Below are 103,674 nucleotides of genomic sequence, written 5' to 3' on the forward strand. Positions count from 1 at the left end.
GACCAGGCCCACTGGAAGTTGTGGCCGCCCAGCTCACCGGTCACATCCAGCACCTCCCCGATGAAGCGCAGCTGTGGAAGCCCGTCGACGGCAAAGGTCTTCGACGAGATCGCGCCGGTATCCACCCCGCCCAGCGTCACCTCAGCGGTGCGCCAGCCTTCAGTGCCGGCCGGCTTGATCGTCCAGTGGTTGAGACGCTCTCCCCAGCGCTGCAGGCGGGCATTGCTGCACTCGGCGAGCACGCCGTCATCCTCGTACCATTCCACCAGCGCCTGCGACAGGCGCCTGGGCAGCTGCTGGCCCAGCCAGGTCGACAGATGGCGGCGCGGGGTCGACTCGCGCGCCTCGCGCAATGCCGCCACGGCGTCCAGCCCGGGCAGCAGGTCGATCTCCAGGGCGTCCCCCGGCTGCCAGTAGCTGGAAATCTGCAGCATCGCCGGCCCCGACAGGCCGCGATGCGTGAACAGCAACGGCTCGCGGTAACGTCCGTCGCGACACCGCACCTCCACCTCGCAGGACACGCCGGACAGGGCGGCGGCCCGAGCCTTCCACTGCGAGGTCAGGGTGAAGGGCACCAGCGCGGCACGCAGATCGGTCACCGCCAGACCGAACTGACGCGCCACATCGTGCCCGAAGCCGCTGGCGCCCATCGTGGGAATCGACAGCCCGCCGGTGGCGATGACCACCGCGCCCGTGTCGATCGGGCCGTGGCTCGTGGTCAGGCGCATGCCCTCACCGTGGCGCTCGATACGCGCGATCGACGTCGCCAGCTGGAGCGTCACGCCGGCCCAGTCGCATTCGGTCAGCAGCATGTCGAGAATCGGCCGTGAGGAGTCGGCACAGAACAGCTGGCCCGGCGCCTTCTCGACCGGCTCGATGCCGTGACGCTCGACCAGTTCGAGGAAGTGCTCGGGACGATAGCGCTTGAGCGCCGAGATACAGAAATGCGGATTGGCGGAAAAGAAATGCTGTGGCCCGGTCGCCAGGTTGGTGAAGTTGCAGCGGCCACCCCCCGACATCAGGATCTTCCTGCCGGGCTTGCCGGCATGATCGAGCACCCGCACGCGCCGGCCGGCGTAACCGGCGGTCAGCGCACACATCAGGCCGGCGGCGCCGGCGCCGATGACCACCACATCGGGATTGGACTTCATCCTCACGGGCTCCGGGACGACAATGGAGGCGGCATTCTACCAATCCCGCTTCCATGAGCCAGGCCGTCGCACCGGATTCTGCTAGGCTCAGAGTACGGCTCTCATGGAGGCTCTCTCATGCTCGAATGGATCGACGCCCCGGCACCCCACGTACTGGCCATGCGCCTCGGCGGCCGGCTCGATGCGGACGAACTGCAGACCATCATCGATGCCATCGAAGCCGCCAAGACCCATCACCCTAGAGTCAGTCTTTACCTGGATCTCGATGCGTTACGCAGCATGACCCCCACGGCCCTGCTGCGCGATATCGGTTACGGACTTACCCAGGTCGGCCAGCTGGACCATTTTCACCACGTGGCCATCGTCTCGGACCAGCACTGGCTGAGGCCGGTGGCGGCACTGGAAAGCCGCCTGTTCGCGCCCCTGACGGTACGGGTGTTCACCAACCACCAGCACCAGGCGGCCATGGACTGGGCCAGCGAGCTGCCCGGCCGCCCGACCCCGGCCGCCCCGAATCGGCGGGCCGGGTAATGAGATGGGGTGAATGCGCCAGGGAAGGTGAAACCCGGCCTCAGGCGATACAGCGCTCCGCCAGGACCGGTGACAGGGGCGGGAGATCGCCGGGTGCACTCTCGGCGATCAGGCGGCACTCGGCACGCTTCTGGGCGACGATGTCCTTGAGCAGGGGCTGCCAGGCGGTCACCGCATTGAGGCCGAACCAGAAGCGGTAGCACGACAAGGACTGCTCGGCCCTCTGTAGCGCCTCCCGAATGAGCTGCGAGGCCATGCCTTCATCGGTAACGAAGAAGTGGCTGCAAGCGGGTGCCTCGGCCAGTACCCGGGAGTTGGCCTTCAGCGTCGCTCGCTCCACCAGCTGCATGCGCTCTGCCGTGCTTGCCAGCGCCTTGACGCGCTCGCGACACTCGCCGGCGAGAATATCGAAGAGTCGGCTCACGGCCGGCTGATAAGCCAGAAAGCGCAGCGACAACTGGTAATAGTGAGCGCCCTCTTCCGCCTCATGCGCAATGGCCCGGAGGCTCCCCTCCTCGGGCAGCAGCACAGTCTTCTTGGTGTCGAGTGCGACCAGCATGGCACTCCCCCCTGTAATAAAGTGGCGTGTGACACCGTGCGGCTTTGACCCGCCGACCGGCATTCTGATTGTTTTGTTGCGTCTTGCGGCGCACTGTAGTCAGCGAGGCTTCAATAAACTTTGATGGAGGTCATGCGTGTGCCGATAGCCTAAAAAAGACCAGCAAACTCACCTGATCTTGATGGCGAATACCAGCCTTTTTCCCCTCTGAACCCTCTTCCATACTCACAATGCATACCCGGTATCGGGAGGGGGAAATGACGACACACAGCCGCATCCCGCCAATGGCGCGCCAGGCCAATGCTCGTTGCCAGACATGCGGCCTCAGTTCACTCTGTACACCGTCGACACTGACGTTTCAGGAGATGGAACAGTTCGAGTCGCTGACCCGGCAATCCCCACCGCTGCACAAGCGTCAGGTACTGTTCCAGCAGGGCGCCACCTTCTCCAGCTTCTTCATTGTTCGTTCGGGCAGCCTCAAGCAGTCGTCGCGCTTGCCCTCGGGCGAGGATCAGGTCACCCAGTTCTTCCTGCCCGGCGAGTGGGTCGGCCTCGACGGGGTCGGCGACCAGCGCTATCCGGGCAGTGTGGTCGCGTTGGAAACCACCACGGTCTGCGAGGTGCCCTTCAAGCGTCTGGAAGGCCAACACCCGTTGGTCATCGAGATGCGCAATCACCTCTTTCACGCCATGAGCCGGGAGATGCACCACGAGCGCATGCTGGTACGCCTGTTGCTGCGCCGTACCTCCGATGTGCGACTGGCCAGCTTCTTCTTGGCCATGTCCGCACGCTTCCGGCGACGCGGTTACTCTCCCTACTGCTTCCGGCTGGCCATGTCCCGGGGCGATATCGGTAATTATCTGGGTCTGGCGGTGGAAACGGTGAGCCGGCTTCTGAGCCGCTTCCAGCAGCAGCAGCTGATGGATACCCGCGGCCGTGAGTTCCAGATTCTCGATCTCGAGGGACTGCGGCGACTTGCCGAAGGCGAGGGTCGACAGGCCTCGCTCGGCTGAGTCGGGCGGCGACCGACTTGCTCCAACGATGCGTACCGCGAGTATGGCGTATCAGGACTCGCGCCCTGACCTACCGGAGACCGGCATGACGCTCAGCCCCCCGCTTGTCTTCAGCCTGACGGCCGACAGCGACTTTGCCGGCCACGTTGCCGGGCACGCGGGCGCCGAGCACGGTAGTCACGAGGAGCGTGCTTTCGAGGATGGTGAGCACAAGATACGGCCGACCATGAGCGTGCGCGAGCGTGACGTCTACCTCGTGCAGTCACTCTACGGCAGCCCGGAGCAGGCCGTCAGCGACAAGCTGATACGGGTGTTGTTCCTGCTCGGGGCGCTCAGGGACGCCGGCGCAGCGCGCCTCACCATGGTCGCCCCCTACCTGGGCTATTCGCGCAAGGACCGCCGCACCAAGCCGCGCGATCCGGTCACCACTCGCTATATCGCTCAGCTGTTCGAGGCCATGACCATAGACCGCTTCGTCACGCTCGACGTGCATAACGTGGCCGCCTTCCAGAACGCCTTCCGCTGCCCGAATGACATGCTCGAGACCCGACACGCCCTCATCGACGCCTGGCTCGGCCACAATCCTTCTCCCGAGCGGCTATGCGTGGCTTCCCCGGACGTCGGCGGCGTCAAGCGCGCCGATGCCTTCCGGGAGTCGCTCGAGCGACGGCTCGACCAAGAGATTCCGCTGGCCTTCATGGAGAAGAAGCGCAGCGAGGGACGGGTGACCGGCAAGCTCGTCGCCGGCGATGTCGAGGGGCGCACCGTGCTGGTCGTCGATGACCTGATCGCCAGCGGCACCACCATGACCCGTGCAGCCAGAGCCTTTCTCGAGCACGGGGCGGCGCAGGTTCACGCCCTGGCCACCCACGGGCTCTTTTCGGAACACTCCGACACGATCCTCGCGACCGACGACCTGAGCCGTCTCATGGTCAGCAACACCGTGCCGCCGTTTCGCCTCCGGGACTCGGCGGTGAGAGACAAGCTCGACGTGATCGATGTCACACCGCTACTCGGCGAGGCGATCCGTCGCCTGCACACGGGCGGGTCGCGGATCGAGCTCGCCGAAGGCGGCATGGCCTGACGTTTCGGCACCCTCCGACTCAAGGTAAGGCAATTCCCCGGTCGAGTCCGGTTTCGGCCAGATACTCCTCGGCCAAGACGAGATAGCCGTCAGCCTTGCATCGCCAATGCTGCGGATCACGACAATCCTCGTCGAGCAGATGCCAGGCGGCCAGCAGGGCACGCAGGAATGCACGGTAGGCTTGATAGAAGGCCACCAGCCTTGGCGGACAGCCATCACCGCTGAGCGATGCGTAACAGTCGAGAATCACGTCCCCCACCCAGGCGGCTCCTTTACGCCGGCACTCCATGGCCAGAAAGCCGAGTTCATCGAGCGGGTCGAGGCGACGCAGGTCACGATCGAATTCCAGGCAGTCGATGATCTGGGGCGGGTCGATCAGACAGATGTGCTGCGGGCGCAGGTCGCCATGCGCCTCGACGATTCGACCGGCAACCACGCGCGCCTCGAAGAGGTCGGGATGGCGGCTCAGAAACGCCTGAAGCCCGGCTTCAAGGCAACGCACGCGGTGGTGATCCATTCCCAAGCGGGCGTCACACAGCGAGTCGGCATGCTCGCCAAGGGTACGCCGAAAATACCCCCGATACTCGGCACCGGTCAGCGGCTCGGGCTCGGCATGCCGATACAGCGCGACCAGCCGCTCGACCACCGGCTCCAGGTCGGCACATGAGATACGTCCGGTGGCAATGCGACGGTCCAGCATCTCCTCGCGGGGAAGGCGTCGCATCTCGACCAGCCAGTCCTGTACCGCATCCCCGGGAGCCGGTTCCCGACACAACCGCACGTCGCCGGTGCCATTGCGTACCAGTGCCACCACTCCCAGATAGGTCGGCGCGGCCAGACGGCGATTGAGCGTGACTTCGGCCAGGCAATTGGCGCGCCGAGCCGCGAGGGTGGTGAAGTCGACATGATCCCAGACGACCGGTTTCTTCAGCTTGTAGACACGTTGTGGGGTGAGAAACACCCAGGACACATGGGTTTCCACCACCTCGACGGGCGAAGCGATACCGTAACTGGCCGGGTTGGAAAGAAATGCACGCTTGGCATCCAGCGTCAGTGGCGCCGGCTGTACGAGCCGTGGCATCGGCGATGGCCCCCTGCGGCGCCGGAACGGCGGAACCGACAATCGGTTCCTTCACCATAGCAGACCGGCCATGCCCGCTTGCAAAGCGCAGCGGCCTGCTTTTGACTGTCCCGCATTGCCGACAGGAGCCCACCGATGCACGACCCGTCACTGCTGAGTCGCCTTCCCTTCCGCTATGCCCCCTACACCTTCAGCCTGATCGGCCTGGTCGTCTCGCTGGCACTCTGGCCTGCCGCACCGGGATGGGGCTGGGCGGCCCTGTTCCTTGGGGCTCTGGCCGCGCTGGGTACCTACGACCTGTGCCAGAAGCGCCACACCGTGAGCCGCAACTACCCGATCCTCGCCCACTTTCGCTATTGGCTGGAGTCGATCGGCCCTGAAATCCGCCAGTACTTCATCGAGTCGGATACCGACGCCCGGCCATTCTCCCGCGAGCAACGCTCCCTGGTCTATCGGCGCGCCAAGAACGTCTCGGACAAGAAGGCCTTCGGTTCGATACAGAATCTCTACGCCGAGGGCTACGAGTGGATGAGCCCCTCGTTACGACCGGCGACGATCGACGATCATGACTTCCGCCTGGTGATCGGCGCCGACTGCGCCCAGCCCTATTCGGCCAGCGTGTTCAACATTTCGGCGATGAGTTTCGGGGCGCTTTCGGCCAATGCCATCGGCGCCCTGAACAAGGGCGCGAAGCAGGGCGGCTTCTATCACGACACCGGCGAGGGCGCGATCTCGCCCTACCACCGCTACGGTGGCGATCTCGTCTGGGAAATCGGCTCGGGCTACTTCGGCTGTCGCAACGAGGATGGCAGCTTCAGCGAATCACGCTTCGTCGAGAACGCCACCCTCGAGTCGGTCAAGATGATCGAGATCAAGCTCTCGCAGGGCGCCAAGCCGGGCCACGGCGGGATTCTCCCGGCCGCCAAGGTGACGCCGGAAATCGCCGCCACCCGCGGGGTTCCACAGGGCAGGGATGTGGTCTCGCCGGCCGGCCACAGCGCCTTCACCACACCGCTGGAAATGATGGCCTTCATCGAACGCCTGCGACACCTGTCCGGCGGCAAGCCGGTGGGCATCAAGCTGGCCATCGGCCACCCCTGGGAGTGGTTCGGGCTGGTCAAGGCGATGCTGGAAAGCGATACCCGCCCGGACTTCATCGTCGTCGACGGGGGTGAAGGCGGCACCGGCGCCGCCCCGCTGGAGTTCATCAACCGGCTGGGCATGCCACTGACCGAAGCGCTGCTGCTGGTCCACAACACCCTGGTCGGCGCCGGGCTCCGCGAGCGTATCCGTGTCGGCGCCTCGGGCAAGATCATTTCGGCCTTCGACGTGGCCCGCACGATCGCCCTGGGGGCCGACTGGTGCAATGCCGCGCGCGGCTTCATGTTCGCGCTGGGCTGCATTCAGTCAATGTCCTGCCATACCGACCGCTGCCCCAGTGGCGTGGCGACCCAGAACCCGCGCCGCGGCCGCAAGCTGGATGTCGCCGACAAGTCGCAACGCGTCGCCCGGTTCCACGAGAACACCCTGAAGGCGCTGGCCGAGATGCTGGCCGCCGCGGGCCTGACGCATCCCGAACAACTCGGCCCCGAACACGTCCTGCGCCGGGCCTCGCGCACCGAGGTTCAGACACTGGATACCCTCTACGCCTACCTCGAGCCGGGCGAACTGCTGAGTGGAACGCCGGACCATCATGTCTTCCGCCACTTCTGGGAAAGCGCCCGCGCCGATGCCTTTCATCCGCCGCAGGAGCTGCTCGAGCGGCGCCAGACCAAGCTGCGCTGAGTGCGCCCTCTAGGCAAGGGCGCGCTGTACCAGCGCCTGCGCCTCCTCAGGCAGCTCGATCATCATCGCCAGTTCACGGCCGCGCGGCGACATCTTGGCCCAGGTCTTGCGCAGAATGCGCAGGATCTTGTCCTCGTCGTGACGCGTCGCGAACTCGGCGAGCTCGTTGTCGAGAAAGACCAGGCAGGCGGTGTCCTCCAGCGCCTGGGTTTCGGGATCGCGCCGCAGCCCTTCCTTGCGGATCAGGCGCGCCACCCGCTCGCCGGTCGCCTCGTCATAGCCGACATCGCGCAGGACCTCGGCCGCCATGTCTGCCTGTCGGCGCCCCAGGTCGCGGCGCCAGGCCAGGTACCCGGGACGATCACGCGGATAGTCGTCCCGGGGGATCTGCCAACGCTGAAGATGCTGGGCACGCACCGCCAGGCGCAGCGCCTCGGATGCCTCGGGTGCCACCCGCTCCAGCCAGGCGCTCATGCAGTGGGCGTAATGCAGTTCGTGGGGCAGGGTTTCGCCGCCAACCTGCACGCTGCGGGGGTCCTCGGCGTGCAGGGCATCGAGGCACTCGATGGCGCGAGCAAGGCGCGTGTCGGTCGGGGTCATGGCGGTTTCCTCTGCAGCGTTGCGTAGCCCCTCACCTTACGGCAAGCGCCGTGGGTAGTACCATGATGCCTTGCCATGCCAGGCATGGTGGCCAGGACGGCCACCCGACACACGGAAAGGAGATTCCATGTCGCAAAGTCTGTTGTTCATCGTGGCCGGCAGCGCCCTGGTGCTGCTGGCAATCTACGATGCCGCCCGCACCACCCTCTCGGCTTCGAGTTCCGGTCCCGTCACCAATCGCCTGATCAGTCTCATCTGGCGATGGCTGCTCTGGCAGCATCGGCGCCGACGCAACCATGCCCTGCTTGCGGCCGCCGGCCCCTGCATTGCCGGCGCCCTGATGCTGAGCTGGATCGTCATTGCCTGGACGGGCTGGTGGTTGCTATTCAGCAGCGAACCGCTCGCGGTGGTCAATGCCACTTCACGGGTCGCCGCCTCGCTGGGCGAGCGCGCCTACTTCACCGGCTACACGCTCACCACCCTGGGCTACGGCGACTTCGTGCCCGCCAACGCCTTGTGGCGCTTCTTGAGCGTGGTCGCCGCCAGCAACGGCCTGATCCTCTTCACGCTGGCCGTGACCTACATCGTGCCGGTGGTGTCGGCGGTCACCCACAAGCGCCAGTTGGCCCTGACGATCAGCGCGATCGGCCGCACGCCCTGCCGGATCGCCGCCGCTACCGCCGGTGACGGCGATTACCGGAGTCTGGCCAACCAGCTGCAGCAGGTGCAGGGCGACATCGCCAGCCTGGGCCAGCAGCATCTGGCCTACCCGGTCCTGCACTATTTCCACAGCCGGCACGCGGATCATGCCCTGCCGGTCGCTCTGGCCCGGCTTTATCAGGCTCTGGTGGTTCTGCAGCACGCCTGCCCCGCCCTGCCCGCGACGGTGCGCTTTCAGTTGGCGACCACACAGGCCCTGATCGATGGTTTCCTCGCCACGCTGGACAGCGCCTTCATCCATCCGGCCTCGCGTTCCCCGCGGCTTCCGTCGCTCGATGACTTCGCGACTCTGCCGGGTATCACGCACGACGATGAAGCCTGGCGGCGGATGCACGCGACGCTGGGCAACCAGCGTCTGCTGCTCGCCTATATCGAAAAGGATGGCTGGGCCTGGCACGACGTGTGGGGAGACGGGCTTGCCCGTGAGTAAGCGCGCCCGCGATTCAGGGTACTCAACGACAACAGGCACCCCGCGGGGTGCCTGTTGCGTCTCGTCGGGCAACGGCCCGAACGGTCGTGCCATCCGGCATCATTCCACCGGGGTCAAGGCACGCCAGTCCTTGCGATTGGCGAGGAACTCCGGCCGCGGCCGGTTGCCGCAGTACGGGTCGTGCAGCGTATTCTCGACGCTGTTGTAGACGAAGAACAGGTTGCTGCGCGGCCAGCAGGACATGTTGATGTTGGAGCCGTGCATGGTGTTGCACTCGAACATCACCAGCGAGCCGGCCGGTCCCTTGGGCGCCTCGATGTCGCCCTCGATCATCAGATCACGCAGGCTGGCCTCGTCCGGAACACCGATCTCCTGGCTTTTCAGCGATTCCTTGTAGTTGTCCTCCGGCGTGCGACCCACACAGGGCACGAACTGCCGGTGGGAACCGGGGATCAGCATCAGCGGGCCATTGAACTCGCCATTGTCGGTCAGGATGATCGAGCAGCTCAGCGAGCGCATGCGCGGCATGCCATCCTCACTGTGCCAGGTCTCGAAGTCCGAGTGCCAGTCGAAGCCCTTGCCCTTGAAGCCGGGCTTGTAGTTGATGCGTGACTGGTGGATATAAACCTCGCTGCCGAGAATCTGCTGCACCATTGCCAGCAGGCGCGGATCCCGGGTCAGCCGGCTGAAGTGCTCGGAGACCTCGTGAATGCCGAAGACCGAGCGGATTTCCTGCTTGCCCGGCTCAAGGATAGTGCCCTCGGAAAGCTTGAGGTCCTCGTCATCCTCGTAATCGCGCAGTTCCTGCAGGAAGGCGTCCATTTCCTCCTGACCGAAGAACCCCTCGAAGGACAGAAATCCTTTTCTGTCGAACTCATCGAGTTGTGCTTCGCTGAGGGGACCATTGGCACGCTGCTCGTCGGCGCTGTGTACCACGGGATCGATACGCTCGAACATGCCCAGCTTTCGTTCGAGACGGGTCGGGAAAAGATCCTGGGTCTCTTTCATCGCAAACTCCTCCTTTAGTCTGCCATCGAAGGGTCAAGATTGACCGATTCCGCCTCAACGTAGTCGCCAAGGCGTGCCTTCACAAACCCATGATGTGATGTTTCGTTACGGCTTCGAGAACGTGACGATCAAGCGGCACCAAAGCCAGCGCGAGCGGCTTCGCGGGGATTGCGGGGATAGAAGCGTGCCGGCAGACGCTCGATATGCGAGAAGCTCCGAGTGTCCTTGTAGGGCATCTTCATGTAGCCGGACACGCCCAGCCCGCGGATCAGCGGCACGGCGTCGAGCATGGCGGCGAGGCAGGCACGGAATTCCGGCTCGCGCGCCGGGTCGAGCAGCCGGTAATAACTGTGGATCTTGAGATGATTCGGCAAGGCCTCGAAGATGATCAGCCCGGTGTGATGGATCGTGTTGAGGGCCTCGAGCTGCTGCAGGATCGCCTCGGGAAGCTGCAGGAATTCCTCGGGGTCGGGGCCGTCCTCGAAATAGGAGTGAACACGGGTGCGATCCTCGAGCTCGGGCACGGCACTCACCTCGTAGGGCAGCGTCATGCCCGCCGGGGGCCGAAACGGTGCCTCGGGGTCGGTGCGGTCGATGTGTCGCGTGTCGCGGGCATTGAACAGGCAGCTCTTGAAGATGCCGCGGCGGTAGATCGCCCGCGCCAGCGTGACCATGTTGTTGACCGCGGCAACGAAGGCACGCTTGAGCGACGGGTCGTGCAGGTCGAGGACGCTGTCGATGTACACGCCGTCGCTCGCCCAGCGCACCGCCAGCCCACCCACCACAGGATACTTGCCGAGCCGGCTGACTGCGGCGAGAAAGGCCTTTTCGGTCTCGCCCATGCCTTGCATGAAGGTCCGGTAATAGCGATCGAGCTGGACGTCGTTGACCGCCCGCAAGGTGTCGGTGGCGACCGCCTCGCGCAGGAACGCCTTGCGCGAGCTGTAGACCACGGTATCGATCTCGCCGCGCCCGGACCGGGTCCAGACCGGGATCTGCGCCGACTCGGCCGGCTCGGGCAGGTCGACCATGACCAGTCGCGCCAGGCGCGGCATCGCAGCGAGGAAGTAGTCGCCGGCACGGCGGCGATGTTGCGGGTCGGCGTCGAGCATGCCGTCCAGCACCCGGGCGAACTCGACGGGCAGGCCGAGCGACGTTGCCGGGATCGCGCGCCGGCCGAAGCGACACGACTGCGCCGAGGCCAGTGCATAGAGGGTGGCGGCCACACCCTGCTCATCGAAGCGCGGCGACGACAGGCCGCCGTTCAACTGCTCGTCGCCGATGAAATAGACATCGCCCAGCCGGGCATTGGTGTGCTGCAGGTCGCCGGACATCAGCTCCATGACACTATTGGAGACGAACTGGCCCCTGGCATCGAGCTGGGCGAACACCGAGGAGCCCCAGTCGATCAGCGCCACGCGCTCGGTGCGCGGGTCGAAGACCAGGTTGGAGGGCTTGATGTCGCCGTGAACCACCGGCTTGCCGTGCGGCCCGGCTTCGCGTCGCAGGCTACGCAGGATGTCGGCGAGCTGGGCGGCGATATGCACCACCAGGCGCGGCGGCAGGCGGCCGTGACGCAGCGAATACTCCTCGAGATTGTTCCCCGGCGCGCGCTCCATGACCAGGATCGACTGGCGGCGAATGCGCTGGAAGGCGACCAGCCTGGGCACTCGCGGATGATCGACCTGCTCGAGCATGAACGCCTCTTCCTCCAGGCGGTCCTGAAGGTGCTGCGGCAGGGTGATCCGCGAGAACTTGAAGACATGGCGCTCGCCGTGCGCCGAGACACCGGCGAAGACGAAACCGTAGGCGCCCTTGCCGACCAGCTCGATGTCGCGATAGCCGAGCTGCTCGAGCTGGGTGCGGCACAGCGCGACCCAGTCCTTGAGCTTGCGGGCATCGTCGTGACTGAGCAGATAGATCGACTGCTCTTCGGGGATGTAGAACTGTTCGAGCGTATCCCGGGCCATGCCGCCCTCTTCGCCATGTTCACGTCATGTCGAGCAACATCGTCTGCGGCGCCTCGAGGTAGTCCTTCCAGCGATTGCAGAAGCGCGAGATGGTGCCACCGTCGATGATCCGGTGGTCGCCCGACCAGGTGATGGTCATGATCGCGCGCGACACCACCTTGCCGTCGGCATCGAAGCGCGGCAGGGTCTGGACCCGCCCCAGGGCGACGATCGCCACCTCCGGCGGGTTGATGATCGGCGCCGCATAGGTGCCGCCCAGCGCCCCGATGTTGGAGATGCTGATGGTGCCGCCCTGCAGGTCGGCCTGACTCACCCGGCCCTCGCGGGCGGCCTCGGTCAGCCGCGCCACCTCGTCGGCAATCTCGCGCACGCTGAGCCGCTCGACGCGCTTGACGTTGGGCACCAGCAGCCCCGCCCGGCTGTCCACCGCCATGCCCACATTGCAGTGCGGCTGATAGTGGATCTCGCTGCCGTCGTCGCTGAGCCGACTGTTGAGGATCGGATAGGCCGTCACCGCCAGGCCCAGCGCTTTCATGATCAACGGCATCAGCGTCAGCCGGGTGCCGTCGCGCTCGGCCATCGGCTTGAGCCGTTCGCGCAGCGCCAGCAGCTCGGTGACGTCGATCTCGTCACCGTAACTGAAGTGGGGAATGGTCGCCGATGCCTCGCTCATGCGCCGGGCCATCGCCGCACGCACTCCGCGCAGCGGCTCGACCCGGACCTCGCCGTCCGCCGTACGCTCGGCCGTGGCATGGCCGGGCGTGCTCGACTCCGCGGGCGTCGGGGTCGCCCCCTTGCCGTCACGCGCTTTCTTGAAGGCGAGGATATCTTCCTTGAGCACCCGGCCGTGCTTGCCGGAGCCCGGCACGTCCGCGAGGCTCACGCCCAGCTCGCGTACCAGACGCCGCACCGCCGGGCTGGCGGGGATCCGCCCGTAGGGCCCCTGGCCCGTGCCGGCGGTGCGGCATGCCCGGGGGCTTTCGGCAGACGCCGTGTCGGTCGGGCCGCGCTCGGTCGGGCCGCGGTGAGACGACTTGTGACGGGGTGATGGAGCCGCCGCGTCGGCCTGCCGGTCACGGGGCACATAGGCAAACAGCGGCGCATGAACGCGGGCACTTTCCCGGGGCTGGTAGTAGAGCCGTGTGACGCGCCCGGCCCTGGGCGCGGTAATCTCGACCAGCGCCTTGTCGGTCATCACGTCGACCACCGGCTGGTCCTCCTCGATCTCGTCGCCCTCGCGGATGCGCCATTCGACCACCTCGCACTCGACGATGCCCTCGCCGATATCCGGCAGGATGAAGTCCTCGCTCGTCGCGTCTTCACCCTCGGGGCTGCCCGTGTCACTCGCGGCCGCAGACGACTCGGCCGCTGCAACAGCCACGCCCGATTCGTCCGTGGTTTGATCCTCCGGCTCGTCACGGCCGACAGCTCCCTGATCGGCGCCCTCTTCCAGCGGCTCGACGGCGAACAGTGGCGAGTGCACCCGGGCTGTCTCGCCCTCGCGGTGATAGAGCCGGGTCACACGCCCCGCATGAGGGGCGGGAATCTCGACCAGCGCCTTGTCGGTCATCACCTCGGCGACCGGCTGGTCCTCCTCGATGACGTCACCTTCCTGAATCAGCCACTTGACCAGCTCGCACTCGACGATGCCCTCGCCGATGTCCGGCAGAATGAAATCGCTCATGTCCTCTCTCCCGAACTCGCCGCTCAATAATCGATGGTGGCCTTGATCGCCTCGAAGACCTTCAGGTGGTCCGGCAGATACTCCTTCTCCAGCGTCAGCGGGAAGGGCGTGTCCAGGCCGGTCACCCGGGCGATGGGCGATTCCAGGTAGAGAAAGCAGCGGCTCTGGATGGTGGCGGCGATCTCGGCGGCGAAACCGCCGGTCAACGGTGCCTCGTGGCTGATCACCAGGCGGCCGGTCTTGAGCACGGATTCGGTCACGGTCTCGACGTCCCAGGGCAGGATGCTGCGCAGGTCGATGATCTCGCAGTCGATGCCCTCCTTTTCGGCGAGTTCCGCCGCCCTGTCGAGGACCTCCATCTGTGCTCCCCAGGCAAGCAGCGTGATATCCGTGCCCTCCCGGGTGATTTCCGCTTCGCCCAGCGGCAGCTCGTAGTCCTCGTCCGGCACCTCGCCCACCGCGGCGCGATACAGCCGCTTGGGCTCGAGAAACAGCACCGGATCGGGGGTACGGATCGCGGCCAGCAGCAGGCCCTTGGCCTGGTGCGGGTTGCGCGGCACGACGACCCGCAGCCCCGGCGTGTGGGCAAAATAGGCCTCCGGGGACTGCGAATGATAGTGGCCGCCGGCGATGCCGCCGCCGTAGGGTGTGCGGATGCTCAGCCCGCCAACGTCGAACAGATTGCCGGAGCGGTAACGGAACTTGGCGGTCTCGTTGACGATCTGGTCGAAGGCCGGAAAGATGTAGTCGGCGAACTGGATCTCCGCCACCGGCACCGCCCCCTGCGCCGCCAGCCCGTTGGCGAAGCCGATGATCCCCTGCTCGACCAGCGGGGTGTTGAAGCAGCGATCGCGCCCATACTTTTCCTGAAGGTGGCTGGTGGCGCGGAACACGCCGCCAAACACGCCGACGTCCTCGCCGAAGCAGACCACCTTGTCGTTGGCGGCCATCGCCGTGTCGAGGGCGCTGTTGATGGCCTGGAGCAGATTCATCTCAGCCATGGTCACGCCCTCCTGTCGCCTTGTCCCGATCCAGATAGGGGGCACTTTTCGGGTAGGCATCCGGATACTTGCGAATGTGCGACTCGAGCGCGGCGAGCTGCTCGGCCAGTGCCGGGGTCACCTGCGCGTAGACGTCGGTCACCAGCGTCTCGAGGGCCGGCGGCCGGCGCTTCTCGGCGGCCTTCATCGCCTCCAGCACCTCGCGGCGCCGGGTTTCCTGCTCGTGCTTTTCTTCATCGTCGCTCCACCAGCCCTGCGCCTCGAGCCAGCGCCGCATGCGCAGGATCGGGTCCTTCTCGCGCCAGGCATCCTCTTCCTTGCGGCTGCGATAGCCCGATGGATCGTCCGAGGAAGAGTGCGCCGCGAGCCGGTAGGTCATCGCCTCGATCAGCACCGGCTGGTTGTCCTCCACCGCCAGCTTGCGCGCCGCCCGGGTCGCCTGATGGACGGCCAGCACGTCGTTGCCGTCGACGCGGATCACTTTCATGCGGTACCCGAAGGCCCGTGGGGCGATACCGTCGGCATGGAACTGTTCGTGAGCGGGTGTCGAGATCGCATAGCCGTTGTTGCGGCACAGGAAGATCACCGGCACCTGGAGCACCGAAGCCATGTTGAGCGCGGCATGGAAGTCGCCTTCCGAGGCCGCCCCCTCGCCGAACACGGTCAGCGTGCAGAGACCCTCACCGGCCAGTTTCTGGCCATAGGCGTAGCCGGTCGCCTGGGGAATCTGGGTGGCCAGCGGCGAGGAGATGGTCAGGTAGTTGAGCGTCTTCGAGCCGTAGTGAATCGGCATCTGCCGGCCCTTGCCATGGTCGTGCTCGTTGCCGAACAGCTGGTCCATGAATTCGTCGAGGCCGAAGCCGCGGTAGGCCAGGGCGCCCTGCTCGCGATACTGGGCCATGATCATGTCGCCGGGATCGAGCGCCGCGGTGCTGCCGACCACGGTACCCTCCTCACCAGTGGACTGCATGTAGAAGCTCAGCCGCCCCTGGCGCTGGGCGGCCATCATCCGCTCGTCGAGCACCCGGGTGAACAGCATGGCGCGATAGATGCGCAATGCCGTCTCGCGCTCGAACTCGGGCGCGGCAGCCTGCGGATGCAGCGTCCCGTCCTGCCGGAGCAGCTCGAACCGGGGAATATGAAATTCATCACCGTTCAGGAAGGTCGGTTCATGAACGACACCCGCGGCTGTTGTTGTACTCATGCTCGTCGCTCCTTGTCGTATCCCGGATCGCGGGACACGCGAGTCACATCACAGAACCGGAACCGAGCGCCTCGTGAGCGAGCTCCGGATGGCAGTCGGCCGGGGCGGTGATCGCTGCCGTGCAACGCCCCTCCCCGTCACTGTAGTCGGCGGCACCGTCGAGGGGTGGGACGTGCGCCGACGCAATGCGGCCGGCTTTCAACGCTTGGCCGACCCGCGCTTATTGACGTTTACGTAACATAGAACATGCCATTCGCCGCGTCAGTCAGGCGACGTGCGACGTTAGTCGATCGGGAGCGGTTTTCTACACTGGGAGACAGGACGGCGATACATCGCAGGAAGGACCCGCACAAGGAGAGACCTCATGGCCATGAACGTGGCACAGAAGCTGATCGGCGCCCATCTGACACAGGGCCACATGACCCCGGGAGAACCGATCGCCCTGACCATCGACCAGACGCTGACCCAGGACGCGACCGGCACGATGGTGATGCTGGAACTCGAGGCGATGGGACTCGACCGGGTACGAACCGAGGTGTCGGCGCAGTATGTCGATCACAACCTGATCCAGGAGGACAACAGGAACCCCGACGATCACCGCTTCCTGCAGAGCGCCGCCGCCCGGCTCGGGGTGTGGTTCTCGCGGGCCGGCAACGGAGTCAGCCACCCCACCCACCAGCAGCATTTCGGCAGGCCCGGCAGGACGTTGCTGGGCTCGGACAGCCACACGCCCGCCGCCGGCTCGATGGGCATGCTGGCGATCGGCGCCGGCGGCATCGACGTGGCGATGGCCATGGCCGGCGAGCCCTTTCACCTCAAGATGCCCGAGATCTGGGGGGTCAAGCTCACCAATGCCCTGCCCGACTGGGTCAGCGCCAAGGACGTGATCCTGGAGATGCTCAGGCGACACGGCGTCGACGGCGGCACCGGACGGATCATCGAGTACTACGGCCCGGGGCTCGCCAGCCTCTCGGCGATGGATCGCCACGTGATTGCCAACATGGGCGCCGAGCTGGGCGCCACCACCAGCGTGTTCCCCGCCGACGAGGCGGTAAAACGCTTCCTCGGGGCAGTGGGCCGCCCCGATGACTTCGCCCCCCTCGAGGCCGACGACGGCGCCGACTATGACGTTCACGAGACCATCGACCTGTCGAACGTGGTGCCGCTGATCGCCAGACCCTCGAGCCCCGGGAATGTAGTACCGGTCCGCGAGATCGCCGGCGAAAGCCTCTCCCAGGCCTATATCGGCTCGTCGGCCAATCCCGGCTATCGCGACTTCGCCATCGCCGCGGAGATGGTCAAGGGCCGCCAGGTCAGCGACTGGGTGTCGTTCGACGTCAACCCCACCTCGCGCTCGATCCTCGAGACTCTGACCCGCGACGGTCACGTGCTCAACCTTCTGGGCGCCGGCGCCCGCCTCCACCAGGCCGGCTGCAACGGCTGCATCGGCATGGGCCAGGCACCGGCCAACGACACCAACAGCCTGCGGACCACGCCGCGCAACTTTCCCGGCCGCTCCGGCACGCGCGAGGACCGCGTTTTCCTGTGCAGCCCGGAAACTGCCACCGCCTCGGCGCTCAGGGGCGAGATCACCGATCCCCGTGACCTTGATTTCGATTACCCCAGGGTCAGCGATCCGATCGACCCGATCCTCAATACCCGCGACCTGATGCCGCCCCTGCCGGCATCGGAGTCCTCGCGGGTCCAGCTGATCAAGGGACCCAACATCGCCTCGCTGCCGGAGTTCGAGCCGATCGGCGACGACCTCGAGCTGACCATCCTGCTCAAGATGGCCGACGACATCTCCACCGACGAAATCATGCCCGCCGGCAACGAGGTGCTGCCCTACCGCAGCAACATCCCGCGAATCTCGGACTTCTGCTTCGGGCCCGTCGACGCGGATTACGTCGGCAACGCCCACGACAGCGGTGATCACGCGCTGATCGCCGGGGGCAACTACGGCCAGGGCTCGAGCCGCGAACACGCCGCCATCGCGCCACGCTATCTGGGCCTGCGGGTAGTGGTAGCCAAAAGCTTCGCGCGCATCCACTGGCAGAACCTGGTCAACTTCGGCGTGCTGCCGCTGCGTTTCGACAGCGACGCCGATTACGACGCGCTGGAGACCGGCCAGACGCTGCGCTTCTCGGGGCTGCACAAGGCTCTCCAGGACGGCGATACCCTGACCGCCGAGACGCCCCAGGGCAAGATCACCCTGCGCCACGATCTGACGCCGCGACAGGTCGAGGTGCTGCTCGACGGCGGGCTGATCAACTGGATGAAACGCCACCACGATATCTGATCGAACCAGCGAACCGGCGGTCGGCGCTCCGATGGCCGGCGGCCCGGTGCACCGGCGACGTCACCCCGGCCGGGGGACCAGCAGCGCGTCGTCGATCGCGATGAACGCCGCCGCCGAGTGCTTCAACGCCTCGGCGGTGAGTTCCGCCACACCGTAGACCTCGACCGGGATGGCGAAACGCTCGGCGAGCCGGTCCGCCAGCAGGGCGAAATCACCGTCACCCGAAACCAGCACCAGGCGTTCGACCTCGGTGGCGAGTTCGACGGCGTCGAGGGTGATTCCCACGTCCCAGTCACCCTTGGCGGAGCCATCGCGACGCTGGATGAACGGCTTGAGCTTCACCGTGAAGCCGATGCCGCGCAGGATGTCCTGAAAGCGACGCTGCTGGTCGTCGCCGCGGTCCACGGCATAGGCCAGCGCCTGGACGACGTGGCGGCCGGCAGAGGCCCGGCGCCAGAACGCCCGGTAATCGAAGTGCCGGCCGAAGGCCTGACGGGTGGTGTAGTAGACGTTCTGCACGTCGACCAGGATCGCAATGCGCTCCACGGCTCGGCTCCGGTGTCGAGGAAAAGGGGTCAGCCAGGCAACAGCGGCGAATGACCGTCATCTTCATGGGCCCAGACCCGAAACGCTGCCAGGCGATTGGGCCCGAAGGTGTTGGCGATCGGCACATCGGCGGCGTCCCGCCCCCGGGCGATCAGGATACGGCCGATCCGACGATCGTTGTTGCGCGGATCGAAAGTGTACCAGCCACCGTCGAGATAGGCCTCGAACCAGGCATGGAAGTCCATCGGCGCGTGCGGTGGCGAGATGTCGACGTCGCTGAGATAACCGGTGCAGTAGCGTGCCGGAATGTTCATCGCCCGGCACAGGGTCACCGCCAGATGGGCGAAGTCGCGGCACACGCCCCCCCGTTCGTGATAGACCTCCCAGGCCGACTTGGTGGCCCGGGCATACGGGTAACCGAAGCTGATGTGCCGGTGGACGAAGTCACAGATGGCCTGCACGCGCTGCCAGCCGGTGGGGCCATTGCCGAACAGCTGCCAGGCGATGTCGGAGAGCCGATCGGTCTCGCAGTAGCGGCTGCCGATCAGATACAGCAGGGTCTCCGCCGGCAGCCGCTCCACCGGCACCTGCTGCGCCTCGGGATGCATCAGGTCGGGCTGACCCGGGTCGTTGATCACCGCATCGGCGGCGATCACGGTGCGGCCGGGCGGCGCCACCAGCCGCACGCACCAGTTGCCGAACGAGTCGCGGTAGGGCTCGGTGGGCAGCGACGGCACCGTGATCAGGTAATCCGGCGCCACCAGGTCCGACGCCCGTGACGAGTGCACGTGCGTCATCACGATCATCGGCAACGCTTGCGGGCATTCGTAGACGATTTCGTAACCGATCCTCAGACGCATTTCCCTGCCCTCCCTCGCCACGCCAGTGTTGAGGGTAGCCGCTATGGCGGCAGGCGTCGTCGGGCTTCGGCGCCGGCCGGAGGGGCTCTCGCCGGGCCGAATGCAGCGCGAGGTGGCTGACGGCACCGGCTCAGGCCGGCATGGGCGTCCTGCGAGAGGCTTTCAGTGTACCGTCTCGGGAACCGAGGCCTCCTCGCGCTCGCCCTCCCACAGGGTCGTGCGCGTGATCGCGTGATCGATCATCTCGCGGGCCACCTCGAAGCGGCTTTCTCGCAGCAGCCCCGCGGCCTCTTCCGAGAAGCGGATGCGCAGCAGCGGTTCCCCCTCCCCCTCGGCGGGACGCAGAATAACCTCGCCATCGGCGAGCTCGACGATTTCCAGTACGGCGGTCTCAGACACGGTCACCTCGGTATGTCCTGTCATGACAACAAAAAACGACCACAGCGCATGGCCGTGGTCGTCATTGTCTTTGCCCCAGCTTACCACTCCCGCGCCGCGAGCGTCACCATTCGACGCTGGTTTCACGCAGGCGCGCCAGCTCGGCCTTGAATGCCTGGATGCCGGCCTGCAGCTCCTCGCCCAGGGGGCGACGATCGGCGATGGCGATCAGCGAGGCGTCGGCCTCGCGACGTGCCGCCCCCTCGACCGACTCGAGGGCGTCAAGCTGCGCGCACAAGTGCCCGAGCCAGCTTTGCGGGTCGGCACGCAGTACCCGCAGGCGCTGCAGCTCGGCAACGCTCTCGCCCTGCGATCCCAGCAGGTCGCGCCAGTCATGGCTCGCCAGGGCGGCATGCTCGGTCAGCTCGCGCAGCGCCGCGTTCAGTGCCAGGCCGAGCAGCGCCAGCGCCCCCTCCTCGCGCGCCATGCGGCGTGCCGAGGCATGCTCGTCATCGCCGACGGGCATGCCGAGCAGCAATTCGGCCTGATAGAGCAACTGGTTGGTGCGTCCCCGTGGCGTCATTTGCGCTTGTCCTCGATCTGCCAGCGGCCATCGTCGTAGGTCGCCTTCCAGCCGGACGCCTTGCCGTCCTTTTCGGTCATCACGTACTGGCTCTTGGTCTTGCGCGAGAAGCGGATCTGTGCCGGACGGCCGTCCGGGTCCTCGTCGGGCGCCTCGAGCAGGAAGCGATACTTCTCGGGCAGCGCCTCGGCATGCGCGCGGATTTCCCTGACCAGCGGCGCGCGTGTCTCGCGGTTCTTGGGAAACTGGCTCGCCGCCAGGAACAGCCCGCTCGCCCCGTCGCGCAGCACGTAGTGATCGTCGACCTTCTGGCAGGCCAGCTCCGGCATCGGGATGGGGTCCATCTTGGGCGGCGCCACCTCACCGTTGCGCAGCAGCTTGCGGGTGTTCTTGCAGTTCTCGTTGGTGCAGCCGAAGTACTTGCCGAAGCGCCCGGACTTGAGCTGCATGTCGGCGCCGCACTTGTCGCACTCGATGGTCGGCCCCTCGTAGCCCTTGATCTTGAACTTGCCGGTCTCGATCTCGTAGCCGGCGCAGTCGGGGCTGTTGCCGCAGATGTGCAGCTTGCGGGTCTCGTCGATCAGGTAGCTGTCCATCGCCGTGCCGCACTCGGGGCAGCGATGCTTGGCGCGCAGTGCATCGGTCTCGGCATCCTCGCCGGCGTCGGCGGCCACCGCCTCCTCGCCGGGGATCAGGTCGATGGTGGTCTTGCAGCGCTCCTTGGGCGGCAGGTTGTAGCCCGAGCAGCCCAGGAACACGCCGGTGGAGGCGGTGCGGATCTGCATCTTGCGCCCGCACTTGGGGCAGTCGATGTCGGTGGGCACCGGCTGATTGGGACGCATGCCGTCCTCGGCCTCGGCCCGCTCGAGCTGCTGCTTGAAATGCGCGTAGAAGTCGTCCAGCAGCCCCTTCCAGTTGCGCTGCCCCTCGGCGACCTCGTCGAGGTTGTCCTCCATGCGCGCGGTGAAGCCGTAGTCCATCAGGTCGTCGAAGGACTCGGCCAGCCGGTCGGTGACGATGTCGCCGAGCTTCTCGGCATAGAAGCGCCGGTTCTCGAGCTTGACGTAGCCGCGATCCTGAATGGTCGAGATGATCGAGGCATAGGTCGACGGCCGACCGATGCCGCGCTTCTCGAGCTCCTTGACCAGGCTCGCCTCGGTGAAGCGCGCCGGCGGCTTGGTGAAGTGCTGCTGCGGGTCGAGCGACACCAGCTGCATGGCGGTGCCCTCGGCCAGGTCGGGAAGCGTCTGGTCCTCGTCCTTCCTGCCGGTGGGCTTCATCACCCGGGTGTAGCCATCGAACTTGAGTACCCGCCCGCGGGCACGCAGCTCGTAGCCGTCGACCTCGACGGTCAGCGTGGTCGACAGGTACTCGGCGGGCGTCATCTGGCAGGCCACGAACTGCCGCCAGATCAGCTCGTAGAGCCGTTCGGCGTCGCGCTCCATGCCGCTGAGGTCGGCGGTGGTACGGGTCACCTCCGACGGCCGGATCGCCTCGTGGGCCTCCTGGGCGCCCTCCTTGCTGGAGTAGCGGTTGGGTGACTCCGGCAGGTAGCGTTCGCCGTAGGCCTCGCCGATGTAGGTCCGCACGCTGTCCACCGCCTCCCGGGAGAGGTTGGTGGAGTCGGTCCGCATGTAGGTGATGTAGCCCGCCTCGTAGAGCCGCTGGGCCAGCGTCATGGTCTTCTTGACCGAGAAGCCCAGCCGGCCGCTGGCCGCCTGCTGCAGGGTCGAGGTGATGAAGGGCGCATTGGGCTTCGAGCGGGTCGGCTTCTGCTCGCGGGCGGTGATCGCCAGCTCCGCCGTGCGCAGCGCGGCGATGCGCTCCAGGGTCTCGGCCTCGGAGGTGGGCCGGAACGGCTTGCCGTCCTGGCGGACCAGCTCGAAGCGCACCGGAGTGTCGTCACCGGCGGGCGTCAGGTCGGCATGCACATCCCAGAATTCCTCGGGGACGAAGGCGCGGATCTCGCGCTCGCGCTCGACGATCAGGCGCACCGCCACCGACTGCACGCGCCCTGCCGACAGGCCGCGGGCGACCTTGCTCCACAGCAGCGGCGACAGCATGAAGCCCACCACCCGGTCCAGGAAGCGACGCGTCTGCTGCGCCTCGACCCGGGGCATGTTGAGCGTCCCCGGCTCCTTGAAGGCCTCCTGGATGGCATTCTTGGTGATCTCGTTGAACACCACCCGCTTGTAGCGGTCGTTGTCGCCGCCGATGGTCTCGCGCAGGTGCCAGGCGATCGCCTCCCCCTCGCGGTCAAGGTCGGTGGCGAGATAGATGGCATCGGCCTTCTTGGCCAGCTTGGCCAGCTCCTCGACGACCTTCTCCTTGCCGGGCAGGATCTCGTAGTTGGCTTCCCAGCCGTGTTCCGGGTCGAGCCCCATGCGACGAACCAGCTGCGTCCAGGCCTTCTGCTTCTTGTAGACCGCCTTTTCTTCCGGCGACATCTTGCGGGTCGCCGCCGCCTGGCGCGCGCGCTCCTTGGGGTCGGAGGCATTCTTGCCCGAGCCGCTGGTCGGCAGGTCGCGAATATGGCCGACGCTCGACTTCACGATATAGTCGTTGCCGAGGTACTTGTTGATCGTCTTGGCCTTGGCCGGCGACTCGACGATGACCAGTGACTTGCCCATAGTGCTCCACTTTCGACTGGCCGGCTCCCGGCGTCGGGAACCGGCAAGGTGTCCATTGCCGACGGCGCCGGGCTGTCGGCGGAAAAATGCGCCTACCCTACCCCAGCCACCTGATTCACGCCAGTCACGGGTCGGGGCCGGCCGGGCCGCCTGCCGCCGGGCCGGCCTTCATGACACTAGCCATGACCCAAGTGCCTGCGCAAGCTTCCTCGTCGCCGCGGTACCTGCCTGCCCCGCGCGGACGAGTCTGTTTTCGGTGCTGACATCGTGCTGTAGTATTATGTAGTAAAATGACTACATAAAAGCATGGCGACGCGTGCTGGCTCGTGGAGCCCTCCCTGCCGGCCTGCAGTGGCGGTACTCGCGACGAGAATTTGCCACGCTGTTCCATGCATCGATGAAGCGCCCAACCAAGGAGACCCCCATGCCGGAAGCGTTGCACGGCCATGCCCCCATCCGTCGCACCAAGATCGTCGCCACCCTGGGCCCCGCCAGCGATCGCGAGGGCGTGCTCGACGCGATGATCACCGCCGGCGTCGACGTGGTGCGCCTCAACTTCTCCCACGGCAGCCCCGAGGACCACCGCCGCCGCCTGGTCGCGGTGCGCGAGGCCGCCGAGCGCCACGGTCGCACCGTCGCCGCCCTGGGCGACCTGCAGGGGCCCAAGATCCGCATCGCCCGCCTCAAAGAGGGCGCGGTCACCCTCGAGGAGGGCGCGCCCTTCGTCCTCGACGTCTCGCTCGATCGCGATGCCGGCGACGCCACCCGGGTCGGCTGCGACTACCAGCAGCTCGCCGAGGACGTGGCCCCGGGTGACGTGCTGCTGCTCGACGACGGCCGTCTCGAACTGGAAGTGGAGCGCGTCGAACCGCCCCGCGTGCACACCCGCGTGCGGGTCGGCGGCAAGCTCTCCAACAACAAGGGCATCAACAAGCAGGGCGGCGGGCTGTCCGCCGCGGCGCTCACCGACAAGGACCGCGAGGACCTGAAGACCGCCATCGACATCGGCGTCGACTACCTGGCGGTGTCCTTCCCGCGCTCGGCGGCCGACATGCAGCTCGCCCGCGAGCTGCTCGGCGAGGCGGGTGCCGAGATCGGCCTGGTGGCCAAGATCGAGCGCGCCGAGGCGGTCGCCGACAATGACACGCTCGACGGCATCATCCGCGCCAGCGAGGCGGTGATGGTGGCCCGCGGCGATCTCGGCGTGGAGATCGGCGACGCCCAGCTGATCGGCGTGCAGAAGCGCCTGATCCAGCGTGCCCGCACCCTCAACCGCGCGGTGATCACCGCCACCCAGATGATGGAGTCGATGATCGAGTCGCCGCTGCCCACCCGCGCCGAGGTGTTCGACGTCGCCAACGCCGTGCTCGACGGCACCGACGCGGTGATGCTCTCCGCCGAGACCGCCGCCGGCGACTACCCGGTGGAGACCATCGAGGCGATGGACCGGCTGTGCCTGGGCGCCGAGCGCGAGCGCAGCGCCCAGGAGTCGAAGCACCGCATCCACGAGGGCTTCTCGCGGATCGACGAGACGGTGGCGCTGTCCGCCATGTACGCCGCCAACCACCTTTCCGGAGTGGCGGCGATCGCCTGCATGACCTCGACCGGCTACACGCCGCTGATCGCCTCGCGGATCCGCTCGGGGCTGCCGATCGTCGGGCTGGCCCACAGTCCCATCGCCCAGCGGCGCATGGCGCTGTATCGCGGGGTGGTCTCGCTGCCCTTCGACACCACCGACATCCCCGCCGAGGACCTCGACGCCCGGGCCCTCAAGCTGCTGCGCGAGCGCGGCATCGCCGAGGGCGGTGATCACGTGATCCTCACCCGCGGCGATCACATGAACGCCCACGGCGGCACCAACACCATGAAGATCCTCGACATGGAAGCGACGTCATGAGCGCTCGCCCCGCCCGGGATGTCACGCGCACCCTGCCCGAGCGCAAGCGCATCGCGCTGATCGCCCATGACGGCAAGAAGGAGGAGCTGCTGGCCTGGGCCAGGCGCTGGAAGAGCATCCTGGCCGCCCACGACCTGCTGGGCACCGGCACCACGGCGCGGCGCGTCGCCGATACGCTGGGACTGCCGGTGGAAGGCCTGATGAGCGGCCCGCTGGGCGGGGACCAGCAGATCGGCGCGCGCATCACCGAGCAGCGCCTCGACCTGCTGATCTTCTTCTGGGACCCGTTCTCGCCGATGCCCCACGACCCGGACGTCAAGGCCCTGCTGCGGCTGGCGGCCCTGTGGAACGTACCGGTCGCCTGCAACGCGGCGAGCGCGGACTTCATGATCAGCTCGCCCTACGTGGCGGAAAACTACGACATCAACATTCCGGATGCCGGCGAGTGGATCGCCTCGCGCACCCGAACCTGACGACACCTCAGGCGCGAGGCAGTTCCGGCTTCGCGCCGCCCTCCGCCTTCTTCATCCGCTCCCTCGCGGCCTCGCGGGCGGTGTGAAACAGGGTCCGCACCCGCTCGAGCCGGATCTGGCTGCTGGCCGACAGTGGCGCGCTGGCCGCCACGACATGCTCGACGTGGGCCAGCTGCCGGTCGATGGACTCGACGGAGTCCGTGGCCAGCAGTGTCGGCAGCGCCTCGAGCGCCGCCACCGCATCGAGCTTGAGCACGAAGAACTGCTCGCGGACCACCGCCTTGAAATGCGCCAGATCGGTGCCCGGCTCGACCTCGGCCCGCGTCGCCTTCAGGCGCTGGAAGTTGCGCTCGTCGGTCGAGGGTGCGCCGCCCAGCACGAAGATGATCGCACGGACCACGGCGTCATGGCTGGTCCCCTGATCCATCTTGGCCCGCAGCTCCGCACGCCGCCGGGCGATGAAGTGCCGATGTTCCGGCGCACGACCGGGACGCCGGTTGGGCACCTCGCCCCGATCGGCGCCCAGGCCGGCCAGGATCTGCAGCCAGGGCTGCCCGTAGACTTCCAGGAACGCCCACTCGGTGGCGCGATCGCGCATGTCCCGGTAGGCATCGAGCCCGCGCACGATATTGTCGGACACCACCTGCTCGACGGCCCGCCAGGGGTTGCCGTCGCCGACCGGGGCGCGATTGGCACGCACGGCATCGGCCAGCACCGGCAGCGGCACGGTCGCCGGATTGCGATCCGACAAGAGCTTGTAGCCCAGGCGGATCGGATGCAGGCGGCGCATCCAGCGCGCGGCCTCGGGGGTCATCCAGGCACGCAGCCAGGGCTGCAGGTAGCGCTGGTAGAGCCCCAGGTTGATCTCGGAAAGCCGCGCCACGGTGGCAAAGCGCCGCTCGTCCTCCTGCAGCGGCTGGACCACGCCCTCGACATCGTCGAGCTCGCGCGGCGAGAACTCGAGCAGGTAGTCGCCGTCGACCGACCCGTTGGCCGACGCCGGCCGCTCGGTGACCTGGGTCTCGTACAGGCCCGGCGGCAGGATGTCGATGTAGTCCATGTTGGCGGTGAACTCGGCATGCTCCTTGCGCGAGACACTGCTCGAGACGAAGATCCCCAGGTGCCCGGTGGTGTCGTGAATGCAGTAGACGATGGTCTGCTCGTTGGCCTGGATGTCGTCGACGCTGTCGTAGAGGTCGGTGATCCAGCCCAGCGCCTGGGGCGGCGGCGTGATGTCGTCGCCCCGTGAGCAGAACACCACGATCGGCGAGCGGATGTTGCGCAGGTCGATGCGCCGGCCGTCGCGGGTCAGCAGCTGCGCGGTGCTCAGGCGGTTGCCGACGAACAGGTTGTCGACGATGTACTGGATCTCCTCGCCGGCCAGCACCACGTGCCCGCCCCACCAGCGCTCGAACTGCAGATAGCGTTCGGCCTCGCTGTCGATGTTGGCGAACAGCCGATACTGCTTGCTCCAGAGCGTATTCGACGGGTTGAGCTTCTCGAAGTTCTGCACCAGCCAGGCGCCGTCGAAGCTGCCGGCCCCCAGGTCGCTGGCCAGGGCCGTGATCCAGCTGCCGCCGGTCATGCCGCCGGTGTAGCGCATCGGTGCCTTGCCACGCTCGCCGGCCCAGTAGGACAGCGGCGCGCCGGCGATCAGGATCGGCCCGAAGCAGGCGGGCTCCAGCGCCGCCGCCATCATCATCTGCCAGCCGGCCTGGCAGTTGCCGACCACCATGGGCCGTTCCGTGGTCTGCGGATGCCGGGCGATGACGGCACGCAGGAACTCGACTTCCGCCTCGATTACGTCCTCGACGGTCTGGCCGGGCTCGGGGAACGGCAGGAAGCCGATGAAATAGCAGGGATGGCCGGCCCGCAGGGCCACGCCGATCTCGCTGTCGGGCTTGAACCCGCCGATCCCCGGACCGTGCCCGGCACGCGGGTCGATCACCACGAAGGGACGCTGATCCTCGTCGATCTCGACCCCCTCGGGGGGCAGGATGCGCAGCAGTTCGTAGTTGACCGGCCGCGCCAGCGTCCGGCCGTCGATCAGCAGCTCCGCCTCGAAACCCAGCACCGAGGGGCGCGTCTGCTCCATGTGCTCGAGATACTGATTGCCCCGCTGGCGCATGACATCCAGGTAGAGCACGCTGCGCTCGAGGGTGTCTCGCCAGTAGTCGACGGCGGCCTGGCCCAGCCCCAGGGGGTCCCACAGGGCGGTCAGTGACGTGGCAAGCGAGGCATTGACGGGAAACATGGGTCGACTCCGGAAGTGAGTGCTGCACTGCAAGATAAGCATACGCTTCCCCCGCCGTCGATACAGCCCACCGGCTCTGCAAATTCATGCGCATTTCGGGCGCAAGCCAGTGCCGGCCGGGCACCCGTCTGGTGCAGGATCGATGTCGCGACGCGCCAAAACAGTGCACGAAAAGCGCCATTCTGGTGAGGCTCGACAACAACTCGCTGTTTTCACGATGAAAAGAAAGCTGGCATGCATCGTGCTTGAAAAGGGTCCGCGCTCGCCTTCTGCACCGCGGCGTGCACCAGGAACCCACACAACGACACAACACGCCATGACTGACATGCCTTCCAGCTCCGACGTCCTGTTCCTGCTTCTGGGCGCCTGCATGGTACTGGCCATGCACGCCGGCTTTGCCTTCCTGGAAGTCGGCACGGTACGCGCCAAGAATCAGGTCAACGCCCTGGTCAAGATCATCACCGACTTCGCCGCCTCGACCGTGGCCTACTTCACGATCGGCCACCTCATCGCCTACGGCTCGGGGTTCTTCGTCAGCGCCCAGAGCCTGTCGGCCGATCATGGCTATGGCCTGGTCAAGTTCTTCTTCCTGCTGACCTTCGCCGCGGCCATACCGGCCATCATCTCCGGCGGCATCGCCGAACGGGCCCGCTTCTACCCGCAGTTCACCGCCACCCTGCTGCTGGTCGGGCTGGCCTACCCCGTCTTCGAAGGCATCGTCTGGAACGACAACTGGCAGCTTCAGGACTGGCTGACCCGGACTTTCGGCCATCCCTTCCACGACTTCGCCGGCTCCGTGGTGGTGCACGGCTTCGGCGGCTGGGTGGCGCTGATGGCGGTGCTGGCCCTGGGTGCGCGGCGTGGGCGCTATCCTCGTCATGGCGCGGTGGCCGCCCACCCGCCGTCGAGCATCCCCTTCCTGGCGCTGGGCGCCTGGACCCTGACGGTCGGCTGGTTCGGCTTCAACGTGATGTCCGCGCAGACCCTCGACGGCATCAGCGGCCTGGTCGCCGTCAACTCGCTGATGGCGATGGTCGGCGGCATCCTGGCGGCCATGGCGCTGGGCCGCAACGACCCGGGCTTCATCCACAACGGGCCGCTGGCCGGGCTGGTGGCGGTCTGTGCCGGCTCGGACCTGATGCACCCGATCGGCGCCCTGGCGACGGGCGCCGTGGCCGGGGCCCTGTTCGTGTCGCTGTTCACCCTGACCCAGAACCGCTGGCGCATCGACGACGTACTGGGTGTGTGGCCGCTGCATGGCATCTGCGGCGCCTGGGGCGGCATCGCCGCCGGCCTGTTCGGTCAGTCCTGGCTGGGCGGGCTGGGTGGCGTCAGCCTGGCCGCGCAGCTCGTGGGCACGCTGGGCGGCATCGTTCTGGCGGTCGTCGCCGGCGGCATCGTCTACGGCGGGATGAAGCGGCTGGTGGGTATCCGTCTCAGCGAAGAGCAGGAGTTCGAGGGCGCCGACCTGGCATTGCACCGGATCAGCGCCACGCCGAATCGCGACTGAAGCGCCGCCATTCTACTCAGACAGACGGCGGGTCCTCGCCCCGCGGCGGAACTGCCGGCGGCTCGCCCGAGGGCGATTCGAAGACTTCGGGCGGCTCGGCCGTGCCGGTCGAGCCGCCGGGTGCCGCGGCTTCCGAGGGCCTGCCGCGCTGTCGCTCCCGCTCCCGCCATGCCAGGGCCCCCAGCCCCGCCACGGCGCCGTACTTGATCACCTTGCCCAGGGCACTGCGACCATGGCGGCTGCTCAGCAGCAGCCCCAGTGCCCCGCCGGTCAGCATGCTGCGCGTATCCAGGCGACATGCCTGACCGCAGCAGCGATCGAGCCAGCGGCCCACTTCCTCCTTCGCCTGCCTGTCATCCATGCGATTCTCTCCTGTGTGTCGATGACCATGCACCTTGCGCCCCGCACGCCGTGCGGGGCCATCATGCCCGGGCGTCTCAACCGCCGTTCGCGGTCCTGGCCTCGAGCGCCTCGACCACCTCGCTTCCCAGCCCGAGCGAGGCGGCAAGCTGGTCGAGCCAGGCTCGCTCCATCGGATTCTGCACGTCGATGATGGCGACACTGGCCAGATACATTTCACGCGCCGCCTGGGGCGAGTCGGCGTCCATCGCCAGCTGCCCGGCATCCAGCGGCGCCTGGAGCTGCTCGTCCACCCAGGCCAGCAACGGCGGGTCGGCTCCCAGCGCATCGATCTGCTCGACCAGCTGGGCGCGCTCGGCGGCATCGATATGGCCGTCGGCCCGGGCGGCGGCGATCATCGCCTTGAGCAGCGCCATGCTGCGAGCTTCAAGGGCCTCGCCCTGCAGCTGTTCCAGTGGCTCGCCATCGTCGGGCACGGCCGTTTCGCTCGTGTCCCGACCGGCCTGGTGCGACTGCCAGGCGCGCCAGGCCAGCGTTCCCAGCCCGGCCAGGGCGCCGTACTGGATCGCCCGTCGGCCGGCACGCCGCCCGCGATGGGTTCCCAGCAGGATTCCCAGGGCGCTGCCGGGCACCAGTCGGCGTGGATCCGGGCTGCGCTTGCCGCGGCTGCCGGCCTGCTTCATCAATTCCTCGAGCATTCCCCTGGCGTTCATGACACGCTCCCGATCCGCCTGAAGACGCTGTCAGCATAGGTGATAGCCGCCCGAGACGAAAAAGCCCGGCATTGATGCCGGGCAAGCAAGTGGTGTCGAGCGTGCCGTGTCACTCGATCTCGATCAGCACCTCGCCGGGGGTCACCCGGTCGCCGCGCGACACGTGCACGGCCTTGACGCTGCCGGCGACCCGGGCATGCACCTCGGTTTCCATCTTCATCGCCTCGGTGATCAGCACGGCCTGCCCCGCCTCGACCGCGTCGCCGACCTCGACCAGCACGTCGACGATGTTGCCGGGCATCGAGGTGGTCACGTGACCGGGCGCGGAGGCCTTGGCGCGCCCCGACTCGCCGCCGCCGACATAATCGTCCTTGGCCTCGAAGACCACCTCCTCGGGCATGCCGTCCAGGGTCAGGTAGACCTGGCGCTTGTCGCCGGTGCGCCCCACGCCGGTGATCTGCACCTCGTAGGACTCACCGTGCACGTCGATGACGAACTCGGTGGGCACGCCCTCGGTCACCGGGCGCTCGGCCGGCTCGGCGCTGGGCAGCGGCTCGGGCGACAGCGTGCCGTCGCGGCGACCCTGCAGGTAGTCACGTCCCAGATCGGGGAACATGGCGAAGGTCAGCACATCCTCCTCGCTCTCGGCCAGCTCGCCGATCTCGCCGGTCAGGCGTGTCATCTCGGGCGACAGGCTGTCGGCCGGCCGCCCCTCCTCGACCGGCTCGTTGCCGATGGCCTGGCGCCGGACGGTCTCGTTGACCTCGGCCGGCGGGTGGCCATAGCCGCCCAGCAGGTAACGCTTGACCTCGTTGGTGATGCTCTTGTAGCGCTCGCCGGTGAGCACGTTCATCACCGCCTGGGTGCCGACGATCTGCGAGGTCGGCGTGACCAGCGGCGGGTAGCCGAGGTCGGCACGCACCCGCGGGATCTCGGCGAACACCTCGCGGATCTTGCCCAGCGCGTTCTGTTCCTTGAGCTGGTTGGCGAGGTTGGACATCATGCCGCCCGGCACCTGATTGATCTGTACCGAGACGTCCTCGCGGGTGAACTCGCTCTCGAAGGCGGCGTACTTCCCGCGCACCTCGCGGAAGTAGTCCCCCACTTCCTTGAGCGCCTCCAGATCCAGCCCGGTGTCGTAGCCGGTGCCCTGCAGGGCGGCGACCATCGACTCGGTGGAGGGATGGCTGGTGCCGCCGGCGAACGCCGAGTTGCAGGTATCGATGTGCCGGCAACCGGCCTCGATCGCCTTGAGCTGGCACAGCGCCGAAAGCCCGGAGGTGGCGTGGGCGTGCAGCTGGATGGGTACGTCGACGGCCTCGCTCAGCGCGGCGACCAGCTCCTCGGCGGCATACGGCGTGAGCAGCCCGGCCATGTCCTTGATGGCGATGGAATCGGCGCCCATCTCGACCAGCCGCCGCGCCTGGTCGACGTACATCGCCAGGGTGTGCACCGGGCTGACCGTGTAGCACAGCGTGCCCTGGGCGTGCTTGCCGCTGGCCTTGACCGCGGCCATCGCGGTCTCGAGGTTGCGCAGGTCGTTGAGCGCATCGAACACCCGGAAGATGTCGATGCCGTTCTCCGCGGAACGGGCGACGAAGCGCTCCACCACGTCATCGGCGTAATGCCGATAGCCGAGCAGGTTCTGGCCGCGCAGCAGCATCTGCAGCGGCGTGCTGGGCAGCGCCTCCTTCAGCGAGCGCAGGCGCTCCCAGGGGTCCTCTTTGAGGAAGCGCACGCAGGCGTCGAAGGTCGCCCCGCCCCAGACCTCGAGGGAGTGGAAGCCGATGGCGTCCAGCTGCGGGCAGATCGGCAGCATGTCCTCGGTGCGCATGCGGGTGGCGATCAGCGACTGGTGACCGTCACGCAGCACGACGTCGGTGACGTGGACCCGGTCGGGTTGCTTCGGGCTCATGAATCTCTCCTTATAGTCCGGCGTGGGCGGCGATGGCGGCAGCGATGGCCAGCGCGACCTCTTCGGGGTTGCGCTTCACCGAGTAGTTGAGCAGTTCGGGATGCGCCGGGACGAAGCCGGTATCGAACTCGCCGCTGCGGAAGTCGGGATGGCGCAGGATCTCCTGGTAATAGGGCGCGGTGGTCTTGACCCCCTGCAGACGCATGTCGTTGAGTGCCCGGATGCCCCGGTCCAGGGTTTCCTCCCAGGTCAGCCCCCAGACGATCAGCTTCAGGCACATCGAGTCGAAATACGGCGGGATCGTGTAGCCGGTATAGATTGCCGTGTCGGTGCGCACCCCGGGGCCGCCGGGCGCGTAGTAGCGGGTGATGCGGCCGAACGACGGCAGGAAGTCGTTGCGGGGATCCTCGGCATTGATGCGGAACTGGATCGCGTAGCCGTGGTGGTGGATGTCCTCCTGGCGGAAGGCCAGCTTGAGCCCGGCGGCGATGCGGATCTGCTCACGGACGATGTCGACCCCGGTGATCGCCTCGGTGATGGTGTGCTCCACCTGGACGCGGGTGTTCATCTCCATGAAGTAGATCTCGTTGCCCTTGACCAGGAACTCCACGGTGCCGGCGTTCTCGTAACCCACCGCCTTGGCGGCGCGCACCGCCAGCTCGCCGACATAGGCGCGCTGCTCGGGGGTCAGCTGCGGGCTGGGGGCGATCTCGATGAGCTTCTGGTTGCGGCGCTGGATCGAGCAGTCGCGCTCGAACAGATGGATGACGTGACCGTGGCGATCGGCGAGGATCTGCACCTCGATGTGGTGCGGCTCGACCACGCACTTCTCCATGAACACGTCGGCGCTGCCGAAGGCCTTGGTGGCTTCGGAAATCACCCGCTCCCAGGCCTGCTCGAGCTGCCGGGCATCGTCGCAGCGGCGGATGCCGCGCCCGCCGCCGCCCGAGGTGGCCTTGAGCATCACCGGGTAGCCGATCTCGTCGGCCAGGGCGAGGGCCGCCTCGCGGCTTTCCAGGTTGCCCTGCGAGCCGGGCGTCACCGGCACGCCGGCCTCTCGCATCGCCGCGCGCGCCGCGGTCTTGTCGCCCATCCGTGCGATCACCGAGGCATCCGGGCCGACGAAGGCGATCCCCGCCTCGGCGCAGATGCGGGCCAGGTCGGCATTCTCGGAAAGAAAGCCGTAGCCGGGGTGAATGGCATCGCAGCCCGTCTCGCGGGCCAGGTCGACGATGCGGCGCGGATCGAGATAGCCCGCCAGGGGATCGTCGCCGACGAAGTGGGCCTCGTCGGCCCGCTTGACGTGCAGCGCGAAGCGATCCGGCTCGGTATAGATGGCGACGGAACGGATCCCCATTTCGGCACAGGCGCGCACGATCCGTACGGCAATCTCGCCGCGATTGGCGATCAACAGTTTCCGGAACACAGGCTGTCCTCCAGGGTTGCGTCCACGACGGGCATGCGAAAAACTCAAGGGTGGCTTGTCCGTTGCCGCGGCCGTGTTGGGTGTGGCTTTTACGCTACCCCGGGCAAACACCAATAGAAAAATTGATATTTTTTTGCCAACCTATAAGGTAGCGCTTATACCTGTAACGGAAACCGCCATGTCGCGCCCGCACCTGCTCAACAGACTGACCTTTCGCCAGCTTCAGGTCTTTCAGGCCGTTCACCGCCAGCAATCCTATTCGCGCGCGGCCGAGCAACTGGGGCTCACCCAGCCCGCGGTCAGCGCCCAAATCCGTCAGCTGGAACAGGCTCTCGAGCAGCCGCTGTTCAAGTACGCCGGCAAAACCCTGCACGTGCTGCCCGCCGCCGACGCTCTGGCGGCCACCGTGCAGTCGATCTTCGGCCAGGTCTCGAGCCTGCAGATGGAACTGTCCGAACTGGCCGGCACGATCCGCGGCGAGCTCATTCTCACGGCAGTCTCCACCGCCCAGTATGTGGTGCCGCACATCCTGGCGCGTTTCCGTGCCCGCTATCCGGAAGTCCACATCCGACTGCGGGTGTGCAATCGCGGTCAGGCACTGGAGCGTCTCGCCGAGCGACGCGACGACCTGGTGATCATGGGCATGGTGCCCGACGACGCCAACCTGGCCTTCATGCCGATTCTCGACAACGAGATGATTCCCATCGTCTGGCCCGGGCATCCCTTGCTCACCGCCACGCAGCCCACGCTGGAAGACTTCACGCGCCATTACGTGCTGATGCGCGAACCCGGCTCCGGCACGCGCACCGCCTTCGAGGAGTTCGTCGCGCGCGAGCGTGTCTCCCTGGCGCACACGCTGGAAATGGGCACCAACGAGGCGATCAAGCAGGGCGTGATGGCCCATCTCGGCGTGGCGGTGCTGCCGCGCCTGGCGGTTCAGCTCGAGCTGGCCTCGGGGCTGCTCGCCTCCCCCGACCTGCCCGGCTTTCCGCTCAAGCGCTCCTGGTGCACGGTCTACCCCAAGGACCGCTACCCGACCCCGGTCACCGAGCTGTTCATGCGTTTCGTGCGCGAACTGCTGCCGGAGCTCAACGCCCATTTCAAGGCACCGATCGAGCCCGCCCCCGGGCCCAGCTTCGTGTGCCTGCCGATGGTCGACGCCTGAGCGCCGCGCCGGCAGGGCAATCGCAGTTGGCTTCGACGAGGGCGCCGGGGGCAGGCTGGAGAGGAGGTCCGATGCCAGGGATGGCATCGGTAGCGCCCAGGGAAGGGTCTACAGCGCCTCCTCGCAGGCCTGCCGTCGGCTCAGCCCGAGCCATGTTTCAGCTATCGGCAATAGCCCTGGCCAGGCCGGCGCTCGCTGTCCAGAACCGGGCCTCGTGTGGTATGTTGAGGCCATCGATCCACGCATCATCCGTCATGCCCGGCCGCCCGGAACCGCCATTCGGCGCAGCGCCCATGCCCCCGCGGCAGTGCCGGCGTTCCGGCGCCAGCGGCCGGCTTGCAGAGAGGCTCAAGAACCATGAGCGACACCCCCTCCCAGCGCGTCACCAGCGGCAAGAAATACCGCAACGATCACGGCATCGCCGCCATCAAGGATGGCATGAAGTCTCGCAACCAGAGCGAAGGCGGTGGCGTCGGCGGGCGCAAGCCCCAGTGGCTGCGCGCCCAGATTCCCGGCGGCGGGCGTTTCGACGCCGTGAAGCGCAACGTCGCCGAACACCGGCTGAGCACCGTCTGCGCCGAGTCACACTGCCCCAACATGGGCGAATGCTGGAGCAACGGCACCGCCACCATCATGCTGATGGGCTCGGTGTGCACCCGGGCCTGCCGTTTCTGCGCCGTCGACACCGGCAACCCGCGGGGCTGGCTCGACGCCGAGGAACCGGCCAACACCGCCAAGTCGGTGGAGCTGATGGGGCTGCGCTACGTGGTGCTCACCTCGGTGGACCGCGATGACCTGCCGGACGGCGGCGCCAGCCACTATGCCGACTGCATCCGCGCCATCAAGGAACATACCCCCGAGGTCGCCGTGGAAGCCCTGACCCCGGACTTCGACGGGGCGCCCAGCGCCATCGAGCAGGTCGTCGACTCGGGCCTCGAGGTGTTCGCCCAGAACGTCGAGACCGTGGAGCGCCTGACCCAGCGCGTGCGCGACCCGCGGGCCGGCTATCGCAAGACCCTCGACGTCCTCGCCCATGCCAAGCGCCATCGCCCCGAGGTGATCACCAAGACCAGCCTGATGCTGGGCCTGGGGGAAACCGAGGAAGAGATCCTGCAGACCTTCGATGACCTGCGGGCCATCGGCGTCGATATCGTGACATTGGGGCAGTACCTGCAGCCGACGCGCAACCACCTGCCGGTGGAGCGCTGGGTCACCCCCGAGGAGTTCGAACGCTACCGGGTGCTGGGGCTGGAAAAGGGTTTCATGGAAGTGCCCTCGGGTCCGCTGGTGCGTTCCAGCTATCGAGCGGATCGGGTGTTCGAGAAGAACAACCTGGGCCTGGCAGCCCCCGCCGAGGTGCCCGGGCAGTCCTCCGATCCGAACCGCATCGACGCCGTCAACGTCGGCTGAGCGCCGCCCCCACGCATGAAAAAACCCGGCAGCCTGTAAAGGCCGCCGGGTTTTTCATGCCCGCTTTTCCCGCACAGGCTATGCCTCGGCCAGGATTAGCTCACGACCCAGCTCACGGGCCAGACACTCGGCCAAGCGCCCGGCCACCGTATCGACATCCGGGCAGTCATCGATCAGATCGGCAAGCCGCGTCATCGCCATGCCGGCATACCCGCAGGGATTGATGCGCAGGAAGGGCGACAGGTCCCCATCGACGTTGAGGGCCACGCCGTGAAAGCTGCACCCGCGACGGATACGCAGCCCCAGCGAAGCGATCTTGGCCTCGCCCACGTAGACCCCCGGGGCATCGGGGCGTGCCTTTGCCGTCACGCCGTACCCCGCCAGCAGGGCGACGACCGCGTTCTCCAGCGCCGTCACCAGATCGCGCACGCCCAGGCCGGCACGCCGCACATCGAGTAGCGGGTAGAGCACGACCTGACCGGGGCCGTGATAGGTCACCTGACCGCCGCGATCGGTGGCCACCACCGGGATATCGCCGGGCATCAACAGGTGCTCGGGCTTGCCGGCCTGCCCCTGGGTGAACACCGGATCATGCTCGACGAGCCAGAACTGGTCGGGCGTGTCGGCGTCACGCTGGTCGGTGAGCTCGCGCATCGCCTGCCAGACGGGCAGATAGTCGCGCCGCCCGAGGCGCTGCACCTGAACCGGCAGACGGCCGCTGTCGCTCGTCATCACACCACCATGTGCACACGGCCGGTCGCCTTCAGCGAGGCGAACAGCGCCTCGAGCTGGTCATGGCCGGTCGCGGTGATGGTCACGCGAACGGAGCGAAAGCGCCCGTTGCGGCTGTCCACGGCATTGATGGTGGTGCGATCGACGCCCGGGGCATGCTGCTCGACGATCTCGATCACGACTTGCTCGAAGTCCGGCGCGGCATCGCCGACGATCTTGATGGGATAGTCACAGGGGAACTCGACCCGAGGCCGCTCGACCCCGGAGGTCGGCGTCTCGACCCGCAGGTCGCGCAGGGATTTGTCGTTCATGAGGGTCACTCGGTGAAAGCCATTTCCGAGTATTCTACGCAACCTGTACCGGTCGACCAAGGTCGACCGGTACCCAGGGCAAGCATGGCGCCCGGCAATCGACCACCACCGGGCGCGGGTGGCCTCAGAACAGGCCGGTCACGAACAGCACGATCGCATCCCAGATACGCTTGAAGAAGCCGCCCTGCTCCACGCTCTGCAGCGCCACCAGCGGCTGCTCGCGGATCACCTTGCCACCCAGCTTGACCTGCAGCGTGCCCAGCTGCTGACCGGCCTGTACCGGCGCCTTGATGGTCTCCGGAATGTTCAGCTTGGCGGTCATTTCATCACGCCGGCCCTGCGGCACGGTCAGGTAGATGTCCTGGGTCACACCCAGCTTGAGGGCATCGCTCGCCCCGCCCCAGATACGCGGCTGATTGAGTACGGCACCCCGCTGGTAGAGCTTGAAGGTGTCGAAGAAGCGGAAGCCGTAGCTGAGCAGTTTCTGCGACTCCTGGGCGCGGGCCTCGTCGGACTTGGTGCCCATCACCACGGAAATCAGCCGCATGTCGTCCTGCTTGGCGGAAGACACCAGACAGTATCCGGCCTCCTCGGTATGCCCGGTCTTCAGGCCGTCGACCGCCGGGTCCCGCCACAGCAGGCGGTTGCGGTTGGGCTGGCGGATATCGTTGTAGGTGAAGTACTTCTTGGAATAGATCTGATAGTGATCCGGATAATCCCGGATGATGTGTCGGGCGATCGTCGCCAGGTCCCGGGCGGACGAGTAGTGATCCTCGTGGGGCAGGCCGGTAGCGTTGGCGAAATGGGTGTTCTTGAGTCCCATGCGCTGCGCCTGCTGGTTCATCAGGTCGGCGAACGACGACTCGGAACCGGCGACGTATTCGGCCAGGGCAACACTGGCATCATTGCCCGACTGAATGACCACGCCATGAAGCAGGTCATCGACCTTGACCTGGGTGCCCTCGCGCACGAACATCCGCGACCCGCCGGTGCGCCAGGCATGCTCGCTGATGGTGACCATGTCGTCGTCGGAGATGTTGCCGTCGTCGATCTCCTTCTCGACGATATAGGCGGTCATCATCTTGGTCAGACTGGCTGGCGGCAGCCGCTCGTCGGCATTGTGCTCGACCAGCACCTCGCCGCTGTTGGCGTCGAGCAGGATCCACGACGACGCAGCAAGGCTCGGCGGCGAAGGAATCATCGGCTGCGGCAGGGTCTTCTGCTGCTGCTGGGAATCCGGCTGGGGCTGCTGTTCGGCCATCACGGGCTGGACTATCGCGATACAGAACGCGGTGACGGCAACAGCCAGACCATGCCAGGGACGAGAGGGAAAAAGGGACAGTCTCATGACGCGTGTTTCTCGTTGCTGGTTGTCAGGGAAATCCATCGGTCATCATTGCTGACCGGCGGTAACGGTGAAAGCCTGCGCGAAGCCGGCCTGCTGAAGCTCGCGCCGCAGCGCCTCCAGCGCCGGACGATCGGCCACCGGGCCGACCTGAACTCGATGTAGCCGGCCGCCGTTGTCGATGCGCACCGGTCGATCGAGACGGGACTGCAGGCGCTCACGCAGCCGCTCGGCATTGCCGGCCGACCCCAGCGCCGCCACCTGCAGATAGAACATGCCTTCTGCCGGCCCGCCCGACGCCGAGCCGGTGTCGGACGCCTTGCGCGGCGACAGCGACACGGCCCGGGGCGGAGCCTTTGCCGGAGCGGCCCGTGTCGCCACTGCCGCCTGCCTCTTCGTCGGCGACTTCGCGGCGGCGACCGACTCGCCCTCGCCCGCCGTCGACTTGCCATGCCGAGCCTGCCAGGCCACCGGGTCGATCGCCTCGACCCGCACATGCCCCGTGCCGTGGCGAAGGATACCCAGCCGCGCCGCAGCCGCATAGGAAAGATCGATCAGCCGGTTGCCATGAAACGGCCCCCGGTCGTTGACGCGGACGATGACCGAGCGGCCGTTGTCGGTGTTGGTCACCCGGGCATAGGTCGGCAACGGCAGGGTCCGATGCGCCGCCGACATCTTGTACATGTCGTAGGGCTCGCCGCTGGCAGTGTCATACCCCTGGAACTTCTTGCCGTACCAGGAGGCGGTGCCCTCCGCCTCGTAGCCTCGCGGGTCGGAGAGCACATGATAGGTCCTGCCCCACACCCGGTAGGTCGAGCGGTTGCCGCTCTCGGCACGTGGTTCGACCCGGGGCACGGCATCGGGAACCTGCGAGACATCGGGCGGGCTGTCGGGATAGGCATCCTCGCCCATGGCATAACGCCCGCCGCCCTGCCGGGCCCCGTCACCGGCACAGCCGGCCAGGACCAGCAGCGCGACCAGCATCGCCGGCAGCCACCACGCGCGTGTCATGCCGGCGCCTCCAGGGCCTCGCGAATGCGCTCGGCCAGGGTGGCCACCGCCATGGCATAGAGGTGGCTGTGGTTGTAGCGGGTAATGACGTAGAAGTTGCGGAAGCCGAGGCGATAACGGGTCTTGCCGTCGGCCACGTCGAGGGCCAGCGGAATCACCTGGCGATCCGCCGCCAGGCTCGAATCCTCTGCCTGGACACCGGCGGCGGCCAGGGCGTCGACGCGCTCATAGGGCGGCTGGGTGCGATTGAAGGCGATGGCATCGGGCGGTGTGGCCGGGCCCGTCGCCTCGGCGACAATCGGCGCCCCCGCCTGCCAGCCATGCCGGGCGAAGTAGTTGCCGACACTGCCGATGGCGTCGACGGGGTCATGCCACAGGTCCCGCTTGCCGTCGTCGTCGAAGTCTACCGCGTAGGCCTGATAGCTGGTGGGAATGAACTGGGGATAACCCATCGCCCCGGCATAGGAGCCTTCCAGCGAACCGGGGTCGACCCCCTGCTCGCGGGTGATGGTCAGGAAGGCCGCCAGCTCGCCGCGGAAGAACTCGCCTCGCGACGGATGGTGGAAGGCCAGCGTGGCCAGCGAGTCGAGCACGCGATGACTGCCGGCATGGCGGCCGTAGTAGGTTTCCACGCCGATGATCGCGGCGATCACTTCGGGCGCCACGCCGTAGGTGTCCCGGGCCCGCGCGAAGGCGTCGCGATGCGCGCGCACGAAGTCGGCGCCCGCCTGGATGCGCTCCGGCTGGATGAAGATGTCACGATACTCGTCCCAGCGCAGGTGGCGCTCGGGCGCCTTCGACATCGCCTCGAGCACGCCCTGGCGATACGCCGCCTGCTTCAGGGCCTTTTCCAGCCAGCCGCGGTCCGCGCCGGAAGCCACCTGGGCGTCGACCCAGCGGGCGATCGCCGGATGCGTGCCCGGGTCGAACGTCTCGTCGGCGCCCACCGCCGGCAGGGCCGCCAGCAGGCAAACGCCACCCAGCAGCCCTGCCCGCAGCACGCGTTGTCGACGGTCCAGCCACTTGCTCATTGTCGTCGAATCTCCCTGTTGGCCGATGGTCGCCGCCACCGGGAATGGCGGTTCAGCGCGGCAGCAGCCGCCGGTGCCCGTGAATCGCCATGAGAATACCGAAGCCGGTCAGCAACGTCACGCTGGAGGTCCCGCCGTAGCTGACCAGGGGCAGCGGCACCCCAACGATCGGCAGAATGCCGCTGACCATGCCGATGTTGACGAACACGTAGATGAAGAAGGTCAGGATCAGGCTGCCGCCGACCAGCCGGCCGAAGGTATCGTGGGCCTGATTCGCCATCACCAGCCCGCGGCCGACGATCAGCAGGTAGACCGCCAGGAAGCTCAGCATGCCGATCAGCCCCAGTTCCTCGCCGAGCACCGCGACGATGAAGTCGGTGTGGCGTTCCGGCAGAAACTCCAGCTGCGACTGGGTGCCCAGCGTCCAGCCCTTGCCGAAGATGCCGCCGCTGCCGATCGCCGTGGTCGACTGGATGATGTTCCAGCCCGAGCCCAGCGGATCGCTTTCCGGGTTGAGGAAGGTCAGCACGCGCTGACGCTGGTAGTCATGCATGTTCATCCACAGCAGCGGCAGCGCCGAGCCGGCCAGCAGCCCCAGCACGGCGACGATGCGCCACGAGATGCCGGCCAGCAGCACCACGAACACGCCCGAGGCCGCCACCAGCAGCGAGGTGCCCAGATCGGGCTGCCGGGCGATCAGCAGTACCGGGACGGCGATGATCACGGCGCACACCAGCAGGTCCGGCAGGCTCGGCGGCAGCGCCCGGCGATGGAGGTAGGCGGCGATCATCATCGGCATCGCCACCTTCATCAGTTCGGAGGGCTGGAAGCGGATCACTCCGGGAATCACCAGCCAGCGCTGCGCGCCCATGCCGATATCCCCCATCAGCTCGACGGCGATCAGCATCAGCAGCCCGGCCCCGTAGGCCACCGGCGACCAGCGACACAGCGTCTTCGGCGAGAACTGGGCGACGATCACCATCGCCGTGAGCGCCACCCCGAGGCGCATCGCCTGGGCTTCCACCACCGATAGGCGCTGACCGCTGGCGCTGTAGAGCACCACCAGCCCACCGCCCAGCAGCAGCAGCAGAAAGGCACATAGCCAGGGATCGAGATGAATACGCGTCCACAGCGTCACCCGACGCTTGACGCGGGCGTTGCGCGGATAGTGAAGAAGGGCCGAATCACGGAGTCGCATGGGTCCCTCGCTCGCGGATTTCCGCCGCGGCCTTGTCCAACGCGTTGTCGTCGGGCAGCAGCCAGGCATCGGTGATCGCCCGCGCCAGCGGCGCGGCATGGGAGCTGCCGCCGCCGGCGTTTTCCACCACCACGGCCACCGCGATCTGCGGGTCGTCGATCGGCGCAAAGGCGGTGAACAGGGCGTGGTCGTGCAGGCGATTCTCGAGCTCGTCGGCGTTGTAGCGCTCATCGTTGTCCAGCGTGAAGACCTGCGCCGTGCCCGACTTGCCGGCCATGCGGTACTCGAGCCCGGCACCGACACGCCGCGCGGTGCCCTCGCTGCCGCTCATCACCCGCCCCATGGCGTCGCGGACCAGATCCCACCACTTGTCGTCGAGCTCGATATCGGGCTTGGCGGGCGGCGGCTTGACCGGCTCGTCGCCGATCCGCTTGGCCAGGTGCGGCGTTACCCACTTGCCGCGATTGGCGAGTACCGACAGCGCCGTGGCCATCTGCAGCGGCGTGGCCAGCCAGTACCCCTGGCCGATGCCGACCGAAAGGGTCTCGCCGGGGAACCACACCTGCCCCTTGCGCTCGCGCTTCCACTCCCTTGACGGCATCAGCCCCTTCGAGGCGCCGTAGACGTCGTAGCTGGTATCCTCGCCGAAGCCGAAGCGGTGCATGAAGGCCGACAACCGATCGATACCCAGCTCATGGGCCAGGCGATAGAAGTAGGTGTCGTTGGACACCTCGATGGCCCGGCGCATGTCGACACGCCCATGCCCCCAGCGCAGCCAGTTGTGATAACGCCGGTCGAAGCCCGGCAGCTTGTAGTACCCGGGGTCGAAGATCGTCTTGTCGGGCGAGATCACCTCATTGGCCAGACCGGCCAGCGCCATGTAGGGCTTGACCGTCGAGGCCGGCGGATACTGGCCGCGCGCCGCCCGGTTGTAGAGCGGCAGGTCGAGGTCGTTGCGCAGGGCGCGGTAATCCTTGCGGCTGATGCCGGTGACGAACAGGTTGGAGTCGAAGCCCGGCGACGACGCCATGGCGAGGATGTCGCCGGTCTTGGGCTGTATGGCGACGATCGCGCCGCGCCGGCCGTCCAGCAGGTCATAGGCCAGCTGCTGCAGGCGCTCGTCGATGGTCAGCACGATGTCCTTGCCGGGCACCGGATCGGTGCGCCCGATCTCCTTGACCACCCGCCCCCGCGCGTTGGCCTCGACCTGGCGCAGGCCGGCCTTGCCGTGCAGGACCGACTCGTACTGCTTCTCCACCCCGGTCTTGCCGATGAAGTGGGTGCCGGCATACTCGCCGCTGTCCAGCTCGCGAAGTTCCTCGGCATTGATGCGCCCCACGTAGCCGAGCACATGGGACATGATCTTCGGGTCGGGGTAGTAGCGCAGCAGCTGCGCCTCGACCTCGACCCCCGGGAGACGATAGCGATTGACGGCCAGCCGCGCGATCTGCCGTTCATCCAGCTCGCTCATCAGCAATGCCGGCTGGTAGGGACGCTGCCGCTGGTAGGCCCGTTCGTGAAAGATCTCGGCCTTTTCGGGCGGAAGATCCAGGATATCGACCAGCAGCTCGAGCGTGGCGTCCAGATCATCGACCCGCTCGGGCACGATGGTCAGGTTGTAGGTGGGCCGGTTCTCGGCCACCAGCCGGCCGTTGCGGTCATAGATCAGCCCGCGGGTCGGCGGCAGCGGTTCGACCCGCACCCGGTTGTCCTCGGAGCGCGTGGTGTAGACCTCGTGCTGGACCACCTGCAGATAGACCAGCCGTGTCACCAGCGCGCCGGACATCAGCACCACCAGCGCCGCCGCCAGCAGCGAGCGGTTGCGAAAGACGCGCAGCTCCTGCTCGGGGTTCTTCAGCGCATCACGACGTTTACGCATCGCGACCCGGGCATGGCATCAGGCATGACGTGGCGGCGTGCGCTCGGGATCGGCGGTGGTGGCTGCTACATGGTGACATCGATACGTCGTCAGCGGTGATAGGGATGGCCCACCAGGAGCGTCCAGGCCCGGTAGAGTTGTTCGGCGAGGATCAGCCGCACCATGGGGTGCGGCAGGGTCAGGGCCGACAGCGACCAGCGCTGGTCGGCCGCCGCCGACAGCCCCGGCTCGAGACCGTCCGGGCCGCCCACCAGCAGCGCCACGTCACGCCCCGAATGACGCCAGTCGTCGGCTTCCCGGGCCAGGCGCTCGGTGGACCAGGCCTTGCCGCCGACTTCCAGCGCGACCGTCAGCTCGTCGCCGCGCAGGCGCTCGCGCATGCGCTGTCCCTCGAGCGTCACGGCCCGGGCCACGTCGGCATTCTTGCCGCGTGCCCCGGGAGCGATCTCGACGATCTCGAGCGCGAAGTCCCGCGGCAGGCGCTTGCGGTACTCGTCGACACCGCGCTCGACCCAGTCGGGCATGCGGTTACCCACGGCGATCAGGCGTACCTTCACGCCCGCCCTCCGCCGACCCGCTCCTCGACGTCGGCAGGCATGTCGGCCCACAGGCGTTCCAGATCATAGAGTCGACGGGTTTCCGGCATCATCACATGCACCACGACATCGCCGAGATCGATCAGCATCCATTCGTCGCCGGCCTTGCCCTCGACCCCCAGAGGGCGCACGCCGGCTTCCTTGGCCTTCTCGACCACGTTGTTGGCCAGTGCCGCCACGTGGCGGGACGAGGTCCCGCTGGCCACCAGCATGATATCGGTGACGCTGGTCAGCGCCGAGACATCGAGTTCGGCGATGTCCTGCCCCTTGAGTTCCTCCAGGGCATCGATCGCCAGGGTCTTGAGTGCGTCGGTCTGCATAGCTCCTCGTAAGCAACGGTCTCGTCAGACGCCATTCTACCCCGACAATTCCTGCCAGCGGTAAAGATCGTGCACACGAATGTAATCCTCCACCGCCCGGGGCAGCAGATAACGCACGCTGCGCCCCTCGGCCAGCCGCTCGCGCAGCCCCGTCGCCGAGATCGCCATGCGGCTGGGCAGGCGCAGGTGCAGCACGCCGCCGGCGGAACGGGCGAACAGCGCGCCGGCGGTGTCGACCTCGCGCCCCGCGATCAGGCGATTCACTTCGGCGGGCAGTGCCTGGCGATGGTCGGGGCGATCGATCACCACCACGTGGGCCAGCTCGAACAGCCGCTGCGGGTCGCGCCACTGATGCAGCTTGAAGAAGGCATCGGCTCCCACTGCCATCACCAGCCGTGCCCGGGCGCCGTAGTCGCGGCGCAGGGAGGCCAGGGTGTCGCCGCTGTAGGAGGGGCCCTGACGACGCAGCTCGCGATCGTCGGCGACCAGCCCCGGGGTGTCGCCGATCCCCGCCTCGAGCATCGCCAGGCGCCGGGCGGCGTCGACCCCGGGGGCGCGGCGATGCGGCGGCACGTGCGCCGGGATCATGTGCACCCGATCCAGCCCCAGGGCCTCGTGCAGTTCCACCGCGCTGCGCAGGTGCCCCAGGTGCACGGGATCGAAGGTGCCACCCAGCATGGCGATGCGGGCGGGACGGCCCGCGGGATCACCCACGGATCTGGCCGTCACCGAGTACCACGTACTTGCGCGTGGTCAGCCCTTCGAGTCCCACCGGGCCGCGTGCGTGCAGCTTGTCCGTGGAGATGCCGATCTCCGCGCCGAGGCCGTACTCGAAGCCATCGGCGAAGCGCGTCGAGGCGTTGACCATCACCGAGCTGGAGTCCACCTCGGCCAGGAAACGCCGTGCCAGCGAATAGGATTCGCTGACGATGGCATCGGTGTGGTGGGAGCCGTAGGTCTCGATGTGGGCGATCGCCTCGTCGATGCCCTCGACCACGCGGATCGCCAGCACCGGCGCCAGGTATTCGGCATGCCAGTCGGCCTCCTCGGCCGGCGTCACCTCGGTCAGCACGGCCCGCGTCCGCTCGCAGCCGCGCAGCTCGACGCCATGTTCCGCGTAGGCTTCGGCCAGCCGCGGCAACAGCTCGGCGGCCACCGGTGCGTCGATCAGCAGCGTCTCCATGGTATTGCAGGTGCCGTAGCGCTGCGTCTTGGCATTCACGGCGATGGCCAGCGCCTTGTCCAGGTCGGCCGTGGCATCGACATAGACGTGGCAGACCCCGTCGAGGTGCTTGATCACCGGCACCCGCGCTTCCCGGGACACCCGCTCGATCAGCGACTTGCCGCCGCGCGGGATGATCACGTCGACGAACTCGGGCATGGCGATCAGCCGGCCCACCGCGGCGCGGTTGGTGGTCGCCACCACCTGCACGGCCGCTTCCGGCAGCCCGGCCTCGGCCAGGCCGGCGGCGATGCAGTCGGCGATCGCCGCGTTGCTCTCGCTGGCCTCGGAGCCACCGCGCAGGATGCAGGCGTTGCCGGACTTGAGACACAGGCTGGCGGCTTCCAGGGTCACGTTGGGCCGCGACTCGTAGATGATCCCGATCACCCCCAGCGGCACCCGCATCTGCCCCACCTGGATGCCGCTGGGCCGGGCGCGCAGGCCATCGATCTCGCCGACCGGATCGGGCAGCGCGGCCACCTGCTCGAGCCCTTCGATCATGGTGTCCAGGCGTCGGTCGTCGAGCGCCAGACGATCGAGCAGCGCGGCATCGAGCCCGCCGGCACGCCCGCGCTCCAGGTCGCGGGCATTGGCGGCCAGCAGCGTCTGCCGCGACGCCTCGACCTGGCGTGCCATCGCCAGCAGCGCCGCGTTCTTGCGCCCGGTCGGCAACCGCCGCAGCGCCACGCTCGCCTGACGCGCCGCGCGCCCCAGCTGCTGCATGTAGGTTTCCACGTCGGTGATCGCTGAGTGTCGTGACATGCCCGGAAATCTCTCCATACTCGACACGTCGTGCCGGCCCCGGAAGATCGGGCGGCCGTCGTGATTCAGGAAAATGCGTAATACGAGTCGTCGCCGAAGGGGCGGGTATCGTACAGTGTCGGCTATTCGAAATGGAGATCAATACTAAGCCACCATGGAGAGCAAGTTCAAAGCGAGGGACCACCGCCGGCTCGTCCTGATGACCGCCGCGACCCTGCTGCTGCTGGCGGCGGGGGCGCAGGACACCCTGTTGCGCCTGGTACTGGCGCTGGCCGCCCCGGGCCTGATCTGGCTCTGGCACCGCGCCGACGGGAACTGGCGCGCCGCGGAGGTGTGGCTGCCGGCCCTGCTCGCGATGCTGCTGACCCTCGCCCTGCTCGAAGCCCCCGAGCGCTATCCGATGTGGCTGTGGGGCTGGGTCGGCGTGCTCGCCCTGCCCCAGCCGCTGCCGATGCGCCTGGCTGTCCTGCTGCTGACGGTCGTCGGTTACTGGCAGGTCCAGCCGCTGCTGCCCACCGAGACACGCCTGCTCGCCGCCCTGGTGCTGGCCGCCCTGGGGCTGCTGGCCTGCGGCCAGGCCGTGGCCTTTCAGCGATCGCGACGTCATGCCGACTGGCGCCCCCTGACCCTGCCCGGCATTGCCGTTCACTCACGCCGGCAACTGGAGCGCGACCTGAGCCGCGAGATCGCGCGTACCGACCGCGAGGGCTCTTCCGCCATGCTGGTCCTGCTCCAGGCACGCCCCGGCCAGCTCGCCGAACTGGCGCGCCTGCTGGATCGGCATGTGCGCCGCTACGAGGGGCTCTACCAGTGCGATCGTCGCACCCTGGCCGCCCTCTTCATCAGCCGGACCCCGGCGGAATCCCGTCAGCGCCAGACCCACCTGCAGGCCGCCCTGCCGGCCGGCGCCCATCTGCGCCTTGCCGGCCTGACCCCGGCGCTGGCGCTGGCGCTGCCCGAGCAGATCCGCGCCCTGACGCTGCAGAACCAGCCGGTCACCGACGCGGGAGCCCTGTGAATGCGCGACTTCTCCCAGCGCGACTACGACCGCCTGTTTCTCGTCGTGTATATCGGGGGGATGCTGCTGATCGCCAGCCACGCCCTCTGGCACTACCTGATGGGGCATTACGAGGCGATCCTGCTGCCGGCCCTGCTGACCCTGCTGCTGGCCGGCGCGCTGTTCGTGCGCCTGGCCAACCCCGGTCTGCACCGCATGGCGACCTATGCGGTCCTGATCAGCGGCTACCTGCTGACCGCCGCCGACCTCGCGGCTCATGACACTCAGGCTTGGCTCTGGCTCGGCGTCCCCCCGACCCTGACCTTCCTGCTGCTGCCGCTGGCACCGGCGACGCTGCTCAATCTGTCGCTGACCCCGGTCTGGCTGCTGCTGGCCGTCCCGATCCCGATGCTCTGGCAGGCCGGGCTCGCCTACCTGACCCTGATCGGCCTGTTGTCGCTCCCCGCCCGACTGGCGCTCCAGCGTCGCTTTCCGCGGCGGGACAGCGAACAGCCCGATGCCCAGTGCGATGCCCTGTCACACCATGCCCTGGCACTGCGCCTGACGGCCGAAGTGGAGCGTGGCCGCGCGCTCAAGCGCCCGCTGGCCGTGCTGGTGATCCACCTGCCCCAGCTGGAAATGGCCGAGGAGCAGTTCGGCAGCCATCTGCTGCAGGCCCTGCTCACTCGCGCCTGCGCCACCATCCAGGCCAACTGCCGCCAGCACGATCTGCTCGGCCGGGAGCGCGACTCGCTGTTCTGGCTGCTGCTGCCGGATACCGGCGAGGCCGGCGCCCTGATCGTTCGCGAGCGACTCCTGCAGGCCCTGAACCGTGACGTCTTCGCCGAAACCGGGGCCATTCAGGCACGCATCCGCAGCGAACACCTGCTGCCCGGCGACACCCTCGAACGCTTCGAACAGCGCCTGGCGGCGGCCGGCCTGAAACTGCTGGAGCCAAGTCCGTGACCGCAACCGACTGGATCTCGACGCTCACCCCGTCACCCGGCTGGCTGTACCTGATCTTCCTGCTCATCGCCCTGGTCGAGTCGCTGGCTGTGGTCGGCCTGCTGGTTCCCGGGGTGGTGCTGATCACCGCCGCCGCCTCCCTGGCGGGGCATCACGAGCTGTCCATCACCCTGGCCCTGCTGGCCGCCGCCGCGGGCGCCATCCTCGGCGACGGCATGAGCTTCCTGCTGGGCTACCGCTACCGCGAGCGCATTCCCACGCTCTGGCCATTCCGGCGCCACCCCGAATGGCTGGCCCGCGGCGCCCGCTTCTTCCAGCGCCACGGCGTGCTCTCGGTGCTGATCGGGCGTTTCGTGGGGCCGGTACGTCCGGTGGTGCCGTTGATCGCGGGCATGATGCACATGCGACCCGCCACCTTCCTGTGGTCCAACATCGGCTCGGCGCTGCTCTGGGCCCCGGCCTATGTGCTGCCGGGCTATCTGCTGGGCCGCACCTGGCAGCAACTGCTGGCCCTGCCCCACGACAGCCGACGCTGGCTGATCATGCTGGCGATGCTGGTGGTCGGCCTGCTGGTCACGTTCTCGCTGCTGCGCCGCCAGCTCGACCATGACGGCTGGACCTATCGCCGGCTGGCCGCCCTCGCCGACCGCCACCCGGGCGGGCGCCGGCTGTGGGAGGCACTGGTGCCCGCGGGCACCGACAGCGGCGTGCCGCTGGCGTCGCTGCTGCTGCTGCTGACCAGCCTCGCCGCCCTCTCGGGGTGGACGCTGTGGGTGCTGCACCAGGACGGCCCGCTGCCCATGGACCAGCAGCTCCAGGCCCTGCTCGTCGATCTCCAGCATCCGCGGCTCACCCGACTGGCCGAGCTCATGGCCAGGCTCGGTGACACCTACGGCGTCATCGCCCTGGTCGTCCCCTGGCTGGCCTGGATGGCCCGGCGGAAACTGGTCGCCCTCGGACTGCACTGGCTCGGCGCCCTGGGCGGCATCGCCCTGGCCAACACGCTGTTCAAGCACCTGGCAGGGCGCGTACGCCCCGACATCCCCGACTACCTCGCCGGATCATTCTCCTACCCCAGCGCGCACACCTCGACCGCCGTGGTGCTCTACGGCCTGGCCGCCGCCTTCGTCGCCGACGGCCTGGCACCGCGCTACCGGGCGTCGGCCTACTGGCTGGCGGTGCTGATCTGCGTGCCCATGGCCCTGTCACGCCTGGTGATCGGCGTGCACTGGCTCAGCGACCTGGTGGGTGGCGCCCTGCTGGGGCTGGTGGTCTGTGCCCTCGTGCGCCTGAGCTACCACCGCTTCGCCGCCCGCCGGCCGCCACGCCCGCCGTGGCTGGCCCTGCTGCTGGCCTCCGCGGTCCTGCTGGCGGCGCGCCTCGCCTGGCTGCCGCACGCCTGAGCCGTGCGCAGAGGGAGTTTACAAAAGTCACGAGCGACGGTCAGGCAAGGCGAAATCAGCCGCGAAAGCGGACTGGGCTTGCACACGAGTTCACGAGAGGGTAAATGAGCCTTTTGAAACTGATTTCAACGCCGTATGGCCGAGCGCAGTCATTTGTAAGCACCCTCTCAGCCCAGCGCCAGCCAGGCCCCCACCCCGACCATCAGGGTCCCGGCAATGCGGTTGAGCAGGCGCACATTGCCACTGCGGCTGAGCAGATGGCTCGCCGTGCGCCCGCCGACGGCATAGAGCAGCAGACAGCACAGTTCGATCGACAGGATCATGCCCACCAGCCAGCTCAGCTGCGGCGCCAGCGCCAGGCGGGCATCGAGAAACGGCGGCAGCAGGGCGATGAAGAAGGCCCAGCCCTTGGGGTTGGCCACGGCGGTGACGAACCCCTGGACGAACAGCTGCCCCCGCGAGACGTCGCGGGCGGCGCGCGGTTCATCGGGAATCGCCATGCGTCCACGCGAGCGCCACATCTGCCAGCCCAGCCAGGCGAGATAGGCCCCGCCCAGCCACTTGAAGATCGCGAACAGCGCCGGCTGGCGCAGCATCAGCGTCGCCACCCCGCCACCGGCGGCGGCCGCCACCAGCCCCACCCCCAGCAGCTCGCCGATCATCATCCACAGGGCCCGGCGCACCCCCACCGTCATGCCCAGCACCATCGACAGCGTCATGCACATGCCCGGGGTCAGCGACACCATGAAGAAAGTCGGGATAAAGACCGACAGCAGCGAAGGATTGATCATCAGGCAGGGTTCCGTGTTGCGAATCCGAGAATCGACAGGGTGACGGCCTGGCCTACTCCCCCCAGCGCGGCATCAGCGTGTGAGCGATGCCCAGCTGGTTGAGGATCCGTGCGACGATGAAGTCGATCAGCTCGTCGACGCTCGCCGGGCGGTGATAGAAGCCGGGCGCCGCCGGCAGTATCACCGCACCCAGGCGACTGAGCGCGAGCATGTGCTCCAGGTGGATCGCCGACAGCGGGCTCTCCCGCGGCACCAGCACCAGTTGCCGGCGCTCCTTGAGCGCCACGTCGGCGGCGCGCTCGATGAGGTTGTTGCTCGCCCCGGTGGCCACCGCCGACAGCGTGCCCGTCGAGCAGGGGCAGATGACCATGGTGCTCGGCGCCCCGGAACCCGACGCCACCGGCGCCATCCAGTCCTCGCGGCCGAAGCAGCGGATCTGGCCCGGTCTCGCCCGGCTGCGTTCGATCAGCGCCTCGGCCAGGCGCGCCGGCTGGGCCGGCAGGTGCACGTCGGTCTCGGTGGCGATCACCATGTGCGCGGCCTTGGAAATCATCACCCAGACCTCGTGGCCGGCCGCGACCAGGCAGTCGATCAGGCGCAGCCCGTACTGGGCGCCGGAGGCCCCGGTCAATGCCACCGTCACCGGCGGCTCGAAGGTTTCGCGCTCAGCCATGGCGGGCCTCCAGGGCGGCCAGCAACTTCTCGTGGATGCCGCCGAAGCCGCCGTTGGACATCACCACCAGCCGATCGCCGGGGCGCGCCGTCTCGGCGAGGGTCGCCACCAGCGCCTCGAGGTCGTCGGCCCGCTGTGCCGGCACCGGCGAGGCGGCCACCACCGCATCCAGCGACCAGTCCAGGCCGGGCGGCTGATACCACCACACGGCATCCGCGTCGGCCACGCTCTCGCCGAGGCGCGCCTTGAGGGTGCCCAGGCGCATGGTGTTGGAGCGCGGTTCGATCACCGCCAGCAGCCGCCCGTTCGGGGTCGCCGCGCGCAGGCCGTGCAGGGTGGCCTGGATGGCCGTGGGGTGATGGGCGAAGTCGTCGATCACCTGAATGCCGGCGACCTGCCCGCGCACCTCCTGGCGCCGCCGCGGCGAGGCGAAGCGCGAAAGCGCCGCGCAGCCCCGCGCCAGATCGACGCCACAGGTTGCCGCCGCGGCCAGCGCCCCCAGGGCATTGCGGGCGTTGTGCGCGCCGCTCAGCGACCACTCGACCACGGCATCCTCATTGCCGTGCATCACGCGAAAGCGCCCGTCGTCGGCACGCTCCGAGGCCCAGCGCCAGGCGCTGTCCGCCGCGTCCCCGAAGCGCTCGACCGGCGTCCAGCAGCCCATTGCCAGGACCCGCTCGAGGGCCGGCTCGCCATCGGCGGCCAGCACCCGCCCGTCGCCGGGCACGGTGCGCAGCAGGTGATGGAACTGGCGCTCGATGGCCGCCAGGTCGGGGAAGATGTCGGCATGGTCGAACTCCAGGTTGTTGAGCACCACCACATCCGGCCGGTAATGCACGAACTTGGAACGCTTGTCGAAGAAGGCCGTGTCGTACTCGTCAGCCTCGACCACGAAGGGCGCATCGGGGGCGCCGAGGCGCGCCGAGATACCGAAGTTGCGCGGCACCCCGCCGATCAGGAATCCCGGACTCATCCCGGCGGACTCCAGCAGCCAGGCCAGCAGGCTGGCGGTGGTGGTCTTGCCGTGGGTGCCGGCCACCGCCAGCACGCGCCGCCCGGGCAGGATGTGCTCGGCCAGCCACTGGGGCCCGGAGACATACGGAAGGCGGGCCTCGAGCAGCGCCTCCACTTCCGGGTTGCCGCGGGAGAGCGCATTGCCGACCACCACCAGGTCGGGGCGCGGCGAGAGGTTCTCGGCGGCATAGCCGTCGCACAGGGCGATGCCGGCGGCCTCGAGCTGGGTACTCATCGGCGGGTAGACGTTGGCATCCGAGCCGCTGACCGTCAGCCCCCGCTCGCGGGCGAGCAGGGCCAGGCTGCCCATGAAGGTGCCGCAGATACCAAGGATATGCACATGCATGTCAGGAGTTCCCCGCCGGAGTGAGTCGCCGGGACGCCGTGCGGGCGCCGCCACAGGCGGGTGAGCCTAGCATGGGGCTCTCGACCGGCGCCACAGGCCCGCCGCCGTGCAGCTGGCGCCGCTTTCGGCTATGATGCACGGTCGTTCCCCCCTCGCAAGCCCAATGACCAGCAGGAGCAAAGGAAGCCCCATGGCCCAGCACAATGCCTTCTATGCCCAGTCCGGTGGCGTCACCGCCGTCATCAACGCCAGTGCCTGCGGCGTGATCGAAGCGTGCCGCCGTCACGGCGATCGGATCGGCAAGGTGTATGCCGGACACAACGGCATCATCGGCGCCCTGACGGAAGACCTGATCGACGTCTCCCAGGAGTCCGACGAGGCCATCCGTGCCCTGCGCCACACCCCGGGCGGCGCCTTCGGCTCCTGCCGCTACAAGCTCAAGGACATCGAGAGCCACCGCGCCCAGTACGAGCGCCTGATCGAGGTCTTCAAGGCCCACGACATCCGCTACTTCTTCTACAACGGCGGCGGCGACAGCGCCGATACCTGCCTCAAGGTCTCCCAGCTCTCCGAGAAGATGGGCTACCCGCTGACCGCCATCCACGTGCCCAAGACGGTCGATAACGACCTGCCGATCACCGACAACTCGCCCGGCTTCGGCAGTGTCGCCAAGTACATCGCCACCTCCACCCGCGAGGCGGCGCTGGACATCGCCTCGATGTGCGCCACCTCGACCAAGGTCTTCGTGCTCGAGGTCATGGGGCGCCACGCCGGCTGGATCGCCGCCGCCGGCGCGCTGGCCGGCAACGGCGAGGGCGAGCCGCCGCACCTGGTGATCTTCCCCGAGGTGGCCTTCGACCGCGGCGCGGTGATGAAGCGTGTCGAGGAGTCGGTCAAGCGCTATGGCTACTGCGTGGTGGTGGTCTCAGAGGGCGCACGCTACGCGGACGGCACCTTCCTGGCCGACGCCGGCAACACCGACGCCTTCGGTCACCGCCAGCTGGGCGGCGTGGCGCCGACCCTGGCCGGCATGATCAAGCAGGATCTGGGCTACAAGTACCACTGGGCGGTCGCCGACTATCTGCAGCGCGCCGCGCGCCACCTGGCCTCGAAGACCGATGTCGACCAGGCCTATGCCGTGGGCAGGGAGGCGGTGGAGCTGGCGCTGGCCGGCAAGAACGCCATGATGCCGGCCATCAAGCGCGTCAGCGACGACCCCTACGAGTGGCGCGTCGAGGCCGCCCCGCTGGCCGAGGTCGCCAACAAGGAGAAGTTCATGCCCCGCGACTTCATCCGCGAGGACGGCTTCGGCATCACGCCCGTCTGCCGGCGCTACCTGGCGCCGCTGATCCAGGGCGAGGACTTCCCGCCGTTCGAGAACGGCCTGCCCATGTTCGCCTCGCTGAAGCTGGCCAAGGTCGAGCGCAAGCTGCCCACCTTCGAACTGTGAGGGCCGCCCCCGCCCGCCGCGACTTGCCGGCGGGCGGGGCGAACTCAGCGAATCAGCCAGGACAGCACCAGCAGCAGCAGCAGCACGCCGGCGACCGCCTGCCAGAGGTTGGCCGGCTCGCGCAGCGCGGGCCTTTCCTCCTCCGCGGAAGCACGGCGCGGGTCGCGCAGGGCCAGCAGGAACTCCGACAAGCGGCGGAAGCGCAGCGCCCGCTGCGGGTCCAGCGCCCGCTTGAGGGCTTCGTCGAGCGCCACCGGCACCTCGGGATTGACCAGCCGTGCACTGCGATAGTGCATCTGCTCGAGGCCGGTGTGGCTGCGCAGCTCATGCGGTGGCTGCGCATAGGGCAGCCTTCCGGTCAGCAGCCAGTAGATCACCGACGCCAGCGAGTACTGGTCGCTGCGCCGTCCCACCTCCGTGTCCAGGGCATACTCCGGCGCGCTGTGCTCGCTGAGCCCCACCTCGCGGGCCAGCTCGCGGGCCATGGCGTCGTCCTCGCGCCGGTGGCAGGCGCCGAAGAAGCCCAGCACCACCCGCCCGTGCGGGTCGAGCAGTATCGTGTCGGGCCTCAGCTGCTGGAAGAGCACGTCGCGCCGGTGCAGGGCCTGCACGGCCTTGGCCAGCTGGCGCGCGATGTCCAGCCGCTGGGACAGCGTGGCCTGCGGGTGACGGCGCGCCCAGTCGGCGAGCGTCTCGCCGTTCACCGGCTCCGTCAGGTAGTAGAGGTAACGGTGGGGGCGCCCGATGTCGATGCGCCGGGGAATGAACGGCGAGCGTACCCGATCGACGATCCACTGCTGCAGCAGAAAGTGCTCGAGGTAGGCATTGCGGCTGGAGAGCTCGGGACTCGGCGCGCGCAGCACCATCTCGCGCCCGCCGTGGACGTCGCGTACCCGGTAGACCCGTGTCTTGGCGGTCCGCGACAGCACGGCCAGCACCTCGAACCCGTCGAGGCGCTCCCCCACGTCCAGCTCCGGCGGCACGGGCATGCTGCCGTACACCGGCTCGGGGGCGTCGGGCTCACGCTCCGGCAGGCGATCGATGCGCACCAGCTGGAAGCAGAACTGCTCGGCATCGTAGCCGCGTGCACCGGCACGCTGCTGGGCGGCCTCGGCCAGCCGCTCGCAGGCCGCGTCCAGGTCGCTGACGTCGGAGCGGATCAGCTGCACGTAGTCGGAAGGCATCAGGGTGCCCCGCACCGCGCGGGTGGTGAACAGGAAGAGGTCGCCCTGCTTCAGGGGCAGCCGGTCATAGTCGATGTCCAGGTTGCCGTCGAGCCCCAGCGCGCGGGACGGGTAGCGGTAACCGCCCAGGTCGGTGACGTGGTCGCGCGAGAGCTGCTCGAACTCAGCCCCGCGCAGGCGAAAGACCAGGGTGTCGCCCATGTGGAAGAGGTGCGCCTCCGCGCCACGGAAGACGATGGCCGACATCGAGCTGACGTAGCTGCCTCCCTCGATGTAGCGGCTCTGGCTATGGCTCCAGCTGTTGAGCGCCCGCAGCACCCGCGTGGCCGAGTCCTTGACCTCCCAGTGGGCCGGGGTCGAGTAGTAGTCGGTCAGGAAGCCCCGCACGCTGAGGTCGCCGGCCTGCTTGGCGATCGCGTTGCGCCAGATGGAATCGCTGATCAGCGCACAGACCCCCTTGGCCCCCAGAGCCGCGGCATCCTCGGGCACCAGCACCGACATCGAGCTGCGATGCCGGCGCCGCTCGGGCGCCACGAAGGCCTGGCCATAACTCAAAGACAGCGCTTGTTCCGCCAACCGGGTCTCCTTGCTCGTCACGCGGCGTGACTATCATACACGCTCGCACGGCATCGGCCATGACGGCGACGGCCCCTCGGGCGGCATGGCAATCGCCGGATACAGTTCGTATAATCCGGCCAGTCTTTCTGTCATCCAGCCCAACAGCCCAACGCAAGGATTCGACGATGAGCTTCAACCAGATTCCCGCCGGCAAGGATCTCCCCAACGACGTCTACGTGGCGATCGAGATTCCGGCCAACCATGCGCCGATCAAGTACGAGATCGACAAGGATATGGATGCGCTGGTCGTCGACCGCTTCATGGCCACGCCGATGTTCTACCCGGCCAACTACGGCTTCATCCCCAATACCCTGGCCGACGACGGCGACCCGCTCGACGCCCTGGTGGTGACGCCGCATCCGGTCCAGCCCGGCAGCGTGATCCGCGCCCGTCCGGTCGGCGTGCTGAACATGACCGACGAGGCCGGCGAGGACGCCAAGCTGGTCTGTGTGCCGCACAGCAAGCTCACCTCCCTCTACGACGAGGTCGAGGAGGTCACCGACCTGCCCGAACTGCTGCGCCAGCAGATCGCCCACTTCTTCGAGAACTACAAGGATCTCGAGAAGGGCAAGTGGGTCAAGGTCGAGTCCTGGGACAATGCCGAAGCCGCGCGCAAGGCCATCGAGAAGGCCGTCGCCGCCTACACCAAGCAGTAAGACCGACTCGCCATCCCTGACGCGACGGGCCGCATTCAGCGGCCCGTCGGCGTTTTCAGGCTCCGGCAGGGAGCCGGAGCCGGCGGTCAGTTCGCGCCGGTCTTGCCGGTCGCCTCCGGCGTGGCAGCCTCCGGCCCGGTAGACTCCGGCGCGGTGGAAGACGATGCCGGAGCCTCGCTGCCCTGCGCCCCCGCCGAGGCGGGCGTCTCCGCCCCCTTCACCGCCTGGCCGGCAGCAGCCTCGTCGGCCGCCGGCTGATCGGCGGTCTTGCCGGAAGCCGGCGCGGGCCGGGAGACCGTGACATCCTGCACCCGAGCGGCCAGCGAGCGTGCCAGCTCGGCGATGGCCTGGGTGTGGTTGGCCAGCACCAGCGAGTGATTGGCGAAGAGCCCGAAGCCGCTGCCGTTGAGAATCACCGGGCTCCAGACGCGCCGCTGGGCCAGTTCCAGCTCGGCGATCAGCCGTTCCCAGAGTTCGCCGGCATCGGCCGAGGCGATGAGGTCGGCATAGTCACGCCGCGTGGCACGCAGCAGCTGCGTGAACGCCCAGGCCTCGCCACGGGCCGTGTAGAAGACATTGTCGATGCGGAACCAGGGCGTGGCCTCGGGCAGTTCCGCGTCGCTCACGCCCAGCTCGCGAAGGGCGTCGGGATCGTCCACGTTGGCCAGCAGGTGCTGGGTCTGGCGCTGGAAGTGGCGGGCCGAGGCGTTCAGCCACGCCGCCAGCGGCTTGCCGTCGCCGACGAAGCCGGACATCGTCGACTGGGCCAGGGCGTCCTGATAGCCCTGCAGCGCACCGACCGCCTTGGCATAGCGCCGCTCGGCGCCGGGGTACAGCCAGTCGCCGCGATCGGCGTTCAGTGCCGTCTGCGCGTCCTCCAGCGCGGCCGGCGTCTGGCCGCTCAGCTCGGGCAGGGCCGCCGCCATCACCCGCGCCTGATCCAGCACGCCGCCTTCCCAGCTCGGCATGTTGTCCAGCCAGACGCCGGGCGGGAAGACATCATTGCTCAACAGGCCACCGGGCTTGTCGAGCAGGGTCTCGACCACGCCCTCGAGCGCGGTCACCGTCGCCAGACCCCGCACCGGCGAGGGGGTGTCGGCCGCGTCGGCGGTGACGACGTCGCCGGGGCGCTGGCTCCACCAGATGCCCAGTCCGAGGCAGACCACCAGATAGACGACGACCAGCGTCAGCAGCGGTTTCCAGATCCATCCATACTCGGGGCGTTCGAGCACCTCGACGCGACGCTTGCGGTTGCGAGATAGAGCCATGTCCACGACGTCCTTGGGCGTGACGAATGAGAATTGGGTCAATGAGAAGGGTATCCTATCATGCGATGCTCGGCGCCCCACGCCGGGCCCTCAACGCCGCACTCGCGGTCGCCGCCGCCCCAACCCGAGGACGACTCGTCATGCGTCATGCGTCATTCGCCGCCCGGCTGCTGCTGATCACGCCCCTGTTCATGGCCGTGTTCCTTCTCCAGTCCGCCCATGCCGGCTGGCTGGCGGACAACCAGGCCGACGGCAGCGGCTTCCTGCCGGTTGACGAGGCCTTCCGGGTCAGCGCCTGGCGCGACGCTGACACCCTCTACGTCGGCTTCACGCCGGCCGAGGGCTACTACCTCTACCGACAGCGCTTCGCCGCGACCGGGAACACCCCGGGGGCGTCGCTGGGCGCACCGCAGCTGCCCCCGGGCACCTTCAAGAGCGACCCCTACCTGGGCGACGTGCACGTCTTCCACGACCCGGTGGTGATGCGCGTGCCCATCAAGGGCGACGTGGCGGACGACCAGCCCCTGTCGGCCCGAATCACCTTCCAGGGCTGTGCCGAGGCCGGGCTGTGCTATCCCCCCGAAACGCTCTCGTTGACCGCCCGCCCCGGCTCGCCACCGGAGCGCTTCGCGACGGCCGACGGCCTGGCGGACACGTCATCGAATGCCCCCCGCGCGGCGTCCACGGACTCGGTGGGCGATCCGTCGACCACCCCGGCTCTCCCGGCCTCCGCCAAGGCGTCGATTCCCGCCGCCGACGCCCCGGACAGCGCTTTCAGCGCCCTGCTCGACAACGATGTCCCGGCCTGGCTGGTCCTGACCGGCTTCTTCCTGGCCGGGCTGGGCCTGACGTTCACGCCCTGCGTGCTGCCGATGATGCCGATTCTCGCCGCGATCATCGTCGGCCAGCGCTCCGGCCACCGGCGGGCACTGCTGCTGTCGGGCAGCTACGTCGCCGGCATGGCGGCGACCTATGCCATCGTGGGCGTGCTGATGGGACTGTTCGGCGCCGGGCTCAACCTCCAGGCCCGCCTGCAGTCCCCCTGGGTGCTGATTCCCTTTGCGCTGCTGTTCACGCTGTTCGCCCTGGCGATGCTCGATACCGTCAACCTGAGCCTGCCCTCGCGTCTCGGCCAGCGCGTGTCGGCCTGGCAGACTCGCCTGCAACGCAGCGGACCGGCGGGGCTCGCCCTGGCCGGCGCCCTGTCGGTCGTGGTGGTGTCGCCCTGTGTCTCGGCCCCGCTCGCCGGCGCCCTGGTCTACATCGCGGCGACCGGCGAGGCGCTCTGGGGTGGTGCTGCGCTGCTGGCCCTGGCACTGGGCATGGGCGTGCCGCTGCTGCTGGTGGGGACCTTCGGCGGCGCCCTGCTGCCCCGGGCCGGTGCCTGGATGAACGGTATCAAGAGCGCCTTCGGCGTGCTGATGCTGGGCATCGCCATCTGGCTGGTGGAGCGCCTGCTGCCCGGCCCGGTGACACTGCTGCTGTGGGCCGCGCTGGCCATGGGCACGGCACTGATGCTCGGTGCGCTGTCGCCGGGCCTGGGTGCCGGCTGGCCGCGCCTGCGCCAGACGCTGGGGCTGTTGCTGCTGGGCTGGGGGCTGGCCCTGGTCCTCGGTGCCGCCCAGGGCGGTGATGACCCGCTACGCCCGCTGCGCCTCGGCTCGACGGATGACACCCGCGCCGCGGCGCCCACCTTCACCACCGTGACGACACTCGAAGGCCTGCAGCGCGAGCTCGCCCGGGCGAAACAGCGCGGCCAACCGGCCTTCGTCGACATCAGCGCCGAGTGGTGCATCGCCTGCCGGATCATGGAGCACGAGGTGTTTCCGGCCCCCGCCGTCGCCCGGCGCCTGGCCGACTTCCACCGCATCCGCGCCGATGTCACCGACACCGACGCGACCAGCCGCGCCCTGCTGGATCACTTCGGCCTGTTCGGCCCGCCCGGCCTGCTGTTCTTCGCCGGCAACCGCGAACTGAAGGTGTCCCGGCTGCTGGGCGAGGTCGATGCCGAGACCCTGGCCAGGCACCTTGATGACGTGCTGAACCAGGTCGACGCCGCCCCCGCCGCGAGTCGCTGAAAACGCTGTTCGCGGCGCGGCTGGACAAGCCCCCGGTTTTTCGGCAAACTCCGCCAGCACTGCGTTATTGATGTTCAGGGACGGCATCTTGCGGCAACCTGCCGTGATCTGAACGAATCCGGAACAGGTTAACAGCGCCATTTCAAGGACACGGTCATGGTCCGACCCCCCCTACACCACGACCCTTTCGTCGCCCGGACGCCATTGCGGCCGGCGGCAGTTCCGTCCCGCGCGCTGGCAAGCGGCCACCCACCGCCCGCTTTCTTTCCCGAGCTCGAGCACCCGCTGTCGCTGGTCACCACGCAACGCTTTTCCGCGGCGGCCGCGGGCCCGGCCCGGGCCACCGGCACGTCACGCCCTGCCGGCTGACGCTGCCAGCACGACACGCCCCATTCATCCATTCGAGAGACGCCGACACATGGACATTCGCAAGGTCAAGAAACTCATCGAGCTGCTCGAGGAATCCAACATCAGCGAGATCGAGATTCAGGAAGGTGAAGAGTCGGTTCGCATCAGCCGCCACCCGAACGGCGCCGCGGCGCAGCCCATGGCGCCCGCGCCGCAGTGGAGTCACGCACCTGCAGCGGCACCGAGCGCCGAGCCCGCGGTACCGGCCGATCCGGCCCCGGCCCAGCCCAGCGGTCATGCCGTGACCTCGCCGATGGTGGGCACCTTCTACCGTTCACCGGCCCCGGGCGCCAAGGCGTTCGTCGAAGTCGGCCAGAGCGTCAAGAAGGGCGAGACCGTGTGCATCGTCGAGGCCATGAAGATGATGAACCAGATCGAAGCCGACCAGGACGGCGTGGTCGAGGCGATCCTGGTCGAGGACGGCGAGCCGGTCGAGTTCGACCAGCCGATGCTGATCATCTCCTGATTCACGCGACAACCTGGCGGATCACATCATGTTGGAAAAGGTACTCATCGCCAACCGCGGCGAGATCGCCCTGCGCATACTGCGTGCCTGCAAGGAGCTGGGCATTCGCACCGTCGCGGTGCATTCCAAGGCCGACCGTGACCTCATGCACGTGCGCCTGGCCGACGAGGCGGTCTGCATCGGTCCGGCGGCCTCGGCCCAGTCCTACCTGAACATCCCGGCGCTGATCAGCGCCGCCGAGGTCACCGACGCCGACGCCATCCACCCCGGCTACGGCTTCCTCTCGGAGAATGCCAACTTCGCCGAGCAGGTCGAGCGCTCCGGCTTCGTCTTCGTCGGCCCGCGCGCCGAGACCATTCGCCTGATGGGCGACAAGGTCAGCGCCATCGAGGCCATGAAACAGGCCGGCGTGCCCACCGTGCCCGGTTCCGACGGCCCGCTGCCGGATGACGACGACGCCGTGCTGGCCACCGCCCGGCGCATCGGCTATCCGGTGATCATCAAGGCCGCCGCCGGCGGCGGCGGGCGCGGCATGCGCGTGGTGCACACCGAAGCCCACCTGCTCTCCTCGGTCAGCGTGACCAAGACCGAGGCCAGCAGTGCCTTCGGCGACGGCACGGTGTACATGGAGAAGTTCCTCGAGGAGCCGCGCCACGTCGAGGTCCAGGTGCTGGCCGACGGCCAGGGCAACGCCATTCACCTGTACGATCGCGACTGCTCGCTGCAGCGCCGCCACCAGAAGGTGCTCGAGGAGGCGCCCGCGCCGCACATCGATCCCGAGGCCCGCGCCCGGGTGCTCAAGGCCTGTACCGATGCCTGCCTGGAGATCGGCTATCGCGGTGCCGGCACCTTCGAGTTCCTCTACGAGAAGGGCGAGTTCTTCTTCATCGAGATGAACACCCGCGTGCAGGTCGAACACCCGGTCACCGAGATGGTCACCGGCGTCGACATCGTCAAGCAGCAGCTGCTGATCGCCTCCGGCCAGCCGCTGTCGATCCGGCAGGCCGATGTCGAGGTCAAGGGCCACGCCTTCGAGTGCCGGATCAACGCCGAGGACGCGCGCACCTTCATGCCCTCCCCCGGCAAGGTGGACCTCTACCACGCTCCCGGCGGGCTCGGCGTGCGCATGGACTCGCACCTGTACACCGGCTACAGCGTGCCGCCCCATTACGACTCGCTGATCGGCAAGCTGATCACCTGGGGCGCGGATCGCACCAATGCCCTGACGCGCATGCGCAACGCCCTCGACGAGCTGCTGGTGGAAGGCATCAAGACCAACATCGACCTGCAGAAGGATCTGGTCCGCGACGGCGCCTTCCAGCAGGGCGGCGTCAACATCCATTACCTGGAGAAGAAGCTCGGCGAGTGAGCCGGGCTTGCCGAGGAGACCGTCATGCCCTGGCTGCAACTCAAGGCCCGCATCGCGCCGGACCAGGCCGAGACCCTCGAGGACCTGCTGCTCGCCGAGGGCGCCCAGGCCATCACCCTGCAGGACGCCCACGACGACCCGGTCTTCGAGCCGGAGCGCGGCAGCACGCCACTGTGGCAGGAGACCGTGCTGACCGGCCTCTACGATGACCTTGAAGGCGTCGAGGCGATGCTCGAGCGGGTCCGTCAGGGCTGGGCGGCGGCGATGGGCGACGAGCCCTGCCCGGCCATCGAGTACGAGCTGCTCGCCGACCGTGACTGGGAGCGCGAGTGGATGGATGGCTTCGAGCCCCTGCGCATGGGGCAGCGGCTGTGGATCGTGCCCAGCTGGCATGAGGCGCCGGATGCCGGGGCCGTCAACCTGCGCCTCGACCCGGGCCTGGCCTTCGGCACCGGCACCCATCCCACCACCGCGCTGTGCCTGGGCTGGCTCGACGGGCTCAGCGTCGATGGCCTCCTCGACGGCCAACGGGTGCTCGACGTCGGCTGCGGTTCCGGCATCCTGGCGCTCGCCGCCCTCAAGCTGGGCGCAAGCGCCGCGACGGGCACCGACATCGACCCCCAGGCGCTGCTGGCGACACGTGACAACGCCGAGCGCAACGCCATCGCCGCGGACCGGCTGCTCCTCCACCAGCCCGAGACGCTGCCCGCGGAACGTTTCGCGGTCGTGCTCGCCAACATCCTCGCCGGGCCGCTCGTCGAACTCGCGCCGACCATCGCCGGCCACGTCGCCCCCGGCGGCCGCCTGGCGCTGTCGGGCATTCTCGCCCACCAGGCCGAGGACGTGCTCGCCGCCTACCGCGATCAGGGACTGGCCATGGACGAGCCGGTCGAGCGTGACGGCTGGGTGCTGCTGACCGGTCGCGCCTGAACGTCCGGCCGGCGGTCGTGCCATCAGCGAGCGGGGTCGCGGCCTTCAATCTGGGCGGGCAGGTGAGTATCATAGGCGGCCCCTTGAGCCGAGACCCCCGATGACGATGTCAGCCACTGCCAGCATCGCACCCCCCGCCATTGGCCCCTACCAGCTGCCCAACCGGGTCATCCTGGCGCCCATGGCCGGTGTCACCGACCGCCCCTTTCGCCAGCTCTGCCGGCGTCTCGGCGCGGGCCTGGTGGTGGGCGAGATGGTCACCTCGGACCCCAGCCTGTGGCACACCCGCAAGTCGCGGCTGCGCATGGACCACAGCGGCGAGCCGGGCCCGCGCAGCGTGCAGATCGCCGGCGGCGATGCCGAGATGCTCGCCGAGGCCGCCCGACTCAATGTCGAGCGCGGCGCCCAGATCATCGACATCAACATGGGCTGCCCGGCCAAGAAGGTCTGCAACAAGGCCGCCGGTTCGGCCCTGCTGCGTGACGAGCGCCTGGTGGCCGAGATCCTCCACGCCGTGGTCGCCGCCGTGGACGTGCCGGTGACCCTGAAGATCCGCACCGGCTGGTGCGAGCGCAGCCGCAACGGCGTGCGCGTGGCGCGCCTCGCCGAGGACGCCGGCATCCGGGCCCTGGCCGTGCACGGCCGGACCCGCGACCAGCGCTACTCGGGCCAGGCCGAATACGACACCATCGCCGCCATCAAGGCCAGCGTGTCGCTGCCGGTCTTCGCCAACGGCGATATCGACTCCCCCGCCAGGGCGGCCGAGGTTCTCGACTATACTGGGGCGGATGCCGTCATGGTCGGTCGCGGCGCCCAGGGCAACCCCTGGATCTTCCGCGAGATCGACCACTTCCTGCGCACCGGAGAGACCCCGAGCGCACCGTCCCGCGCCGAGCAGCACGCCGTCATGCACGACCATCTCGAGGCCCTGCATGCCTTCTACGGCGAGGTCATGGGCGTGCGCATCGCGCGCAAGCACATCGGCTGGTATCTGAGCACGCGGGACGACGCTCCGGCGCAGCGCAAGCGCTTCAACGCGCTCGAGACGCCGGACGCGCAGCAGCGTTTCGTGGATGAACTGTTCTGCCGGACCGGGTGTCCGGCAACCGATGGAATCAGCGCAGCATGACCAGCAGTCAACCCCTATCCCCCGAAGCCGCGACGGAGGAAGAGCCGCTCGCAACGGCCCTGCCCCGCGGACAGACCCTGCGCCAGGCCGTGGATGACGCCATGCGCCGCTACTTCGCCCACCTCGAGGGCGAGACGGTCACCGACCTCTATGCCATGGTCATGGCCGAGGTCGAGGCGCCCCTGCTCGGCGCCGTGCTCGAGTACGCCGGCGGCAATCAGACCCGTGCCGCCGACATGCTGGGGCTGAATCGAGGCACGCTGCGCAAGAAGCTCAAGCAGTACGACCTGATCTGATCCCGGCGGCACCGGCGGTCCAGCCCCCGGTGCCGCCACCGTCGCTGCAATCCCCGTGAAACCGCCACCCCAAGAGTGACACCATGGCCGAACAATCTTCGCAGACCCGTCCCCAGCCCGTACGGCGCGCCCTGATCAGCGTGTCGGACAAGGCCGGCATCGTCGACTTCGCCCGCGCGCTCGCCGAGCGCGGCGTCGAGCTGCTCTCCACCGGCGGCACCTACCGCCTGCTCCAGGAGAACGGTGTCGCCGTCACCGAAGTCTCCGAGCACACCGGCTTTCCCGAGATCATGGACGGCCGGGTCAAGACCCTGCACCCGAAGATCCACGGCGGCATCCTCGGGCGCCGCGGCCAGGACGATGCCGTGATGGCCGACAACGACATCGCACCCATCGACATGGTGGTGGTCAACCTCTACCCCTTCGCCGCTACCGTCGCCCGGCCCGACTGCACGCTGGATGAGGCCATCGAGAACATCGACATCGGCGGCCCGACCATGGTGCGCGCCTGCGCCAAGAACCACGCCCACACCAGCATCGTCGTCGACAGCGACGACTACGCCCGGGTACTCGATGACATGCAGGCCCACGACGGCGCCGTCAGCGATACCCTGCGCTTCGACCTGGCGGTCAAGGCCTTCGAGCACACCGCCGGCTATGACGCGGCCATCGCCGACTACCTGGGCCAGCGCGTCGAGGGCGGCGAGCCCGGCTTCCCGCGCACCTACAACCTGCAGTTCCACAAGAAGCAGTCGATGCGCTACGGCGAGAACCCGCACCAGAGTGCCGCCTTCTATGTCGAGGCCGATGCCGGCGAGGCCAGCGTGGCCACCGCCGTGCAGCGCCAGGGCAAGGCGCTCTCCTACAACAACGTCGCCGATACCGACGCCGCCTTCGAGTGCGTCAAGGCCTTCACCGACACCGCCTGCGTGATCGTCAAGCACGCCAACCCCTGCGGCGTGGCCCTCGGCGAGACCCTGCTGGCCGCCTATGAAAAGGCCTTCGCCACCGACCCGACCAGCGCCTTCGGCGGCATCATCGCCTTCAACCGGCCGCTGGACGCCGAGACGGCCCGCGCGATCATCGATCGCCAGTTCGTCGAGGTGATCATCGTGCCGGGCGTCAGCGACGAGGCCGCCGCCGTCGTCGCCGAGAAGAAGAACGTGCGCCTGCTCGACGTCGGCGCCCACTGGCCCGGCGAGCGTCGCCCGGCGCACGACCTCAAGCGGGTCACCGGCGGCCTGCTGGTCCAGGATCGCGACCTGGGCATGGTCGGTCGCGACGAACTGCAGGTGGTCACCGAACGTGCGCCCAGCGAGCAGGAGCTTCGCGACCTGGCCTTCGCCTGGAAGGTCGCCAAGTACGTCAAGTCCAACGCCATTGTCTACGCCAAGGGCGGCCAGACCATCGGCGTCGGCGCCGGCCAGATGAGCCGGGTCTACTCGGCGCGGATCGCCGGCATCAAGGCCGCCGACGAAGACCTCTCGGTGCCCGGCTCGGTGATGGCCTCGGATGCCTTCTTCCCCTTCCGCGACGGCATCGACGCCGCCGCCGAGGCGGGCATTACCGCGGTCATCCAGCCCGGCGGCTCGATGCGCGATCAGGAAGTGATCGACGCCGCCAACGAGGCGGGCATCGCCATGGTGTTCACCGGGATGCGCCACTTCCGCCACTAGGGCGCGGAAAACCCTGGAACTCGGCCAGCCGTTTTCTCTGGTGTCTGGAAAGAAAAACCCCATCGGTCATGGCCGATGGGGTTTTCGTTTCTCAAGCTTAAGGCTTACGGCTTACCGCTCCGGGTGAAGCCCGGTCAGCCCAGGTCGATGCACAGGTACTTGGTCTCCAGGAACTCGTCGAGCCCCTGATGACCGCCCTCGCGACCCAGGCCGGACTCCTTGACCCCGCCGAACGGCGCGGCGGGGTTGGAGATCAGCCCGGTGTTGACGCCGACGATGCCGTATTCCAGCGCCTCGCCGACCCGCCATACCTGACTCAGGTCCCGCGAATAGAAGTAGGCGGCCAGACCGAACGGGGTATCGTTGGCCATGGCCACGGCGTCTTCCTCGTCGTCGAAGGGGAACACCGCCGCCAGCGGACCGAAGGTTTCCTCGGAGGCGACCAGCATGTCGCTGCTGGCCTGATTGACCAGCGTCGGGGTGAAGAAGTTGCCGCCCAGCGGATGGGGATGGCCGCCCAGCAGCAGCTCGGCGCCCTTGTCGACGGCATCACGGATATGCCGGTTGACCTTCTCGACCGCATTCTGGTCGATCAACGGCCCGATGTTGACCCCGTCCTTGGTGCCGTCACCGACATGCAGCTCGCTGTTCATGGCCGCGGCCAGCTTCTCGCAGAAGGCGTTGACCACGCTCGACTGCACCAGGAAGCGGTTGACGCACACGCAGGTCTGGCCGCCGTTGCGGAACTTGGAGGCCATGGCCCCTTCCACGGCGGCGTCCAGGTCGGCGTCCTCGAAGACCAGGAACGGCGCGTTGCCGCCCAGTTCCAGGGAAATCTTCTGGATGTGCTGCGAGGCCTGCGCCATCAGCTTGCGGCCCACTTCGGTGGAACCGGTGAAGGTGATCTTGCGCACCAGCGGCGACTCGGTCAGCGCACCGGCGATCTCGCTGGCCTGACCGGAAACCACGTTGAACACGCCGCGCGGCACGCCCGCGCGCTCGGCCAGCAGCGCCAGCGCGGTGGCCGAGAACGGCGTCTGGCTGGCGGGCTTGACCACCGTGGTACAACCGGCGGCCAGTGCCGCGCCGACCTTGCGGGTAATCATCGCCGCCGGGAAGTTCCAGGGGGTGATGGCGCCCACCACACCCACCGGCTGCTTGGTCACCAGGATGCGCTGATTGGACTTGGCGGCGGGTACCGTCTCCCCGTAGATCCGGCGCGCCTCCTCGGCGAACCAGCGCAGGAAGCTGGCCGCATAGACGATCTCGCCCGCCGCCTCCTTGAGCGGCTTGCCCTGCTCGAGGGTCATGATGGCGGCGAGCTCGTCCTGATGCTCGAGCATCAGGTCGTACCATTTCATCAGAATGTCGGCCCGCTCCTGGGCGGTGTGCGCCCGCCAGCTCGGCAGCGCCGCATCGGCGGCCTCGATGGCGCGCTGCGTCTCGGCGCGCCCCATGCGCGGCATCCTGCCGATGGTCTCGCCCGTCGCCGGATTGTCGACCTCGATCTGTTCGCCGCTGTCGGCGGCGACCCAGCCGCCGTCGATATAGGCGAAGGGACGAAACAGCGAACTGTCCTGCAACGACTCCATGATGCTCTCCTTATCCTTGCGACGACCGGGAAGCGATCGCCGATGACTGCCGCCCGGCCGTGTCGCCGGGCATGACGTTGACATGGGCACTGGCGGGGGGCGCCGGTGCGGTCGCGAGCAGCCCGGAGAGCAGCGTCACCACCGCCGCCAGGCCGATGGCCACCCAGCAGAAGAGCCGCCCCCTGTAGCGCTCGGGGGAGCGACGAATCTGATACAGGCCGAACAGGGCGAACAGGACCGCGACGGCGCCGAACAGCGGCGCCAGCACATCGAAAAACAGGCCCAGCAGGGCCACCACCACGGCGGCGATGGCGGCATTGGCATGACGGGGGGTCTCGGCGCCGGAACGGGCCGCCGGGGGGCACGGCCGGGCTCGGCGCTGGGGTTCGGGACGGTTGAGGACCTGGCGCGCACGCTGGCCCCGGGGATCGAAACGCACGGCAGTGCCCGGGCCGGGAAGTCCGCGTCCGCGCCAGTCCGCCAGGCCGAAGTCATAACGCTGGCCATCCGGCGTCTCGATGGTCCCTTCCTGTGCTGCATCGTCGAACGCGATGATCTCGCCGTCCAAGGCCTTCTCCCTTACGCTGGGGCGTCCTTCATGCTAAGCGCTTTGCCGGCCGGACACCAATAGCCAAAGGTCGCCGCCCGGCTCAGGCCAGCCAGCGCCCGCCCTCCAGGGCCAGACGCTGCTGCTCCAGCGTGCGAATGTGCTGGTCCCAGTAATCCTCGCTGGCCACCCAGGGAAAGGCACGCGGGAAGGCCGGATCCGCCCAGCGCGCCACCAGCCAGGCGCTGTGGCGCATCAGACGCAGGGTGCGCAGCGTTTCGATCCACTCGAGCTCGCGCCGGTCGAAGTCGTGGTATTGCTCGTAGCCCTCGAGCAGTTCCGACAGCTGGGCCCGCCATTCCGGGTCGCTCTGAGCGGTCAGCATCATCCACAGATCCTGCACCGCCGGTGCCATGCCGCAGTCGTCGAAGTCGACCAGGGTGAACTCGGCGTCGCGGCCCAGGATATTGCCCAGATGGCAGTCGCCGTGCACGCGGATCAGCGAGCGGGCCGGCCAGGCGTGCGCGACGAGCAGCGGCTCCAGCGCCTCGCTGATGCGCAGGTAGGCCTGACGCTGACGCCGGTTCAGCCAGGCGCCGGCCAGCACCTGTTCGCGACTGTATGCCACGCGCTCGGCCGGGTTCAGCGTCGGCCGCTCGACGAAGGGCCGACGGCTCGACACCGCATGCAGCCGACCAATCAGCTCGCCCAGCGCGAACAGGTGCTCGGGATTCTCGAGTTCCGGCGCCTGCCCGACTACCTGCGGAAACAGCGCAAACCGGAAGCCGGCATGGGTGTGCAGGGTCTCGCCGGCATCATCCCGCCACGGTGCCGCCACGGGCACCGCCGCATCCGCCAGTTCCTGAAGGAAGGCGTGCTCCTCGCGAATCTGGGCGTCGCTCCAGCGCTGCGGGCGGTAGAACTTGGCCACCCAGCGCCGGCCTTCATCGTCCCGGAACTGGAAGACACGGTTCTCGTAGCTGTTCAGCGCGAACGGCTCGCCGGGCAGCATCAGGCCCAGCGACTCCACGGCCGCGACGATGCGCTGGGGGGACAGGGTGTCGAAGGGGTGCAGATTGGCAGTCATGTGCGCATCCTTGGCCGTTGATGAGGGGCATGCTAGCAGACCGGACACCGGCTCGTTAGCGCCCACCCGCCAGCGGGGTGCGCGCCGCCGCCCAGGCCTCCACGTGCTGGGCCCCCGCCTCGCGGCAGACCTCGGCCAGCGCACCCAGCGAGGCGCCGGTGGTCATCACGTCGTCGACCAGCGCCACCCGGGCCGGCAGCTCGCGCCCGACGACGAAGGCATCGCGCAGATTGCGCCGCCGCGCGCGTCGGTCGAGCCCGCGCTGGGTCGGGGTATCGCGCCGCCGCTGAGGGGTATACCACGGCAGGCCCAGCGTCCGCGCCAGGCGCGCGGTCAGCCACGGCCCGGTATCCAGCCCCGCCTCGCGGGCCCGCCGCCGGTGCCGCGGCAGGGCGATCAGCAGCTCGGGGCGCTCGGCCGCGTCCAGCGTCGCCAGCTCCCGGGCCATCAATGCCACCAGCAGGGTGCCGGCCCGCGGGTCGGCGGCGAACTTGAAGCGCTGCAACAGGGCGGCGACCTCCGACTCGTAGCGCAGCCCCACCCGCGCGCCGTCGAAGGCCGGCGGCGAACTCAGGCAGCGCCCGCACCAGTCCGGCGCACCGGGCGGCAAGGGCTCGGCGCAGCGCCGGCAGGCAGGCCGATTCCACGGCAGCGCCGCCAGGCAGGCCTCGCACCAGGGTGCCTGCGGCGGGCAGGGCCCCAGGCAGAAGGCGCAGCCGCCGGGCAGCGTCGTGCGCAGCCCGCGGTCAACCCTCGCCGAAAACGAGGTTGACAGGCGGCGCGCTCGCCCTATCATCACAGTCAACTTATGCAAAGACACCATGTTAACCACAGGAAGCCGAACCTGACATGAGCGTACCGTCCTCCCCGACTCCACGTCACGACTGGCGGCTCGACGAGATCGAGGCCCTGTTCGCCCTGCCCTTCAACGATCTGCTGTTCCACGCCCAGCAGGTGCATCGGGCGCATTTCGACGCCAATGCCGTGCAGGTCTCGACACTGCTGTCGATCAAGACCGGCGCCTGCCCCGAGGACTGCAAGTACTGCCCGCAGTCCGGCCACTACAACACCGGGCTCGGCAAGGAAAAACTGCTCGAGATCGAGAAGGTGGTGGAGCAGGCCCGGGCCGCCCGTGACGCCGGGGCCAGCCGATTCTGCATGGGCGCGGCCTGGCGCAGCCCCCGGGAGCGCGATCTGGACGTGGTGCTGGAAATGGTCCGTCGGGTCAAGGCGCTGGGGCTCGAGACCTGCATGACGCTGGGCATGCTCGACGATGCCCAGGCCGCCCGGCTGGCCGAGGCGGGTCTCGACTACTACAACCACAATCTCGACACCTCGCCGGACTACTACGGCGAGATCATCACCACCCGCACCTACGCCGACCGTCTCGATACCCTGGCCCATGTGCGCGACGCCGGCATGAAGATCTGCAGCGGCGGTATCCTCGGCATGGGGGAAGCGCCTCGCGATCGCGCCGGCCTGCTCCAGCAGCTCGCCAATCTCGACCCGCACCCCGAATCGGTGCCCATCAACCAGCTGGTCAAGGTGCCCGGCACACCGCTGGAGAACGCCGACGACCTGGACCCGTTCGACTTCGTGCGTGCCATCGCGGTGGCGCGCCTCCTGATGCCGCGGAGCCACGTGCGCTTGTCCGCGGGCCGCGAACAGATGGACGACGCCACCCAGGCCCTGGCCTTCCTGGCGGGCGCCAACTCGATCTTCTACGGCGACCGGCTGCTGACCACCGAGAACCCGGAGGCCGACCGCGACCACCGGCTGTTCGAGCGCCTGGGCCTGCACCCGGAAACCCGTGACATCACCGACGATGCCGAGCACGGCGCCGTGGCCGCCGCACGCCCGGCGCCATCCGCCCTCTACTACGACGCGGCGGCCCGGAGCGCCTGAGATGTGGCGCGAGACCCTCGCCCATCGACTCGAGACGCGGCGCGCCAAGTCGCTGTGGCGCGATCGGGCACTGTACCGCCCCGCGGGTGACGCCGGCCTGATCGGGAGCGGGCGCCGCCTGCACGACTTCGCCGGCAACGACTACCTCGGCCTGGCCCGCGACCCGCGCCTCGCCGAGGCTCAGGCCGAGGGCGCACACCGCCACGGCAGCGGTGGCCGCGCCTCGCACCTGGTGTGCGGCCACCTGCCGCCCCATCATGCCCTCGAGGAACGCCTCGCCGCGCTGACCGGGCGCCCCCGGGCGCTGCTGTTCTCGACCGGCTACATGGCCAACCTGGCCGTGCTGCAGGTGCTCGGCGACGGGGCCCGCGTCTTCCAGGACCGCCTCAACCACGCCTCGCTGCTGGACGGCGCGGCCCTCGCCGGCGCGCGCTCGCGGCGCTTCCATCATGCGGACCTCGCCGATCTGGAACGCCTGCTGGCGCGTGCCCCGGCCGATTCACCCCGCCTGATCGTCAGCGACGGGGTCTTCAGCATGGATGGCGACGTGGCCGATATCGGTGGGCTCGCCGACGTCGCTCGCCGCCACGAAGCCGCGCTGGTGATCGACGACGCCCACGGCATCGGCGTGCTCGGCGAGCACGGCGATGGCAGCGTGGGGTGCCGACACCCTGTCGATGCGGTGCCGGTGCTGGTCGGCACCCTGGGCAAGGCGCTGGGCAGCGCCGGGGCCTTCGTGGCCGGCGACGACCTGCTGATCGACGCCCTGACCCAGCTCGCCCGCCCCTACATCTATACCACCGCCCAGCCACCGGGCGTGGCCTGCGCCACCCTGCGGGCCCTCGACATCCTCGCGGCGGAGCCCGAGCGGCGCCGCCACCTGCAGGCCCTGATCACTCACTGGCAGACCCGGGGCGCCGCACTCGGCCTGCCGCTGCTGCCCTCGGCCACGCCCATTCAGCCGGTACGGCTCGGCGACAGCACGCGCACCCTGCACTGGGCCCGGCGGCTGCACGAACAGGGCTTTCTGGTCGGCGCGATCCGCCCGCCCACCGTGCCCCGTGGCCAGGCCCGGCTGCGCATCACCCTCAGCGCCGCCCATGACCGCGCCACCCTGGATGAGCTGCTCGACCGCCTGGCCGCGCTCGCCGCCGAGGAGGCGTCATGAAGCTGGTGCTGCTTTCCGGCTGGGGAATCGATGCGCGCATCTGGCAGCCGCTGGCCCCGTACTGGCCCGACGGGATCGAGGTCATCACGCCGGACTGGCCCGGCTACCGCGCCAGCCCGGGGCTCGAGCGGGCGAATGACCTCGCGGCGCTGGCCGAGGCGATGCGCGGGACGCGGCCGGCGGAGGCCGTCTGGGTCGGCTGGTCGCTCGGCGCCCTGCTCGCCGCCGCCCTGCTCGACCACCTGCCGACCCCGCGCGGGCTGATTCGGCTGGGCATGGCCGAGCGTTTCACCGACGCCCCCGGCTGCCGGGTGTCCGTCGCCGAGCTGCGCGCCTTCCGGCGTGCCTTCCGGCGCGATCCCGAGGCCATCCGGCAAGGCTTTCTGGCGCGCCAGCTGGGTGGCGAGGCGCAACCCGACCAAGCGCTCCAGGCCCTGACGCGACTGATCGGCCCCCGCCCCCCGGCGGACACCGCGACCCTCGACGCCGGCCTTGCCTGGCTGGCCACCCTGGAGACGACGGGGCCGCTCGCACGCAGCGGCTGCCCAAACGCTACGCTGATCGGCGAGCACGATCCGCTGTTCGATGCCGCGGCCCTGAGCGAGGCCGAGGTGCTGCCCGGTACCGGCCACTGCCCGCAGCTCGCCGTGCCCGAGCGCCTGGCCCGCACGCTCGTCGCCACCGCCCGCGCCCTGCTTGCCACGGGGGCCACCGCATGACCGCCGCACTCACCGACACGCCGAACACCGCGCATGACCGGGACTGGCGGCGACGCGTCGCCCGTGCCTTCGGCCGTGCCGCCCCCCACTATACCCGCCGTGCCCTTGCCCAGGCCCAGCTCGGCGAGCATCTCTGGCAGCGCCTGCCGAGCACAGCCTCGCGCATCGTCGATCTCGGTTGCGGCCCCGGCGACTGGACGCAGCGCCTGACGGCCCGTTACGGCCGCCCGGCACTGGGCATCGACCTGGCCTTCGGCATGCTCGCCGAGGCTCGCCACCGTCATGCCCGCGACGCGCACTGGCTGTGCGCCGATGCCACCCGCCTGCCGCTGGCCGATGGTGCCCTCGACCTGGTGTTCTCCAACCTGGCCATCCAGTGGTGCCGGAACCTCCCGGCCCTGTTCGCCGAGCTGCATCGCGTGCTGGCCCCGGGCGGCGTGGCGCTGATCAACACCCTGGGGCCGGGCACGCTGGCGGAGGTTGCCGATGCCTGGTCGCACCCCGACCGCCGCGCCGCCGTGGAGCCCTTCGTTTCCGCCGCCTGCTACCGGGCGCTGATCCGCCGTGCCGGCCTGCACGGTCATCTCACACCCCGGGTGGCGCGCTTTCACTACCCGGACCTGGACGCGGTCATGGCCTCGATCAAGGGCGTCGGCGCCCAGGTGGCCCGTCCCGGCGCGCGCCTCGGCCGCGCCGACCTGGTCCGCGCCCGGGCCCGCTTCGAGCGTCACCGCGAGGCCGCCGGGCTGCCGGTGACCTACCACTGCCTCACCCTCGAACTCACCCAGCCGCCACGGAACACCCCATGAGCCTGCATTTCGTCACCGGAACCGACACCGACACCGGCAAGACCCTGGTCAGCGCCGGCCTGCTGGCCCGCGCCCGTGCGCAGGGGCTGACCACCCGCGGCATCAAGCCCGTGGCCTCGGGCAGCGTGCGCACGGCTCAGGGGTTGCGCAATCGCGACGCCCTGTGGCTGCAACGCTACAGCGCGCCCGCCGTCGACTACAGCGAGGTCAACCCGATCGCCCTGGAGCCGGCCGTGGCGCCGCACCTGGCCGCCCGCGAGGCGGGCATGACGCTGGAGGCATCCCGCCTGATCGCCCACATCCGGCAATTGCAGGCATCACCGCGCCAGTTCGGCCTGGTCGAGGGCGCCGGCGGCTGGCGGGTGCCGCTCAACCGGCAGGAAGACCTCGGCGAGATCGCCCGAGTGCTCGCGTTGCCGGTGATCCTGGTCGTCGGCCTGCGCCTGGGCTGCATCAACCATGCGCGCCTGAGCGCCGAGGCGATTCGTGCCGACGGCCTGCGCCTGGCCGGCTGGGTGGGCAACCACATCGATCCCGAGTACGCGGAAACCGAGGACACCCTGGCGATGCTCGCCCATCACCTGGACGCCCCCTGCCTGGGGCACGTGCCCTGGATCGACGCCGCCGAGGAGCACGGGCCGGAGGTTGCCGCCCGCTACCTGCGCCTGCCCGGCGAGGCACATTGACTCGACGTCGGACATCCGTACAATACGGGCGTCTTTCCCCCTGCGGATGTGGTGGAATTGGTAGACACGCTAGATTTAGGTTCTAGTGCCGAGAGGCGTGGGAGTTCGAGTCTCCCCATCCGCACCACTGATCTGACTGCAGGCCGCATTCCCAGGCCATTCGCTCCCGCAGATCCTGTAAACTTCAGTCCCCGTCGAGTCCCCGCGTTTTGCTCGAACACGCGAGAATGCTCGCGTGACGCGGACGCATTCACACGATGGGGGGGGTCGGTGGTCCCGAGCCCCAGGCCAAACCGAGGCCCCGGGCCCATCCGGCGCCGCTTCAGCGTCTTCCTCGAGCGCATCGTTCTCGAACTACAGGGCATCTCGGCGCCGTGCGCACCGCACGCCGAGGTGGACGGCACGAGGGGATGAACTGCTGGTGACAAAGGCTCGCCAGCCCCTCAGAGAGAAGGCCCGCCCTCTTCCAGGCACGGGCCTTCAATCGCTGCGTTTCCTTGCTAGCTCACCACGAGCTTCCTGCTCGTGCCTCCCTGGCGATTCGGGCTTCCTCTTTCCGTTCTTCCCTGTCAGGCATCCATGCCTGAAGCCGCGTTACGCGCCTTTTTCTCCGCGCAAAGACAACATGGGTTATCAGTAGCGGGGAATAGGCAATTTGGGTTGATGGGTTTGCCTTTGACTCATTTGGGGTTCAAGGTAAGGAAACAGTTTCACTACCTGGCATCGCGACTCAAAGCCTCTGCCCCTTCACTATCCCGCACACCGTGGCCCCACGGAATGGAGGCCCACATGGCAACAGCTCCCCAAGAGGTCTGTGTCACAGACAACCTCATGCACTTCCTCGAGCTATCCGAGACCGACAAGCGCCTGCTGGCCACTTTGGAGCAGACACCCCAGCCGGTTGCCAAGGGCCAACAACTCTGGAAAGCCTCGGAGCGACCTGACACCCTGTACACCCTGCGCCGCGGCTGGGCCTACAGCATGCACCGGTCCGAGAGTGGCGAGGAGCAAGTACTGGATATCTTCCTCCCCGGCGACTTGATGGGGATTCGCGAACTCACCTTCCCAGCACACTCGACCGACGTCGTCATGCTGACCTCTGGGGTCGTCTGCCCCTTCCCCGCCGAGCGCTTGCTCGACATCTACCAGCGCTCCCCTTCACTGACCCTGGCCATCCATGCCGCTGCCGCCCGGCAGCAGGTCATCATCAGCAAACGGCTGGTCAACATTCTCCGCCACGATGCCAGGGCAAAAATCGCTCACTTCGTACTCGAGCTGTACTATCGCCTTAAGCGCGTGGACGAATCTGTTCACAGGAACTTCGCCGTGCCGCTACTTCAGAGTGACTTTGGCAAGCTACTTGGCATGACCAAGGTGCATGTCAGTCGGACCCTGAGCGAAATGGAAAACCAGGGCCTGTTGCGCAAGACCCGAAAGGACATTCAGATCCTGGATCTCGACCGGCTGCTGGAGATCTCCGCCTTCGACCCTATGAAGCTGACCGACCAGCTTAACCCCACCCTGACGGCTGCCCTCCCCAGTCCGGGGCCGTCCTGATCGATCACCGGGCAAAACAAAGCCCGGCCAAGAGGCCGGGCCAATAGTTTACGTTCCTGGACAACTTCCACCAGCACCCTCGCCAGTGCTTCCCCTGGTCAATGCTCCCTGGATGTCCCATCCCTGGATGCCATGCCTGATACAAGACTAGCCGGGAAATGGCACGAGCACATTGACCCGATTTAACGCTCGTATGGGCAAGACTGAGGGAAAGAGCATGCTTGAATGAAAAACCCCCTCCTCAAGGGAGGGGGGATCCCAGCGGGACAAGGGGATGAGCCTCCTCAAGATAGCGGGAGACAAAGCGCATGAGGTTACAAAACGCTTTCCGGCAGTGTTGCTTTGTTACCCATCCCTTCAGCCCCTCCACTACGCAGCTTCAACGGCGACACGTCGTCATCGACAGGGCCCCATGGCCCAGGTGGCATCAGTCGGGCTGCAAGTAGACAAAGCCCCACGGAGGACGTGGGGCGAAAAAAGGAGAAACGGGCTGGAATAACCACATCGTTCAGGTTGACCCTTGGACGGGCAGCGCAAAGTAGCCGTGACGATGTCCATCATGTAAATGCTCACCAACATAAGCATTAGCGTCTTACGCCGGATTGATAGTCCTTCGCCCTCGTTCTTCGGCGAACCGACGCGCTTGCTCACCGCCCAAATGGTCAATGCATCGACGGGCAGGTGATGGACGATATGACGGATCGACTCGCGGTCGGGTCAGCTCGCGCTCGCTCAGCGGCACACCGAGACCCCGGGCGAGCCTGGAAGGGGAGCTGTAGAGCGCGAAGCGACCGCACATGAGAGCAGGCCTCAACCGTCGTCGATGGCACGGGGGCGTTCCTATCCCCAATATCGTGCGCCTTGCGCATGAATACCAAGTCCATGTCACCCCGGGCGGCAGCCCGCGAGGGTGACATGGCGGTCGGCTTTCGTTCGACGCGAAGACGAAGCCGTCCCTCCCGGCGGAAGTGACTGAGAGGCCGTGGCCGGCCAGATCGATCAGGCGCTCAGGCGCCGTTCGGGCTCGGTGAGCACTTCCTTGAGATGAGCAAGATCCTCCGCCGTGCTGGCTTCGGTGAACCGGGCCAGCACACGTTCCGCCTCCTGATGGATGGCGTCACGGATATAGTCGTCGTAGAGGGTGACGAAACCGTCACAGCCGCGACAGTACAATTCGTCCGTCGGGCCGGGATTCCCCTTCCAGAAATTGGTTTCACTGCAATGGGGGCATGTGACTTGGCGACTGCGATTGAACATATGGCCTCCTGCCAGATGACACCTTCGGCCCCGTCGAGGGCTGAAGGGCGAATGACGATCGATTCCGTTGATCGTCGACTCTCACAGGATAGTGATTTTTCGCTCTCATACAAGAGTGGTACAAGGGGCAACCGGCCCGCTTCCCGACCGGCCCGGCTGCGCCAAGCAGAGGGAGGGCCTATACAGAAAAGCCGCCCGCTCCAGGCAAGGAGCGGGCGGCTTTTCGTAAATTCGTTGGTGGAGCCTAGCGGGATCGAACCGCTGACCTCAACACTGCCAGTGTTGCGCTCTCCCAGCTGAGCTAAGGCCCCATCGTTGTTGCGCTTCGGGTGCTTCAACCTGCACCTGCCGTGCGACAACGGGGCGTATCTTACGAACATCGAGCGATGCCGTCAAGCGATTTCACGGACTCGAATCGCTAGCATCCAAACATTAGTTCCCAGTAAACTGAGAGCCACGCAATGGCGACGCCAAGCTCGCCCCGTCCTTGCCGAGGGATGTCAGGAGCACACTTGATCAGGGTTCTAGTTGCAGACGACCATCACCTGGTTCGCACCAGTATCGCCCACATGCTCGATGCCGAAGACGGCCTGAGTGTCATCGGCGAAGCCGCGGATGGCGAGGACGCCATCAGCCAGGCGCGCCGGCTGCGCCCGGACATCGTGCTGATGGACATCCGCATGCCGGGCATCGGCGGCCTGGAGGCCACCCGGAAGATCGCCCGCGGCATGTCCGACATCAAGGTGATCGTGTTGACCGCCTACCTCGAGGACACCTTCGCCCAGCGGCTGCTGGAGGCCGGCGCCAGCGGCTTCATCAGCAAGGGCACGGAACTCGAGGAAATGGTGCGCGCGATTCACGGCGTGCAGGCCGGGCAGCGTTACATCAGTTCGGAAATCGCCCAGCGCCTGGTGCTCGCCCGGCTCGACAATCAGGAGAACCCCTTCGACCAGCTGTCGAGCCGCGAGCTGCAGGTGGCCATGATGATCGTCAACTGCCACAAGGTCAGCGACATTTCCGACAGCCTCTTCCTGAGCCCCAAGACGGTCAACACCTACCGCTATCGGATCTTCGAGAAGCTCGGCGTGCACTCCGATGTGGAGCTGACCCACCTGGGCCTGCGCTTCGGCCTGATCGACGGTTACCAGCTGCCCGACTGATCCTCCGGCTCGGGCCGAGTCTGTTATCCTCGAGGCTTTCCGTCATCGGTGAAGCGAGCCGGCATGAGTTTCGACGCCAAGCACTTTCTGAAGACCGTCAGTGAATCGCCGGGGATCTACCGCATGCTCGACGCGGAGCGCAACGTGCTCTACGTCGGCAAGGCCAAGCGGCTCAAGGCGCGTCTGGCGAGCTACTTTCGCGGCGCACTCAACGCCAAGACCCAGGCCCTGGTGGCACGCATCGCCGACATTCAGGTCACCATCACCCGCAGCGAGACCGAGGCCCTGCTGCTCGAGCAGACGCTGATCAAGGAGCTGCGCCCGCCCTACAACATCCTGCTGCGCGACGACAAGTCCTACCCCTACGTCTTCGCCAGCGATCGCCACCCCTTCCCGGCGCTGGAGTTCAAGCGGGCACGCCAGAAGCGCAACGATGGCCGCTACCTGGGGCCCTTCCCCAGCTCGACGGCGGTGCGCGAGAGCCTGGCGCTGATGCAGAAGATCTTCCGCATCCGCAACTGCGAGGACAGCGTCTTCGCCCACCGCGACCGCCCCTGCCTGCAGTACCAGATTCATCGCTGCAGTGCGCCCTGCGTCGACTACATCAGCGAAAGCGGCTATCGCCGCGACCTGGAAAACGCCATCCTGTGCCTCGAGGGCAAGAGCGAGCAGGTCACGCAGCAGCTGACCCGCGACATGGAAGAAGCCAGCCGCACGCTGGACTTCGAGGAAGCGGCCCGCCTGCGCGACCAGATCCAGCAGCTGCGACGCCTGCAGGAACGCCAGATCGTCGACACCGGCAGCGGCGACGCCGATATCTTCGCCCTCGCCCAGCGCCCGGGGGGACTGTGCATCAGCGTCCTCACGGTGCGCCAGGGGCGGGTGCTCGGCGCCCGCCACCATGCGCCGGACAACGGCCTGGATCTCGCCGAGGAAGCCCTGCTCGGCGAATTCGTCAGCCAGTACTATCTCGGCCAGGGCCGCGACCTGCCACGGGAGGTGCTCACCAGCCACCCGCTGCCGGATGCCGAACTGCTGCAGTCGGCGCTCGCCCGGCAGGCCGGCCGGCAGGTCCGCCTCGCCCATCAGGTCCGCGGCCATCGCGCCCAGTGGCTGCAGCTGGCCCGCACCAATGCCGAACAGCACCTGGCCACCGAACTGGCCAACCGCACCCAGCTCACCCGTCGCTTCGAGTCCCTGCAGGACGCCCTGACGATGGATGCCCTCCCCGAGCGCATCGAGTGCTTCGACATCAGCCACAGCCACGGCGAGGCCACCGTGGCGTCCTGCGTGGTGTTCGATCGCGACGGCCCGGTCAAGTCGGATTACCGGCGCTTCAACATCGAGGGCGTGGCCGCCGGCGACGATTACGCGGCCATGCGCCAGGCGCTGGAGCGCCGCTTCAAGCGGCTGCGCAAGGGAGAAGGCAAGTCACCCGACATCCTGCTGGTGGATGGCGGCAAGGGGCAGCTCAACATGGCTCGCGAGGTGTTCGAGACCCTCGGGGTAGTCGGGGTACGCCTGATCGGCGTCGCCAAGGGCACCACCCGCAAGCCGGGGCTCGAGACCCTGTTCCTGGAAACCGTCGATCACACCCTGACACTGGAAGGCAACGCCCCGGCGCTGCATCTGATCCAGCACGTCCGCGACGAGGCGCACCGCTTCGCCATCACCGGCCACCGCCAGCGTCGCGACAAGGCGCGCCGCACCTCGACCCTGCAGGACATTCCCGGCGTCGGCCCCAAGCGCCGCCGTGAACTGCTGCGCTTCTTCGGCGGCCTGCAGGGGGTGCGCCAGGCGACCCGCGAGGAGCTCGCCCGGGTCCCGGGCATCAGCGCGCAGCTGGCCACGGCGATTCATCAGGCGCTGCATGGATGAAGCCACGGCCGACGGTTACAATGAAGCCCTCCAGTTACCGGCAAGGGATCTCGGCGTAGCGATGAACATACCCAATCTTCTCACCCTGGCGCGAATCGTGTTCATCCCCCTGCTGGTGATCCTGTTCTACCTGCCCTTCGCCTGGAGCTACACGGTCACCGCCGCGCTCTTCGCCCTGGCGGCGGTGACCGACTGGCTGGACGGTTTTCTCGCCCGGCGCTGGGACCAGAGCACGCCGTTCGGCGCCTTCCTGGACCCGGTGGCGGACAAGGTCATGGTGGCCGTGGCCCTGGCGCTGCTGATCGAGCGCTTCGACAGCGTCCTGCTGACCCTGCCCGCCCTGGTGATCATCGGCCGCGAGATCGTCATCTCCGCGCTGCGGGAATGGATGGCCGAGATGGGCAAGCGGGCCAGCGTGGCCGTCTCCTGGATCGGCAAGATCAAGACCACCCTGCAGATGGTCGCGCTGCTGCTGCTGCTGGCCACGCCTCCCGGCACCGGGATCGCCGATATCGGCACGGTCACGCTGTACCTGGCCGCCCTGCTCACGCTGTGGTCGATGCTGCAATACCTGCGCGCCGCCTGGCCGGAACTCACTCGTTCACTGTAGCGGGCAATAATCGTTTGACAGTCACGCACTTATCCGTATAATTCGCTCTCGAGTCAAGCGGGAATAGCTCAGTGGTAGAGCATCGCCTTGCCAAGGCGAGGGTCGCGAGTTCGAATCTCGTTTCCCGCTCCAGATTCCCACCCCGGTGGGAGAGTGGAATGACGCAGGTCGCGAGCCGGAACGCCGGCCCGATCGATCTCGTTTCCCGCTCCATTTCTTGCTTCGGCAAGAGACGACGCGACTCATGAGGCTGGATGGCAGAGTGGTTATGCAGCGGACTGCAACTCCGTGTACGCCGGTTCGATTCCGACTCCAGCCTCCATTTCCCCCTTCCCATCACCGGCAATTCGAATCCGCTTGTCACGCCCGGATGGCGAAATTGGTAGACGCAAGGGACTTAAAATCCCTCGGTGGCAACACCGTGCCGGTTCGAGCCCGGCTCCGGGCACCAGGCCTGTCAGTGACCGACTTGCCCGAGGCGCCCCGCTCCTGCAAGCCGTCGATCTCCGGCTCGACCCCAGACCTGTCCCGCATCGCCCTTGGCCCGTCGAGCACGCTTCACCCAGGGAGTGAGCCATGATGGCGCTGCGCCTTCGCGACCCCTACTTCAACTATCATCATCGCCATCGCCTGCACGTGCTGCGCACCAGCCTGGCGCTGGTCGTCACCTATGCGCTCATCGAGGGCCTGCAACTGCCCCACGGCAGCTGGGCGCTGGTCAGCGCCCTGATGGTCATGGGCAACCTGCCGCATATCGGCGGCGTGCTGGACAAGGGGCTGCAGCGCCTGCTCGGCACCCTGCTCGGCGCTGTCTGGGGCATCACGCTCATCCTGATCCCCGACCCGCCGCCCGGGGTGATTCCCGCCTGGACCCTGATCGGCATCGCCGTCGCCACCCACGCCACCTTCGCCACCCGCTACGGCTACAGCGCCCTGATGTTCGGCATCACCCTGCTGCTGGTGGTCGGCAACGGCGAGCACGAGCTGAGCGTCGGCCTGTGGCGGGCGGCCAATGTGCTGCTGGGCACGCTGATCGGCATCGTCATCACCCTGACGGTGCTGCCCCAGAAGGCCACCGACGTCTTCCGCTTCCTGCTGGCCGACAACCTCGACAAGCTGGCCCGCCTCTACCATGCCCACACCGCCAGCGCCGCCGCCATCGATGTCGACACCCGCGAACTGCTCAAGACGACCACGGCACAGCTGGTCAAGCAGCGTGGCCTGGTCGACGCCATTCACCGCGAACGCCGGTTGCGTCGCGACGCCCTGGAGGCGATTCTGGCGCTGGAGCGCCGCGTGCTCTCCACGGCCGAGCTGCTGCTGGAAACCCACTGGACAACGCGGGAGGGGCACGAGCGTATCGATGCCATGCATGGCCTTCGCGAGGAACAGCACCATCTGGCCCGCACGATGGGCACCCTGGCCTTCCAGATCCGCACCGGGCAGCCCATCGAGCTGCAGGTGCCCCGCTTCGACCTGGATCGCTACGCCCCCCAGGCGATCGCCGCACGCGGCGTCGACGGACGCATGCTCTTCAGTCCCAGCGGCTACCTGTGGCTCAATCGCGAACTGGCCCGGCTCACGCAGGAGCTCAGCCATCACCTGGCCGGCCTGCCCCGGCTGCCCAGCCAGCGCCTGCGCCGCCGTGCCAGCCGGCATACCCTGATCAGCGATGCACGGCGCCTGGCCACCGGTTCGGATCTCGACAATGGAAAAAGGAAGGAGCCCAATGACGCGCAGTGAGCATGACGTCCTCGTGATCGGCGGTGGCGCCGCCGGCCTGACCCTGGCCCTCGAGCTGGCCGGGCACCGCCACGTCACGCTGCTGCGCCCGGCCGGCGACGATATCGGCGCCAGCCGCTGGGCCCAGGGCGGTATCGCCGCCGTGCTCGATCCCCGCGACGCCGTGGACGACCATGTGCAGGACACCCTGATCGCCGGTGACGGCCTGTGCGACGAACGCGCCGTGCGCTTCACGGTGACCCACAGTACGGCGGCCATCGAGTGGCTGGTGGCGATGGGCGTGCCCTTCACGCCGGACACCTCGCCGCAGGCTCCCTACCCCTTCCACCTGACCCGCGAGGGCGGGCACGGAACGCGACGCATCATCCATGCCGCCGACGCCACCGGTCAGGCACTGGTGCAGACCCTGCTGGCGCGGGTCGCCGACGACCCGCGCATTCGCCTGCTCGACGACCGTCAGGCCCTGGAGCTGGTCGCCGACGACCGCGGCGCCTGCCGGGGCGCCCTGTGCCTGACGGCCGAGGACGACCACGAGCTGCTTGTCGCCCGCGACGTCGTGCTGGCCACCGGTGGCGCCAGCGGCCTGTTCCGGCATACCACCAGCCCGGCACCGACCTGCGGCGAAGGCATGGCCATGGCCGCCCGGCTCGGCGCGACCCTCGCCAACCTGGAATTCCAGCAGTTCCACCCCACCTGCCTGTACGACCCGCAGGGCGAGGCCTTCCTGATCAGCGAGGCGGTACGCGGCGAGGGCGGACGCCTGCGCGACATCCACGGCCGGGCCTTCATGGTGGACTACGACGCCCGCGCCGAACTCGCGCCCCGCGACATCGTCGCCCGGGCCATCCACGCGGAAATGCAGCGCACCCGCGCCAGCCACGTGCTGCTCGACATCACCCACCTGCCCGCGGAACGCATCGCCCACCACTTCCCGACCATCCTCGCCCACTGCCGCGCCCGGGGGCTGGACATCACCCGTGAGCCGATCCCCGTGGTACCGGCCGCCCATTACAGCTGCGGCGGCGTGGCCACCGACCTCGACGGCGCCAGCGACGTGCCCCATCTCTACGCGATCGGCGAGGTCGCCTGCACCGGGCTGCACGGCGCCAACCGCATGGCCAGCAACTCACTGCTGGAATGCCTAGTCTTCGCCCGCGCGGCCGCCGCGGCCCTGCGCCGCGCGGACGCCACGCCGCGGCGGGAACCGGTCGTGCCGCGCTGGCAGGCCCTGCCCCCCCTGCCGGACGAGCAGGCCGACGAGGGACTCATGGCACTGCGCGAGATCATGAGCGAGGCCGCCGGCATCGTGCGCAGCGACGCCGGGCTTGCAGCGGGCAGCGCCGCTGTCGACGCGCTGGAAAAGCAATACGCGCCACTCTGGCAGGACCGCCCGCCGAGTGTCGCCGCCACCCGGCTGCAGCAGGCCCTGAGCCTGGCCGCGCTGCTGCTGGAGGCGGCCCGGCAGCGGCGCGAATCCCGCGGGCTGCATTACAACCGGGACTGTCCGGCCCACCTGCCGGGGCCGGCCCGGCCATCCCGTTCACGCCTGATCCGGCGCCCATAGCAGCAAGCGCCGCAGCTGCCAGCGCTGGCGCGCGTCGGTGCTGTCGGGCCAGACCCAGCAGCGGCGCCCGCCGATGCGCACCCCCAGCAGCCAGGGCCCGAGATAGAAGCTCGCCACCCGCACGGTTTCCCAGTGTCCGGCCCGGTATTGCTGCCAGCCACGCCCCGGGCCCGGCACCCAGCGCAACTGCCGGGCGTCCGCGCGGCGCCATTCGAGCCACAGGCCCGCAGCCAGGCCCGGCGCCGCCAGCAACGCCAGCCAGGGTGGCCCATAGCAGGCCGCCAGCGTCACCACAGCGCCGGCCAGCACGGCCGCCAGCAGCCGCGACAGCCTAGAGGGTGCGATACTGATCGTTACCGGTTGTTTCCGCATACTCGACGATCATCTTGACGACACGCCGCAGCGCCGGCTCCTCGGGCCACTCTCGACGCATCAGCCACACGAACAGGTCCTGGTCCTCGCACTCGATCAGGGCCTGGTAGGCCTGCTGGTCCGCCGCCTCCAGCGCGGCGTAGCGATGCTCGAGGAACGGCAGCAGCAGCAGGTCCAGCTCCCACATGCCGCGCCGTGAGTGCCAGTAGAGACGTTTCAGCGTGGACGCTTCACTCACCGGGAAAACCTCGCTTTGACAGGGTGGAATGTCCGGGCAGTATACCCGAGGCGGTGCACGGACGACATGCGCCGGGGCCGCCGGAACGGCGCGGCCTGACATGGCTAGTGCGTTGTTTTCTCACGACTTGCCGAGTATGCTGACAAAAACAAAAAGACACGCCCGCAGGCGGGTCAGCCGTGTGGAGACGACCGATGACCAAATCAGAATTGATCGAGCAGATCGCCATGCGACAGCCGGAGCTGTCGATCAAGGAAGTCGAAGCCGCCGTACGGATCATCCTCGACGACATCACCACTGCCCTGGCCGATGGCGGACGGGTCGAGATCCGCGGCTTCGGCAGCTTCTCGCTTCACTACCGTGAACCCCGCATCGGCCGCAATCCCAAGACCGGCGACCCGGTCGATTTGGATGGCAAGTTCGTGCCACACTTCAAGCCGGGCAAGGAGCTGCGCGAGCAGGTCGACGCCAGTCGAGCCCTGGGCTACTAGCCGCTCTGCCCGAGAGATCGTCACAAAGGAAACCACTATGCGTTGGCTAAAAGGCCTGCTGCTCGCAATCATACTGCTGGTCGTTCTGCTTCTCGGCATTCTCTTCGCCGTCAACAACCAGCAGGCGGTCCCCCTGAACCTCATCTGGGTCGAACTCCCCGCCGCGTCCCTCTCGCTGTGGCTGCTGGTCGCCCTGGCCTGCGGCGTGATTCTCGGCATGCTGGCCATGACCGGCGTCTACCTGCGCCTGCGCACCCTGCTGACCCGTGCCCAGCGTCACAACCAGCAGCAACGCAAGGAACTCGATCGCCTGCGCATCCAGGAGTTCAAGGAAATCCCCTAAATGCCCGATCTGATGCTGCTGGCCTTGTTGTTGGCGGCAATTGCCATCGGCTGGTGGCTGGGACGCCGTGAGCAGGGACGCTCGACATCCGCTTCGCATCCGACGAACCGCCTGTCGCGGGACTATTTCGTGGGCCTCAACTACCTGCTCAACGAGCAGCCCGACCAGGCCATCGAGACCTTCGTCCAGGCGCTGGAAGTCAACAGCGACACCATCGAGACGCATATCGCCCTCGGCAACCTGTTTCGCCTGCGCGGTGAAGCCGACCGGGCGGTCAAGATCCATCAGAACCTGCTGGCCCGCCCCGCCCTGACGGCCGGGCAGAGCGACCAGGTGCAGATCGAACTGTCCCGCGACTTCCTTCACCTCGGCGTGCTCGATCGCGCCGAGCGACTGCTGCAGCCGCTGGCGCGGGAGTGCCCCGACGAGACTCGCCGCCAGACCGCCAAGCGCCTGCTGGTCGACCTCTACGAACGCGAGCGGGAATGGCACAAGGCCCTGGAGACCGCTCACCCGCAGCTGACCCGCCAGGATGCGGCAACACGCCGAGCCGCCGCCCACTGGCTCTGCGAACTGGCCGAGCAGGACATGCACTCCGCCAGCCCGGCGCTGGCCCGCAAGAAGCTGCGCCAGGCCCTGAGCATCGACGACCAGTGCGTGCGCGCCAACTGGCTGCTGGCCACCCTGGAGCGCGACACCGGCCACTACAAGCAGCAGATTCGCCTGCTGCAGCGGCTCGCCGAACAGGATCGCGACTTCATCCCCATCATTCTCGAACCGACGCGCGACGCCTACCTGAAGCTGGAGGACGAGGACGGCCTGGAGCGCTGCCTCAAGCAGTGGATCGAACGCGCCCCGCACATCAGCACCATCATCATGCTGGCCCGCCAGATCGAGCAGCACGACGGCCTCGAGGCCGCCGCGCGCTACGTCAGCGAGCAGCTGGCACGGACCCCCAGCCTGCGGGGGCTGGACTATCTGATGAGCCTCTACCTCGACACCCCCGAGCCCGACCAGCGTCAGCCCGTCACCCTGCTCAAGCAGCACACCGCCAAGCTGCTCGAGGCCCGGCCACGCTTTCGCTGCCATCGCTGCGGCTTCGCCGGCGGCCAGCTGCACTGGCAGTGCCCGCGCTGCCGCCAGTGGGGCACCACCAAGCCGATCACCGGGCTGGAGGGCGAGTGATATTCAGCGTCCGGCCAGCTCGTCCTCGATCGCCGCCAGCGCCGCCATCGGCTCCCGCGCCTGGGTGACCGGGCGCCCCACCACCAGATGCGTGCTGCCTGCCGCCATCGCCCGGGCCGGGGTCAGCACGCGCCGCTGATCGTCGGCGGCCGCGGCGGCCGGACGGATCCCCGGGGTCACCTTCAGGAACGCCTCGCCGCAACTCGCGGTGATCGCCGCCGCCTCCCGGGCCGAGCAGACCACGCCGTCCATGCCGCTGTCCCGGGACAAGCGGGCCAGGCGCTCGACCTGCTCCGCCGGCTCGCTATCGACCCCCACCTCGACCAGATCCTGGCGCTCCATGCTGGTCAGCACCGTTACCGCGATCAGATGGGTCGACAGGCCATGCGCATCGAGACGTTCGCGCGCCGCCGTCATCATCCGCCGCCCGCCCGAGGCATGCAGGTTGACCATCCAGACGCCCTGCTCGGCCGCGGCCTGCACGGCACCGGCCACGGTATTGGGAATGTCGTGGAACTTGAGATCCAGAAACACCTCGAACCCCCGGCCATGCAACGCCTCCAGCACGGCGGGCCCGCTGCGCGTGAACAGCTCCTTGCCTACCTTGAGCCGGCAGCGTCGGGGGTCAAGCTGGTCGGCCATGCACAGGGCCGCGTCCAATGAAGCGTAATCCAGGGCGATAATCAGCGGGGAATGAGTGGCTGCCATGAGGACTCCAGCATGGATGAGATGAGGGATGAATGGCGCGCAGTATATCAGCCTTGCCGGGTTGGTCGGATCCAGGCCGGATCAGCATTCGCTTACGCTTATATAAGAGATATCTTACAAGAAGGTCAGCCATGTCGACTGACGTCGCGCTCTACTTTTACTTAGCGTTGAAATCACTGGTACGGCCGTGCCAGTTCGCCAGACGACAACAAGGAGGCCCCATGAAACGCTATCTACCGTCCCTGCTGCTCGCCCTTGCCCTGGGCATCGGTGCCACCGCAGCCCAGGCCCAGGAACCCGCCAGGCTCGACATCAACAGCGCCACGGCCGAGCAGCTGGCCACCCTGCCCGGCATCGGCGAAGTCCGTGCCCGGGCGATCGTCGAGGATCGCAAGGCCCACGGCGACTACACGTCCGCCCAGGACCTGACACGCATCGACGGCATCGGCGAGGCCACGGCCGAGGGCCTCAAGGATCGCCTCGCCTTCTGATGAGCCAGCCGAGCGCCCTGCACCTGCATACATAAAGAGGGCGTGGCCCGGCGGCCACGCCCTCTTTTCCCTGCCTCGTCGAGCGCCCCTCCCACCGGTTCGGCGGAAGGGGTACGGCAACTTACAGCCGCAGGGCGCCATCGCACTCCAGAACACGCCCGCTGAAGTAGGCGTTCTCGAAGATGTAGCGCACGCTGTCGGCGATATCCTCCGGCTGCCCCAGATGCCCCAGCGGCACACCCTTGGTGATCTTCTCGAGCATGTCGGGGCGCATCGAGGCGGTCATTTCGGTCTCGATGAAGCCCGGGGCCACGGCGCCGACGCGAATACCGTGCCGGGCCAGCTCCTTCGCCCAGGTCACGGTCAGCGCCGCCACACCGGCCTTGGTGGCGGCATAGTTGCTCTGGCCCATGTTGCCGGCCCGCGAGATGCTCGAGATGTTGACGATGACTCCCTTGTGGCCGGCCTCGATCATCTGGCTGGCCGCCTCGCGCCCGCACAGGAAGACCCCGGTCAGGTTGACGTCGAGGACCTGCTGCCACTGCGCCAGCGACATGGTCTTCTCGACCTTGCCCTCCTTGGCCTTGACCAGCAGCCCATCCCGCGTGATGCCCGCATTGTTGACCAGCCCCGAGACCGGCCCCAGGCGTTCGGCGATGGCGGCGAACGTCTCGGTCACCGAGCCCTCGTCGGCGACGTCGGTCACGAAGGGCTCGGCATGGATCCCGCTTTCCTTCAGGCCATCGACGGCCGACTGCAGCGACTCCGCCTCGCGGTCCAGCAGGGCCAGGCGCGCGCCGTGCGACCCCAGCATCCTCGCCATGGCCAGACCCAGGCCCCGCGCCCCGCCAGTAATGGCAATAACGGCACCGTCCAGTTGCATGTTGACTCCTCCCTACTCCAGCCAGTTTTGTGCACTGCAATATAACTCCAAGATAGCATGACGGCACGTCAAGGACCATGACACCATGGCCTGAGTCCACCGCGCCGGGCGGGCACTTGCAATCGGCGCCGACGCCTCCATCTTAAGGGCATCCATTGTTCTGGAGCGCTTATGCCGGTTCTGCTCTTCTTTACTCTGTTCGCCCTGCTCGACTTCGTCATCCTGTTCAGCGTCGGCGCCAAGATCGGCCTGCTGACCACCCTGCTGCTGGTGCTGGGCACCGGCTTCCTGGGCCTGCACCTGATCAAGCGTGAAGGCGTCGCGACCCTGCGCCGCGCCCAGGAACGCTTCGCCCGGGGCGAGATTCCCTCGGAGGAGCTGATGACCGGCGCCGCCCTGATCTTCGGCGGCGCCCTGCTCATGGCTCCGGGCTTTCTCTCGGACACGCTGGGCTTTCTCTGCCTGCTGCCCGGCACGCGCCGCTGGCTGGGTCATCTACTGCAGCGCCTGCCCGCGCACATGCGCGGTTTCAGCGTCTATACCTACCGCAGCGGCGACGCCGGCTGGCAGGAAAGTGCCCGCCACGACACGGACGCCGAGCGCCGCCATACCCGCCATGGCGAGGGCGAGCCCCTGGAAGGCGACTTCATCGCCAAGGACGAGCCCCGACAGTGAATTTTTTTCATTCCGGCCCCTTGAAAGCCCTCCCGGCGGCCCCATCAAGGGAACAGCCAACGAGCTTCGGCCTTCGTCAGTCGCGCAGGCCTTTGACACCGGGGGGCTTTTGCCCTCCGCCCGTGAGCCTTGCTCAACAGGGAAATGCATTCTAGTCATGCAACCATCAGGAGAACGTGAGCAATGAACATCCGTCCCTTGCACGATCGCGTCGTCGTCCGTCGCGTCGAAGAAGAACAGAAAACCGCTGGCGGAATCGTGCTTCCGGGCAACGCCCAGGAAAAGCCGACTCGTGGCGAGATCCTCGCCGTCGGTAATGGCCGGATTCTCGACAGCGGCGAAGTGCGCCCGCTGGACGTCAAGGTGGGCGACACCGTGATCTTCAAGGAAGGCTTCGGCGTCGAAAAGCAGAAGATCGACGGTGAAGAAGTCCTGATCATGAGTGAGTCGGACATCCTGGCCGTCGTCGAAGGGTAAGTCGCGGGTTTCTCCGCTCTCTTTTCACGTCAATCTCGTTCATCGCACTGACAGCAGGAAGTAACGAAAATGGCAGCGAAACAGATCAAGTTCTCAGACGACGCTCGCAAGCGCATGGCGCGTGGTGTCAACGTCCTCGCCGACGCCGTCAAGGCCACCCTGGGGCCGAAGGGCCGCAACGTGGTGCTGGAAAAGTCCTTCGGTGCGCCCACCGTCACCAAGGACGGGGTCTCCGTCGCCAAGGAAATCGAACTCAAGGACAAGTTCGAGAACATGGGCGCCCAGATGGTCAAGGAAGTCGCGTCCAAGACCTCCGACGTGGCCGGTGACGGCACCACCACCGCCACCGTGCTGGCCCAGTCCATCGTCAACGAAGGCCTGAAGGGCGTGACCGCGGGCATGAACCCGATGGACCTCAAGCGCGGCATCGACCACGCCGTCAACGCCGCCGTCAAGGAAATCGAGCAGCTGGCCGTGCCCTGCACCGATTCCAAGGCCATCGCCCAGGTCGGCACCATCTCCGCCAACGGCGACTCTCGCATCGGCCAGATCATCGCCGAGGCGATGGAGAAGGTCGGCAAGGAAGGCGTCATCACCGTCGATGAAGGCCGCGGCTTCGAGGACGAGCTGGAAGTCGTCGAGGGCATGCAGTTCGATCGCGGCTACCTGTCGCCCTACTTCGTGACCAACCAGGAGACCATGGCGGTCGAGCTGGAAGACCCGCTCCTGCTGCTGGTCGACAAGAAGATCTCCAACATCCGCGAACTGCTGCCGGTACTCGAGAGCGTCGCCAAGGCCGGCAAGCCGCTGGTGATCATCGCCGAGGACATCGAAGGCGAAGCGCTGGCGACCCTGGTCGTCAACAACATGCGCGGCATCGTCAAGGTCGCCGCCGCCAAGGCGCCCGGCTTCGGTGACCGTCGCAAGGCCATGCTGCAGGACATCGCCATCCTCACCGGCGGTACCGTGATCTCCGAGGAAGTCGGTCTGACCCTCGAGCAGGCCAACCTGGATCACCTGGGCAGCGCCAAGCGCGTCACCATGTCCAAGGAAAACACCACCATCATCGATGGTTCCGGCTCCGAGGGTGACATCGAGGCCCGCGTCAGCCAGATCCGCGCGCAGATCGAGGAAACCTCCTCCGACTACGACCGCGAGAAGCTGCAGGAGCGTGTCGCCAAGCTGGCCGGCGGTGTCGCCGTGATCCGCGTCGGTGCCGCCACCGAAGTGGAGATGAAGGAGAAGAAGGCCCGCGTCGAGGACGCCCTGCACTCCACGCGTGCCGCCGTCGAGGAAGGCGTCGTGCCCGGGGGCGGTACCGCCCTGGTGCGCATCCTGACCAAGATTGCTGGCCTCAAGGGTGACAACGAAGACCAGACCCACGGTGTCGCCATCGCCGTTCGCGCCATGGAAGCACCGCTGCGTCAGATCGTCACCAACGCCGGCGAGGAGGCCTCCGTCATCCTCAACCGCGTCAAGGACGGCGAAGGCAACTTCGGCTACAACGCCCAGACCGGCGAGTACGGCGACCTGTTCGAGATGGGTGTCCTCGATCCGGCCAAGGTCACGCGCTCTGCGCTGCAGTCCGCCGCTTCCGTGGCCGGCCTGATGATCACCACCGAAGCGATGATCGCCGACGACCCGGAAGAGAAGGACGCCGGCGGTGCCCCCGACATGGGCGGCATGGGTGGCATGGGCGGCATGATGTAAACTGCCGACCACCCCTAGCATCCTTTTGAAATCAATGCCTTACATGACAATGTAGGCATGGATGTAGGAAGGAATGTAGGAAGATTGTAGGAAGGTCTGGCGACAGCTGCAAAGCTACCAGGCCTCCTCCTGACGAGCTTCCTGCCCTGCTAAACGAAACCCCCGGTCATGGGAATGTAGGAAGCCTACTCCCAGACACCGGGGGTTTTCTTTTGGTGGGTACCTGACCAGCTAACCCAGCAATGCACAGAATTTGACTGACAGTAAAATTACAGCTACTATTGGTTTCAGGCTGGGTGTACCACCCAGGTGCTCTTTAAACGTGTTGATTTACCTCGATTGAGCTTGCAAGCGGGCCAACCTTGTTGGTCACCCAGGGAGTTGTTCACCCAGGGTTCACTTGCCGCACAGCGACCCGGCTGCTCGGTGTCTCAGACACCCGGTGGTCAGCAGTCTTGTACGGCGGGAGGCTCCTTTGAAAAGGAGCTGAACGGTGGTTTGCTGGAGCATCTACGCGTTCCTTATCGGCTCAATTGCTTGACGGCGGGGCAGTTGCCCAGTCCGATAACGAATGAGGTATTTCCGATGGATATAGCACGTTTGATCAAAACTGTCACTCTGCTGAAGCAGGTGCGGTTGGAAATGCACGACGACGTAGATGCTCGCATTACAGATAGGCTTGATGAGGCGATTGCGATTCTGGAGGAGGCACTGACTGCCGATCCAAAGCCAGCAAGGGCGGCTGCCGCTCTAGCCAAGCTCGGTGAGGCATTGAAGTACCTTCCCGTGATCAAGGCGCTTTTTGAGGACTTGATGTGACACAGCAAACCACTACTTTAAAAATTCCGATTGGTTGCGAGACATGAATATTGGATACGCAATCAAGCTGTGCCGCCAGCAGCGTAAGCTGACTCAAGGAGAGTTGGCCAAACGTGCTGGCGTTTCAGTCTCCTATCTATCGCTTCTTGAGCGAGGTGAAAGATCAGATCCAGGCCTGTCCTCGCTGGAGAGTATTGCCAAAGGGTTGGAAGTTCCGATGACCCTGCTGCTCTTTCTTGCTGCTGAGGAAGACGATCTGAAAGGCTTTACTCCAGAGCTGAAGGAAAAGCTCTCAGCCGCTGCGCTGAACCTGATGAGAGAGTCGGCTTGATGTGCGTATCGCCTGAGCTGACGCCGTTTTACCTCCACAACCCGATTGTGGATCCTGAGCACCTCGCACGATTACTGAATACACCACTCCCTAAACTGAAAGCCATCGCCGAGAGCGCGTCTGCTTCGTACCGGCCTGTTCCTCAGAAGAAGAAAGATGGCAGCCTTCGGATGACCTACGATGCGTACCCAGCACTGAAACGTGTGCAGCATCAGATCGTCCAGAAGATCCTCCACAAAGTGCGCTTCCCGCGCTACCTCCATGGCGGGATAAAGGATACCGAGTTCCCAAGAGATCACGTATCGAATGCGGCCCTGCATACGGGGGCAGCTATTCTCGTATTGGACGATATTGCCGACTTCTACCCATCGCTGGATCGCAAACTGGTGTTCACGGTCTGGCTACGCTTCTTTGGGTTCTCTCCTGAAGTAGCGGAATTGTTGACCAAGCTGACTACGCGCAAGGGATCCATACCACAGGGAGCCAAGACGAGCAGCTACCTAGCAAATCTCGCTTTCTGGGACCGAGAGGCGCAACTGGTAGAAGACCTGAAGGCGATGGGCCTGACATACTCCCGGTTCGTCGATGATGTGACCTATTCATCCCGCCACCGGATTCCAGACTGCGCCGTTGGCGAGGCCAGGGCCAAGGTATACCGGATGCTGACCTCAAAGGGATGTCGGCCTAAACGCTCCAAGAGCCAGGTCAGCCGTAAGGGGCGAAAGCTGGAGGTCACAGGACTAATCACTGCCGGGCGCTGCCCAGCAATCAGCAAGGACGAGCGAAACCGGATCCGCTCTGCAGTCCGCCACCTGGAAAAGGCAGTCAACGAAGAGGGTATGACGCCCGAGAACCGTAAGGCCTGGGACAGCGCCAAGGGACGAGTCGGAAGACTGGTTCGCTTGAAACACGTCGATGGAAGGCGGCTATCCCAGCGCCTGGATGCGCTCCTCCAGGCCGTACCCCTAGCGCACCGAATCGACAACCAATGAAACCAGCTCTTCTCCCTTGGGGGTCAAGCGAGCCAGCTTCCGGCGTCGCTCCGAGGGGTCTTCCTGTGTGTACACCAGATCCAGCCCCGGCTTTCCGAGTCGGTGTTGTGCCGATAGCAGCGCCAAGTTGCGCGAGCAGGATGACTGCGACAGCCCCGTCTTCCGCATCAGCTCACTGACGGTGATGCCGGGCTTTCTGGCAACCTCCAGCAGCAGATGGACAGCCTGGATGCCGATCTCTGGCGCAACCTCACGGATGACAGCGACTGCGCCGATCAGGCGTGTGATGCCGATTCTGGCTGATACTCGCTCTGCTACTTCTCCCTCGATGTCAGGGATAGGGCGAGGGGCACCAAGGCTGTCCATTAGCTCTCCCTCCCTTTGCGCCCAATGCGGTCGACATAGCGACCTGTGGCGTTCCAGGCCACCTCCAGCCTTCCGGGGATCTTCAGGTAGAAGTCCCCCAGGAACAGGCGTAGCTCGAAATCTCCGATTGCCACACCGACACCCCAACGCCCAATCTCCAGCTTCATACCGTACCCTCCGATGCTATATGCGAGAGACCTTATTGGTATAGCATCATCTAAAACCACAATAAAGCCTTTAAAATCAACTACTTAAGATCCACCTCTGCATATAATGACGCCACGCATCAGTTACGGGGGCGGTGGGTTGCCTTGCTCACCTGCCAGGGGAAGGGGTTGCTGTAGTAAGATGCCTAGCTAATATCAGACAAAGCATGATCAATAAGCATTAGGAGCAGTACACCTTGGTTAACGGAGACGTGGGGAAGCGCCTATGGGCAGCAGCTGACCAGTTATGGGCCAACACTGGCCTCAAGCCCGCTGAATTCTCGACCCCCGTGCTGGGGCTCATCTTCCTGAAGTACGCCGACAAGAAGTACTCAGCCGCCGAGGAGAAGCTCGGGCCGGTGGGTTCCGGTGGCCGCCGCAAGGTGAGCAAAGATGACTACCTGGCCGAGGGGGTGATCTTCCTCCCAGAGACCGCCCGCTTCTCGCACCTGCTGTCGCTCACCGAGGGCGACAACATCGGCAAGGCTATCAACGATGCCATGAAGGCCATCGAGGACGAAAACCCCGACCTCAAAGGTGCCCTGCCGCGCACCTACACGCGCCTGGAGAACTGGGTGCTGCAGGAACTGCTCAAGCAGCTCGCTCCGGTTGATCTGTCAGGAGACGCTTTCGGCAAGGTCTACGAGTACTTCCTCGGCAACTTCGCACTGAAGGAAGGCCAGAAAGGCGGTGTCTTTTACACCCCCGAGTCCATCGTCAAGCTGATCGTTGAGATCATCGAGCCCTACCACGGTCGCATCTTCGACCCGGCTTGTGGGTCAGGCGGCATGTTCGTCCACTCGGCAGACTTCGTGGAGCGTCACCACAAGACAGCCATGGACGAAATCTCCATCTTCGGCACCGAGAAAGACCAGACCACCGTCAACCTCAACAAGATGAACCTCGCGGTTCATGGCCTCTCTGGCGATGTGCGGGTGTCCAACACCTACTACGAGGATCCTCACGGCTCGGTCTACAAGAACGGTGAGGGCTTCTTCGACTTCGTGATGGCCAATCCCCCGTTCAACGTCTCGGGAGTGGACAAGGAGCGTCTTGAGGGCGACCCCCGGTTCCCCTTCGGGATGCCCAAGACCGACAACGCCAACTACCTCTGGATCCAGCTCTTCTACGCGGCCCTGAAGCCCACCGGGCGGGCTGGCTTCGTCATGGCCAACTCGGCAGGAGATGCCCGAGGCAGTGAGCAGGTGATTCGCCAGAAGCTGATCGAGTCCGGTGCCGTGGACGTGATCGTCTCGGTGGGGCCGAACTTCTTCTACACAGTTACCCTGCCTTGCACATTGTGGTTCTTCGACCGGGCCAAGAGTGGGACCGAGCGCGGCGACAAGGTTCTGTTCATCGATGCTCGCCACCTCTATCGCCAGGTCGACCGGGCACACCGGGACTGGCTACCGGAGCAGATCGAGTTCCTGGCCAATATCGTCCGCCTCTACCGTGGCGAAGAGATCGAGCTGGATCAGGGCAGTGAGCCGCTGCTGGCCGAGAAGGGGCTGAGCGAGGGGTACACTGATGTGCCTGGACTCTGCAAGGTGGCGACTCGGGGAGAGATCGAGGCGCAGGGCTGGTCATTGAATCCTGGGCGCTATGTCGGGGCAGCTGCAAGAGACGCCGAGGATGTGGACTTTGCTGAGCGGCTGGAAGAGCTGGCTGAAGAACTAGAAGTGCTAAACGCTGAAGCAAGAGAGCTTGAAGACCAGATTGGCCAAAATGTCGCCCGCTTACTGGAGGTGCCAGCGTGAGCAGCACGTTATGCCAAGAATGGGAGCAGATTGCTCTTGGGGACTTGGGGCGAATTGTGACGGGGAGGACTCCGCCATCTAGCAAGCCAGAGCTGTTTGGTGATAAATATCCGTTTATAACCCCGACTGATATGGCTTTTTCTGACCGGTCCATTTGGCCTGAGCGCGGAATTTCTGACGCGGGAGCTGAGAGCCTTTCGAGAATAAAGCTGCCGCCGAAAACACCATGCTTTGTCTGTATCGGCGCGACCATTGGTAAGCTGTGTTTAACTTCTGAGGAGAGTTTTACCAACCAGCAAATCAATAGCATTGTTGTCGATCAGAAGAAGCACAGTCCTGAGTTCGTTTATTACTTGCTCTGCTATATATCAGAACACGTTAAATCATTGGCTGGAGGAGCGGCGACTCCAATCATCAATAAGACTGCCTTTAGCGAGGTGCCAGTGGTGGTGCCTTCTTTGGAGACCCAAAAGGCCATCGCATCCGTCCTCGCAGCCTACGACGACCTGATCGAAAACAATACGCGCCGCATCAAGATTCTTGAGGAGATGGCCCGGCGGTTGTACGAGGAGTGGTTCGTCCACTTCCGCTTCCCTGGGCATGAGAAAGTGAGCTTCAAGGAGAGTGAGCTTGGGGAGATTCCTGAGGGGTGGGAGATTAAGGAGCTTGGTGATGTTGCTCAGATTAACCCAGAAGTTATCAAGCCGAAGTCTGCTCCCGATGAGATCCATTACATTGACATAGCGTCCGTATCGCCAGGACAAATCGATAAAGCTGAGACGATGCAATTCGCCAACGCGCCAGGGAGAGCAAGGCGAATCGTCAGATCTGGTGATGTCCTCTGGTCTTGTGTTAGGCCTAATCGCCGCTCATGCGCAATGATCGTTGAACCGAGGGAAAATACTGTTGCTTCGACTGGCTTTGCTGTGCTGAGAGCCGGGAGTGTCTCCAAGCACTACCTGTACCAGCATGTCCGGGCTGATCAATTCGTTAGCTACTTAGTTAACCGAGCTACCGGAGCAGCTTACCCTGCTGTGAAGGCTGCTGACTTTAAAGAGGCAAAGATCATAGTGCCGAAGAGAGACATCCTCTCTGACTTTGATAAAGCAGTCGCGCCGATGAGAAGTCTGATTCACAGGCTGGATCGAAAGAACGCTAACCTCCGCGCCCAGCGCGATCTGCTCCTCCCCAAGCTGGTCTCCGGTGAAATCGACGTATCCGACATCACCATGCCCGAAGACAAGGAGGTCGAAGCCGCATGACGCCCCCGCCATCCCCCGCTTACGCCTACTCTGAAGATGCCCTGGTCGAGCAGCCCGCTATCGAGCTGTTCGCTGATCTGGGCTGGGATACCGCCAATCTCTACGGAGAGTGGTCGGGTACGGTATCGAGCGAGGGACGGCAGACACAGCAGGATGTGGTGCTGGTGCCCCGGCTGCGCGTGGCCTTGGAGAAGCTCAACCCCGAGCTGCCCGCCGATGCCCTGGAGAAGGCCATCGAGGAGCTGACCCGCGACCGCTCCAAGTTGCTGGCGGTGAACGCCAACCTGGAAGTCTACCGGCTGCTCAAGGATGGCGTAAAGGTTGAGGTGTCCGAAGACGATGGTGGCACCGCTATCGAAACGGTGCGGGTGATCGACTGGAGCCAGCCTGAGGAGAACGATTTCCTGCTGACCTCGCAGTTCTGGGTGCGGGGTGAGCTGCATACCCGGCGGACCGATCTGGTCGGCTTCGTGAACGGGCTGCCACTGCTGTTCGTGGAGTTGAAGGCCAGCCACAAGACCCTCAAAGCTGCCTATGACGGCAACCTGAGCGACTACCGCTCGGTGGTCCCCCAGCTGTTCACCTACAACGCCGTGGTGATGCTCTCTAACGGCTCCGAGACGCTGGTGGGCAGCACCTTCTCCCCCTGGGAGCATCTCTTCGAGTGGAAGAGGATCAACGATGAGGGTGAGAAAGGCGTGGTTTCCCTGGAGACTGCCATCCGGGGTATTGCCGAGCGGACGCGGCTGTTGGATATCGTGGAGAACTTCACGGTGTTCGAGGAAGCCCAGGGCGGCACCATCAAGAAGATTGCCAAGAACCACCAGTACCTCGGGGTGAACAAGGCGATCGCCGAGCTGCAACGGATCAAGGATCGCCCTGCCGGTGAGGCCGGTCGGCTGGGGGTCTTCTGGCATACCCAGGGCTCGGGCAAGTCGCTCTCCATGGTGTTCTTCACTCAGAAGATTCACCGTACCATTCCCGGCAACTGGACGTTCGTGATCGTCACCGACCGCAACGAGCTGGACGAGCAGATCTACAAGACGTTCGCTGCTACGGGTGCAGTCAACGAAGTGGAGGCTCACGCCGACAGCGGTGCTCACCTCAAGCAGCTGCTCAGCGAGGATCACCGCTACGTCTTCACACTGATCCAGAAGTTCGGCACCAAGCAGGGCGAGACCTACCCCAAGCTCTCCGACCGCCAGGATATCATCGTCATCACCGACGAGGCTCACCGCTCCCAGTACGACACCCTGGCGATGAACATGCGGACAGCGCTGCCCCATGCTGCCTTCCTGGGCTTTACTGGGACACCGCTGATGGCTGGTGAGGAGAAGACCAAGGAGGTGTTCGGGGACTACATCTCTGTCTACGACTTCGGACAGTCCATCGCCGATGGGGCCACGGTGCCCCTCTACTACGAGAACCGTATCCCCGAGCTGCAGCTGATCAATGAGAACCTCAACGACGATCTGACTCGGCTGCTGGAAGATGCCGAGCTGGACGAGGATCAGGAGAAGAAGGTCGAGCGCGTATTCGCCCGTGAGTATCACCTGATCACCCGTGACGACCGTTTGGAGGCCATCGCCGAGGATCTGGTACAGCACTTCGTCGGCAGGGGGCATCAGGGCAAGGCCATGATGGTCTGCATCGACAAGGCCACCGCCGTGAAGATGTACGACAAGGTACAGGCCCACTGGAAAGACTACCTGGCCCGACTTCAGGCTGACCTGGCAACGGCCCCCAAGGAGCAGCAAGAGGCTCTCAGGCACAAAATCAGGGTGCTGGAGACAACCGATATGGCGGTGGTGGTCTCCCAGGGTCAGAACGAGGTGAAGGAGCTGGCGGACAAAGGTCTCGACATCCTGCCCCACCGCAAGCGCATGGTAGAGGAAGACCTCGACGAGCAGTTCAAGGATCCTGATGGACCGCTGCGGTTGGTGTTCGTCTGCGCCATGTGGATCACCGGCTTCGATGTCCCGTCCTGCTCGACTATCTATCTTGATAAGCCGATGAAGAACCACACCTTGATGCAGACCATCGCCAGGGCCAACCGCAAGTACCCCGGCAAGGAAGCGGGCCTGATCGTGGACTACGCGGGTGTCTTCAGGAAGCTGCAGGAGGCGCTGGCCATCTACGGTGGTGCTTCATCCCAGGTAGCCGAACCGAGGGCCGGGTACGGTGATACACCGCCCCAGGACACCGACACACCAATTCAGCAAAAAGCCGAGCTGGTGGAGTACCTCAAGCACTTGCTGACCAAGGGCATTACCTTCCTCACCGAGAAACAGATAGACCCTGTGGCGATCCAAGCGGCAGGAGGCTTCGACAAGGTCGCCCTGTTGGACGATGCAGTGGAGAAGCTGCTTGAGAGCGAGGAGACCAAGAAGGCCTTCCTGAACCTCGCCAGGGCCACTTCCCGAGTCTATCGCGCCATCCTGCCCGACCCCTTAGCCAATGAGCTGGCACCCGATGCAGTGCTCCTCTCGGTGCTAGCCCAAAAGATCAAGGCGCTGGAGCCCGAGGTGGACATCTCCCAGGTGATGCGGGAGGTGGATGACCTGCTGGATCAGTCGGTAGCCCCGGTGCCCTACGTCATCGAGGAGACGGACGAGGAGAAGCTCTTCGATCTCAGCCAGATTGACTTCGAGAAGCTCAAGGAGCGGTTCAACAAGGGCAAGAAGCGCACCGAGGCCGAGAAGCTACGGGCGCTGCTGAACCAGAAGTTGGAGAGCATGGTGGCCAAGAACCCCAGCCGCACCGACTTCATGGAGAAGCTGCAAAAGCTGATTGAGAAGTACAACTCGGGCAGCCTGAATATCGAGGCCTTCTTCCAGCAGTTGATGAAGTTCACCGAGGAGCTGCAGGAAGAAGACCAGCGTGCAATCCGTGAGGGGCTCACCGAGGAGGAGCTGGCGCTGTTCGATATCATTACCAAGCCAGCACCGGAGATGACCGACAAGGAGGTAGCCCAGGTGAAGGCAATGTGTCGGGAGCTGCTGGAGACCCTCAAGAAGGAGAAGCTGGTGCTGGACTGGCGGAAGAAGGCCCAGGCTAAGGGCGATGTCCGCCGGACCTTGGAAATCGTCTTCGACCGGGGACTACCGGATAGCTTCGAGGAAGCCATCTACAACGAGAAATGTGATGCGGCTTTTCACCACCTGATGACCAGCTACTACGGCGGTGGCCAAAGCGTTTATAACCACCTGTAATCGAAAAAAACAATACACCAAAACAGAAGCGAATCGCTCAAAAATCACACAGCAAGGAGAACTACGATGGCTCAGTATGCAATCGCCTTTGACATTGATACTAAAGGTATGCGGGATAGTGGATTCACTAACTCTCAAATAACCAACCTGTACCAGACTGAAATCCCTAATGCATTGAGTTCGTGTGGATTTACTGCACATCCGCAAGGCTCTCTGTACCACACAGAGTCTGAAAAAGACCCGATTAACGCGATAATGCAGCTGCAGAGCACTTTAAAGTCTCAGGCTCCCGTTTTTTGTCAGTATGTGAGGCGGGTTCACGTGTTCCGCATGGAAGAGTGGAGTGACGTTACACCGCTTATCGCTGAGCATGAAGCTGCTGGTTCTCCTTCTGCTGAGGAAGAAGTGGAAGAACAAGAGAGCTTGGAAGCTGTAGCCAAGTAGTAGGATTCGCATCGTGCAGCAAGGTGGGTGTTAGTTTTGAAGTTCTGACATAGCACTCATCTTCGCCAAGTCGTACCTTTTTGTGTATACCTCAACGCGCACGGTCATACGCCGGGTCCGACTGTACCGATATAGCGCTATTGACAACCCAAACGGATACGCTATAAATCATCACACCCATATGAGTACAGGGGTTGTGAGAGAGGTAGCGAACGATGTCACCATACATCTTTATCCGTGGGTACTTGAGGGCCTCCACCGAGGACCAGAACGCCGATCGAGCCCGTGAGACCCTCAGCAGGTTTGCACAGGAGCATGGCGCTCGCGTGGCGGCGTGGTACACCGAAAACGTCAGTGGCACGAAGGCAGAGCGTTCCGAGCTGATGCGTCTGCTGTCCGACTCGGGGCCTGGAGATGTCCTCCTTATCGAACAGGTGGACCGACTCACCCGCTTGACCCGCGATGACTGGGAAACGCTGAAGAGCGCCATTCAGAAGGCTGGTGTGAGAGTGGTGTCCCTTGACCTGCCAACGAGCCATGCTGCTATGCGAGTGACCAGCGGAGACGATTTCACTGCCAGGATGCTGGATGCCGTGAACGCCATGCTGCTGGACATGCTGGCAGCCATCGCCAGGAAGGACTACGAGGACCGCAGGAGGCGTCAGGCCCAAGGGATCGAGCAAGCCAAGGCTAAGGGCATCTACAAGGGGCGTCCCGCTGATGAGGCGCTACATGAAAAGATCAGGGAGCTGCGAGCCAAAGGCTTCAGTATTCGCAAGACGGCGGAACTGGCTGGGTGTGCTCCAAGTACAGTTCAGCGGGCCATCAAGATGGGTGCGGCTGCATGACCTGCCTAAACACCATCTACATCTGACTCATGATTGGAGGCTGGCGCACAAGTTGCCATCATGCACCCGCGCCAGCAGTCTCCTCTACGCCATGCCCCCACCTGGTATCATTTTCACAGGCCCATGCCCGGGGCCACGGGGGGAGTTTCGTCTCGCGGCGTGTATAATACCGCCTTAGATTTTTGCCGGAAAAATTCCGGGTCAGCTAACCTGTTTCCTCTTCCGCCGATATCGCTTGTTTGGCCTGACTTCAGGCAGAATCGGTTTGCTCCGCTTGTCAGTCGCCCTGAAAGAGTAGCCAGCAGCCTTTCTCGTCATGCGGCTTCCCTCCAGTCGAACTGGTAGTCACCGACCTGTCGGTAGCCTTTGAAGACCTGCCCGCGAGCAGCTGCTACAGCCATGCTATCGGCTAGCTCATTCTGCGGATGGCCACTGTGCCCTTTCACCTTAAGCAGCGTCACCTCATGTTGATCCAGAAGCTCATCCAACTGCTTCCAGAGATCAAGGTTCTCAACGGGTTTCTTGTCGGACTTCTTCTTCCAGCCGTTCTTCTTCCAATTGTGTCGCCAAGTGATGCACCCATTCCGGGCATAGGCGCTGTCTGTGTAGATGCTTATGACCTTGCCACTGCGTCGGATCGCCTTCAGGCCCTCGATAATAGCCATCAGCTCCATCCGCTGGTTGGTCGTCGGGCATTCTCGTCCACTAATTCGGAGTTGCTTGTGGTCGTTCTCTAACACCGCTGCCCAACCACCTGGGGCGAACTCCGATCCGTTGTTCAGGCAAGAACCGTCGGTGTAAATTCTGATATCTGGTTTCATGGCTGTATCCTTCATCGTCGAAAGCGACTGGCTCCCTTCAGGCAGACAGACCAGTGAGCGGATACATACCGCCTACCTGACCAATCGCCTTCGAGGATGTCACTGGGTTAACTTGGAGGTTGACTCATGGTCGGCTCAGGGAGTGGCCGACAAGATGGTGGGAGCTGACAGAATGCTTCAGACAACTGATCATCAGTCATCATCACAATCCATGTCAGAACCGTTTAGGATGGTTTCATCAAGTGATCTTGTGGATGTCACTCACAGGTGTAGCCAACAGAGAGACCACAAGAGAGACTTGATGTAGGTCTTTCAGATACCTGAATCCGTGAGACCGGCCCCCAGGAATGCTTCTAACCTACTGAACTGCATGGCAATATAGCGAATATCGCCATT

At 66.6% G+C, this 103,674-nt stretch carries 97 protein-coding genes and 5 tRNA genes (1 of these 102 cut by a window edge); 54 read left to right on the plus strand and 48 right to left on the minus strand.

What is annotated here, in order from left to right; translation table 11 throughout:
• Window positions 1-1,151, minus strand: partial view of an NAD(P)/FAD-dependent oxidoreductase gene (locus G7A98_RS07575; RefSeq protein ID WP_163649030.1) — the 5' portion only. 31 nt of this gene lie to the left of the window's left edge; only the first 1,151 of its 1,182 coding nucleotides appear in the window; it begins with the start codon at window positions 1,149-1,151; its stop codon lies beyond the left edge, outside the window.
• A gap of 117 nt (window positions 1,152-1,268) precedes the next feature.
• Between G7A98_RS07575 and G7A98_RS07580 the strand changes: the two genes are divergently transcribed.
• The gene (locus G7A98_RS07580) at window positions 1,269-1,682 is read left to right on the plus strand and encodes an STAS/SEC14 domain-containing protein (protein ID WP_163649032.1); all 414 of its coding nucleotides are present in this window, start codon (window positions 1,269-1,271) and stop codon (window positions 1,680-1,682) included.
• A gap of 40 nt (window positions 1,683-1,722) precedes the next feature.
• On the opposite strand, the gene G7A98_RS07585 is transcribed toward G7A98_RS07580, so the two are convergent.
• Window positions 1,723-2,241 (minus strand): hypothetical protein, encoded by a 519-nt coding sequence (locus tag G7A98_RS07585; RefSeq protein ID WP_163649033.1) that lies wholly within the window; start codon window positions 2,239-2,241, stop codon window positions 1,723-1,725.
• Between the two features lie 365 nt (window positions 2,242-2,606).
• Here G7A98_RS07585 and G7A98_RS07590 point away from each other — a divergent pair, with 365 nt between their 5' ends.
• A complete protein-coding gene (locus tag G7A98_RS07590) occupies window positions 2,607-3,254 on the plus strand; it encodes a helix-turn-helix domain-containing protein (RefSeq protein ID WP_240464700.1) in 648 nt (215 codons plus the stop codon).
• An 85-nt stretch (window positions 3,255-3,339) separates the two neighbouring features.
• On the plus strand, window positions 3,340-4,338 hold the full coding sequence (gene prs, locus G7A98_RS07595; RefSeq protein ID WP_163649037.1) for a ribose-phosphate diphosphokinase: 999 nt from the start codon (window positions 3,340-3,342) through the stop codon (window positions 4,336-4,338).
• A gap of 19 nt (window positions 4,339-4,357) precedes the next feature.
• Here prs and G7A98_RS07600 read toward each other — a convergent pair whose 3' ends face one another.
• A complete protein-coding gene (locus tag G7A98_RS07600; protein WP_163649038.1) occupies window positions 4,358-5,461 on the minus strand; it encodes a hypothetical protein in 1,104 nt (367 codons plus the stop codon).
• A gap of 93 nt (window positions 5,462-5,554) precedes the next feature.
• Here G7A98_RS07600 and G7A98_RS07605 point away from each other — a divergent pair, with 93 nt between their 5' ends.
• Complete coding sequence (locus tag G7A98_RS07605) at window positions 5,555-7,204, plus strand: FMN-binding glutamate synthase family protein (RefSeq protein WP_163649040.1); 1,650 nt, start codon at window positions 5,555-5,557, stop codon at window positions 7,202-7,204.
• A gap of 9 nt (window positions 7,205-7,213) precedes the next feature.
• Here G7A98_RS07605 and G7A98_RS07610 read toward each other — a convergent pair whose 3' ends face one another.
• Window positions 7,214-7,804, minus strand: coding sequence for a DUF4202 domain-containing protein (locus G7A98_RS07610; protein WP_163649041.1), 591 nt, complete (start codon window positions 7,802-7,804; stop codon window positions 7,214-7,216).
• A 127-nt stretch (window positions 7,805-7,931) separates the two neighbouring features.
• Here G7A98_RS07610 and G7A98_RS07615 point away from each other — a divergent pair, with 127 nt between their 5' ends.
• Complete coding sequence (locus G7A98_RS07615; protein ID WP_163649042.1) at window positions 7,932-8,954, plus strand: potassium channel family protein; 1,023 nt, start codon at window positions 7,932-7,934, stop codon at window positions 8,952-8,954.
• A gap of 99 nt (window positions 8,955-9,053) precedes the next feature.
• On the opposite strand, the gene thpD is transcribed toward G7A98_RS07615, so the two are convergent.
• The 5 genes from thpD to G7A98_RS07640 form a co-directional block, all read right to left on the minus strand.
• Window positions 9,054-9,962: an ectoine hydroxylase gene (gene thpD, locus G7A98_RS07620; RefSeq protein WP_163649043.1), complete on the minus strand. Its 909-nt coding sequence runs from the start codon at window positions 9,960-9,962 to the stop codon at window positions 9,054-9,056.
• 128 nt (window positions 9,963-10,090) lie between these two features.
• A complete protein-coding gene (locus tag G7A98_RS07625; RefSeq protein ID WP_163649045.1) occupies window positions 10,091-11,932 on the minus strand; it encodes a protein kinase in 1,842 nt (613 codons plus the stop codon).
• 19 nt (window positions 11,933-11,951) lie between these two features.
• Entirely contained in the window at window positions 11,952-13,616 is a 1,665-nt protein-coding gene (locus G7A98_RS07630) for a dihydrolipoyllysine-residue acetyltransferase (protein WP_163649046.1), read from the minus strand.
• A gap of 23 nt (window positions 13,617-13,639) precedes the next feature.
• Window positions 13,640-14,617: a transketolase C-terminal domain-containing protein gene (locus G7A98_RS07635; protein WP_163649047.1), complete on the minus strand. Its 978-nt coding sequence runs from the start codon at window positions 14,615-14,617 to the stop codon at window positions 13,640-13,642.
• Window positions 14,610-15,821, minus strand: a complete 1,212-nt coding sequence (locus G7A98_RS07640) for a thiamine pyrophosphate-dependent dehydrogenase E1 component subunit alpha (protein WP_163649048.1) — start codon at window positions 15,819-15,821, stop codon at window positions 14,610-14,612. The genes G7A98_RS07635 and G7A98_RS07640 overlap by 8 nt, the downstream gene beginning before the upstream one ends.
• A 364-nt stretch (window positions 15,822-16,185) precedes the next feature.
• On the opposite strand from G7A98_RS07640, the gene G7A98_RS07645 reads away from it, so the two are divergent.
• A complete protein-coding gene (locus G7A98_RS07645) occupies window positions 16,186-18,120 on the plus strand; it encodes an aconitate hydratase (RefSeq protein ID WP_163649049.1) in 1,935 nt (644 codons plus the stop codon).
• A gap of 60 nt (window positions 18,121-18,180) precedes the next feature.
• Here the strand turns inward: G7A98_RS07645 and G7A98_RS07650 are convergent, their stop codons facing one another.
• The 5 genes from G7A98_RS07650 to topA all read right to left on the minus strand — a co-directional run bounded on the left by G7A98_RS07650 (window position 18,181) and on the right by topA (window position 23,117).
• Complete coding sequence (locus G7A98_RS07650) at window positions 18,181-18,666, minus strand: NYN domain-containing protein (RefSeq protein ID WP_163649050.1); 486 nt, start codon at window positions 18,664-18,666, stop codon at window positions 18,181-18,183.
• 29 nt (window positions 18,667-18,695) lie between these two features.
• Window positions 18,696-19,526, minus strand: a complete 831-nt coding sequence (locus tag G7A98_RS07655) for a transglutaminase family protein (protein WP_163649051.1) — start codon at window positions 19,524-19,526, stop codon at window positions 18,696-18,698.
• A 162-nt stretch (window positions 19,527-19,688) separates the two neighbouring features.
• Window positions 19,689-19,925, minus strand: coding sequence for a hypothetical protein (locus G7A98_RS07660; protein ID WP_163649052.1), 237 nt, complete (start codon window positions 19,923-19,925; stop codon window positions 19,689-19,691).
• Window positions 19,926-20,028: 103 nt separating this feature from the next.
• Window positions 20,029-20,487 carry a DUF6586 family protein gene (locus G7A98_RS07665; RefSeq protein ID WP_163649053.1) on the minus strand — a complete coding sequence of 153 codons (459 nt, stop codon included), beginning with the start codon at window positions 20,485-20,487 and terminating at the stop codon, window positions 20,029-20,031.
• Window positions 20,484-23,117 (minus strand): type I DNA topoisomerase, encoded by a 2,634-nt coding sequence (gene topA / locus G7A98_RS07670; protein ID WP_163649054.1) that lies wholly within the window; start codon window positions 23,115-23,117, stop codon window positions 20,484-20,486. Before topA ends, G7A98_RS07665 begins: the two co-directional genes overlap by 4 nt.
• A gap of 424 nt (window positions 23,118-23,541) precedes the next feature.
• Between topA and pyk the strand changes: the two genes are divergently transcribed.
• Window positions 23,542-25,014, plus strand: coding sequence for a pyruvate kinase (pyk, locus tag G7A98_RS07675; protein ID WP_163649055.1), 1,473 nt, complete (start codon window positions 23,542-23,544; stop codon window positions 25,012-25,014).
• Window positions 25,011-25,487, plus strand: a complete 477-nt coding sequence (locus G7A98_RS07680) for a methylglyoxal synthase (RefSeq protein ID WP_163649057.1) — start codon at window positions 25,011-25,013, stop codon at window positions 25,485-25,487. The genes pyk and G7A98_RS07680 overlap by 4 nt, the downstream gene beginning before the upstream one ends.
• 7 nt (window positions 25,488-25,494) lie before the next feature.
• On the opposite strand, the gene G7A98_RS07685 is transcribed toward G7A98_RS07680, so the two are convergent.
• A complete protein-coding gene (locus G7A98_RS07685) occupies window positions 25,495-27,741 on the minus strand; it encodes a DUF3141 domain-containing protein (protein ID WP_163649058.1) in 2,247 nt (748 codons plus the stop codon).
• A gap of 316 nt (window positions 27,742-28,057) precedes the next feature.
• On the opposite strand from G7A98_RS07685, the gene G7A98_RS07690 reads away from it, so the two are divergent.
• The gene (locus G7A98_RS07690) at window positions 28,058-29,251 is read left to right on the plus strand and encodes an ammonium transporter (RefSeq protein ID WP_163649060.1); all 1,194 of its coding nucleotides are present in this window, start codon (window positions 28,058-28,060) and stop codon (window positions 29,249-29,251) included.
• A 16-nt stretch (window positions 29,252-29,267) separates the two neighbouring features.
• Here the strand turns inward: G7A98_RS07690 and G7A98_RS07695 are convergent, their stop codons facing one another.
• The 4 genes from G7A98_RS07695 to G7A98_RS07710 form a co-directional block, all read right to left on the minus strand.
• Window positions 29,268-29,612, minus strand: a complete 345-nt coding sequence (locus tag G7A98_RS07695) for a DUF533 domain-containing protein (RefSeq protein ID WP_163649062.1) — start codon at window positions 29,610-29,612, stop codon at window positions 29,268-29,270.
• 76 nt (window positions 29,613-29,688) lie between these two features.
• Window positions 29,689-30,324 carry a tellurite resistance TerB family protein gene (locus tag G7A98_RS07700; protein WP_163649063.1) on the minus strand — a complete coding sequence of 212 codons (636 nt, stop codon included), beginning with the start codon at window positions 30,322-30,324 and terminating at the stop codon, window positions 29,689-29,691.
• Between the two features lie 109 nt (window positions 30,325-30,433).
• The gene (oadA, locus tag G7A98_RS07705) at window positions 30,434-32,239 is read right to left on the minus strand and encodes a sodium-extruding oxaloacetate decarboxylase subunit alpha (RefSeq protein ID WP_163649065.1); all 1,806 of its coding nucleotides are present in this window, start codon (window positions 32,237-32,239) and stop codon (window positions 30,434-30,436) included.
• Window positions 32,240-32,249: 10 nt separating this feature from the next.
• The gene (locus G7A98_RS07710) at window positions 32,250-33,665 is read right to left on the minus strand and encodes an acetyl-CoA carboxylase biotin carboxylase subunit (protein WP_163649066.1); all 1,416 of its coding nucleotides are present in this window, start codon (window positions 33,663-33,665) and stop codon (window positions 32,250-32,252) included.
• A gap of 178 nt (window positions 33,666-33,843) precedes the next feature.
• On the opposite strand from G7A98_RS07710, the gene G7A98_RS07715 reads away from it, so the two are divergent.
• Together G7A98_RS07715 and lipA are read left to right on the plus strand one after the other, a co-directional pair.
• Entirely contained in the window at window positions 33,844-34,830 is a 987-nt protein-coding gene (locus G7A98_RS07715) for a LysR family transcriptional regulator (RefSeq protein WP_163649068.1), read from the plus strand.
• A 357-nt stretch (window positions 34,831-35,187) separates the two neighbouring features.
• Window positions 35,188-36,240: a lipoyl synthase gene (gene lipA, locus G7A98_RS07720; protein ID WP_163649069.1), complete on the plus strand. Its 1,053-nt coding sequence runs from the start codon at window positions 35,188-35,190 to the stop codon at window positions 36,238-36,240.
• A gap of 78 nt (window positions 36,241-36,318) precedes the next feature.
• On the opposite strand, the gene lipB is transcribed toward lipA, so the two are convergent.
• The 11 genes from lipB to G7A98_RS07775 all read right to left on the minus strand — a co-directional run bounded on the left by lipB (window position 36,319) and on the right by G7A98_RS07775 (window position 46,647).
• Window positions 36,319-36,972 (minus strand): lipoyl(octanoyl) transferase LipB, encoded by a 654-nt coding sequence (gene lipB / locus G7A98_RS07725; protein WP_163649070.1) that lies wholly within the window; start codon window positions 36,970-36,972, stop codon window positions 36,319-36,321.
• Window positions 36,972-37,283: a DUF493 domain-containing protein gene (locus G7A98_RS07730; protein WP_163649072.1), complete on the minus strand. Its 312-nt coding sequence runs from the start codon at window positions 37,281-37,283 to the stop codon at window positions 36,972-36,974. The genes lipB and G7A98_RS07730 overlap by 1 nt, the downstream gene beginning before the upstream one ends.
• Window positions 37,284-37,407: 124 nt before the next feature.
• Window positions 37,408-38,544 carry a D-alanyl-D-alanine carboxypeptidase family protein gene (locus G7A98_RS07735; RefSeq protein ID WP_224416770.1) on the minus strand — a complete coding sequence of 379 codons (1,137 nt, stop codon included), beginning with the start codon at window positions 38,542-38,544 and terminating at the stop codon, window positions 37,408-37,410.
• Window positions 38,545-38,676: 132 nt separating this feature from the next.
• Window positions 38,677-39,639 carry a septal ring lytic transglycosylase RlpA family protein gene (locus G7A98_RS07740; RefSeq protein ID WP_163649073.1) on the minus strand — a complete coding sequence of 321 codons (963 nt, stop codon included), beginning with the start codon at window positions 39,637-39,639 and terminating at the stop codon, window positions 38,677-38,679.
• Window positions 39,636-40,670 carry a lytic murein transglycosylase B gene (mltB, locus tag G7A98_RS07745; protein WP_163649074.1) on the minus strand — a complete coding sequence of 345 codons (1,035 nt, stop codon included), beginning with the start codon at window positions 40,668-40,670 and terminating at the stop codon, window positions 39,636-39,638. The genes G7A98_RS07740 and mltB overlap by 4 nt, the downstream gene beginning before the upstream one ends.
• 52 nt (window positions 40,671-40,722) lie before the next feature.
• Window positions 40,723-41,868 (minus strand): rod shape-determining protein RodA, encoded by a 1,146-nt coding sequence (gene rodA / locus G7A98_RS07750; protein ID WP_163649075.1) that lies wholly within the window; start codon window positions 41,866-41,868, stop codon window positions 40,723-40,725.
• On the minus strand, window positions 41,855-43,747 hold the full coding sequence (gene mrdA / locus G7A98_RS07755; protein ID WP_163649077.1) for a penicillin-binding protein 2: 1,893 nt from the start codon (window positions 43,745-43,747) through the stop codon (window positions 41,855-41,857). Before mrdA ends, rodA begins: the two co-directional genes overlap by 14 nt.
• Window positions 43,748-43,836: 89 nt before the next feature.
• A complete protein-coding gene (gene rlmH / locus G7A98_RS07760; RefSeq protein ID WP_163649079.1) occupies window positions 43,837-44,304 on the minus strand; it encodes a 23S rRNA (pseudouridine(1915)-N(3))-methyltransferase RlmH in 468 nt (155 codons plus the stop codon).
• The gene (gene rsfS, locus G7A98_RS07765) at window positions 44,301-44,663 is read right to left on the minus strand and encodes a ribosome silencing factor (protein ID WP_163649085.1); all 363 of its coding nucleotides are present in this window, start codon (window positions 44,661-44,663) and stop codon (window positions 44,301-44,303) included. Before rsfS ends, rlmH begins: the two co-directional genes overlap by 4 nt.
• 36 nt (window positions 44,664-44,699) lie before the next feature.
• On the minus strand, window positions 44,700-45,341 hold the full coding sequence (nadD, locus tag G7A98_RS07770) for a nicotinate-nucleotide adenylyltransferase (RefSeq protein ID WP_163649151.1): 642 nt from the start codon (window positions 45,339-45,341) through the stop codon (window positions 44,700-44,702).
• Window positions 45,342-45,369: 28 nt separating this feature from the next.
• A complete protein-coding gene (locus tag G7A98_RS07775) occupies window positions 45,370-46,647 on the minus strand; it encodes a glutamate-5-semialdehyde dehydrogenase (protein ID WP_205596237.1) in 1,278 nt (425 codons plus the stop codon).
• A gap of 199 nt (window positions 46,648-46,846) precedes the next feature.
• Here G7A98_RS07775 and G7A98_RS07780 point away from each other — a divergent pair, with 199 nt between their 5' ends.
• Genes G7A98_RS07780 through G7A98_RS07790 form a run of 3 tightly spaced genes read left to right on the plus strand, consistent with a single transcriptional unit; the run spans window position 46,847 to window position 50,013 of the window.
• Window positions 46,847-47,665, plus strand: coding sequence for a hypothetical protein (locus tag G7A98_RS07780; RefSeq protein WP_163649089.1), 819 nt, complete (start codon window positions 46,847-46,849; stop codon window positions 47,663-47,665).
• Window positions 47,666-48,610, plus strand: coding sequence for a diguanylate cyclase (locus G7A98_RS07785; RefSeq protein ID WP_163649094.1), 945 nt, complete (start codon window positions 47,666-47,668; stop codon window positions 48,608-48,610).
• The gene (locus G7A98_RS07790; protein ID WP_163649095.1) at window positions 48,607-50,013 is read left to right on the plus strand and encodes a bifunctional DedA family/phosphatase PAP2 family protein; all 1,407 of its coding nucleotides are present in this window, start codon (window positions 48,607-48,609) and stop codon (window positions 50,011-50,013) included. The genes G7A98_RS07785 and G7A98_RS07790 overlap by 4 nt, the downstream gene beginning before the upstream one ends.
• A 167-nt stretch (window positions 50,014-50,180) precedes the next feature.
• Here the strand turns inward: G7A98_RS07790 and G7A98_RS07795 are convergent, their stop codons facing one another.
• Genes G7A98_RS07795 through mpl form a run of 3 tightly spaced genes read right to left on the minus strand, consistent with a single transcriptional unit; the run spans window position 50,181 to window position 52,837 of the window.
• A complete protein-coding gene (locus tag G7A98_RS07795) occupies window positions 50,181-50,804 on the minus strand; it encodes a LysE family translocator (protein ID WP_205596238.1) in 624 nt (207 codons plus the stop codon).
• A 52-nt stretch (window positions 50,805-50,856) separates the two neighbouring features.
• Window positions 50,857-51,477 (minus strand): flavin prenyltransferase UbiX, encoded by a 621-nt coding sequence (locus tag G7A98_RS07800; protein ID WP_163649096.1) that lies wholly within the window; start codon window positions 51,475-51,477, stop codon window positions 50,857-50,859.
• Window positions 51,470-52,837: a UDP-N-acetylmuramate:L-alanyl-gamma-D-glutamyl-meso-diaminopimelate ligase gene (mpl, locus tag G7A98_RS07805; protein ID WP_163649097.1), complete on the minus strand. Its 1,368-nt coding sequence runs from the start codon at window positions 52,835-52,837 to the stop codon at window positions 51,470-51,472. Before mpl ends, G7A98_RS07800 begins: the two co-directional genes overlap by 8 nt.
• Before the next feature lie 190 nt (window positions 52,838-53,027).
• Between mpl and G7A98_RS07810 the strand changes: the two genes are divergently transcribed.
• Window positions 53,028-54,287 (plus strand): 6-phosphofructokinase, encoded by a 1,260-nt coding sequence (locus G7A98_RS07810; RefSeq protein WP_163649098.1) that lies wholly within the window; start codon window positions 53,028-53,030, stop codon window positions 54,285-54,287.
• A 44-nt stretch (window positions 54,288-54,331) separates the two neighbouring features.
• Here the strand turns inward: G7A98_RS07810 and G7A98_RS07815 are convergent, their stop codons facing one another.
• Complete coding sequence (locus G7A98_RS07815) at window positions 54,332-56,047, minus strand: bifunctional protein-serine/threonine kinase/phosphatase (RefSeq protein WP_163649099.1); 1,716 nt, start codon at window positions 56,045-56,047, stop codon at window positions 54,332-54,334.
• A gap of 167 nt (window positions 56,048-56,214) precedes the next feature.
• Here G7A98_RS07815 and ppa point away from each other — a divergent pair, with 167 nt between their 5' ends.
• Complete coding sequence (ppa, locus tag G7A98_RS07820; protein ID WP_163649100.1) at window positions 56,215-56,745, plus strand: inorganic diphosphatase; 531 nt, start codon at window positions 56,215-56,217, stop codon at window positions 56,743-56,745.
• Between the two features lie 86 nt (window positions 56,746-56,831).
• Here the strand turns inward: ppa and G7A98_RS07825 are convergent, their stop codons facing one another.
• Window positions 56,832-58,013 (minus strand): DUF2333 family protein, encoded by a 1,182-nt coding sequence (locus G7A98_RS07825; protein WP_163649101.1) that lies wholly within the window; start codon window positions 58,011-58,013, stop codon window positions 56,832-56,834.
• Window positions 58,014-58,153: 140 nt separating this feature from the next.
• Between G7A98_RS07825 and dsbD the strand changes: the two genes are divergently transcribed.
• The 8 genes from dsbD (at window position 58,154) to purH (ending at window position 66,365) form a co-directional block, all read left to right on the plus strand.
• Entirely contained in the window at window positions 58,154-60,091 is a 1,938-nt protein-coding gene (gene dsbD / locus G7A98_RS07830) for a protein-disulfide reductase DsbD (RefSeq protein WP_240464701.1), read from the plus strand.
• 156 nt (window positions 60,092-60,247) lie between these two features.
• Entirely contained in the window at window positions 60,248-60,460 is a 213-nt protein-coding gene (locus tag G7A98_RS07835; RefSeq protein ID WP_163649102.1) for a hypothetical protein, read from the plus strand.
• Window positions 60,461-60,509: 49 nt separating this feature from the next.
• Entirely contained in the window at window positions 60,510-60,965 is a 456-nt protein-coding gene (gene accB / locus G7A98_RS07840) for an acetyl-CoA carboxylase biotin carboxyl carrier protein (protein WP_163649103.1), read from the plus strand.
• A gap of 28 nt (window positions 60,966-60,993) precedes the next feature.
• Window positions 60,994-62,334: an acetyl-CoA carboxylase biotin carboxylase subunit gene (accC, locus tag G7A98_RS07845; protein WP_163649104.1), complete on the plus strand. Its 1,341-nt coding sequence runs from the start codon at window positions 60,994-60,996 to the stop codon at window positions 62,332-62,334.
• 24 nt (window positions 62,335-62,358) lie between these two features.
• Window positions 62,359-63,264 (plus strand): 50S ribosomal protein L11 methyltransferase, encoded by a 906-nt coding sequence (prmA, locus tag G7A98_RS07850; protein ID WP_163649105.1) that lies wholly within the window; start codon window positions 62,359-62,361, stop codon window positions 63,262-63,264.
• Window positions 63,265-63,364: 100 nt separating this feature from the next.
• Window positions 63,365-64,393, plus strand: coding sequence for a tRNA dihydrouridine synthase DusB (dusB, locus tag G7A98_RS07855; RefSeq protein WP_205596239.1), 1,029 nt, complete (start codon window positions 63,365-63,367; stop codon window positions 64,391-64,393).
• Window positions 64,390-64,689 (plus strand): DNA-binding transcriptional regulator Fis, encoded by a 300-nt coding sequence (gene fis, locus G7A98_RS07860; protein ID WP_163649106.1) that lies wholly within the window; start codon window positions 64,390-64,392, stop codon window positions 64,687-64,689. The genes dusB and fis overlap by 4 nt, the downstream gene beginning before the upstream one ends.
• A gap of 83 nt (window positions 64,690-64,772) precedes the next feature.
• Window positions 64,773-66,365: a bifunctional phosphoribosylaminoimidazolecarboxamide formyltransferase/IMP cyclohydrolase gene (gene purH / locus G7A98_RS07865; RefSeq protein ID WP_163649107.1), complete on the plus strand. Its 1,593-nt coding sequence runs from the start codon at window positions 64,773-64,775 to the stop codon at window positions 66,363-66,365.
• Window positions 66,366-66,499: 134 nt separating this feature from the next.
• Here the strand turns inward: purH and G7A98_RS07870 are convergent, their stop codons facing one another.
• The 4 genes from G7A98_RS07870 to G7A98_RS07885 form a co-directional block, all read right to left on the minus strand.
• Window positions 66,500-67,957, minus strand: coding sequence for an NAD-dependent succinate-semialdehyde dehydrogenase (locus G7A98_RS07870; RefSeq protein WP_163649108.1), 1,458 nt, complete (start codon window positions 67,955-67,957; stop codon window positions 66,500-66,502).
• Between the two features lie 10 nt (window positions 67,958-67,967).
• Entirely contained in the window at window positions 67,968-68,525 is a 558-nt protein-coding gene (locus G7A98_RS07875; protein WP_163649109.1) for a DUF4190 domain-containing protein, read from the minus strand.
• A gap of 82 nt (window positions 68,526-68,607) precedes the next feature.
• Window positions 68,608-69,591 carry a serine/threonine protein kinase gene (locus G7A98_RS07880; RefSeq protein ID WP_163649110.1) on the minus strand — a complete coding sequence of 328 codons (984 nt, stop codon included), beginning with the start codon at window positions 69,589-69,591 and terminating at the stop codon, window positions 68,608-68,610.
• A gap of 55 nt (window positions 69,592-69,646) precedes the next feature.
• Window positions 69,647-70,387, minus strand: coding sequence for a ComF family protein (locus G7A98_RS07885; protein ID WP_240464702.1), 741 nt, complete (start codon window positions 70,385-70,387; stop codon window positions 69,647-69,649).
• Between the two features lie 53 nt (window positions 70,388-70,440).
• On the opposite strand from G7A98_RS07885, the gene bioB reads away from it, so the two are divergent.
• The 7 genes from bioB to G7A98_RS07920 all read left to right on the plus strand — a co-directional run bounded on the left by bioB (window position 70,441) and on the right by G7A98_RS07920 (window position 76,435).
• Complete coding sequence (gene bioB, locus G7A98_RS07890; protein WP_163649111.1) at window positions 70,441-71,496, plus strand: biotin synthase BioB; 1,056 nt, start codon at window positions 70,441-70,443, stop codon at window positions 71,494-71,496.
• 1 nt (window position 71,497) lies between these two features.
• Window positions 71,498-72,664: an 8-amino-7-oxononanoate synthase gene (locus tag G7A98_RS07895; RefSeq protein WP_163649112.1), complete on the plus strand. Its 1,167-nt coding sequence runs from the start codon at window positions 71,498-71,500 to the stop codon at window positions 72,662-72,664.
• Complete coding sequence (locus G7A98_RS07900; protein ID WP_163649113.1) at window positions 72,661-73,383, plus strand: alpha/beta fold hydrolase; 723 nt, start codon at window positions 72,661-72,663, stop codon at window positions 73,381-73,383. Before G7A98_RS07895 ends, G7A98_RS07900 begins: the two co-directional genes overlap by 4 nt.
• Window positions 73,380-74,192: a methyltransferase domain-containing protein gene (locus G7A98_RS07905; protein ID WP_163649114.1), complete on the plus strand. Its 813-nt coding sequence runs from the start codon at window positions 73,380-73,382 to the stop codon at window positions 74,190-74,192. The genes G7A98_RS07900 and G7A98_RS07905 overlap by 4 nt, the downstream gene beginning before the upstream one ends.
• Window positions 74,189-74,878 (plus strand): dethiobiotin synthase, encoded by a 690-nt coding sequence (bioD, locus tag G7A98_RS07910; RefSeq protein WP_163649115.1) that lies wholly within the window; start codon window positions 74,189-74,191, stop codon window positions 74,876-74,878. Before G7A98_RS07905 ends, bioD begins: the two co-directional genes overlap by 4 nt.
• 42 nt (window positions 74,879-74,920) lie before the next feature.
• A tRNA-Leu gene (locus G7A98_RS07915) sits at window positions 74,921-75,005 on the plus strand.
• 662 nt (window positions 75,006-75,667) lie between these two features.
• Complete coding sequence (locus tag G7A98_RS07920; RefSeq protein ID WP_163649116.1) at window positions 75,668-76,435, plus strand: Crp/Fnr family transcriptional regulator; 768 nt, start codon at window positions 75,668-75,670, stop codon at window positions 76,433-76,435.
• A 999-nt stretch (window positions 76,436-77,434) separates the two neighbouring features.
• On the opposite strand, the gene G7A98_RS07925 is transcribed toward G7A98_RS07920, so the two are convergent.
• Window positions 77,435-77,692: a hypothetical protein gene (locus G7A98_RS07925; protein ID WP_163649117.1), complete on the minus strand. Its 258-nt coding sequence runs from the start codon at window positions 77,690-77,692 to the stop codon at window positions 77,435-77,437.
• A 235-nt stretch (window positions 77,693-77,927) separates the two neighbouring features.
• A tRNA-Ala gene (locus G7A98_RS07930) sits at window positions 77,928-78,003 on the minus strand.
• Between the two features lie 201 nt (window positions 78,004-78,204).
• On the opposite strand from G7A98_RS07930, the gene uvrY reads away from it, so the two are divergent.
• From uvrY to nadB, 8 genes are all read left to right on the plus strand, one after another.
• Window positions 78,205-78,852 (plus strand): UvrY/SirA/GacA family response regulator transcription factor, encoded by a 648-nt coding sequence (gene uvrY / locus G7A98_RS07935; protein WP_163649118.1) that lies wholly within the window; start codon window positions 78,205-78,207, stop codon window positions 78,850-78,852.
• Window positions 78,853-78,915: 63 nt separating this feature from the next.
• Entirely contained in the window at window positions 78,916-80,730 is a 1,815-nt protein-coding gene (gene uvrC / locus G7A98_RS07940; RefSeq protein ID WP_163649119.1) for an excinuclease ABC subunit UvrC, read from the plus strand.
• A gap of 61 nt (window positions 80,731-80,791) precedes the next feature.
• Window positions 80,792-81,340, plus strand: coding sequence for a CDP-diacylglycerol--glycerol-3-phosphate 3-phosphatidyltransferase (gene pgsA / locus G7A98_RS07945; RefSeq protein ID WP_163649120.1), 549 nt, complete (start codon window positions 80,792-80,794; stop codon window positions 81,338-81,340).
• 57 nt (window positions 81,341-81,397) lie between these two features.
• Window positions 81,398-81,472, plus strand: a tRNA-Gly gene (locus G7A98_RS07950).
• A 116-nt stretch (window positions 81,473-81,588) separates the two neighbouring features.
• Window positions 81,589-81,662: transfer RNA gene (locus tag G7A98_RS07955), tRNA-Cys, on the plus strand.
• Window positions 81,663-81,704: 42 nt separating this feature from the next.
• Window positions 81,705-81,791, plus strand: a tRNA-Leu gene (locus G7A98_RS07960).
• Window positions 81,792-81,916: 125 nt separating this feature from the next.
• Window positions 81,917-83,083: an FUSC family protein gene (locus G7A98_RS07965; RefSeq protein ID WP_163649121.1), complete on the plus strand. Its 1,167-nt coding sequence runs from the start codon at window positions 81,917-81,919 to the stop codon at window positions 83,081-83,083.
• On the plus strand, window positions 83,070-84,647 hold the full coding sequence (gene nadB, locus G7A98_RS07970; protein WP_163649122.1) for an L-aspartate oxidase: 1,578 nt from the start codon (window positions 83,070-83,072) through the stop codon (window positions 84,645-84,647). Before G7A98_RS07965 ends, nadB begins: the two co-directional genes overlap by 14 nt.
• Here nadB and G7A98_RS07975 read toward each other — a convergent pair.
• Together G7A98_RS07975 and G7A98_RS16700 are read right to left on the minus strand one after the other, a co-directional pair.
• Window positions 84,624-85,019 (minus strand): hypothetical protein, encoded by a 396-nt coding sequence (locus tag G7A98_RS07975; protein ID WP_163649123.1) that lies wholly within the window; start codon window positions 85,017-85,019, stop codon window positions 84,624-84,626. The two genes, nadB and G7A98_RS07975, sit on opposite strands and share 24 nt — an antisense overlap.
• Window positions 84,979-85,206 (minus strand): succinate dehydrogenase assembly factor 2, encoded by a 228-nt coding sequence (locus tag G7A98_RS16700; protein ID WP_240464706.1) that lies wholly within the window; start codon window positions 85,204-85,206, stop codon window positions 84,979-84,981. The genes G7A98_RS07975 and G7A98_RS16700 overlap by 41 nt, the downstream gene beginning before the upstream one ends.
• A 230-nt stretch (window positions 85,207-85,436) precedes the next feature.
• Here G7A98_RS16700 and G7A98_RS07985 point away from each other — a divergent pair, with 230 nt between their 5' ends.
• From G7A98_RS07985 to lapB, 3 genes are read left to right on the plus strand one after another with little or no spacing between them, the layout of a single operon-like run.
• Window positions 85,437-85,748 carry an integration host factor subunit beta gene (locus tag G7A98_RS07985; RefSeq protein ID WP_276207485.1) on the plus strand — a complete coding sequence of 104 codons (312 nt, stop codon included), beginning with the start codon at window positions 85,437-85,439 and terminating at the stop codon, window positions 85,746-85,748.
• 37 nt (window positions 85,749-85,785) lie between these two features.
• Window positions 85,786-86,091 carry a LapA family protein gene (locus tag G7A98_RS07990; RefSeq protein ID WP_163649126.1) on the plus strand — a complete coding sequence of 102 codons (306 nt, stop codon included), beginning with the start codon at window positions 85,786-85,788 and terminating at the stop codon, window positions 86,089-86,091.
• A complete protein-coding gene (gene lapB, locus G7A98_RS07995; protein ID WP_163649127.1) occupies window positions 86,092-87,276 on the plus strand; it encodes a lipopolysaccharide assembly protein LapB in 1,185 nt (394 codons plus the stop codon).
• A gap of 3 nt (window positions 87,277-87,279) precedes the next feature.
• Here lapB and pyrF read toward each other — a convergent pair whose 3' ends face one another.
• Window positions 87,280-87,984, minus strand: a complete 705-nt coding sequence (pyrF, locus tag G7A98_RS08000; protein WP_163649128.1) for an orotidine-5'-phosphate decarboxylase — start codon at window positions 87,982-87,984, stop codon at window positions 87,280-87,282.
• A gap of 221 nt (window positions 87,985-88,205) precedes the next feature.
• On the opposite strand from pyrF, the gene G7A98_RS08005 reads away from it, so the two are divergent.
• Window positions 88,206-88,475, plus strand: coding sequence for a ComEA family DNA-binding protein (locus G7A98_RS08005; RefSeq protein ID WP_163649129.1), 270 nt, complete (start codon window positions 88,206-88,208; stop codon window positions 88,473-88,475).
• A 121-nt stretch (window positions 88,476-88,596) separates the two neighbouring features.
• On the opposite strand, the gene G7A98_RS08010 is transcribed toward G7A98_RS08005, so the two are convergent.
• Entirely contained in the window at window positions 88,597-89,358 is a 762-nt protein-coding gene (locus G7A98_RS08010) for an SDR family oxidoreductase (RefSeq protein WP_163649130.1), read from the minus strand.
• A 171-nt stretch (window positions 89,359-89,529) separates the two neighbouring features.
• On the opposite strand from G7A98_RS08010, the gene G7A98_RS08015 reads away from it, so the two are divergent.
• From G7A98_RS08015 to G7A98_RS08040, 6 genes are all read left to right on the plus strand, one after another.
• Window positions 89,530-90,033 carry an FxsA family protein gene (locus G7A98_RS08015; RefSeq protein WP_163649131.1) on the plus strand — a complete coding sequence of 168 codons (504 nt, stop codon included), beginning with the start codon at window positions 89,530-89,532 and terminating at the stop codon, window positions 90,031-90,033.
• A gap of 183 nt (window positions 90,034-90,216) precedes the next feature.
• On the plus strand, window positions 90,217-90,510 hold the full coding sequence (locus G7A98_RS08020; protein ID WP_163649132.1) for a co-chaperone GroES: 294 nt from the start codon (window positions 90,217-90,219) through the stop codon (window positions 90,508-90,510).
• Between the two features lie 69 nt (window positions 90,511-90,579).
• On the plus strand, window positions 90,580-92,220 hold the full coding sequence (gene groL / locus G7A98_RS08025; RefSeq protein ID WP_163649133.1) for a chaperonin GroEL: 1,641 nt from the start codon (window positions 90,580-90,582) through the stop codon (window positions 92,218-92,220).
• 585 nt (window positions 92,221-92,805) lie between these two features.
• A complete protein-coding gene (locus G7A98_RS08030) occupies window positions 92,806-93,039 on the plus strand; it encodes a hypothetical protein (RefSeq protein ID WP_163649134.1) in 234 nt (77 codons plus the stop codon).
• Window positions 93,040-93,082: 43 nt separating this feature from the next.
• On the plus strand, window positions 93,083-93,370 hold the full coding sequence (locus G7A98_RS08035) for a helix-turn-helix transcriptional regulator (protein WP_163649135.1): 288 nt from the start codon (window positions 93,083-93,085) through the stop codon (window positions 93,368-93,370).
• The gene (locus G7A98_RS08040) at window positions 93,370-94,362 is read left to right on the plus strand and encodes a reverse transcriptase family protein (protein WP_163649136.1); all 993 of its coding nucleotides are present in this window, start codon (window positions 93,370-93,372) and stop codon (window positions 94,360-94,362) included. Before G7A98_RS08035 ends, G7A98_RS08040 begins: the two co-directional genes overlap by 1 nt.
• On the opposite strand, the gene G7A98_RS08045 is transcribed toward G7A98_RS08040, so the two are convergent.
• Window positions 94,336-94,728, minus strand: a complete 393-nt coding sequence (locus tag G7A98_RS08045) for a MarR family winged helix-turn-helix transcriptional regulator (protein ID WP_163649137.1) — start codon at window positions 94,726-94,728, stop codon at window positions 94,336-94,338. The two genes, G7A98_RS08040 and G7A98_RS08045, sit on opposite strands and share 27 nt — an antisense overlap.
• On the minus strand, window positions 94,728-94,895 hold the full coding sequence (locus G7A98_RS08050; protein WP_163649138.1) for a hypothetical protein: 168 nt from the start codon (window positions 94,893-94,895) through the stop codon (window positions 94,728-94,730). Before G7A98_RS08050 ends, G7A98_RS08045 begins: the two co-directional genes overlap by 1 nt.
• Window positions 94,896-95,131: 236 nt before the next feature.
• Between G7A98_RS08050 and G7A98_RS08055 the strand changes: the two genes are divergently transcribed.
• From G7A98_RS08055 to G7A98_RS08075, 5 genes are all read left to right on the plus strand, one after another.
• Window positions 95,132-96,691: a class I SAM-dependent DNA methyltransferase gene (locus G7A98_RS08055; protein WP_163649139.1), complete on the plus strand. Its 1,560-nt coding sequence runs from the start codon at window positions 95,132-95,134 to the stop codon at window positions 96,689-96,691.
• Window positions 96,688-97,953 carry a restriction endonuclease subunit S gene (locus G7A98_RS08060; RefSeq protein ID WP_163649140.1) on the plus strand — a complete coding sequence of 422 codons (1,266 nt, stop codon included), beginning with the start codon at window positions 96,688-96,690 and terminating at the stop codon, window positions 97,951-97,953. The genes G7A98_RS08055 and G7A98_RS08060 overlap by 4 nt, the downstream gene beginning before the upstream one ends.
• Window positions 97,950-101,165 (plus strand): type I restriction endonuclease subunit R, encoded by a 3,216-nt coding sequence (locus tag G7A98_RS08065; RefSeq protein WP_163649141.1) that lies wholly within the window; start codon window positions 97,950-97,952, stop codon window positions 101,163-101,165. Before G7A98_RS08060 ends, G7A98_RS08065 begins: the two co-directional genes overlap by 4 nt.
• A gap of 66 nt (window positions 101,166-101,231) precedes the next feature.
• Complete coding sequence (locus G7A98_RS08070; protein WP_163649142.1) at window positions 101,232-101,609, plus strand: hypothetical protein; 378 nt, start codon at window positions 101,232-101,234, stop codon at window positions 101,607-101,609.
• A gap of 215 nt (window positions 101,610-101,824) precedes the next feature.
• Window positions 101,825-102,457, plus strand: coding sequence for a recombinase family protein (locus tag G7A98_RS08075; RefSeq protein ID WP_240464703.1), 633 nt, complete (start codon window positions 101,825-101,827; stop codon window positions 102,455-102,457).
• A gap of 314 nt (window positions 102,458-102,771) precedes the next feature.
• Here the strand turns inward: G7A98_RS08075 and rnhA are convergent, their stop codons facing one another.
• On the minus strand, window positions 102,772-103,278 hold the full coding sequence (gene rnhA / locus G7A98_RS08080; protein ID WP_163649143.1) for a ribonuclease HI: 507 nt from the start codon (window positions 103,276-103,278) through the stop codon (window positions 102,772-102,774).
• Window positions 103,279-103,674: the final 396 nt, after the last annotated feature.

Source organism: Modicisalibacter sp. 'Wilcox' (assembly GCF_010993675.1).
GTDB classification, from domain to species: domain Bacteria; phylum Pseudomonadota; class Gammaproteobacteria; order Pseudomonadales; family Halomonadaceae; genus Modicisalibacter; species Modicisalibacter tunisiensis.

Coding starts and splice junctions, on each gene's coding strand:
- lapB (WP_163649127.1), top strand. CDS start 86,092: ATGCCCGATCTGATGCTGCTGGCCTTGTTGTTGGCGGCAATTGCCATC.
- nadD (WP_163649151.1), bottom strand. CDS start 45,341: ATGCTGGGTGGCACCTTCGATCCCGTGCACCTGGGGCACCTGCGCAGC.
- G7A98_RS07740 (WP_163649073.1), bottom strand. CDS start 39,639: ATGACACGCGCGTGGTGGCTGCCGGCGATGCTGGTCGCGCTGCTGGTC.
- lipA (WP_163649069.1), top strand. CDS start 35,188: ATGAGCGACACCCCCTCCCAGCGCGTCACCAGCGGCAAGAAATACCGC.
- G7A98_RS07640 (WP_163649048.1), bottom strand. CDS start 15,821: ATGAGTACAACAACAGCCGCGGGTGTCGTTCATGAACCGACCTTCCTG.
- G7A98_RS07810 (WP_163649098.1), top strand. CDS start 53,028: ATGGCCCAGCACAATGCCTTCTATGCCCAGTCCGGTGGCGTCACCGCC.
- G7A98_RS07990 (WP_163649126.1), top strand. CDS start 85,786: ATGCGTTGGCTAAAAGGCCTGCTGCTCGCAATCATACTGCTGGTCGTT.
- G7A98_RS07635 (WP_163649047.1), bottom strand. CDS start 14,617: ATGGCTGAGATGAATCTGCTCCAGGCCATCAACAGCGCCCTCGACACG.
- prs (WP_163649037.1), top strand. CDS start 3,340: ATGACGCTCAGCCCCCCGCTTGTCTTCAGCCTGACGGCCGACAGCGAC.
- G7A98_RS07685 (WP_163649058.1), bottom strand. CDS start 27,741: ATGTTTCCCGTCAATGCCTCGCTTGCCACGTCACTGACCGCCCTGTGG.
- G7A98_RS07695 (WP_163649062.1), bottom strand. CDS start 29,612: ATGGATGACAGGCAGGCGAAGGAGGAAGTGGGCCGCTGGCTCGATCGC.
- accB (WP_163649103.1), top strand. CDS start 60,510: ATGGACATTCGCAAGGTCAAGAAACTCATCGAGCTGCTCGAGGAATCC.
- G7A98_RS08020 (WP_163649132.1), top strand. CDS start 90,217: ATGAACATCCGTCCCTTGCACGATCGCGTCGTCGTCCGTCGCGTCGAA.
- G7A98_RS08045 (WP_163649137.1), bottom strand. CDS start 94,728: ATGGACAGCCTTGGTGCCCCTCGCCCTATCCCTGACATCGAGGGAGAA.
- G7A98_RS07615 (WP_163649042.1), top strand. CDS start 7,932: ATGTCGCAAAGTCTGTTGTTCATCGTGGCCGGCAGCGCCCTGGTGCTG.
- G7A98_RS07800 (WP_163649096.1), bottom strand. CDS start 51,477: ATGGCTGAGCGCGAAACCTTCGAGCCGCCGGTGACGGTGGCATTGACC.
- G7A98_RS07630 (WP_163649046.1), bottom strand. CDS start 13,616: ATGAGCGATTTCATTCTGCCGGACATCGGCGAGGGCATCGTCGAGTGC.
- dsbD (WP_240464701.1), top strand. CDS start 58,154: ATGCGTCATGCGTCATTCGCCGCCCGGCTGCTGCTGATCACGCCCCTG.
- G7A98_RS08065 (WP_163649141.1), top strand. CDS start 97,950: ATGACGCCCCCGCCATCCCCCGCTTACGCCTACTCTGAAGATGCCCTG.
- G7A98_RS07965 (WP_163649121.1), top strand. CDS start 81,917: ATGATGGCGCTGCGCCTTCGCGACCCCTACTTCAACTATCATCATCGC.
- mltB (WP_163649074.1), bottom strand. CDS start 40,670: ATGAGCAAGTGGCTGGACCGTCGACAACGCGTGCTGCGGGCAGGGCTG.
- G7A98_RS08005 (WP_163649129.1), top strand. CDS start 88,206: ATGAAACGCTATCTACCGTCCCTGCTGCTCGCCCTTGCCCTGGGCATC.
- lipB (WP_163649070.1), bottom strand. CDS start 36,972: ATGACGAGCGACAGCGGCCGTCTGCCGGTTCAGGTGCAGCGCCTCGGG.
- G7A98_RS07920 (WP_163649116.1), top strand. CDS start 75,668: ATGGCAACAGCTCCCCAAGAGGTCTGTGTCACAGACAACCTCATGCAC.
- G7A98_RS07900 (WP_163649113.1), top strand. CDS start 72,661: ATGAAGCTGGTGCTGCTTTCCGGCTGGGGAATCGATGCGCGCATCTGG.
- G7A98_RS07780 (WP_163649089.1), top strand. CDS start 46,847: ATGACCGCCGCGACCCTGCTGCTGCTGGCGGCGGGGGCGCAGGACACC.
- accC (WP_163649104.1), top strand. CDS start 60,994: ATGTTGGAAAAGGTACTCATCGCCAACCGCGGCGAGATCGCCCTGCGC.
- G7A98_RS08050 (WP_163649138.1), bottom strand. CDS start 94,895: ATGAAGCTGGAGATTGGGCGTTGGGGTGTCGGTGTGGCAATCGGAGAT.
- G7A98_RS07870 (WP_163649108.1), bottom strand. CDS start 67,957: ATGGAGTCGTTGCAGGACAGTTCGCTGTTTCGTCCCTTCGCCTATATC.
- G7A98_RS08010 (WP_163649130.1), bottom strand. CDS start 89,358: ATGCAACTGGACGGTGCCGTTATTGCCATTACTGGCGGGGCGCGGGGC.
- mrdA (WP_163649077.1), bottom strand. CDS start 43,747: ATGCGTAAACGTCGTGATGCGCTGAAGAACCCCGAGCAGGAGCTGCGC.
- G7A98_RS07885 (WP_240464702.1), bottom strand. CDS start 70,387: ATGATAGGGCGAGCGCGCCGCCTGTCAACCTCGTTTTCGGCGAGGGTT.
- G7A98_RS08075 (WP_240464703.1), top strand. CDS start 101,825: ATGTCACCATACATCTTTATCCGTGGGTACTTGAGGGCCTCCACCGAG.
- G7A98_RS07795 (WP_205596238.1), bottom strand. CDS start 50,804: ATGATCAATCCTTCGCTGCTGTCGGTCTTTATCCCGACTTTCTTCATG.
- G7A98_RS07785 (WP_163649094.1), top strand. CDS start 47,666: ATGCGCGACTTCTCCCAGCGCGACTACGACCGCCTGTTTCTCGTCGTG.
- topA (WP_163649054.1), bottom strand. CDS start 23,117: ATGGGCAAGTCACTGGTCATCGTCGAGTCGCCGGCCAAGGCCAAGACG.
- G7A98_RS07895 (WP_163649112.1), top strand. CDS start 71,498: ATGTGGCGCGAGACCCTCGCCCATCGACTCGAGACGCGGCGCGCCAAG.
- bioD (WP_163649115.1), top strand. CDS start 74,189: ATGAGCCTGCATTTCGTCACCGGAACCGACACCGACACCGGCAAGACC.
- prmA (WP_163649105.1), top strand. CDS start 62,359: ATGCCCTGGCTGCAACTCAAGGCCCGCATCGCGCCGGACCAGGCCGAG.
- pyk (WP_163649055.1), top strand. CDS start 23,542: ATGCCGGAAGCGTTGCACGGCCATGCCCCCATCCGTCGCACCAAGATC.
- G7A98_RS07730 (WP_163649072.1), bottom strand. CDS start 37,283: ATGAACGACAAATCCCTGCGCGACCTGCGGGTCGAGACGCCGACCTCC.
- G7A98_RS07625 (WP_163649045.1), bottom strand. CDS start 11,932: ATGGCCCGGGATACGCTCGAACAGTTCTACATCCCCGAAGAGCAGTCG.
- pgsA (WP_163649120.1), top strand. CDS start 80,792: ATGAACATACCCAATCTTCTCACCCTGGCGCGAATCGTGTTCATCCCC.
- G7A98_RS07680 (WP_163649057.1), top strand. CDS start 25,011: ATGAGCGCTCGCCCCGCCCGGGATGTCACGCGCACCCTGCCCGAGCGC.
- G7A98_RS07700 (WP_163649063.1), bottom strand. CDS start 30,324: ATGAACGCCAGGGGAATGCTCGAGGAATTGATGAAGCAGGCCGGCAGC.
- dusB (WP_205596239.1), top strand. CDS start 63,365: ATGACGATGTCAGCCACTGCCAGCATCGCACCCCCCGCCATTGGCCCC.
- fis (WP_163649106.1), top strand. CDS start 64,390: ATGACCAGCAGTCAACCCCTATCCCCCGAAGCCGCGACGGAGGAAGAG.
- rodA (WP_163649075.1), bottom strand. CDS start 41,868: ATGCGACTCCGTGATTCGGCCCTTCTTCACTATCCGCGCAACGCCCGC.
- G7A98_RS07715 (WP_163649068.1), top strand. CDS start 33,844: ATGTCGCGCCCGCACCTGCTCAACAGACTGACCTTTCGCCAGCTTCAG.
- G7A98_RS08030 (WP_163649134.1), top strand. CDS start 92,806: ATGGATATAGCACGTTTGATCAAAACTGTCACTCTGCTGAAGCAGGTG.
- G7A98_RS07610 (WP_163649041.1), bottom strand. CDS start 7,804: ATGACCCCGACCGACACGCGCCTTGCTCGCGCCATCGAGTGCCTCGAT.
- G7A98_RS07835 (WP_163649102.1), top strand. CDS start 60,248: ATGGTCCGACCCCCCCTACACCACGACCCTTTCGTCGCCCGGACGCCA.
- G7A98_RS07580 (WP_163649032.1), top strand. CDS start 1,269: ATGCTCGAATGGATCGACGCCCCGGCACCCCACGTACTGGCCATGCGC.
- G7A98_RS08015 (WP_163649131.1), top strand. CDS start 89,530: ATGCCGGTTCTGCTCTTCTTTACTCTGTTCGCCCTGCTCGACTTCGTC.
- bioB (WP_163649111.1), top strand. CDS start 70,441: ATGAGCGTACCGTCCTCCCCGACTCCACGTCACGACTGGCGGCTCGAC.
- G7A98_RS07825 (WP_163649101.1), bottom strand. CDS start 58,013: ATGGCTCTATCTCGCAACCGCAAGCGTCGCGTCGAGGTGCTCGAACGC.
- groL (WP_163649133.1), top strand. CDS start 90,580: ATGGCAGCGAAACAGATCAAGTTCTCAGACGACGCTCGCAAGCGCATG.
- purH (WP_163649107.1), top strand. CDS start 64,773: ATGGCCGAACAATCTTCGCAGACCCGTCCCCAGCCCGTACGGCGCGCC.
- rnhA (WP_163649143.1), bottom strand. CDS start 103,278: ATGAAACCAGATATCAGAATTTACACCGACGGTTCTTGCCTGAACAAC.
- uvrC (WP_163649119.1), top strand. CDS start 78,916: ATGAGTTTCGACGCCAAGCACTTTCTGAAGACCGTCAGTGAATCGCCG.
- pyrF (WP_163649128.1), bottom strand. CDS start 87,984: ATGGCAGCCACTCATTCCCCGCTGATTATCGCCCTGGATTACGCTTCA.
- G7A98_RS08070 (WP_163649142.1), top strand. CDS start 101,232: ATGGCTCAGTATGCAATCGCCTTTGACATTGATACTAAAGGTATGCGG.
- G7A98_RS07645 (WP_163649049.1), top strand. CDS start 16,186: ATGGCCATGAACGTGGCACAGAAGCTGATCGGCGCCCATCTGACACAG.
- rsfS (WP_163649085.1), bottom strand. CDS start 44,663: ATGCAGACCGACGCACTCAAGACCCTGGCGATCGATGCCCTGGAGGAA.
- G7A98_RS07690 (WP_163649060.1), top strand. CDS start 28,058: ATGACTGACATGCCTTCCAGCTCCGACGTCCTGTTCCTGCTTCTGGGC.
- G7A98_RS07880 (WP_163649110.1), bottom strand. CDS start 69,591: ATGACTGCCAATCTGCACCCCTTCGACACCCTGTCCCCCCAGCGCATC.
- G7A98_RS07585 (WP_163649033.1), bottom strand. CDS start 2,241: ATGCTGGTCGCACTCGACACCAAGAAGACTGTGCTGCTGCCCGAGGAG.
- G7A98_RS07925 (WP_163649117.1), bottom strand. CDS start 77,692: ATGTTCAATCGCAGTCGCCAAGTCACATGCCCCCATTGCAGTGAAACC.
- G7A98_RS08035 (WP_163649135.1), top strand. CDS start 93,083: ATGAATATTGGATACGCAATCAAGCTGTGCCGCCAGCAGCGTAAGCTG.
- G7A98_RS08040 (WP_163649136.1), top strand. CDS start 93,370: ATGTGCGTATCGCCTGAGCTGACGCCGTTTTACCTCCACAACCCGATT.
- G7A98_RS07905 (WP_163649114.1), top strand. CDS start 73,380: ATGACCGCCGCACTCACCGACACGCCGAACACCGCGCATGACCGGGAC.
- oadA (WP_163649065.1), bottom strand. CDS start 32,239: ATGAGCCCGAAGCAACCCGACCGGGTCCACGTCACCGACGTCGTGCTG.
- nadB (WP_163649122.1), top strand. CDS start 83,070: ATGACGCGCAGTGAGCATGACGTCCTCGTGATCGGCGGTGGCGCCGCC.
- G7A98_RS16700 (WP_240464706.1), bottom strand. CDS start 85,206: ATGTGGGAGCTGGACCTGCTGCTGCTGCCGTTCCTCGAGCATCGCTAC.
- G7A98_RS07590 (WP_240464700.1), top strand. CDS start 2,607: ATGGAACAGTTCGAGTCGCTGACCCGGCAATCCCCACCGCTGCACAAG.
- thpD (WP_163649043.1), bottom strand. CDS start 9,962: ATGAAAGAGACCCAGGATCTTTTCCCGACCCGTCTCGAACGAAAGCTG.
- G7A98_RS07655 (WP_163649051.1), bottom strand. CDS start 19,526: ATGCGTCTGAGGATCGGTTACGAAATCGTCTACGAATGCCCGCAAGCG.
- G7A98_RS07775 (WP_205596237.1), bottom strand. CDS start 46,647: ATGTCACGACACTCAGCGATCACCGACGTGGAAACCTACATGCAGCAG.
- G7A98_RS07975 (WP_163649123.1), bottom strand. CDS start 85,019: ATGCGGAAACAACCGGTAACGATCAGTATCGCACCCTCTAGGCTGTCG.
- G7A98_RS07605 (WP_163649040.1), top strand. CDS start 5,555: ATGCACGACCCGTCACTGCTGAGTCGCCTTCCCTTCCGCTATGCCCCC.
- mpl (WP_163649097.1), bottom strand. CDS start 52,837: ATGCATGTGCATATCCTTGGTATCTGCGGCACCTTCATGGGCAGCCTG.
- G7A98_RS07665 (WP_163649053.1), bottom strand. CDS start 20,487: ATGACGCCACGGGGACGCACCAACCAGTTGCTCTATCAGGCCGAATTG.
- ppa (WP_163649100.1), top strand. CDS start 56,215: ATGAGCTTCAACCAGATTCCCGCCGGCAAGGATCTCCCCAACGACGTC.
- G7A98_RS07735 (WP_224416770.1), bottom strand. CDS start 38,544: ATGGCCGAACAGCAGCCCCAGCCGGATTCCCAGCAGCAGCAGAAGACC.